Origin of the sequence: Rhizobium ecuadorense (genome assembly GCF_001187535.1) — a bacterium.
Taxonomy (GTDB): domain Bacteria; phylum Pseudomonadota; class Alphaproteobacteria; order Rhizobiales; family Rhizobiaceae; genus Rhizobium; species Rhizobium ecuadorense.
The window spans coordinates 1-115343 of record NZ_LFIO01000958.1 but is presented as its reverse complement, the minus strand read 5'-3'; the positions used below and the strand labels follow the sequence as shown (position 1 = coordinate 115343).

Here is a 115343-nt window from a genome sequence, read left to right as displayed (position 1 = left end):
CTTGTCGGCTGTCGTTTGTGATCGACTTCTGATACGCACACGGCAGCCAACATTGCATCGCCTTTGGGCGACCAGAAATATCGAGATCATGTCGCAGGCTGCCTCCACCCTCTCCGAAGCCTCGCCTTCCAACCGCCTCGCCCTTGCAGCCCTCATTCTCGGTGGGGCTGCGATCGGCGGCTCGCCGATCTTCGTCCGGCTGTCCGAGGTCGGGCCGATGGCGACGGCCTTCTGGCGCGTGGCGCTGGCGCTGATCCCGATCTTCATCGTCTCGTTGATGAAGAAGAATGCAGGCCCGCAGCCGCAGAGCCTTTCCGACTATGGCATGCTGATCCTTCCCGGCCTCATGCTGTCGCTCGATCTCGCCGCCTGGCACCTTTCGCTGACCATGACCTCGGTTGCCAATGCGACGCTGCTTGCCAACCTCGCGCCCGTCTTCGTGACGATGATCGCCTTCGTCTTTTTCCGCGCGAGGACGAGCGGCGTCTTCATGCTCGGACTTGTCCTGGCGCTGGCGGGCGTCGTCATTCTGAAGGGCGGACCGGCAGCCATCGGCAATGGCGATCTCGCCGGTGATGGTATCGCGATGATCGCCGCCTTCTTCTATGCCTGCTATATCTTGGCGATCGGCAGGTTGCGCAGCCGGTTCGATACGATCCGCATCATGCTGTGGAGCACGGCGTCGGCCGCCGTCTTCATCTTCCCGATCGCTCTCATTCATGAGGGCCATATGCTGCCGGCAAGCCTCTATGGCTGGTCGATCCTCTTCGGTCTCGCCTTTATCAGCCATGCCGGCGGGCAGGTGGCGATCACCTATGCGCTGGCCTATCTGCCGCCGGCTTTCTCCTCGCTGACACTGCTGCTGCAGCCGGTCGTCGCGGCAATCCTTGCCTGGGCGCTGCTGAACGAGGCGATCGGAACCATGCAGGCGCTCGGCGGCGCCGTCGTGCTTGCCGGCATCATGGTCGCCCGCCGAGGCTGATCGTTAAAGCGCGTCGCGTTAAGCTTGATTCATGCGACGCGCTTTCGCTTTTGTTTTTACGCATGTCGTGCCGCAAAACCGCGGCACACTTTTACGCGACATGCTTTAGCGGTTTTCCTGCAGCAGCCATTTCTGGATGATCGGCACATCGGCATCGCCGAGATCGTGGCCGCCGGGAATGACGTCGGAATCGACCGTGGCGCCCGAACTCTTCAGCCGCTCTTCCAGCTCGCTCGCATATTTGCCGTAGGCATCCGTCTTGCCGCTGATGACGAGGAGGTCGGTGCCTTTGAGATCGGCATGCGGAAAGTCGCTGAGAACAGGCATGGAGCGCAGCAGCACCGCCTTGTGAACCAGGTTCGGGTGCAGATAGAGCAGCGAGTTCAGCAGATTGGCGCCGTTGGAATAGCCGACATAAACGACCTTCTGTGGATCGAGCCCATAGGATTTGACCGCGCCCTCGATAAAAGCCGCGAAGGCCTCCGCCTCGGTCTTGATGTCGTTCTGGTCGAAGGAGAAGGGGGTAATGCGCTTGTACCAGCGCGGAAAACCTTCCTCCGTCGCCCGGCCGCGCACGCCGAGCAGCGTCGCCCGCGGTGCCGCCTTGTTGAGAAGCGGCATCAGCGTCGTCTCGTTGCCGCCGGAGCCGTGCAGCAGCACGAAGACGCTGCCGTCGGGATCCGGCGGCGTATAGAAGCGATGAACGAATGGCAGCTCACGGTAATTGATGCGCGGCTGGCCGGGCATTGCAAACTGCGGCAGTACGACCTTCAGGTCGTGGAGATTGGTGATCGCTTCGGGCGGCGCGAACAGCTTGGTCCCAAGGGCCGCCTGCTCTTCGTCAACGAGCATGCCCGGTTTGTCGGTGGCCAGCTCGATCAGCGTGTCGCCGGGCTCGCGGGCATAAAGCGAGCGGAAATATTTGCGGTCATGCAGGTTGGTCGGCGATGCGTCGGTGGCTTCCAGGGCCTTGCGGACGGAGTGCAGCGTCTCCTCGTCGGCGGCGCGGAAGGCAACGTGATCGATCGTGCCGGCGCCCGGCGCGCCGGACCAGAAGCCGCGGGCATCGCGCACGTCGATGACGTCGCCGGACTGCGACACCAGCCTGTCGATCGTGCCGCGATTGGCCAGGAAGCGGTAACCGAAATGGCTCTCGATGAAGCTGCGGCTCTCAGCCGGCTTCTCCGTCAGCATGGTTGTGCCGCGCACGCGCTGAATGGCGTGTTCGGCCGGAATCGAGGCGCCGTCCCAGACCGCTGGCGATGTGAGCTGCTTTGCGCCGGCGAGCTTGAGGATGATGTTATCGGGGTCCTTCAGCCTCAGCACAGGCTCGCCGAATTCGTCGGCCGGTCCTTCCGAGCGCAGGCCGAAGCTCATGGCGCGCGTCAGCCAGTAGCCGATGCTGGCGGGGTCGATCGACAGCGAGACTTCGCTGATCTGGCCGTAACCGGCCCGGCCGGGCGCGCCGTCTTCCCAGACGAGGAAGGTGAGGAGGGAACCGGGCGTTCCCACCGCATCGCCGTAGAGGAGATGAAGTTGCGTCACATCCTCGTAGCCGGCCGTCTGCTTGACCAGCCGCATGCCGAGAAATCCGGCGTAAAAGTCCACGTTCGCCTGCACCTTGCGGGTGATGGCCGTCACGTGATGTATGCCTGATACCATCGAGAGCTGTCCTGATTGAAGCGGTGTCGTCAGGAGCGCGAGTATGAAAGCTGCGAAGGTCATACCGTTGCCAATGACCATCGCTTAGTTTTGTTCCGCACAAAGCGCAAGCGAATCGCCGCGCTGCAGCAATTCCAGATGGTCGACATATTCGAGCGCCTCTTCGAGTTGCTGCAGGGTCGGCGGCTTGACCATATAGGCGCGCGCACCCAGATTTCTGGCCCGCTGCCTGTCGGTCTCATCGCTTGACGTGCTGAGAATGCAGACGGGAATCTGGTTGAGGCGGATATCGGCGGAAAGCGCACGCAGCACCTCGAAGCCGTCCATGATCGGCATGTTGATGTCGAGCAGCATCAGGTCGATCTGCGGCACATCGGCGATTTCAGCGCGTTCTTCCAGCAGCCGCATCGCATCGCGCCCGTTGGTGGCGACATGCAGATTGAAATCCACCTTCTCCCGCCGCATCAGCTTGATCTTCAGAAGCTGGATGTCGGCCGGGCTATCCTCCACCAATAGCACTTCGGCAAGCCTGCCCGCACCTTCGCCCGGCTGCTCCGCCGCTTTGCCGCTGTGCGGGACGGCCGCTGCAGCGGGGGGCTTGGGCCTCGTCCCGGCGAGCGGCACATCGAGAATGAAGGTGGCGCCCGGCCCATTTTCCGCCTCACACCAGATCGAGCCGCCATGCAGCTGCGCGATGCGGCGGCAGATGGCCAGGCCGAGCCCGGTGCCCTCGATGCCGCGGCCGACGAGGCGCTTGAACGGTTGGAAGATCAGTTCGCGATGCTGGGGATCGATGCCGGGCCCGTTGTCGCGCACGGTGAGACGGCAGAAATCGCCATGGGCTTCGCCCGAGATCGTGACCTCTGGAACCGTCTGCTCGCAATAGCGGATGGCATTGGACACGAGGTTCTGCAAGAGCTGGGTCAACAGCGTCGCATCGCCCATGACCTCCGGCAGCGCTCCGCGGATGATGACGGCGCCGCGGCTTTCGGTCTGCTGGCGCAGATTGTCCTCCACCTGATCGAGCACGGCAGAGAGCGAGACCGGCATGAGCTCCGGTCCGCCGGAGGCCTCGAGCCTGGTGAAGCCGGAGACCTTGACGATCAGGTCTTCCATATGGTCGGCGGCGCTGAGCACGTAATCGAGCAGTTCCCGGTCGTCGGCCGGAAGCGCTGCGGAACCGTGCAGGATGCGGCTGAAGGATTTGATCGTCCTGAGCGGCTCCTTCAGATCATGGGCCATGGCGCGCGTGAAGATCTCGAGCGATTGCCGCTTCTGCTCCAGCTGCGCTTCCAGCATGCCGTGCATGATGGCGTTCTGGATGCAGCGATGCAGTGTTTCGGGCGACAGCGAATCCTTCGTCAGATAGTCGCGCGCGCCGCTCTTCATCACCTCGACGGCGACGGTTTCACTGCCCTGGCCGGTCAGCATGATGACATTGGCGGCGGGATCGCTCTCCAGGATATCGGCAAGGACGCCGAGGCCATTGCGGCCCGGCAGCGAATAGTCGAGCAGGATGCAGTTCGGCCGTTTGCGGCCATTCAGCGCAAGACCCTCTTCACCCGTCTCCGCCTCCAGGACGTTATAGACGGTGCTGGAGACGCGGCTCAATATGCGGCGATAGACCTCGCGATCGTCGATATTGTCGTCGATGATGAGAATGCTGCAGTCTTCCGCCAATCTGTCAGTCCTCGAGCGGCAGGATGGCGATTTCGAACCAGTATTCCTTCAGCCGCTGGATCGCCGCGAACAGCCCGTCGAGATCGACCGGCTTCTGCACATAGGTATTGGCGCCGAGCGCATAGCAGCCTTCGATATCGCGCTCGTCGTCGGAGGTGGTGAGGATCACCACCGGGATCTTGCGCCAGCTGGCGTTCGACTTGATCGCCTCCAGTGTCTTGCGGCCGTCAAGGCCCGGCATGTTGAGATCGAGCAGGATCAGCCCCGGTTTCGGCACCATGGCGGTCAGCATGTCGAGCGCTTCCTGGCCCGAGGCCGCCCAGCGGATCGAGTTGCGCAGGTTGGTGCGTTTGAAGGCGCGCATCGTTGCTTCGAAATCGTCTTCGCTGTCCTCGACGATCAGGATCGGTTGCGTGTCACGCTGCTGCATTCTGCCCCTCGCGCTTTTTTCCCAGAGTGAAGTAGAATGTGGTGCCGGTGCCGACCTCGGATTCCAGCCAGATATCGCCATTGTGCCGCGCGATGATCTTGCGGACGAAGGTGAGGCCTGCTCCAGTGCCGTCGTCGGAATCCTGCGACTTTTCCAGCCGTTTGAAAATGCGGAAAATATCCTCATGGAATTCCTGGGGTATGCCCTTGCCGTTATCCCGGACGAAAAACACGTTGCGGGCAACCGTGCCGTTCTGGCCGACATACCGCTCAAGATAGCCGATCGACACCAGCGGCGCCGGTTTGTCGTTGTATTTGATCGCATTGGTGATGAGATTGCGGAACACTTCGGTCAGCCGCGGCGCGTCGCAGACCACATCCGGCAACTGGCCGTCGATGATGACCTTGGCATGTCGCTCCTCCAGCAGCAGTTCCATCGTCGCGACGACATCCTTGACGATCAGGCCGATATCGCTGCGCTTGACCGCCAGCTGCTGCCGCCCGAGCCGGGAGAAATAAAGCAGGTCGTTGACGAGTTTTTCCATGCGCTGGCTGAGGCGCACCAGCCGGTTCAGCCGGCGCACGCCGTCGACGTCGAGCTTGTCTTCATAGTCTTCGAGGAGAAAACGCGAGTGGTTGTGCAGGCCGCGCAGCGGTTCCTTGAGATCATGCGAGGCGATATAGGCGAATTCGTCGAGGTCGTGGTTGCTGCGCTCGAGTTCGGCCGTATAGGCCTCGAGCTGGGCAAGCGTCGTTTTCATCCGCTCTTCCTGCCGGGCGCGCTCGCTGATATCCCGCACGATGCCGACGAAGATCTTCGCATCGCCGGTGGAGACGGCGCTGATGGAAACGTCGATCGGAAAGACGATGCCGTTCTTGCGTCGTCCGGAGACCATGCGCGTCGTGCCGATGATGCGCTCCTCGCCGGTCTTCCGGTAATGGGCGAGATAGCCGTCGTGCTCGGAATGGTAGGGTTCAGGCATCAGCATCTTGATATTCCGGCCGATCGTTTCCTGCGGGGAATAACCGAACATGCTTTCGGCCGCCGGGTTGAAGCTCCTGATCGCTCCACTCTCGTCGATGACGATGACGGCATCGGGCGTGCCGCGCACCAGCGCGCCGAAGCGGACGCGCTCGGTTTCGAGGTTGTGGTTGTTGCGCATGAAATAAAAGACGAGGCTGGCGATCAGCCAGAGCGTCGCAGCCGTAATCGTGCGGTTGGCGATCTCCTGCCAGAATGCCGCCTCGTCGTGCCTGACGGCGAAGAAGCCGAGCATCAACAGCACGGTGCAGGCAAAGGCGAAGAAAAGCGGCGCATTCCGATTGCCGAACCAGAGCGCCGTCAGCACCAGCGGCACATAGAGAATGCCGTTGGCAACACCGAGCGGCGTGTAGAGATCGACGAGAAGGCCGGTGAAGCAGACCGCAGCCGGGATCCAGAGCGGAATCTGCGCCCGGTTTGCCGGCTGCATCCACCAGGAGCGTGCGAGAAGTCCCGAGCCGAAGATCACGATGCCGACCGCCGTATGCAGCGCCATCGCCGCATAGGATCCCCAGCGGTATCCCTGCTCGGCGTCGGTGACGTAGCTGGCGAGCGCGATCATGCCGAGGGTGATGACGACGTAGCTCGTCAGTTCCTGCACCACCTGGCTTTTCCTCTCGACGTGGAGAGAGAGCAGCAGCGAAAGATTGGCGATCAGGAAGACCAGCGCCGTGTTCGGGCCCATGCCGCCGCCGATCTGCGCGATGAAATCCGGCGGGATGACGAAGCGGCTGATCAACAGGTCGATATTGTGGAACGTCCGGCCGATGGTGACGATTTCCACGAGCCGGGCCGCAGCGATTGCCGCCGCAAATCCTGTCATGATCGTTGCGGCTAGCAGAAAGCGGCGGGCAGCCAGCGTCGAGGCGGCAAGCCCCAGACCGGACAGCACGAAGCAGAGCGCGGTGTTGAAGGCCATCGACGGAAAGCCGGGAACCAGCGAAATGATCGCCTCGATCTGCAGCAGCCAGCCGGCAAGGGCGCTCATTCCGAGAAGGAACATCAGGCAGCCGACCGCAATGGCAAAGCCACGGTAGCGCTGCCGCCTCCGCTCGTCCTGCAGGTCCACGTTGGCCTTATCCTGCACCCGTCGTGTCCTCCTCGGTTCGCGTGGCCATTTTTTCCGAAATCGAGGAATACTCAATAGGCAGGGGAGAGCGGCGCTGCGCTTTTTGCGAAATGATTTTTCGATAAGATGGATCGAATTTTCGCGAAATCGCGATATCGTGAGGTCGAAGGACAACGAGGCTCATTCGAACAATATCCAAATCACGGTGGTGAATGCCTACCATAATTTACGTCGACGACAGCAGGGATGATCTCTTCTATCTCGACTATATCCGCAGGAAGCAGCAGATAGATGTCGATCTATTCTGTTTTTCGACCGCCGAGACGGCGCTGGCGGCGCTGGAGCAGCGCGCGGCCGAAGGCTGGGCGCTGCCGGAACTGCTGATCGCCGATCTCTACATGCCGCTCGACAGTGGCATCAGCCTGGTGAGCAGGCTGCGCCGGGACGATCGGTTCAAGGCGATGCGGCTTACCATCTGCAGCGGCTCGGATGCTGCCGAGGACCGTGCGCGCTCGCTTGAGGCCGGCGCCGATGCCTATCTGGAGAAGCCGCTTGACCTCGCCAGGATTATTCTCAATCTTGAGATGTAGGAAGTAGCGGAAGCCCGCTGGCCTGTTCCCCGTCCTCTGTCCCAACCATATGACAAACCGCAATTGACAAGGTCGAGGAGGCATCACAAGATGCAACCGAAGCGAAGGAAATGATACGCAGAATAAGCGCTGAGAGAGCCGATCGACCCGCGTTCGCCGCCACGAACATCAGCCAACCCCTTAGCCAAATGGGTCTGTCGGCTCTCTCGCGCTTACGTCTGGCACTGCCTTCCTGCATTCATGGATGTTGAATTCAGGAAGAATACGATACCCAGGTAAGAGCTACTGCCCCTCAGTAAAGTCTGCCCGTGCATCACCTGTAGTTGAGATAATTGATGATTTCCGCCTTTGACTATCGAAAGTCCCCGTTTCGATATTCGTCATCAACCGTCTCGCAATTTTTGTAGCTCTTCGCGTCTAAGACGTATATCCCAAGATTTCGGGATCGGAGGCATCGAGGAGAGGAAGAGTGGGAATGAACAACGCCCCGGCAATTCCCTTTCATGCCGGACCGGAGCTGAGCCGGGCCATCAACCGCACCGATTTTTTCCGGCTGCTGAAGTCGGCAGCACAGCACTACAACTTCGATAATTTCGCGCTTGCCCGCATTTCAGAGGCTTCTGCTCCTTTCGGGGAACGCGATATCGTCATCACCAATGTCGCCGAGCGGCGCGTCGGCCTTTTCATCACGTCGTTGAAGGAAGCGCTCGGGACCGTCCGGGCAAAGTCCGCCCAGTTTCTGGCAACGCCGGTTCATGGCAAGAGCGCACGGCCGGAAGATTTTCGCTCCGATCTGGTTTTCAACGAGTTTCTGAGCGGGGTCTTTCTGTTCATCCCGCTGTTCACCCCGGAAGGGCGGCGCTATTGCCTCGTGCTCAGCGGCGAACGTCAGGAGCCGGATCAGAGCGAGATCGCCGACATGCTTCTCGACGCCATGCGGATTTTCGACAAGCTTTATGAGGAAATCCTGACACCGGAAATGTCCGGACGGCTGACCCAGCGCGAGCAGGAAATCGTCAAATGGACGAGCGAAGGCAAGACGTCGGCTGAGATCGCCATCATCCTCGGTCTTTCCGAGCATACGGTCAATTCGCATATCACTGCGGCCGCGCGCAAGCTCGACGCCGTGAACCGCGTTCATATGGTGGCGATCGCGTTGCGGAACGGCTTGGTCACGTGAAGCGGGTTTCGGGATTGGGGAAGTTAAGTCGATGACCACCGAAACTGTGCGAAAGAATGCCGTGAAGGTTCTCTTCGTCGACGACGAATTCATCGAATTCCGGGCGCTCAAGAAGAAGATCGCCGATCTCTCCGAGCCGGCCGTCGAGGTTGAATATTCGCCATCGATCGGTGATGCGCTGGAAAAGATCCACTTGGCGCGTTTCGATCTCATCCTGCTCGACAATCGCCTTCTGCCGAACGCCGATTTCCGCGAAACGGTGCCGGAACTGCGCGGCATCGGCTACACCGGCCCGATCGGCGTCGTCTCGACCGACATCTCGGGCGGCTATTTCCAGGAATTCCCGGATTACGGCGTCGATTTCCGCATCGGCAAGGACGAAATCGACGCCCAGACGCTGCAGCACATCATCCGCGAATATGTGACCTATGACGTCCCGGATTTCTGGAAGGACGATTACAGCATCTGAAAGGAACGCTTGCCGTAGCTCAGGCGACGGGAAGGCGGATGAGGAAGCGGCTGCCGCTTTCATCCGAATGTTCGAGGCTGAGATCGCCGCCAAGCGCTGTCAGAAACTCCTGCGCCGTCGTCAATCCGAGGCCGGCGCCCGGCAGCGTTCCCGCCTTCGGCAATTTCCAGAACGGTTCGAAGATCCGCTCCCGGTAAGCCGGATCGATACCCGTCCCGTTGTCTGAAATCCGGATGAACCAATCCGCCCCCATTCGCTCCGCCGCAATAGCCACATGCAGCGGCGCTTCGCTGCGCCAGGTCAGCGCATTGGTCAGCAGATGCCGCAGCACCAGGCCGAGCAGGGCGGGGTCGGTCCGGATGGAGGGCTGACCCTGGCTTTCCAGCGTCGCATCGCCGACCGCGGTTTCGTCGATCAGCTCGCCCCAGATCTTCTCGGCCAGCGCCTGCAGATCGACCTCTTCGGACGTCACCTGAGGTGTTCCGCCGGCAAGGTTCATCAATGCCTTGGTGAGGCGCTGCGCGGTTTGCGCCTTTTCCATGATCATCCGCAGGCTCTGAAGCTGTTCGCCGTCGAGCGTTTCCTGGAGATCGTCGAGCAATAGCTCGGCATACATGGCGATATGGCGCAGCGGCGATTGCAGGTCGTGCGAGGCGGTGGCGAGAAAACGCTTGATGCGCTCCTCACTGCTATCGTTCTCTTCCGGTCGTCTCGTCGGGTTTGATGGCATCTGGCGGTTCCCCCGATCTCTGCTACAGCGCCGCGCATCCTGTTCAGACACGCCAACGACGCTGTAATCCTTTGAATCGCTGCAGGATTTTATCTCTGCAGTCATCGACAATAGAAAGAGGGCGCCGGCTCTGCAACCGGCGCCCTGTTCAAGCATGCGTCAACACGCGGATTTTAGCTCGCCGACTTGCGCGGGCGACCCTGTTCCGGCGGGATGATTTCGATGGCGCCCTCGGTTGCCGATGCCGCCTTGGCGTGACGGCGGCGCCAGTCGCCGAGGAAGAGCAGGATCGGGGCTGCGATGAAGATCGACGAGGCGCCGGCCACGAGAATGCCGAAGACCATCGGGATCGCGAAACTCGACACCGCGCTGCCGCCCCAGATCGCCATCGGCACCAGAGCGAGGAAGGCTGTCGCATTGGTGTAGAGGCTTCGCGCCAGGGTCTCGTTGATCGACTTGTCGATGATTTCGCGCAGCGGCATCGACTTATAGAGCCGCATATTTTCGCGCATGCGGTCATAGACGACGACCTTGTCGTTCACCGAGTAACCGACGAGCGTCAGGATGGCGGCGATGGCTGTCAGGTTGAAGTCGAGGCCGGTGATCGCGAAGAAGCCGATCGCCTTGGTGACGTCGAGCACCAGTGTGACAATGGCGCCGACGGCAAACGGCCATTCGAACCGCACCCAGATATAGATCAGCATCGCCAGGCTGGCGATCACCACCGACAGGATGCCGGCCGAGGCAAGCTCGCCGCTGACCTTCGGGCCGATGACGTCGGTGCCTTCGACGGTGGCGGTCGGATCGATCTTGGCAACTTCGGCCTTAAGCTTGGTTACTGCTGCGGTCTGCGCCTCTTCGCCGCCTTCCTGCCGCTGAGCGCGAACGAGAATGCTGCTTTTGTCGCCGAAGGACTGCAGGGTGATTTCGCCGAGGCCGAGACTATCAAGACCTTCGCGGAACTTCGCAAGATCGGCCACCCCTTGGGTCTTGACGGACATCTGGATGCCGCCGCGGAAATCGACGCCGTAATTGAGACCGGGGTGAATGAAGAGCACGACGGAGGCGATCGAAAGCAGCGCCGAAACGGTGACGCCGAAGAAGCGCGCCTTCATGAACTCGATGTGCTTGTCATAGGGGCTGAACGGGATCAACGGCCGGATGTTCAGCACCTTGAACTTACGGCGGCGGGTGATCTCGATCATCGCGACGCGCACGAAGGCGACGGAGGTGAACATCGAGATGATCAGGCCGAGCGCCATGGTCACTGCAAAGCCGCGAACCGGCCCGGAACCGAAGAAGAACAGGATGGCCGCAGCGATCAGGGCCGTCATGTTGCCGTCGATGATGGTCGAATAGGCACGATTGAAGCCCGTATCGATGGCGGCAAAGGCGCCCTTGCCCTTGCGGGTCTCTTCACGAATACGCTCGTTGATGAGGACGTTCGCATCGACCGCAAGGCCGATGCCGAGAACGACACCGGCAATACCCGGCAGCGTCAGCGTCGCACCGACCAGCGTCAGCGCCGAGAAGGTCAGGATCGTGTGGATCAGCAGCGCCACATTCGCCAGGATGCCCCAGGTGCCGTAGAGCACGAAGATGAAGAGCGCGACGAGGGCAAAGCCGACGACGCCGGAATAAATGCCCATCTTAATGGCGTCGGCGCCAAGGTCGGCGCCGACAGTGCGTTCCTCGATGACGGTCAGCTTGGCAGGCAGGGCGCCGGCGCGCAGCATGGCGGCAAGCGTCGTCGCGCTGTCGGCCGTGAAGCTGCCGGAGATCTGGCCGGAGCCGCCGGTGATCGGCTCGCGGATATTGGGTGCGCTCAGCACCTTGTCGTCGAGGACGATGGCGAAGGGATTGCCGACATTTTGGCGGGTGATTTCGGCAAAGCGGCTGGCGCCGGCGCTGTCGAAGCGGAAGCTCACGATCGGCTCATGCGTGTTCTGATCGAAGCTGACGCGGGCATCCGAAAGCCGGTCGCCGGAGAGTTCGACACGGTCGAGAACAGCATAGGACCGGCCTTCATCATCCTGCATCATGGTGATGCCCGGGCCGGGCTGGTTGTTCGGCGCCACCATGTGGAACGACATCTTCGCCGTGGAGCCGAGAAGTTGGCGCAGCCGTGTCGGATCCTGTGCGCCGGGCAACTGCACGAGCACCCGGTTGGCGCCGATGCGCTGGATCGTCGGCTCGGAGACGCCGACCTGGTCGACGCGCTGGCGGATGACTTCCAGGCTCTGCTGGACGGCATTGTCGACATTGGCGGAGATGCCGGCCTTGGAGAAGCCGACGGTGATGGTGGCTCCGTTCGCCGTGACATCAAGATCCGCCTGGCCGGCGCTGAGGCCGGTGCTGATCGGGTTGGCGAGCGTCTTGAGGTCGGTGACGGCGGCATCGCTCTGCGTGGCATCGGCGAGCGTCACGACGATCTGGTTCTGGCTGCGGACGACGGCCTTCGGCTGGATGCCCTTTTCGCGCAGCACGCGGCGCGCGTCCTGAAGCAGCGATTGCAGCCGCTCCTTGGTCAGATCGGCTTCGTCGACTTCCAGAACGAGATGCGAGCCGCCGCGAAGGTCGAGGCCGAGCGACACCTGTTCATGCGGCAGCCATGCCGGCACGCGCTGAAGGACGGATTGCGGCAGGGCGTTCGGCAGAGCGATCAATAGGCCGAGTACGATGATCACCGAATAGGTGAACACCAGCCATGGTGAAGTACGCATGTTGTATTCCTTAGATAATCGGGGGCCGGCGCCTGGGCGCTGGCGGCATGTCGTCAGATGTCGGAAGCGCCTTGGCGCAAACGTCAGGCAGCAGCCGGCGGTGCGCGCGGCTGATGGGTCCTGGAGACCGCGGCATGAAACGGCGCTTCAAATGCCGGAAAGGCGGCTGAAATGGTCCAGCCGGCGAAATCGAGGGTCGGGGCAGTTGCAAGAGCCGGCGATCCGCCGTCATAGGCTGCCTGCTTCGGCGCAAGCCTGCGCTCGGTGGAAAGCACGCCGCGCACGGCATCGCGCGCGGTCAGCTGCGGCGGTTGCGGATCCCGGCCGGAGGAGGAAAGCGTATTGACGGCGGCGGCCGGCGAGATCACCAGATTGCCACCGAAAAGCAGGCCGATATAGGCAAGGACGGCGACGAGGAGGGAGGCGGCGACACGGTTCGTCAGACGGTGCTGCTCCAGCTCCATCTTCTCCGTCCCGGCGATGTCACTCCCGTATCGGCTCAAAAGCGCGCCAATCTCTCATTGTCTTTGCGGCGGAGGTTCATCCGTCGAAATAAGTGTATCAGGCCCATGCCCGTCTTCATAGGGCACACCCTCATGATGCACTTGGGCGAGCCGGTCAACCATACCCAGCGCAATTTCACGCTCACCCATGATGACGGTGTCGGCGCCATATTGCTTCAATTCATCGACTTCGGCGTCGGAATGGGCACGCGCGACGATGAGGATCGACGGATTGACGCTGCGCGCCTGCTCGGCGATGCGGCATGCTTCGAAGGCGTTCGGGATGGCGATGGCAAGGCTGCGGGCGCCGGAGAGATTGGCAAGATCGAGCGTTTCCCTCGCCACCGCATTGCCCATGAACGTCTCGATGCCCAGCGCCTTCAGTTCGCCGATACGCTTGTCGGAATCCTCGATGACCAGGAACGGCGTGCCTGATGATTTGAGGTTCTGCCCGACGATCCGGCCGACCCGGCCGTAACCGATGAGAATGGCATGGCCGCTGAGGGCGGTCGGATGCACGTCGTCATCCTCGAGCGCCGCGGTCTCCTGGGTGATGGTCGCATCTGCAGAGGGCGCAGCGGGCTCGGCTGCGCTTTCCTCGCGCTTTCCTTCGAAAAACGGCCGCATGCGGTCGCAGAGGAAAAACAGCAGCGGATTGAGGATGATCGAGATGATGGCGCCGGCAAGGATCAGATCGCGGCCTTCCTCCGGCAGCAGCCCGAGTTCGACCCCGAGGGCGGCAAGGATGAAGGAGAATTCGCCGATCTGGCCGAGGCTGGCCGAAATCGTCAGCGCCGTGCCGAGCGGCTTCTTGAAGGCGAGCACGATCAGCAGGGCGGCGACGGATTTGCCGATGACGATGATGAAGATGGTGGCGAGGATCAGCAGCGGCTTGTCGATCAGGATGTTCGGATCGAACAGCATGCCGACCGAGACGAAGAACAGCACGGCGAAAGCGTCGCGCAGCGGCAGGCTTTCCTGGGCGGCGCGATGGCTGAGCTCGCTTTCCGCAAGCACCATGCCGGCAAAGAAGGCGCCGAGCGCCAGCGACACGCCGAAGAGCTTGGCCGCCCCGAAGGCGACGCCGAGCGCGATCGCCAGCACGCCGAGCCGGAAGAGTTCGCGTGATCCGGTATGGGCGATGCGGTGCATCGTCCAGGGAATGAGCTTGCGGCCGAAGACCAGCATCAGCGCCACGAACAGCGCCACCTTCACCAGCGTCATGGCGATCATGCCGCCGATGCCGAGATCGAGGCCGAACAGCCGGTTCAACCCGGCCGAGAGCGGTTCGACAGGCGCGTGCCCCTCACCGCCGATGCTGGCTGCGGCCGGGATCAGCACCAGCGCCAGCACCATGGCGAGATCCTCGACGATCAGCCAGCCGACGGCGATGCGGCCGCGCTCCGTCTCGACCAGGCGCCGCTCCTGCAGCGCTTTCAACAGCACCACGGTCGAAGCGACCGAAAGCGCCAGGCCGAACACCAGGCTGCCGCCGGTCGGCCAGCCCAGGAAGGCGCCAAGCCCCCAGCCGAGCAGGGTCGCAAAGGCGATCTGGGCGATCGCGCCGGGCACGGCAATGCCGCGCACCGACAGCAGGTCTTTCAGCGAGAAATGCAGCCCGACGCCGAACATCAGCAGGATGACGCCGATTTCGGCAAGCTCCGGTGCCAGGCTCTGATCCGCCACGTAACCCGGCGTATGCGGTCCCACCAGCACGCCGGCAATCAGGTAGCCCACCAGCGGCGGCATGCGCAGCCGATGGGCAAAAGCGCCGAAGATGAAAGCCAGCACGAGGCCGCCGACGATTGTCGAAATCAAGGGCGTATCGTGCGGCATTGCTGTCTCCCGATCTGGAAATCCTGTTTGTAATGTGACATATATGGTCTATGTCGACCAATATGGGCAAGTTGTAATCATGGGTCAAGGCGCAAGGGAAACAATTCTGACCCCGGCTCTCTGCCGGGCGGCGCGCGGCCTGCTCGACTGGACCCAGACCGATCTTGCCGAAAGGGCCGCCGTCTCGCGCAGCACCATCCGCGATTATGAGGGACGCCACCACGACATCCACCGCGCGACGGAGGCGCAGCTGCGCCTCGCCTTCGAGGAAGGCGGCGTCAGATTTGTCGAGATCGAAGGGGCTGGCACCGGCCTCTGCCTGCCCATGAGGTAGTTCTTTGAACCGGAATCGCTTGGCTCAGGGCGCCAGGCAGGCGGCGGAGACCCTGTAGACGGAGAGCGACTTGCCCCGGTAATAGCCTTCCGTCGGCTGCCAGGTCTTCAGCATTTCGGGCGTCTCGGCGGCGCAGGTGAGGGACCCGTCCGTCAGGAAAAGCACCTTGCCGGTGATGTCGGCGGGTAGAGCGAATTCCTGTTCGTAATAGCTCTCGGGAAGGCCGGCGGGCGCCCGCGCATAGATCCTGTAGGATGCATCGCGCAGCGTATAGAAAAGATCGGCGACCATGTCGCGATTGTTGGTGACGATGATGTCGGTGCCGGCCTGAGCGGCGAGTGCGGCGGCCTCGCGGCTGACCTCGGCGCGGCCGAGATAGCGTTTCATCAACGTGTCCCCGTTCGGCAGCAGCAATTGCTGCGGAAAGATCGTCGCCAGCGGAAAGAGCAGGCTGGCGATGCCGTTGATGGTGAGCGACAGTCTCAGGCCCTTCGGCCACATCCGATAAAGCAGCCAGACGGCAAGGATGGTGCCGGCGACATAGGCGGTCACGGCCCAGTTGGCATAGGCCTTGGCGACCGTTGCCTGCAGCGTGATCAGCACGACCACCGGCATCGACAGCCAGACCAGCATCTTTTCCCGATCGTCGCTCCTGCCCTTGATCATGCGATAGACTGCCCAGAGCATTGCAAAGAAGATGATCGGTCCGACGACGCCGAATTGCGCGGAGAAGAATTCAAGGCCGCGACGGAGATTGATGCCGAGGTCGCTCCAATGGGCGATGTCCTGCGTATGCCGCACCGTCGTATTGTTGTGCTGCAGGTTCCACCAGAGGTTCGGCAGGGCGACGACCGCCGCAACCGCGACTGCGATGATGAAATCCCGGATGGCGATGCGCGCCGCCGGAATGAGGAGGAGGGCAAGTGCACCGCCCGGAACCACGAACAGCACGGCATATTTCGTCAGGAAGGCGAGGCCGACGCCGAGGCCCATGACCAGCGCCAGCCCGACCGAGCGCCGCTGTGTCAGGCCGAAATAGGCAAGCAAGGTGATCGCGATGAAAAACAGCAGGATCACGTCGGTCGAGAAAAACACCGAGGAAAGCGCCACACCCGGGAGGGTGATATAGGTCGCGCCCGTCCAGCCTTCGATCGCCGGGCCGACGAAACGCTTTGCGACCTTCATCAAAACCAGTGCCGCCGCCATGTGGATCAGCGGTCCGGAGAGCCTGATCCAGTAGATGGCGTTGGAGCCGGAAAGCTCGGTCACGCCACGGATCACCCAGGCGATCATCGGCGGCTTGGAATAATAGCCGAGATCGAGATTCTGCGCCCAGAACCAGTACTGCGCCTCATCGACGAACAGGTCCGTCCGATCGAAAAGCAGCGTGACGACGCGCCAGAGCGTGAAGCCGAGAACAATGAGGAGACCGGATCTGGGGGACATGAACCAAGTGTTCCGCTGACATGAAAGGCGCCAGTGCGATACACCAAAGGTGCCGGGCTGCCAACGGGCAGGTGAGGGTTTTAGAACACCCGCAGCGCGCGGAGATCGCGGTTCGCAGCGAGAAAATCCAGGCGGGCGACGGCGGCAAGCAGCGTCATTGCAATCAAGCAGGCACCCAATCCGAGAACAATCATTGCTCTGTCCTTGTCGACGTCATGTCTTGGTTATCGCCCGGCCTATAACACGGAGCTTGCGTGTGCCTTGTAGCAGCCGTGCAACTCCGCCGCAGTATTTGCTGTGGGCGGCCTTGAATTGCGTCAAAAGCCGGCACAGCGAAGGGCTTATTAACCTTCAAGCAAGGAATTAACCATAAACATTGGTTTACACGTCGGAATGGGAAGATGAACTCGTTCCCACCAGGCATGACGCCGTCCCGCCGTACCGGGTTGATCCGGTATCCATCTCTTCAGACAGCTCCGAAACATAGCTGATCAGGGGGCTTCGACCCGCCGGTTGCAACTGGTGGTGAGGACCGTCTCGACGCGTTGCTTCGTCCGGATGCTGCGAAAGTTTTGAACCAGGCATTCGCCTGGATAGTGGGTTGGGGACAAGCGTTGAGGCAGGACATGCCATCAGATCAGGCTCGTGGAGCGCAGGCAGGCAGCTTGCGCGACCGTCTGCGCTTTGCCGGTCTCGATGCCGACCAATGCGAGCTGGTGCGCCGCAACCGGCCGGCCCTCGAAGCGCATCTGAAGGCAGGTCTGCGCGATCTCTTCCACAGGTTCCAGTCATTCCCGGACGCGGCGCGCAATTTCGACAGCGAGCGCCAGGTCGAGCGCCTGCATGATCTGCAGTCCTCGCATTGGGACGTGCTGACGGATGCGCGGTTCGACAGCCTCTATGCCGAACGCGTCAAGGTTTTGTCCGACACCGAAAGCAAGATCGGCCTCGACCCGCGCTGGCACGTGGCCGGCCATGGCGTCATGCTCGAGCATGTCGTTTCCGGTCTCGCCGAAGAAATTGCCGGCCGTCCGCTGCTGCCGTCGGCCAAGCGTCGCACCCGCGAAATCTCCGATCTGATGACGGCGATCATCCGCATCGTCATGGTCGATGTGGAAATCGCCGTCTCGCTGCGCTTCAACGCCCAGCGCGCCGCTGAGAGCCGCGCGCTCGCCGAACAGCGCGCCGACAACGAGGCCGAGATCGTGAGAATCTTTGGCGATGTCGTCGAAGGCCTTTCCGCCCGCGACCTGACGCGGCGCGCCCCCGTCGACGGCGCCCATGCCGCGATCGCCGCCGCGCTGAACGGCGCATTGGATGGGCTCCAGGCCGAGTTCACCGCCATCACCGAGCGCACACTGAAGGCTGAAGCGGCGACGGGTTCGCTTGCCGGCCTGTCCCGGCAGTTCGCCGGCACGGCGTCCGGCCAGGCCGACCGGCTGCAGCTTTCCGCCGCTGCCCTTGCCGGCATCGCCGGCAGTGTGCGCGACGGCGCCGCCGACAGCCGCGCCGCCGAACAGGCCGCCGCCTCGACGCGCGCCGCCGTCGAGGAAAGCGGCGAGGTCGTCGGCCGCGCGATCAGCGCCATGGCCGATATCGAACAGTCGGCCGAAAAGATCGGCCAGATCATCGGTGCGATCGACGAGATCGCCTTCCAGACCAATCTCTTGGCGCTGAACGCCGGCATCGAGGCCGCCCGCGCCGGCGATTCCGGCCGCGGTTTTGCCGTCGTCGCCCAGGAGGTCCGCGCGCTGGCCCAGCGGTCCGCCGAAGCCGCTCGCGAGATCAAGACGCTGGTGACGACGACCAAGGCGCAGGTCGACGCCGGCGTGCAGATGGTCGGCCGCACACAGGATTCGATCGGCAGCATCGTGCGCCAGGTCACCGACATCAACGCCGCCATATCAGGCATCGCCACAAGGACCGGCGAACATGCCGCCAGTCTCGACAGCGTGATGTCGGACGTCAGGGGGCTGGGCGGTGAGGTGGCGGATAGCGCCGGACTTGCGGAGCGCTCGGCCGAAGGCGCCAACCACCTCCATACCGTCATTGTCGAGCTCGGCCAGACGATTCGCGAATTCCGCATCGCCCGGGAAAACGCCAATGCCGGTCGCCCGGCGCCTGTTCGTGTGACGCCGCCGCGCGCCATCGAAGCCGCCGCCCGTCCGGCTGTGGCCGAAGATGAATATGAAAATGATGATTTTAGCCTTCCGCGGCCCTTCGCAAGCGTCGGAGGTGGGCGGAATGTTTACTAACCTATCGGATGATTGCCTCAGCTCGTCTTCTCGAGCCGGGGACAAGGGGACAAGGAAAAGCTGATGGCAGCAAAGAAGAGTGGCAAGACGCTGGATTTGACAGCGGTGCTCGACCTCAACGAGGCTTCCGCCTTGCGCGATAAACTCCTCTCCCTCAGGGGCAGCGGTCTGTCGATAGACGCGTCCGGCGTCGAACGGATCGGCGCTCTTTGTGCCCAGGTTCTGATGTCCGCCGAGAAGACCTGGGAGCAGGACAAGCAGCCATTCACCTTTTCCAAGGTGTCCGACGCATTTCAGAAAACCATGCAGCTGGTGGGCGTCAATATTGATCACCTGCTTGCCAAGGAGATTCGGCAATGAAGAAAAAAGTTCTTACCGTGGATGATTCCCGCACCATCCGAAACATGCTTCTCGTGACGCTGAACAATGCCGGCTTCGAGACGATTCAGGCGGAAGACGGCGTCGAGGGTCTCGAAGTTCTCGAAGAGTCCAATCCTGACGTCATCGTGACCGACATCAACATGCCGCGCCTCGATGGTTTCGGCTTCATCGAAGGTGTCCGCCGCAACGAAAAATATCGGGCGATCCCGATCTTGGTCCTGACCACCGAAAGCGACGCGGAAAAGAAGAACCGCGCCCGCCAGGCCGGTGCCACGGGCTGGATCGTCAAGCCCTTCGACCCGGCCAAGCTGATCGATGCCATTGAGCGCGTAACCGCTTAAATCAGGATTTTCTCCTATGGATATGAACGAAATCAAAGAGATCTTTTTCCAGGAGTGCGAGGAACAGCTCGCCGAACTGGAATCCGGTCTTCTGAAATTGAATGATGGCGATCGCGATCCCGAAACCGTCAACGCGGTGTTCCGTGCCGTGCATTCGATCAAGGGTGGCGCCGGCGCCTTTGGCCTTGATGATCTGGTCGCCTTCGCCCATGTTTTCGAGACCACTCTCGATTGCGTTCGATCCAACAAGCTTGAGCCGACCCAGGACGTCCTGAAGGTGATGCTGAAGTCGGCCGACGTTCTCGCCGACCTGACGAATGCTGCGCGCGACGGCGGCAGCGTCGATGAAAGCCGCAGCCGCGGCCTCGTCAAGGAACTTGAGGCGCTGGCCAACGGCGAGTTGCCGTCTCCCTCGGCATTGGCCGAGGCGCCGGCACCGAAGGCCGCCGCAAAGCCCGTTCCGGCCGCTGCCGCGCCGACCCCCAAGCCGACCGACGACAGCGGCTTCCAGCCCGTCCCCTTTTCCTTCGACGATTTTGGCGGCGAGGGCGATGCGGGTTCCGGCATGCCGGCCTATGAAGTCATCTTCAAGCCGCGCTACGAACTCTATTCCAAGGGCAATGACGCCACGCTGCTGTTGCGCGATCTCTCGCGCCTCGGCGAAATGACCATCTATTGCAACAGCGATGCTCTGCCGGGCCTCGATGAACTCGATCCGGAAGGCGCTTATTTCTTCTGGAACGTCACGCTCAAGACGGACAAGGGCGAAGATGCCATTCGCACCGTCTTCGAATTCGCCGAATGGGATTGCGAACTGACGGTGAAGCCGGTCGAGGAAGCACGGGCTGAGGCGACCAGCAACGACGAACTGCCGATGGTGCCAGTTCCCTTCGATCTGTCGATCCTGGACGAATCGGGCGCAGCCGAAGACGTTTCCGGCACTGCCGCCGCCGAGACGGCTGCCGCCGTTGCCGCTGCCGAGACTGCCTCCAATGTCACGCAGCTGGCTGCAGCCGCCGCCCGCGTCGAGAAGAAGGAATCGGCAGCCGCCGCAGCGGCCGCTGCCAGCGCTGCTGCCGCCCAGAACAATGCCGCCGGCGCCGGCCAGACGATCCGCGTCGATCTCGACCGTGTCGACCGCCTGATCAACCTCGTCGGCGAACTGGTCATCAACCAGGCGATGCTGTCGCAGAGCGTCATCGAGAACGACACCACCGGCACCTCCTCGATCAATATGGGCCTCGAGGAGCTGCAGCAGCTCACCCGCGAGATCCAGGACTCGGTCATGGCGATCCGCGCCCAGCCGGTGAAGCCGGTGTTCCAGCGCATGTCGCGTATCGTCCGCGAAATCGCCGACATGACCGGCAAATCGATCCGTCTGATCACCGAAGGTGAAAACACCGAAGTCGACAAGACGGTCATCGACAAGCTGGCCGAGCCGCTGACCCACATGATCCGCAATGCCGTCGACCACGGCATCGAAACGCCGGAAAAGCGCGCAGCCGCCGGCAAGAACACCGAAGGCACGGTCCGCCTGACCGCCAAGCATCGTTCGGGACGCATCCTGATCGAGCTTGCCGATGACGGCGCCGGCATCAACCGCGAGAAGGTTCGCCAGAAGGCCATCGACAACGACCTCATCCCGGCCGATTCCAACCTGTCGGACGAGGAAATCGACAACCTGATCTTCCTGCCGGGCTTCTCGACGGCCGACAAGATCTCCGACATATCGGGTCGCGGCGTCGGCATGGACGTCGTCAAGCGTTCGATCCAGGCGCTTGGCGGCCGCATCAACATCACCTCGAAGCCGGGGCACGGCTCGGTGTTCACCATGAGCCTGCCGCTGACGCTCGCCGTCCTCGACGGCATGGTGGTCACCGTCGCCGGCCAGACGCTGGTCGTGCCGCTGACCGCGATCGTCGAAACCCTGCAGCCGGAAGCCTCCGCGATCCACTCCTTCGGTGCGAACCACCGGCTGATCTCGATCCGCAACTCTTTCTGCCCGCTGGTCGATGTCGGCCGCATCCTGAACTTCCGCGCGACCCAGGCCAACCCGGTCGAGGGCGTGGCGCTTCTGGTGGAATCCGAAGGTGGCGGCCAGCGCGCACTGATGGTCGACGCCATCCAGGGTCAGCGCCAGGTGGTCATCAAGAGCCTCGAAGCCAACTACACCCATGTGCCGGGCATTGCCGCCGCCACCATTCTCGGTGACGGGCGCGTCGCTCTCATTCTCGATGTCGACGCGGTTGTCGGCGCCTCGCGCGGCCAGTCGCTCAAAGCAGAAATGTCGTTAGCAGCGGTAGGGTAAGGGAATGTCGTACGCCGTAAAAAATCTGAACGAGGGGGATCGCGAGCTGATCGCGTTCCGCATCGGGGCTCAGGAATTTTGCGTGAACATCATGTCGGTTCGTGAGATCCGGGGCTGGACCCCGGCGACCGCGATGCCGCACTCGCCTGCCTATATGCTCGGTGTCATCAACCTGCGCGGCGCGGTGCTGCCGATCATCGACCTTGCCGCCCGGCTCGGCATGAAGCCGGCCGATCCGACTGCCCGTCATGTCATCATCGTTGCCCAGGTGCGGCGCAAGGTTGTCGGCCTGCTGGTCGACGCCGTGTCCGATATCCTGACGGTGACCGACGAAACCATCCAGCCGACGCCCGAGATCTCCTCCGAACTCGAGCGCCAATTTGCCCGCGGCATTCTCGCCATCGAGAAGCGCATGATCTGCCTGATCGAACTCGAATCCCTCTTTCACGAGACCGAAAGCGAAGCCGCATGAACGCTATGGGCGCAAAAGATCAGAGGCAGGGACCCGACGAGGTTCTGGCAAGCGGAGAATATCCGCTGACGCGCCGCGATCTCACCGAGATCGCCGCTATGATCTATTCGGATGCCGGCATCTTCCTCAACGAGACGAAGGCGTCGCTGGTCTATTCGCGCCTGTCGAAGCATATCCGCAATCTCGGCTTGTCCGGCTTCAGGGAATATTGCGACCTCGTCGCTTCGCCGGCGGGTGCCGCGCCGCGCCGCGAGATGCTGTCGCATCTGACGACCAATTTTACCCGCTTCTTCCGCGAAAACCATCATTTCGACCATCTGCGCGACCACGTCCTGCCGGAGCTTCTGCAGCGGGCGAAATCGGGCGGCAGGGTGCGCATCTGGTCGGCCGCCTCCTCCGACGGGCAGGAGCCCTATTCGATCGCGCTGACCGTTCTGTCGCTGATGCCGAATGTCGCCGATTACGACTTCAAGATCCTGGCAACCGACATCGACCCGAAGATCCTGGCGATCGCCCGAGCCGGTGCCTATGACGAAAACGCGCTCGAAACCGTTTCGCCCGCCATGCGCAAGCAATGGTTCAGCGAGGTCGAGGTGCAGGGCCGCAGGAAGTTCCAGGTCGACGACCGCGTCAAGCGGCTGATCACCTACAACGAGCTGAACCTGATGGCGCAATGGCCGTTCAAGGGCAAGTTCGACGTCATCTTCTGCCGCAACGTCGTCATCTATTTCGACGAGCCGACGCAGATGAAGATCTGGCAGCGTTTCGCCGGCCTCCTGCCGGAGGGCGGCCATCTCTATATCGGCCATTCCGAGCGTGTGTCCGGCGAGGCGAAACACGTCTTCGACAACATCGGCATCACGACCTATCGCTACACCGCCAAAGGTCACGGGAGGAAGGCATGAGCGCTCCGGCAAGGGTTCTCGTCGTTGACGACTCCCCGACGATGCGGGGGCTGATTACCGCCGTCTTGAGTTCCGACCCCGAGGTCAATGTGATCGGCCAGGCCGGCGATGCGCTGGAAGCGCGCGAGGCGATCAAGCGGCTGAACCCCGACGTCGTGACGCTCGACATCGAGATGCCGAATATGAACGGCCTCGATTTCCTCGAAAAGATCATGACGCTGCGTCCGATGCCTGTGATCATGGTATCGACAATGACCCATCGCGGCGCCGAGGCGTCGCTGGCAGCGCTCGAGATCGGCGCGTTCGACTGCGTCGGCAAGCCGGCGCCGGGTGAACTGCGGCCCTTCGGCGACCTCGCCGAGAAGGTCAAGGCAGCCGCGCGCACGCAGCGCCAGTTTTCCCAGCCGGTTGCCGCCCCGGCGCCACCGCCCTCCGTCGCCGATTTCCGCGTCGGCCGCAAGATCGTCGCAATCGGCTCGTCCACAGGCGGCGTCGAGGCGCTGATCACCGTGCTGCAGAAGTTTCCGGCCAATTGCCCGCCGACCGTCATCACCCAGCATATGCCGCCGACCTTTACCAAGAGCTTCGCCGAACGGCTGAACCGCCTCTGTGCGCCGGTGGTGCAGGAAGCGACCGATGGTGCTCGTCTCGAAATCGGCAAGATCTATCTGGCGCCGGGCGGCGAGCGTCATCTCCAGGTCAGCAACGCTTCGGCGCCCTGCTGCCGTCTCGTCGACCGGGCGCCGGTTAACGGTCACCGCCCATCGGTCGACGTGCTGTTCGATTCGGTCGCCGAGCTGGCGGGCCGCAACGCCGTCGGCGTGATCTTGACCGGAATGGGCCGCGATGGCGCCGCCGGATTGTTGAAAATGCGCCACGCCGGCGCCAGAACACTCGGCCAGAACGAAAAAACCTGTGTCGTTTACGGAATGCCAAGGGTTGCTCATGAACTTGGCGCCGTTGAGCAGCAGTTGCCCCTGTCTGCCATCGGTGAGGAAATATTGAAAATGACAGCCGCCCGAAAGGAAGGGACCGAATAAATGTCGATCGCGGAGAAAATCAAAGTTCTGATCGTCGACGATCAGGTAACGAGCCGGTTGCTGCTCAGCGACGCGCTGACCCAGCTCGGATTCAAGCAGATCACGTCCGCAGGCGACGGCGAACAGGGCATGAAGATCATGGCCGAGCAGCCGCACCACCTGGTGATCTCGGACTTCAACATGCCGAAGATGGATGGCATCGGCTTCCTTCAGGCCGTGCGCACCAACCCGAACACCAAGAAGGCGGCCTTCATCATCCTCACCGCCCAGGGCGACCGTGCATTGGTGCAGAAAGCAGCCCAACTCGGCGCCAACAACGTGCTCGCCAAGCCGTTCACGATCGAGAAGATGAAAGCGGCCATCGAAGCCGTGTTTGGAGCCCTGAAATGATCACTGAGGGGGCAGCCCGCCGCGTGCACATCATTCAGGGCGAGTACAAGGTTCTGAACGATCCGAATGCGGTCCTCTCGACCATTCTCGGTTCCTGCGTGGCTGCGTGCCTCAGAGACCCTGTCGCCGGTATCGGCGGCATGAACCACTTCTTGCTGCCCGGTTCGGCGACGTCGCCTACCTCAGGCGGGGATGCCACGCGTTACGGCGTGCATCTGATGGAACTGCTGATCAACGGTCTCTTGAAGCAGGGCGCCCGGCGCGACCGTCTGGAGGCCAAGATCTTCGGCGGCGCCAAGACGATCTCGACATTCTCCAATGTCGGTGAGCAGAACGCGGCCTTCGCCATGCAGTTCCTGAGGGATGAAGGCATTCCGGTGGTCGGCTCCTCCACAGGCGGCGACCACGGGCGCAAGCTCGAATATTGGCCGGTTTCCGGTCGTGCCCGGCAATATCCGCTGACCGGCGCCGAAACGCAGAGAACCGTCGCTCTCGAGCAACGCCCCGCCGCTCCGCCGAAGCCCGTCGAAACCAGTATCGAATTTTTTTGATGGCGAGGATTTTCATATGACATTTAACCCGGTGATGGAGCCGCCTGCGCCTGTTGAAGCGTTGAGCGACATCCTGATGCGCATCGTTTCCGAATTGCACGACGTCGCCTATCTCATCGAGCGCATCGAGCCGCAGCTTCTCGATCTCGGCGGCGCCGAAATCCTCAATTCGCCGGATGCCATGAAAGTCATGCAGGGCATCGATCTCGCCGTGCAGAAATCGCGCGGCCTTGCCGAGTTCATCGACACCATCACCGGCGAAATCCCGCACGGCTGGGCAGTCGACGTCGCGACCGCGCTCAGCCTCGTCAAGCTGGCGGAGATGCAGAAGGCGCTGGGCGGCGCCACACGCCACGGCCATTCCCAGCCCCTGAGCAAGGCGGCCGGCGACTTCGATTTCTTCTAGCTCTTTAGGGGCCGCGCCCCCTTCACGAAACGCTCGCGCAAGTTTCGCCGATTATTCGTCAGATGAGGCAATAAGCCTGCTTTGTCTTTGACGAATCGTGCGAGAACAGAATGAATCTGTTAAATCAATTAGTTCAGATCTTTAAGAACTTCGGTTCCCTTGGCCGAACACGCCTGATGATTCTTGGAGGCGTCGGTACCGTCTCCATCGCAATCGTCCTTGCGGCCGCCCTTTTCGTCAACAAGCCGGCACAGGAAACGCTCTATGTCGGTCTGGATTCGCCCGATCTCAACCAGATCAGCATGGCGCTTGCCGAAGCCAACATCAATTTCCAGGTCGGCACGGATGGTTCCAGCATCAGCGTTCCCGCGGGGATGACGGGCAAGGCCCGCCTGATGCTTGCCGAGCGCGGCCTGCCGAACAGCGCCAATGCCGGTTACGAACTCTTCGACAATGTCGGCTCGCTGGGCCTGACGTCCTTCATGCAGGAAGTGACGCGGGTTCGCGCGCTGGAAGGCGAAATCGCCCGCACCATCCAGTCGATCTCGGGTATCACGGCCGCGCGCGTCCATATCGTCATGCCGGAGGTCGGAAACTTCCGCAAGCAGGAGCAGAAGCCGACCGCTTCCGTCATGATTCGCGCCAGTGCGGCCACCGGGCGGAGTGCTGCGACCTCGATCCGCCACCTCGTCGCCTCGGCCGTGCCGGGGCTTGACGTCGATGACGTGACGATCCTCGATTCCGCCGGTCAGCTGCTCGCCTCCGGCGACGAAGCCAGCAACAGCTCGCTGAACCGCTCGCTCAATATCGTCCAGAACGTCCAGCAAGAAGTCGAATCCAACGTCGACAAGGCGCTTGCACCCTTCCTCGGCATGGACAACTTCCGCTCCAGCGTCACCGCCGACCTGAATACCGACGCCCAGCAGATCCAGGAAACGACCTACGATCCCGAATCCAAGGTCGAACGCTCGGTCCGCTCGACCAAGGAAGCCCAGCAGTCGCAGCAGAAGCAGTCCGACAGCGCGACGACGGTCGAGCAAAACATTCCGCAGGCGGCGCCCGAGGCCGGCGGTTCGGCGGGGCCTGAATCGCAGGACAAATCCGACAAGCGCGAAGAGCAGACCAACTACGAAATCAACAGCCGGACGACCGCGACGACCCGCAACAGCTACAAGGTCGAGAAGCTTTCGATCGCCGTGGTGGTCAACAAGGGCCGCATCGCCAAGATGGTCGGCGAGCCTGCGGACCAGGCCAAGATCGATGCCTATCTTGCCGAAATGAAGACGATCGTCGCTTCGGCGGCCGGTATCGACGCCAAGCGCGGCGACGTCGTCACCGTCACGGCGATGGACTTCCTCGAGAACCAGCTGCTCGAAGACGCCACCGGCGGTGTCCGCGTCATGGACATGCTGAGCCGCAACCTTGCCGGCATCATCAACTCGCTCGCCTTCGTCGCCGTCGCCTTCGTGGTGGTCTGGATGGGCCTGCGGCCCCTGGTGCGCAGCGTCAGCGGCAACGGCAGCTCTTCGGTTCTCGGCGACGCCACGCCGGAGGCGGCCGGCCTCGAGCTTCCGGACTTCGCGCCTTCCGCAGGTGCGCCTGGAGGAGCCCTCATGGACGGCTTCGGGTCCGATTTCGGCTTCGACAGCACCGAAGATCTGCTCAGCCTTGGCGACGACGACGGGAACTTCAACCGCCGCGTCAAGGAAGGTCCGGAACGCAAGCTCTCCCGCATGGTCGAGATCAACGAGGAACGCGCCGCGAAAATCCTCCGGAAATGGGCGATCGACGAAGCAGCGTAAGACAAAAGGCCGGGCAACCGGCCTTTTTCATATCGGTATCCAGCGTCCTTTTCTCCAACGGGAAAGTTATTGTCTCCCGGACTCGCGTAAAACGCGAATGAAGTTGCGACACAGCTAGAATCACCGTAGCCTTCCCAATAGCTTCAGGGCTGGAAATGATCATCGAATCAGTGCATGGCCGGCAGCGTAAGTAAATCCCTAGAAGTCGGAGATGGTGATTTGCATCGGCTGGCTTACCCTTGGGTGATTCGAAATGGGATTCGAGCGGGACTTGAATTGAATCCCTTGCAGAAAAATTGCTGTTGCACCGAGTTTGATCGTTCCTCAGCCGCAGGACATTGCCAATGGATATGGATGTAATTCAGGCGAGCAAAGGCGAGAGGCAAATGTCGAATTTCGCGAGCGCGGTAGTGCCGGATCTGTTGCCGCGTGATCAACTGCTCCAGCGCCTGCACGGCGTCGCCAACACTGGCAGGTTGCAGTCTGGATTGCGTGCACTGACGGAGTATGTCGGCGCTTCGCATTATCTTCTGGCGCGCTGCGATCTCATCCAGGAAAGCGGCCTCGATTTCATTGTTTCGTCGGATTGGCCTTTTGACCTCGTCAGGGATATCGCCAATGACCTGGTTCGCGGCTATGCCCGTTCGACGGAGCTGGAAAAATGCATGCAGGTCTTCCAGCCGAATTTTGCTCTTATGCCTGACAATGCCGACGTGCCGGACGGCGCCAGCCGCCAATATTGTTCGGTAACCTTCAATGTTGGCCGGTCGCGGCTGGCTCTGATGTTCCTGTTCGGCGAGGGCTTCATCCTGTCGCCGGAGCGCCTGCGGGATGTGGGCCTGCTCGCCGGTTATGTCGCGAGTTTCCTGCGCTGCGGCGGGACGAGGGTCGATCGCGATTTCGAATTGACCGACCGCGAGCTGGAATGCCTGTTCTGGATCGCCGAGGGCAAGACCAGCGACGAGATCGCGATGATCCTCGGCATCTCCCGCAACACCATCAACAACTACATTACCAGCGTGATGCGCAAGACGGCGACCAAGACCCGGTCCGAGGCCATTGCCTTCGCCGTCCGCAACAATCTCGTATAGGGGGAATCCATGGCGCATCCATCAGCCAGGACGATGAGCAGCGCCGAGCAGCTGCGCATGGTGCGTGTGAACAGGATTTCCAGCCGGTCCGATCTTTTTCCGCGGCTGATTGCGATGCAGAAGCTCGCCGATGCTCAGGGCTTCGCGATCTTCCGCGTCAGCGGCGCCGGTCTTCCGGCAAAGCAGCGCCTTGTCTGCGAACTCGAGAACTGGGGGTCTTCCAATGCCGGTTTCGGCAAGGCCTTCACGGATGCCTACGGCGATATTCTTCTCGACCATATCGACAAGTCGTTGCTGCCGCTCTCATGGGCCGGCGGTTATGACCGTGCCGCACCTGGCCCTGCCGACTTCGCGCCGTTCATGACGCGGCTGCAGGACGGTATCGTGCCTTTTTCCGGCCTTGCCTTTCCGGTGCGGCTCGGCGCCGTCGGCAACGGTTTCATCGTTTTCACCGGCGATGAGCTCGATCCTTCGAGCGATACCATCGTCGAGCTGCACGGTCGCTGCTGCCATATCATGATGGATCTGCTTTCGCTCGACGAACGCCGCACGGCGGCCGCTGAAGCCCTTAGCGAACGCGAGATCGCCTGTCTCCAGCTTGCCGGCGACGGCCGCATCAGCGAAGAGATTGCCGACAAGCTCGGCCTGTCGGTGCACACCGTGAACGCCTATCTCGGCTCGGCGACCATCAAGCTCGATTCCGTCAATCGCATCCAGGCGATCGCCAAGGCGATCCGGCTCGGCTATATCAGCTGAGCCCCGCTCGGCGATTTCAGCTGAGCCCTGCTCAGCTCAGCTGAAGCGGATGGATCTGCTCTCGCGATGAAAGCTCTCATGTCTTGATGAGAGGTCAGCTCGCCAGCGCCCGCGGCGGCTGGTTGACGTTGTAACGCGATTCCCGAAGGCTCTTTTCGAGGAAACGGGTGTTCTCATCGGGATCGGCCGAGGCATCCTGGAACGCGATATGGTTGATCTCGATGCCGGCGTGATCTTCGGCAAGCGTCAGCTGCGCATAGACGGTAACGCCGCGCGGCTTGATTTCCAGATCGAGAACGACTTCGGGCTTGCCGCCCCACTCTAGCGTATAGTTGCCGCCCAGGCCGAAATTCACCGTGCCCGGATGAAAGAAAAGCTCTGCCGCCGAAGCGACGAGATCGGAAAGATTGCCGTAATACTCGAAGCGCAGCAGCGAAATAAGGTCAGAAGCATCCAGAAGGCGCAGTTCCGTGGCGACCGGGCTGATCGCGACTGCGAGGATTTTTTCACGCTGGGTAGAGTGGGGGCATTTTTTCATTAGGCTTATCTTACCCGTTTGTTCTTGGCGTCTGCGGCGTAGACCCGGTGGATCAGCTCCGCAACGGCCTTATAGAAGACTGACGGTATGACACTATCGATCGAGACTTGCGCAAACATGGAGCGCGCAAGCGGCGGATCCTCGAACACCGGGATGCCGTTTTTCTCGGCAATCTCCCTGATTTTGAGCGCAATGAGGTCCTGGCCTTTGGCCAGCACGACCGGCGCGTCGTTTTCTTCGCGCGCGTAGCGCAGCGCCACCGCATAGTGCGTCGGGTTGGCGATGACGAGCGTCGCCCGGTGCACGTTGGCGATCATCCGCCGGCGCGCGCGGTCGCGCATCAGCGAGCGCTGCCGGCCCTTGACGAAGGGGTCGCCCTGCGCCTGCTTGTTTTCTTCCTTGATCTCGTGCCGGGTCATCTTCAGCTCGGTGAACCAGTGATGGCGCGTCCAGAAGACATCGGCGATCGCCACGATCGCGGTGGCGATCAGCACGACGATGATGATCTTGCGCATCGCCGTCGAGATCCGCACCAGGATCGTCTGCGGGTCGGAGAACATCGCGTCGATCGAGCTGAAATATTCGCTCCTCAGCACGAAAAACAGGATGACCCCGACGACGACGACCTTGAACAGCGATTTTCCGAACTCGACGAGGCCCGGCAGGCTGAACAGCCGTCCCCAGCCTTTGGCGGGAGAGATGCGCGAGGCCTGCGGCCGGATGCGCTCGAGCACCGGCGTCGGCAAGTTCTGAAAAACGGAGGAGGCGATGCCGAACACCATGAACAGGATGAAGGCCGGCGCCAGCAGCGCCGCAGTGGCCCAGCCGAGCTTGACGAACAGCGAAAGGACGTCGGGCCCCGTCTCGATCTTCCACTGGTCGGGCTGCTCGAAGATGTCGCGCAGGGTTTCAGTCATGCGCCCGACGCTGTCGGGGAGGAAGAACACCAGATAGATATAGGTGGCAAGGATGGTCGCGAAGATCGACAGCTCGCGCGAAAACGGCACGTTGCCCTTCTCAGCCGCGTCGGATTGCTTTTTCGCGGTCGGGGCTTCTGTTTTGCTGTCCTTGTCATCGTCTGCCAAGACGCGGCCCTCCGTCAAAACTATAGGCCGCAGCTAATGCATGTCGCCCAAAAATGTGCAGCGGTTTTGGGATGACGACATGCATCAACACAAGAGCTAAAGCGCGTCGCCGGAACCGAGGTTCTCCGCGACGCGCTTTAAAGCGCAGCCAATCATTTGAAGGGTAGTCGCCTGCGACACGGCGATCAACGGCCGCTTTGCCGCGCGCCGGATTTGTCAACAGTCTCGGAGGATTAGGCGGCTGCCGAAGCGTCGCCTTCCTTCTCCTTGAGCTCGATCTGGCCTGAATTGGCCAGGCGAATCGCTTCCTGCGCCACGGCGCGCCGGGCAATTGCAATCTCGCGCGGATTGACGCCGCCCATGCCGCTCTGCAGATCCGATTCGATCATGCGGCGCTGGCGCGGGCTGATGGCGGAGAGAACCGATTCGCGGATCTCGGGCGGCGAACCGCGCAGCGCGACGGTGAGCACATCCGTCGAGATGTCGTTGAGCAGCATGACGCGGCTGCGCTGCGGCATGTACATGAGATCCTCGAACAGGAAGATCTTCGGGCGGACCTTGTTGACGGATTCGCGGCTGATCGATTCGAGCGAGGTGAGCAGGGTGTCGACCTGCGGCTTGTCGAGTTCGTTCATGAGATCGGCAACCTTCGTCGAGCCGGCGGCATTGCGCTCTGCCTCGACCTCGGCAAGCAGCGTCATCACCTGGTTCTCGATGATCTGCGCAGCCTTCGGGCTGACGGTCTTCATGTTGACGGTTCGGTTCATGATGTCGGCGCGGCGGTTGTCGGGGAGCTGCAGCAGCACCTTGGCGCCGAAGTTGGAAGGCATCATCGAAAGAATATAGGCAACGGTCTGCGGATGTTCGCGCAGCAGGAACTGGGCGACGAATGTCGGCTCCGCCTCGCTGAGACGATCCCAGATCGAGGTTTCATAGGCCTGGAACGCCGTGCGGCGGCCGAGCAGGCTGTCGACCTCGTCGGGCGTCAGGCCCTCTTCCAGAATGGCTTCGATCGCCTTGGCATTGTCCATCAGTCCGGCGCCCTCGGTGAAGAGGTCTTCGAATTCGCCGACGAGCATCAGGAGTTCGTCCGGCGGAATGGCGCGCAGCGACTGGGCGGATGCGATAATGGTCTGCAGTTCGGCCTGGGTGAAATATTTCAACAGCCGGCCGGCGACGCCCTTTCCCATGGCGAGAAGAACAGCCGCCGCCTTTTCAGCCTGGGTCAACGGTTTCCCGGCTAGCGCGCCGCCGAAATCGTCAAAGTCCATCATGGTCTAACCTCTCCGTCCCACACAGGGATCAGGCTTTTTTCGTACTCAAAACTTCTATCAGTTTCACACCGAATCGGGTGTCGTCGTTATCAAGCACCGTAATCTCGCCGCGGGCAATCCTGCGGCCGTTCACCATGATCTCGACCGGCTCGCCGATTTTCTTGTCAAGGGCGATCGTCGCCCCTTCATTGAGGTTCATCAGGCCGGAGACCTGCATGCGGCTGGTGCCGAGCATGATCTGGACATCGATCGGGATGTCCATGATCAGTTCGAAATTGGAATTCAAGGCGCTGCCGAGCGGAGCCGGCGACGCCTCGAAGGAAGGGCTGCTGCCGAAATCCATGCCGGCGGCCGAGCCGGCATTGCCAGCACCGAAATCGCCGCCGAAATCGTCGCCGCCGAACGGGCTGTCCGAAATCTCGCCGCCGAAGGCCGCCAGATCGGTTCCGGCTGCGAAGGCGTCGTTCTGCAGGTCGTCGCCAAACTGCGGCAGGTCGCCATCGGCATCCTGCTTCAGCACGCCGCGCAGATCGTCGATCGCCTGGTCGAGATCCGCTTCGCTGCCCGGCATATCCAGGGAGAGGTCGCTGTTCTGCTGTGTTTTCTTCGTAGCCATGAAATCACTATTCCAGTTGAAACTTGCCTCAAACTGCCTTTGCAGCCCAAAAGCCAGAGAACCGATTAATTCATTAAATGACGGATGAGTTCGTCATCCGAGTTCATCGTGTCCTTGACGCGGACCATGTAGTTTTCGCCTGAACGCCCGAACTCGCACACATACAGTTCCTTGCTGTTGGCGCAGACCTCGACGCGCACGTCGCCATGGTCACGGAACGGGATGACGTCGCCGACCATCAGCTTCGAGATCGTGCGCAATGTCAGGTCCTGCAGCCTGATCTTGGCCTCGAGCGTGACATGCGAACGGCGAACCTGGTCGCCGAGCTGTTCGGTCCATTCCGCCGAGCTGCCGCCCGACTGGCGCTTCGGCTTCGGCGGCGTCACCTTGGTCTTGAGCAGCGCCGTCTGCGGAACCATCAACGAAAATTCGGAAGTGATGCCGGCAAGCGTGATCGACATGTTGATGGCGGCGGCGAATTCGTCCGGGCGGTCCTCCGGCGGCCGGGCGCGCATCTCAAGGGCGTGCGGGACCGAAAGACTCGGCTCGAAACCGCCGGGCGCGTTGACGGCCGAGCGCAGCACCTTGGCGATCTTGTCGAAAACCATCACCGCCAGGTCCATTTCGATGATCGACAGCAGCCGGTCGGCCGGCTCCTCGATCGTATCGGCGGTGGCGCCGAGCAGGTGCTCCATCAGCGTGATGACGAAACCGTTGCCACAGGCAAGCGTGATGTTCTGCGACCAGTTGCGCAGCGTCACGTCGGCGAGCGTGACGTTCGAGTTCAGGTCGTCGATCAGATGATTCTTGTAGCCGATCTCGCAGCCGAGATAGTTGACCGTGACGTCGAGGCCGGTCTCGCTCTTGATGACGTCGGGAAAGAATTCGCTGTAGATTTCCCCGAAGGAGCTGCAGATCTTGGCGACCCTGCCTCTGTCGCCAAGCCCGCCGGTCAGCTTGGCGAGAAGGGCAGGATCCATTGCCGGTTTGTCGTGCGAAGCATTGCTCATGGTCATTTAAGCCGCCTTGTTCTCGCCGCCTGGGTTCATCATTTCCTGTTCGACCGCATCGATGGACGGGCGCTCGTAAGCCGAGATCGTCTTGCGGCCGTATTCGAGAGCGACCTGCGGCACCGAGCCGTTCATGTAGGCAAGCAGCGTCTGCTTGACGATGACGTAGAGGCGATGCTGCTTGTTGCGGACGATCTTGATCTGGGAGACCAGCGGCGAGCAGACGCAGTAGGACAGGAGAATGCCGAGGAAGGTGCCGACCAGCGCCGAGCCGATCAGATGACCGAGCACTTCCGGCGAATCGTTGATGTGGGCCATCGCCTTGATGACGCCGAGAACCGCCGCGACGATACCGATCGCCGGGAAGGAATCGCCCATGATCTGGATCGCGTGATAGGGCTTCATCTTGTCGTGCATGATGGTGTTGAGCTCTTCGTCCATCAGCGCTTCGATCTCGTGGCTGCGGGCATTGCCGATGATGATCAGGCGCACGTAGTCGCAGATGAACGCCGTCAGTTCCTTGTTCTTCAGAACGGTCGGGGCCTGTTGGAAGATCGTCGATTCTGCCGGATTGTCGATATGGGCTTCGATTTCGTTTCGCGACTTGGTGCGCAGGTCGCGCATCAAGGAATAGAGCACGCCGAGCGTATCGAGATAATTGCGTTCCTTCGGCACGGCGTGCTTGAAGGCTTCGCCGAGCGCCTTGCCGGAATCCTTCACCACCTTCATCGGGTTCGCCATGATGAAGCTGCCGAGACCGGCGCCGCCGATGATCACGAATTCGAAGGGCTGGAACAGCGCGTCCACGTGGCCGCCCATTGCCATGAAGCTGCCGATGACACAGCCGCAAGTCACTATAAATCCGATAATGATATTCATCGTCAGCCCAATCTGAACGTTACTTTTCTCTAAGACGGTTAGGGTTTCTGCCTTGCGTGAGGCTGATGAACGGGCCGCGCGCAAGGCATTTCCGCGTGCCAGCTTCGCGCAAGCATCTGCCGTCAGTCTAAAGGAGACGAATGGGTGCCCGCACCCGTTTCTGAGATGCCGCCTCAGCGAAATCCCGGCCGAACCCTGTAGACGAGGCCCGGCTTTTCGTTCCGTTCATCGCCAATGCTTGGAGCCTACCGACATGCAATCCGGTCTTTATGTTTCTCTGTCGTCGCAGATGGCCCTCGAAAAGCGCCTGAACACCATTGCGGACAACATGGCGAACGTGAACACGACCGGTTTTCGCGCCACCGAGGTGAAGTTCGACGAGATGGTGGCGGCGACCAAGAACAAGCTGAACACCAAGGTCGCCTTCGTTTCCCAGGGCAACGACTATCTGAACGAGTCAAACGGCGAGCTGCAGCACACCGGCAACATGCTTGATTTCGCCATCAAGGGGGATGCCTGGTTCTCGCTCGATACGCCGGCCGGCCGCGTGCTGACGAGGGACGGCCGCTTCACGCTCAAGGATACCGGCGAGCTGGTCTCGATCCGCGGATATCCCGTTCTCGACGCCGGCGGCGCGCCCATCCAGCTCAATTCCAAAGGCGGCGAGCCGGCCGTCGGCACCGACGGCATCATCTATCAGGGCGACCGCCAGGTCGCTTCGCTCGGCCTGTTCGAGGCCGATATCAGCAAAGGTTATCTGCGCTACGAGAACAGCGGCATCATGACCACCGACCAGCCGCGCGCCGTCGTCGATCGCTTCAATGTCGGTGTCGAGCAAGGCTATCTCGAAAACTCCAACGTCAACGCCATGCGCGAGATCACCCAGCTGATCGAAGTCAACCGCGCTTTCGAAAGCGTCTCGTCGCTGATGCGCGATAGCGAGGATTCCTTCAAGGAAGCCGTTCAGACGCTTGGGGGCAGCCGCTAATGCATGTCGCCCAAAAGTGTGCAGCGGTTTTGGGAGGACGACATGCATAAAAACAAAGACCGGAAATGCGTCGCATTTTCGGGTGGGATTGAAGCATGAGCACGACGCTACTGTCCGAGGACGGCCTTTCTCCGAAGCTGGCGCATCTGGCAGGTCTCGTCGATCGATACGCATCGCCGGAGTTCTCGGTTGCCCATGGCGGCCGCGTGCAGACCATCGCCGCCGGCCACTATACCGTTCGCGGTCTCTCCCGCCATGTTCGCCTGGGCGAGTTCGTCGCCCATAAGTCGGCGACCGGCATCCATCTCGGCGAGGTCGTTCGCGTCGAGCCTGATCTGATCTATGTCTGCCCGATCGAGCCGGGCGAGCCGATCGGCATCCACGATACGGTCATCCGCAAGGGCGCCTTCCGCATCTCACCGTCGGACAGCTGGTGCGGGCGCACCGTCAATTCGCTCTGCGAGCCGATCGACGGGCTTGGGCCGATCGCCGAGGGCCTCGACCGCCGCTCGATCTCCAATACCGCTCCGCCCTCGATGACCCGCAAGCGCGTCGAGGCCGGCTTCAAGACCGGCGTGCGCGCCATCGATATCTTCTCGCCGCTCTGCCTCGGGCAGCGCCTCGGCATCTTCGCCGGCTCCGGCGTCGGCAAATCGACACTTCTGTCCATGCTCGCCCGCGCCGATGCCTTCGACAAGGTCGTCATTGCGCTTGTCGGCGAACGCGGCCGCGAGGTGCGCGAATTCATCGAGGATACGCTCGGCAGCAATATGAAGAAGGCGATCGCCGTCGTCGCCACCAGCGACGAGAGCCCGATGCTGCGCAAGATGGCGCCGCTGACGGCGGTCACCATCGCCGAGCATTTCCGCGACAAGGGCGAGAACGTCCTGTTCATCGTCGACAGCGTCACGCGTTTCGCCCATGCGATCCGCGAGGTGGCGACCGCCTCCGGCGAGCCGCCGATCGCCCGCGGCTACCCGGCTTCCGTCTTCACCGAGCTGCCGCGCCTGTTGGAGCGCGCCGGTCCCGGCCCCGAGGGCGCCGGCACCATCACGGCGATCATCTCGATCCTCGTCGATGGCGACAATCACAACGACCCGATCGCCGATTCGACGCGCGGCATCCTCGACGGCCATATCGTCCTGCAGCGCAGCCTCGCCGAAGAAGGGCGCTATCCGCCGATCGATCCGCTCGCCTCGATCTCGCGTCTTGCCCGCAAGGCCTGGACGCCGGATCAGGAAAAGCTGGTGTCGCGGCTGAAGGTGCTGATCCACCGTTTCGAGGAAACGCGCGACCTGCGCCTGATCGGCGGTTACCGCCAGGGCGCCGATCCCGATCTCGATATGGCGGTCAAGCAGGTGCCGATCATTTACGACGTCCTGAAACAGTCACCGGGCGATCGCGACTCGCCCGATGCCTTTGCCGATCTCGCCGGCGCCCTCAAGGCTGCAGCCGGTATCGGCAATCAGGGCGGAGCCATCCAGAGGAGATAGACGTGGCTGAATTCGACGATGAACGCATCGCTTCCCCGAAGCAGCGCAGGAAGGCCGCCGGCCTGGATCGGTTTCTGACTTTTGCCGGCCTGGCGCTGGCCGGCGCCTCCGCCTTCTTTCCCTGGTACGTGTTCTTCAACGAAGACAAATTCGGCATCAACGTCGCCGCCAGCGACAATTCGCGCGAACTGCCGGATTGGCCGGCCCGCAACGTCTTCAGCGTCTCGCCGCTTGCCATGGTCAACAAGAACGAGCCGGACAAGAAGGCGCCGCCGATCGATCCGCTGACGACGGCGACGGTCTCCGATCTCGGCAAGGAACGCGAGGGCCGGCCCATCCTGGAGGATCAACCCTTCCCCGGCAAGTCGTCCTTCCGGCTGCTGCACGTTTCCAACGGCCGGGCGCTGATCGAGGATACTTCCGGCATGTATGTGGTGCGCGTCGGCTCGATCCTGCCGGATCAGAGCCGCCTTGCGACAATCGAACAGCGCGAGGGCAAGTGGATGATCGTCACCTCCAAGGGTGAAACCTACCAGAACAACTGAAGCTGCCGGCCGACGCCGAAGGCAACAGGGGCTCCGCCGAAAACCGGCCGGGGCCCCGGTTTTTTTGCGCGGCGCGCGCGCCCCGTAAGGCGGCTTGAAACCTGATTTTCCGTAAGTCCCACGCAAGATTACCGCACTAGGTTCGGGACAGTAAAAACGGAGAGTCTCATGCAACCGATCCAACTTTTCGACTTGGCTTCGCGACAGGCGGAATGGCTGACGATCCGTCAGCAGGTTGTTGCCGGCAACATCGCGAATGCCAATACCCCGAAGTTCCGCGCCAAGGACGTCACGCCCTTCGACGCCGTGCTCGACAAATCCGACATCACCATGGCGCGCACCAATCCGGCCCATCTCAGCGGCAATGATTTCAGCGCCAGCGGCGATATCGACGTCAAGGATGCTGCACTCGACCAGGAAATCGGCGTCCAGGAATCCGGCAACACGGTCGGCCTTGCCGAGGAGCTCTCCAAGTCTGGCGATATCAAGCGCCAATATGATCTGAACACCTCGCTGGTCAGTTCCTTCAACCGCATGATGCTGATGACCGTCAGGAAGTAAAAGCCATGGATCCGCTTTCAGCAGCAATGAAAATCGCCGGTTCCGGGCTCGAGGCGCAGTCGACGCGCCTGCGCATCGTTTCGGAAAACATCGCCAACGCCCGCTCGACCGGCGACACACCGGGTGCCGACCCCTACCGCCGCAAGACGATTACTTTCGGCCAGCAGATGGATCGCGCCAGCGGCGTCGAGACGGTCGATGTCAAGAAGGTCGGCGTCGACGAAGGCGACTTCAGCACCGAATTCGATCCGAGCAATCCGGCTGCGGACCAGAAGGGCGTCGTCAAGCTGCCGAACGTCAACATTCTGGTCGAGATGGCCGACATGCGCGAAGCCAACCGCTCGTATGACGCCAATCTGCAGACCATCAAGCAGACCCGCGATCTCATCTCCTCCACGATCGATCTCCTGAAGAGCCAATAATAATGATCAGCAGCGTCCAGAATGTCAGCAATCTTTCGATGACCCGCGCGCTCGGCGCCGTCGACACCGAAAATTCCGCCTCGTCGTCTGCCGCCACCCTGCCGGGCACCGCGGGCGCGGCCAACGGCATGAGCTTCGCCTCCGTCATGGGCAACATGGCAAACGACGCGGTCACCAGCCTGAAGGGTGCGGAAAGCATGTCCTTCGCCGGGATCAAGGGCACGGCGACGACGCGTGAAGTCGTCGATTCCATGCTCCAGGCCGAGCAGACGTTGCAGACGGCGATTGCTATCCGCGACAAGGTCGTCTCGGCCTTTCTCGAAGTCACCAAGATGCAGATGTAACTGATTTGAGGACGAACACATGAGAGCGCTCGCCATTGCAGCAACGGGCATGGATGCCCAGCAGACCAATCTGGAAGTCATCGCGAACAACATCGCCAACATCAATACGACGGGTTTCAAGCGCGCGCGCGCCGAATTCTCCGATCTTCTCTACCAGACCGAACGCGCCAAGGGTGTCGCCAACCGCGCCAACCAGGCCGTCGTTCCCGAAGGCGCCAATATCGGCCTCGGCGTCCAGACCTCGGCGGTCCGCAACTTGCATCTGCAGGGCGAACTGACCCAGACCGGCAACGATCTCGACGTGGCGCTGATCGGCAAGGGCTTCTTCCAGATCCAGTCGACCGACGGGACGACGCTTTACAGCCGCGCCGGCGCCTTCAACAAAAACGACCAGGGCCAGCTCGTCACCATCGACGGTTACGAGGTCATGCCCGGCATCACCATTCCGACGGGCTCGACCGAGCTGACGATCAGCCGCTCGGGCCAGGTTTCGGCCAAGTTGCCGGGGGCGACGGACGCGACTGTTCTCGGCCAACTGACACTTGCCGATTTCGTCAACGAGGCCGGCCTCCAGCCGATCGGCGACAATCTCTTCCAGGAAACGGCAGCCTCCGGCGAAGCCGTCGTCGGCAATCCCGATGAGGAAGGTTTCGCCTACATGAAGCAGGGTTATCTGGAAGCCTCGAACGTCGACCCGGTGAAGGAAATCACCGAACTGATCTCGGCCCAGCGTGCTTACGAAATGAATTCCAAGGTGATCACCACGGCTGACGAAATGGCCTCCATCGTCAGCAAGAACCTGAAGTAAGGGGAAGGGCCGAAACATGATGTTTTGCCGGGCAGGATACATCTCAGGATGGGTGGCGGCGGCCACGATCGCAGTCGCGGGCGTTTTCTCGCCCACGGACGTGGATGCCGGCATGGGTTATGCCGTCGTCCCGACGACGATCATCTACCCCGGCGACACATTGTCGGCCAGCCAGCTTCAGGAGGTCGAGGTCACCAACCCCAACCTCGCCGGCGATTTCGCCAAATCCATTTCCCAGGTCGAAGGCCTGGTCTCCAAGCGCACCCTGCTGCCGGGTCGCACGATTTCGGTTTCAGGTCTGCGTGAGCCCTATACGGTGACACGCGGATCTTCGATCCGCCTCGTCTTCTCGCTCGGTGCGATGACCATTTCAGCCGCCGGCTCGCCGCTCGAAGACGGCTCCACCGGGCAGCTGATCCGCGCGCGCAATATGGATTCCGGCGTCATCGTCAGCGGCACGGTGCTTGCAGACGGCACGGTCCATGTGAGGGCAAAATGAAATTGTTCTTCCGGTTCTTGACCCTTGTCGCGGTTCTCGCCATGAGCCTCGTCGACGTCGCGCCCGCCTGGGCGCTGACCTCCCGCATCAAGGATATCGCCTCCCTTCAGGCCGGCCGCGACAACCAGCTGATCGGTTATGGCCTGATCGTCGGCCTGCAGGGAACCGGCGACGGCTTCCGCGCCTCGCCTTTCACCGAGCAGTCGATGCGGGCGATGCTGCAGAATCTCGGCATCTCGACGCAGGGCGGCCAGTCCAACGCCAAGAACACGGCGGCCGTGATGGTCACCGCCAACCTGCCGCCCTTTGCAAGCCCCGGCAGCCGCATCGACGTAACGGTGAGCTCGCTCGGCGACGCGACGTCGCTGCGCGGCGGCACGCTCGTCATGACCTCGCTTTCCGGCGCTGACGGCCAGATCTATGCCGTCGCGCAGGGCGCGGCCATCGTCACCGGCTTCCAGGCCCAGGGCCAGGCCGCAACCGTGACCGAAGGTGTGACCACCGCCGGCCGCGTGCCCGGCGGCGCGATCATCGAACGCGAACTGCCGTCCCGTTTCAAGGACTCGGTCAATCTCGTGCTGCAGCTGCGCAACCCCGACTTCTCGACGGCGATCCGCATCGCCGACATCGTCAACGGTTATGCCTCGGCACGCTTCGGCGGCCCGGTGGCCGAAGCCAAGGATTCGCAGGAAGTGGTGATCCAGAAGCCGCGCCAGGCCGATCTCACCCGGTTGATGGCCGACATCGAAAATCTCATCGTCGAAACCGATACGCCGGCCAAGGTTGTCATCAACGAGCGCACCGGAACGATCGTCATCGGCTCCGACGTCCGCGTCTCGCCGGTTGCCGTCAGCTACGGCACCCTGACGGTGCAGGTCACCGAGACGCCGCAGATCATCCAGCCCGAACCCTTCTCGCGCGGCCGGACCGCGGTCCAGCCGCAGACCGACATCGCGGCCGAGCAGACCGGCGGGCGCGTCGCCATCATCGACGGTCCCGACCTCAGGACCCTCGTCGCCGGCCTCAACAATATCGGTGTGAAACCGGATGGCATTATCGCCATTCTCCAGGGCATCAAGTCGGCGGGCGCCCTGCAGGCGGAGCTTGTGCTGCAATGATAAAGATCATCAAAGACATGACGGTCCTGCAATTGCTGCGCCGGCTGGCGCTGCCGGCAGCAAGCCTCGTCCTTCTGTCGATCCCTAGCGCCTTTGCACAAGAGCATGCGCCGGCGGGCGACATCACCTCTGAGGACGAGGTCAAGCAGTTCTGCACCAACATCGCCGACCCCGCCCGCGACCAGCGTTACCTGCTGCAGAAGCAGGAACTGGAAAAGCTTCGCGCCGACATCGACGCCCGCATGGCGGAGATGGACAAGCGCAAGGCGGAATACCAGGACTGGCTGAAGCGGCGCGACGATTTCCTGAAGCAGGCGGAAGCCGGCCTCACCGAGATCTACAGGAAGATGAAGCCGGATGCGGCCGCCCAGCAGCTGCAGGATATGAAGATCGAGGTGGCCTCCGCCGTGATCATGCGGCTCGGGCCGCGTCAGTCGAGCCTCATCCTCAACGAGATGGACGCGAAGAAGGCCGCGGCCATCGCCAGCGTCATCGCCAGTGCGTCCGATCCCAATACGTCGAAGGATCCTTCATGAATATGCGTTTCCCGGCCGCGATCGCCGCCCTCGCACTCCTTGCAGGCTGCCAGACTCCGACGGCAGTCAGCGAGATCGGCCGCGCGCCCGCCATGAGCCCGATCGGCAGCGGCCTTGCCTATGGCCAGACGCCGCAGATGGCGCTTTATCCGAAGCAGCCGCGCGCCGTGGCGCAGGGTTATTCGCTGTGGAGCGATTCGCAGGCTGCACTCTTCAAGGATGCGCGCGCGCTCAACGTCGGCGACATCCTGACCGTCGACATTCAGATCAACGACAAGGGCTCTTTCGACAACGAGACCAACCGCAGCCGCAAGAATTCGAGCGGCATGAACTGGGACGTCAACGCCCAGATCTTCGGCTGGACGCCCGAGTCCAAGACCGACCTGACCTATGGCTCCGACACCAGCACCGACGGCAAGGGCAAGATTGAGCGCACCGACAAGTTGACCCTTCTGGTCGCCGCGGTCGTCACCGGCATTCTCGAAAACGGCAACCTCGTCATATCGGGCTCACAGGAAGTCCGGTTGAACCAGGAACTGCGCATCCTGAACGTCGCCGGTATCGTTCGTCCGCAGGACGTCAATGCCGAAAACCAGATCTCCTACGACAAGATCGCCGAAGCCCGCATCTCCTACGGTGGCCGCGGCCGCCTGATGGAAGTGCAGCAGCCTCCGCGCGGCCAGCAGGCCGTCGATCTTTTCTCGCCCCTTTGAGGCTGAACGACGATGGCAGAGCCAGACGCAAGCGCAGATCAATCAAAGAAGAAATCCGCCACGCTGATGACGATCATCGGCATCGCCGTCCTGACCCTGCTCGGCGCCGGCGGCGGCTGGGCGGTCGGTACGATCGTCGCGCCCAACGTCAAGGGCGCCAAGGAGGCCGAGCAGGCCAAGGACGCCGAGGCCAAGAAAAAGGCCGAGGAGGGGCTGGCCCACATCTCGACCGAGGCCAACAACGTCGTCCAGCTCGAGCCGATCACCTCGAACCTCGCTTATCCCTCGGAAAACTGGGTCCGACTCGAGGTCGCGCTGCTGTTCAACGGGCCGCCGGATGTCAAGGTTTCCGAGGATATTCACCAGGATATCCTCGCTTATATCAGGACCGTTTCCCTTCAGCAGATCGAGGGGCCGCGGGGCTTTCAATATCTCAAGGATGACATACAGGAACGTGTTGACCTTCGCTCGCAAGGGCGGGTATCGAAGGTCATGTTCAGGACATTTGTCATCGAATGATTCGTCTTATAGTTTTCCTTGCCGCCATGATGGCGGTACCGGAACTGGCGGTGGCACAGCAGCTGCCGACTGACTTGTTGAACCTGCCGGTCGATGGCTCCGTCGCTGCCTGGATCATCCGCACATTCGGCCTGCTGACCATTCTTTCGGTCGCGCCGGGCATCCTGATCATGGTGACGAGCTTCCCGCGCTTCGTCATCGCCTTCTCGATCCTGCGTTCGGGCATGGGCCTCTCCTCGACGCCCTCCAACATGATCCTGCTGTCGCTGTCGCTGTTCATGACCTTCTACGTCATGTCGCCGACCTTCGATCAGGCCTGGCAGAACGGTGTGCAGCCGCTGCTTGCCAATCAGATCAACGAGACCGAGGCCGTCCAGCGCATCGCCGAACCTTTCCGCACCTTCATGGCGGCCAATACCCGCGACAAGGATCTGGCGCTTTTCGTCGATCTGGCGCGCGAACGCGGGCAGAATATCCAGACGACCGATCCGATCGACTACCGGGTGCTGATCCCGGCCTTCATGATTTCCGAGATCCGCCGCGGCTTCGAGATCGGCTTCCTCGTCGTGCTGCCGTTCCTCGTCATCGACCTCATCGTCGCCACCATCACCATGGCGATGGGCATGATGATGCTGCCGCCGACCTCGATCTCGCTGCCGTTCAAGATCCTCTTCTTCGTGCTGATCGACGGCTGGAACCTGCTTGTCGGCAGTCTGGTGCGCTCGTTCAACTGATCGGCCGCCGCTCCTATCTTCGCCTCCGTGTTCGCCAACGAGAAAACCCCGCCGGATCGCTCCGGCGGGGTTTTCTTGACGATTGAAAAGCTCACTCGGCGGCGAACGGCGCCGTGCGCGGCGGCAGCGCCGCGATGTCCACGTGCTCGGGTTCGAGACGCTGTTTGGCGCGCTCGGCCATGATTTCGTAGGCCTGCTCCAGATGATTGCAGAAGCGTTCGGCGTCGAAGAGCGGCGCGATATAACGCTTCTCTTTCAAGTGCGCCTTGTATTCGGCGATCCGTCCGGGATTCTGCGCCAGCTCCACGGCCAGATCCTCGTAGGCCTGCAGGTCGCTTGCGACGAGGTCGGGCAGGTCGATGGCCCGTAGCAGGCTCTCGCTGACGCGTGAGGCGAAGTTGGTGCCCTTGACGGTCAGGACCGGCAGGCCGCCCCAGAGCTGCTCCGAGGTGGTCGTGTGGCCGTTGACCGGGAAGGTGTCGATGCCGAGGTCGGCAGCCTGCTGACGGTCGATATGTTGTTCGTAGGGCGCGCGCGGGCAGAAAATGATCCGCTTGGGCGAAATGCCCGCCGTCTGGAACTGCTTCAACAGGTTCGCCTGGTTGCGCGGCGTGTTCGCCATCAGCCAGAGCACGCTGTTCGGCGCCCGCTTGAGAATGCGGCACCAGCTGTCGATGGTCTCCGGCGTGATCTTGCGGTTGCCGTTGAACGAGGCGAAGATGAAGGCCTCTTCCGGCAGACCCAGCTGCTCGCGGGTGACGGGGCGCGGCTTCGGGCGGTGCATCGGGTCGTTCGGCTGATAGCTTTCCGGCAGCCGGCAGAATTTCTCATGGTAGAAGGGCTTGGCCACCTCGGGCAATACCGAATGGTCGCCGATAACATAGTCGAGATCGATATTGACCGTGCTGCCGGGGAAACCGAGCCAGCCGACATGGACCGGTGCCAGCGGCTGGTTGAACACCGTCGCGCGGCTGCCGGAGGTGTGGCCCTTCAGGTCGACCATGATGTCGATATTGTGCTCGCGCACCACTGCCAGCACCGCCTGGTCGGAGAAGCCGTGAACGTCGACGATCCGGCCCCAGCGGCTGCGGTCGGTCACGTTGTGCTTCAGGTATTCCGGACCGGTATGGCAGAACAGCGTCACCTCGAACCGGTCCTTGTCGTGCAGTTCCAGGATGCGCTGCAACAGCTTCATGGTCGCATGGCGATCCCAGAAGTCCGACGACATGTAACCAATCCGGATCTTGTTCGACCATGTGTGCGGCTGGTTGCGGCGGACGGCTACCCGTTCCGGGTTGAGGGGGGTGGTGCCGATTGTCGCATGCCGGTTGAAATCCTCGTTGCCGCACCAGTGCAGATGATAGAACGGGTTGTCCTTGCGCAGGATCTCGATATCGCCCCTCGCCAGGGTCGCGTCGATCACTGCCTGATGTTTGCTGGCCTCTTCGAAATCGTTGAATTCGCGCGCGAAAACCAGATGCAGGAAGCGGAATGCGTGATTGCCGGGAAACCGCTTGAAGAGGTTGCGCGAGAGGCTCTGGTTGGTTGCGTCGTTCAGATCGTCGCTCAGCAGCAGGGCAGCCAGGCGCATATGATCGGGATTGGCACTCTGTGACAGCACCGTCTTGAACGGGCGAATGATATCCCGCTGCTGCCGCTTCAGATAGATCGCGGTTATGATGAAGGCGAGTTCCGCGTCGTCCTGCGCCTTGGCGAGGTTTCGCATGGCGATCAGCAGAGCATCATCCTCGTTGCCGATCTCATAATGCAGCTTGGCAGCCTGTTTCTGGTATTCGTAGGCATTCGGCCCTTCGCAGTTGCCGGCCAGGCCATAGGCTTTCGCGGCATCGGCCTTGAAGCCGAGCTGCAGGAGGTTCTTGGCCAGCAGCGCGTAGGTCTTGGCGTCCTGCTGGATATCCATGAGCTGGTTGAGCGTCGCCAAGGACTGTGTGTAGCGGCCCGCCTGGTAATCTCTGGATGCCGCAGAGAACGAAACTTTGCTGTTCAAAACCCAACTCCGTGAAGGAAATGTTCTGGCATGGCTGTCGATCGCCGAGACACGCACGAGCCGTCCAGCCTGAAAACGGGTGGATCGAATCCGATGATGCTATCCCGGCGCCTGCCACATTGTCATGTGAAGCTTGCTTGAAACCGGTGCGCCTCATGAAGACGCTTACTTTCATGAGAGAAAACGGTTTCTTTCCCCGTATGTTAGCATGCGAAGGAATAGATTCAGCCGGCATTAACTATGCGATGTAAGGAGCCGGAACGGCACCTCCATTTTTAAGAAGTTGGCAAGCATTGGCTGCGAGATTGCCCTGGACATGACGGGTTTGGGCCAAACAAAAAAAGGCGCCGAGTAGCATGAAGCTGGTCCGTCATCGCCGGTACTTAGTCCGGTATGTCCTCCTTTTTGTATCTAGTTTCCAGGGGACAGATTTATGACAAGCATTAACACCAACACTTCCGCACAGGCCGCTCTCCAGACGCTGCGCAACGTCAACCAGGGTCTCCAGTCAACCCAGGCTCACGTTTCGTCCGGCTATCGTGTCGGCAAGGCATCTGACAACGCGGCATATTGGTCGATCGCAACGACCATGCGCTCGGACAACAAGGCACTTTCCGCCGTTTCCGACGCTCTTGGCATGGGTGCTGCCAAGGTCGACACCGCTTACACCGCCATGGACAGCGCCATCGACGTCGTCGGCGACATCAAGGCCAAGCTGGTTGCCGCCACTGAAAACGGCGTCGACAAGGCCAAGGTCCAGGAAGAAATCAGCCAGCTGCAGGAGCAACTGAAGAGCATCGCTCAGTCGGCTTCCTTCAACGGTGAAAACTGGGTTGCCGGCGCTGACGGCACCAAGAGCGTCGTTTCGTCCTTCGTCCGTGACGGCTCCAACGCCGTTTCGGTCACCACGACCGACTACGTTCTCGACGACGGCTCCGCAGGCAACGTTCTGTTCGGCATGAGCAACGGCTCGGTCGAAACCTCCACGGGTATCCTCGGTACTTCGAATGGTGCGACCGGTTCTGTCTACTCGATGGACATCACCAACTTCACCGCCGGCCAGATCCAGACGGCCTTGACCAACGTCGAAGCGGCTCTGAAGTCCATGACCAGCGCCGGTGCTGCTCTCGGCTCGCTCTCCAAGCGTATCGACAGCCAGGACGAATTCGTGTCAGCGCTCAGCGACTCGATCGACTCCGGTGTCGGCCGTCTCGTCGACGCCAACATGGAAGAAGAATCTTCCAAGCTCAGCGCCCTGCAGACCCAGCAGCAGCTGGCGATCCAGTCGCTGTCGATCGCGAATTCCTCTTCGCAGAATATCCTGTCGCTCTTCCGCTAAGAGCGGTCGGCAAAGGTTTTCTAGTTTCGCGGCCGGGTCATCCCCGGCCGCGAAATGTTTTAACATAAGGTTAATAAAAATCCTTCTAAGTCTCAGATATTTTTACGCTATTTCCATTTTGAATTCAGCTTTCCTTAACCATCTTGCTGTTTTCTAGGCCCATCGAAACGGCGAGTTAACCTTAACGAGAATGGTTAACAGGCATGATGCTGATCGCTGTGGGCCGGCCGAAAATCCGGAATGTCCCTTTTTAAAATCTGCCAACAAGGGGCAAACAAACTATGACGAGCATCAACACCAATAACGCTGCGATGGCAGCCCTCCAGACTCTCCGTGGCATCAACCAGGGTCTCCAGACAACCCAGGCTCACGTTTCCTCAGGCTATCGCGTCGGCCAGGCTTCCGACAACGCGGCATATTGGTCGATCGCAACGACCATGCGCTCGGACAACAAGGCACTTTCCGCCGTTTCCGACGCTCTCGGCCTCGGCGCCGCCAAGGTCGACACCGCTTACTCCGCCATGGACAGTGCCATCGATGTCGTCGGCGACATCAAGGCCAAGCTCGTTGCCGCGACTGAAAACGGCGTCGACAAGGCCAAGGTCCAGGAAGAAATCAGCCAGCTGCAGCAGCAGCTCCTGAGCGTCGCTCAGTCGGCTTCCTTCTCCGGTGAAAACTGGGTTGCCGGCGCTGACGGCACCAAGAACGTCGTTGCCTCCTTCGTCCGTGACGGCTCCAACGCCGTATCGGTCGTGATGACCGACTACGTTCTCGACGACGGCTCCGCAGGCAACGTTCTGTTCGGCATGAGCGGCGGCGCGGTCGAAACCTCCACGGGTATCCTCGGCACGTCGAATGGTGCGACCGGTTCTGTCTACTCGATGGACATCACCAACTTCACCCTCGGCCAGATCCAGTCGGCTCTGACCAACGTCGAAGCGGCTCTGAAGTCCATGACCAGCGCCGGCGCTGCCCTCGGCTCGATCTCCAAGCGCATCGAACTGCAGGAAAACTTCGTCTCGGCTCTCAGCGACTCGATCGACTCTGGTGTCGGCCGTCTCGTCGACGCCGACATGGAAGAAGAATCTTCCAAGCTCAGCGCTCTGCAGACCCAGCAGCAGCTGGCCGTCCAGTCGCTGTCGATTGCGAACTCCTCTTCGCAGACCATCCTCACGCTGTTCCGCGGCTAATAACCCTCGGAAATATCGGCCCGCCGGTCTCCGGCGGGCACGTCGGAAACGAGCCGCGCTTCAATGGAGCGCGGCTTTTTTAATGTCTGTTAACGGTTGATTAACCATAATGCTGTTTTCTCAGGTCAACGAGACGGCGGGTTAACCAGATTTAAGAACCGGTTAACAGGCATGAGGCTGGTCCCCGTTCCCGGTAGCTTTCCGGAATGTCCCTTTTTATCAACTGCCGACAAGGGGCAATCATTTCATGACCAGCATTTTGACCAACGTTGCGGCGATGGCCGCTCTTCAGACACTCCGCGGAATCAATGACGGCCTCGAGGCTACGCAGAACCGCGTATCGTCGGGTTATCGCGTCGAAAAAGCGTCCGACAACGCCGCCTATTGGTCGATCGCAACGACCATGCGTTCGGACAACAAGGCGCTCTCCGCTGTCTCCGACGCTCTCGGCCTCGGCGCCGCCAAGGTCGACACCGCTTACTCCGCCATGGACAGCGCCATCGACGTCATCAGCGAAATCAAGGCGAAGATCGTCGCCGCGACCGAAAAGGGCGTCGACAAGACCAAAGTCCAGGAAGAAATCGGCCAGCTGCAGCAGCAGCTCCTGAGCATCGCCCAATCGGCCTCCTTCTCCGGTGAAAACTGGGTTGCCGGCGCCGACGGCACCAAGAGCGTGGTTTCCACCTTCGTGCGCGATGGCAACGGCAATGTCTCGGTCAAGACGACGGACTACATCCTGGACACGAGTTCCGCGGGCAACGTTCTCTTCGGCATGACCTCGACTGGCACGATCGACACGGCCGCCGGCATTATCGGCACCTCATACGGCACGATCGGCTCGATCTACTCGATGGACATCAGCACCTTCGGCTCGGTTGAGATCTCCATGGCCCTGACGTCGATCGAGGCGGGCCTGGAAGCGATGACCAAGGCTGCATCGCAGCTCGGCTCGATTTCCACGCGCATCGAACTGCAGGAAAATTTCGTCGGAGCGCTCAGCGACTCGATCGACTCGGGCGTCGGCCGCCTCGTCGATGCCGACATGGAGGAGGAATCGAGTAAGCTGACGGCGTTGCAGACGCAGCAACAGCTGGCGATCCAGTCGCTGTCGATCGCCAACTCCAGCGCGCAGAACATCCTCACGCTGTTCCGCAGCTAAACCAGGCACTGAAGCTGGACCGAATCTTGCGCCTTCGTCCGGCAGCAAGCAGAAAGCCTCCTGGACCGCGCCCGAAACGGCGCGGTTCTTTCTTTTATATCAATAGCTTGCCTGCCATCACGATCGGTGCGGCACGTTCAGCGCCGCGCTCTTGCCCAACTGGTTGATATCGAGTTAACCTCGCTTTCAGTTGATTTGCTTTTGCGACACGCCGGTAGAGACTCTGCCGGAGGCATGACGCCACTTCAGTCGCCGCCGGCATTCCGGCCTGCCCCTTGACCTTATTCCGAGACCCTGTCGATGACCGTTAAGATTACCAGCGCGGCCGCGGTGAATGCGCTTGCGGTGCTGCGCAGCATCAACAAAGAAGCCAGCCAGACCCAGCAGCAGGTGTCCTCGGGATACCGTATCGAGACGGCCGCCGACGATGCGTCCTACTGGTCGGTCGCGACCGTCATGCGCTCGGACAGCACCAATCTCGGGACGATCGGTGATGCGCTCGGTCTCGGGGCTGCCAAGGTGGACGCGACCTATACGGCGATGAATTCGGCGATCGATCTGATGGGCCAGATCCGCGCCAAGCTGGTCGCGGCAAGAGAGCCGGGCACAGACAAGGACAAGATCAACGCCGAGATCGGCGAATACAAGCAGCAGCTGCAGACGATCGTCGAATCGACCTCGTTTGCCGGTGAGAACTGGCTGCTGAACGGCAACACCACAGCGCCCCCGACATGGTCGGTCATCTCAAGCTTCGTGCGCGCCCCGACCGGCGAATATCAGGCCCGAACCATCGATTTCCCGTCGTCGCAGACCATCCTCATCGACAAGAACAATGCCAGCGGCGGCCTGTTGACCAAGGCGGTCGATGCCAATGCGATCAACAACAGCGGCGCGACGGCGCGCAACTACTACCTGCTGAACGCCAACTCGACCACGCCGGCGACGGGGACGGAAATTGCGATCAGCAATACCACGACCGATGCGCAACTTACCGACATGCTTGACGTGACTGACTCGCTGCTCGCCACGCTGACGACGACAGCCGCATCCATCGGCGTGATGAAGACGCGCATCGACGATCAGATAGACTATACGGCCGATCTCTCCGATTCGATCGACAAGAGCGTCGGTGCGCTCGTCGATACCGACATGGACGAGGCTTCGATCCGGCAGAAGGCGATCGAAACCCAGAAGCAGATGGCCGTCGAAGCGATTTCGATCCTCAATACGGCGTCGAGCAAGATTCTGATCCTGCTGGAATAAAGGTGGGCGCGATCGCGGATGGCGGCGCCATTCATCCTCGCGCAAGTTTGACTTCCTAGTTTCCGGCATGAAGGCATCGTCTGAATTCGTGCCGGCGCAAGGTGAAGCCCTTGCCCGTTTCGAAGCGGCATGCCGGCGCGCAAGGTCGTTTTGAGCGGGGGTGAACATGCTGCATGCCTCCCGAATACTGGATGGTTTTTTATGAGCATTACGCTTTCCCGGTATTTGAAGGATTTCGGTAAACCGGAACCATCAGCGCCGATCATCGAGATGGACGATTTCGGCGGCGACGGTTTTCCCGAAATGCCGAGCGAACCGGCAATCGACGTCGAGCAGGAGCGCCGGGATGCCTATGCACAAGGTCATGCCGCAGCGACGGCTGATCTGACCGAGAAATACGAAGCCGACGCGCAGACAGTGGCCGAGGTCCATGCGCGTGAGCTCGAGGAGCTGAAGCTTCGCTACGAAGTCGAGGCGGCGGCGGTCATTGCCTCCCGCATCCGCGATATCGCCGAAGAGGTCGCGCAGCTGGTCAGTGCCGGCGCCGCCGCGGCGATCGCGCCCGTTATGGCCGAAGCGCTCGCTGCCAGGGCCACCGGAAGCCTCGCCGTCCTGCTGCGCGACGCGATCCTCGAGGGTGCTGCCGGACCGATCGTCGTCCGCGGGCCGACCCGGCTTTTCGAACGATTGACGGCCGAACTCGGCGAACATGCCAGGGCCGTTCGACACATTGAGACTGACGATATCGATCTTGCCGTCGAAATCGGCGAATCCGTCATCGTCACCCGCATGTCCGCCTGGGCAGCCAGCTTGAAGAAAGTTCTCGAATGAGCGAAGGCGAAAACCACCATCACGGCAAGAACGAGATCATCATCGTCAAAAGACATGGCGGCGGTGATCACGATGGCTCCCATGGCGGTGCGTGGAAAATTGCCTATGCCGACTTCATGACGGCGATGATGGCGTTCTTCCTGGTCATGTGGCTGGTCAATGCCGCCAACGAGGAGACCAAGGCCTCGGTCGCGACCTATTTCAATCCGATCAAGCTCTCCGACGAAAAGCCGACCGAAAAGGGTCTGAAGAAGCCCGTCGACAACGCCGAGGGCGAGGAGAAGCAGGAGAAGTCGAAACAGAAGGAAGAAAATCCGAACGACGGTAAGGCCTCGGCTGATGGTGACGACCAGACATCGACCTCAGGCGACCAGACCAATTATTCCGAGGCCGATTTCTTCGAAAATCCCTATTCGGTTCTAGCCGAAATTGCCCAGGAAGTCGGCCAGCAGGCCAATGTCAGCGCCAAGGGCGATGGTGGTGCTGCCGATTCCGGCCCGGCCACCGGTGCCGATGGCGGTGAGGCGTATCGTGATCCCTTCGATCCGGATTTCTGGACGAAGCAGGTCGAGGTGACGACAGCCGGCAAGTCCGCGCCTCCCGGCAAGAGCGACGAGCAAGCGGCCGAGAGTGGGACAACCGAGGTCGCCAAGGTAGAGGACATGAAGCCGATACCGCTGACCACCGATCAGAAGGCCGCTGCCCAGGAAACCAAGGAAGCCAAGGGCGCGGCCGAGGCCAAGGACGGCAAGGCGCCGGATGACAAGAAGTCCGGCGACAAGAAGGCTGGCGACAAGAACGCCGAAGCGCAGAAGGACGCCGTTCATCAGAAGGATGCGGACAAGAACGCATCCGAGACCGAGCAGCAGCAGAAGCAAGCCGAACAGCTGCAGGAGCAGATCGCCCAGCAGATCGGCGGCGTTGCCGGCAAGCTTGCCGAAGGCCTGACCGTGACGGCATCCGAAGGCGGATTGCTGGTCAGCATCTCCGACCAGAGCGACGATTCGATGTTCAATATCGGGTCCGCGGTTCCGCGCCAGGAGATGGTGCTCGCCATGGAAAAGATCGGCGCCATCCTGAAGGAGAGGGGTGGCGCGGTCGCCATCCGCGGCCACACGGACGGACGCCAGTATAAGGGCGCGCAGAACGAGAACTGGCGGCTTTCGATGGATCGCGCTCAGAGCGCCTACTACATGCTTGTGCGCGGCGGGCTCGACGAGAAGCGCATCTCCCAGGTCTCTGGCTTTGCCGACCGTCGGCTGAAGCTGCCGGACGACCCGTTCAACGCGACCAACCGCCGGATCGAGATTCTGGTGCAGGCGGATCGAGGATAACAGGATGGCGCGTCGGCAGCATCGCTATGTCGGATTTGTAGCCCTCGGCCTGGCGATGCTGTCGCCGGTCGCAGGCAAGGCGCAGGATCCGGACGATCTCGCGCCGTACAAGATGCTGCGGTCGCTGCAGTTCGTGCAGGATTCCGTCGTCTCCGGCGACCATTCGGCCGGTGAGATGCAGCGCTTCATGCTGGGCACGATCGACGAGCGGCTGCGCACCGTCGACACGTCGGTCTTCGATGACGACCGCAATGTCGATGCAGCGCTGATCTACGCGATGAGCGGCGGCAATCCGCAGACGCTGGAATATCTGATCGCCCACGACGTCAACGGCTATTTCGACAACCGGGTCACCGATGTGCTCAGAAAATATCTGAGCGGCAAGGGACTGCTCGTCGCCAAGACGCTGGAAGAGACGGCCAGGGAATACCGCGACAAGAAGATCGGCCCTTACCTCGCCTTGATCGGCGGCAACGTGCTGATCGCAACGAAACCGACGGACGCACTGGATCTTTACGACCAGGCGCGCCTTGCAGCACCCGGCACGATCGTCGAGGAAGCGGCGTTGCGCCGCTCCGTCGCCATCTGTGTCGACAAGGGAATGCTCGACAGGGGCATGGCCTATTCGCAGCGCTATGTCAGGCGTTTCCTGCATTCGCCCTATGCCAGCCAGTTCGCCGATCTTTTCGTGACGCTCGTCGTCGGCCACGATCACGCCGTCAAGCCGCAGGATGTCATCGACATCCTGTCTTTCATGGACGCGCCGCGCCAGCGTGAGGTCTATCTGCGCATCGCCCGCGCTGCCGCAATATCAGGCAAGACGGAGCTGGCGCATATGGCGGTCGAGCGTGTGCAGTCGCTTGGCGCCGGCACCGACAATGCCTTCGGTCCGCTGGCGGATTTCTATGGCGGCATGGCCGGCCTTACCACAGAGGATGTCGACCGGGCGGCGAAGAATGTCAGCGGCATCGCCGGCGACACGCTTTCGCCGCGGGATCAGGCGCTGCAGGAAGCGGCGCGGTCGGTCGCCGACCAGATCCTGCGCGCTCCCGACCCGGCAAGCCTGACGCAAGCCTCGAACCCTAACACTTCCAATCAAGAAATCACTTCTGAAAAGGCTGCGGCTCTAGTTCCGCAACCGGGAGCGCCAGGCGCGCTTCCCGAGCCTGTTCCGGGAGGTGTGGCATCGACTGGCCAGAGCCAGGATACCGACCCCTCATTCAACGCATTTGTGACGACCAATCGGTCCAAGCTCGACGAGATCGACGGTCTTCTGGCGCAGGAAGGCAACGAACAATGATGGATATGAGCGTCTTGGGCGGCGCCGCCGGCGCGGAGTCCGCCGCGGCTGCCAAATCTGCGCGGCCGATGGGCAAGGACGATGCTGGCGGCCAAAGGAACGGTTTCTCCGATGCGCTTGCCAAGGCAAGCGGCGGGGATGCCAATGACGAGGCCAACGAGGCGCAGCAGGGCGCGGTTGCCGATGCCGGCGCCGGGAACATGGCGCGGACGATCCGCAGCCGCAGCGGCGCAAAGCCGTTGATCGATCTCAGCGACGCCGCATTGAAGGCGCAGGCTGAAGTGCAGCCGGAAGCCATCGCCACTACGGAAAAAGCTGCGGCAAAACCCGCAAAAACTGCGGTCAAAATGCCGGCGGATCTCGCCTCGGGCAAGCTCGACCCGAAAGACCGCTCGGCCGAGGAGGTCGTTCAGGCAGTCAAAGGCGGCAAGCATGCCAAAGCCGACGCGTTGGAAACCGATAAGGACAGCGACGATGACGACGGCGGCATTTCCGATGTCCTCGGCCTGCTGAAGCAGGATCCTGCCGACGGCGCGATCGCCTTATCAGCGGCGGCAGGCGCCCATCCGTCCGCCAAAGCCGATGATGTGAAGCCGGCCGACAAGAAGATCGAGGGTATCGAAGCCAAGGCCGGCGGCCATGCGTCCGACGCCCTGGCGGCCGTCAGCGGCAACGTCGAGAGCGGCAAGGCGGATGACGTCAAGATTCCCGGATCGGAGAATGCCGAAGCCACTGAGGGCAGGACGTTCAGGCTCAGCCGCGCCGATGGCCGCGGCGTTTCGATGGATGTTCATCTCGGCACCGATCAGGCCGGGCCCAAGGACAGCGCGAAGAAGGCCGATGTCGAAAACATCTCGGTTCTCGAATCACGCCGTTATATCGGCCTGGCGCAGAATTCGAATTCCGCCGCCGTCACCGCCGGTCTTTCGGGCGATTCCGAATGGGCGCGCGCCATGGAACCGAGCTCGGCGCTCTCCAACGCGGCGGAATGGACGAGCACCGGCAAGGTGGTCAATACGCTGAAGATCCAGATGAACCCGCTCGATCTCGGCATGGTGACGGCGACCATGCGCCTGTCCGGCGACGCCCTGAACGTCGACCTCAAGGTCGAAACCGGCGCGGCCTATCGTCAGATGAAGGAAGATCACGGCAAGATTCTCGAAGCTCTGCGCAGCCAGGGCTACGCCGTCGACAACGTCACCATCAGCATGGCGCCGGTCGAGCGCAGCGACGCCGGCAATCAGGCGGGCAGCCAAAGCCAGGCCTCCCAGCAGCAGTCGCTGCCCCAGCAGGGGCAGGGCGGCGAGGCGCGTGAGCGCCACAATCAGACGGCACAGCGGGCGGATGGAGGCTTCAATGGTGCAGGCGAGACCGGTATTGAGGACGTTTCTGCTGGCCGCAACGGCGGCACTGGCGGCGTTTACCTCTGAGGCGAAAGCCTCCACCGGTGCCTGCGAACGCGAAATCCAGTCGGCCGCTGCCAAATACGGCATCCCGGAAGGCATCCTCTATTCGGTCGGTCTGACGGAGACCGGCCGCAAGGGCTCGCTCTATCCCTATGCCATGAACGTCGAAGGCAAGGCGATCTTTCCGCCCTCCGAGCAGGACGCCATGCGGCAGTTCGATGTCGCCCGCAGCAGCGGCGCCAAGCTCATCGACATCGGCTGCATGCAGATCAACCACTACTATCACGGCGAAAATTTCGGCTCGGCCGAGGATATGTTCGATCCGCATCGCAACGTCGAATATGCGGCAAAATTCCTCCGCAATCTGCATGACCGTCACGATACATGGACGATGGCGGTAGCCAGATACCATGCCGGTCCCAACAATGACCCCGCGCAGAAGCAATATGTCTGCCGCGTCATCGCCAATCTGGTCGCTACCGGCTATGGCAAGTGGACTCCCAATGCGAGTAACTTTTGCCGAAATTGATTCAACCAAAAATGGAAGTGGCCTATTGTGACGAAACTGTGTCACAATATGGCAGGAATCCGGCACGAATCCCCTGCGCAAGTCATAATTAAGGGACTGTTAACTTTTCCACGAAATTTTGGTGTGCATAAACAGCCAGACCCACTAGATATAGATCAAATCGCTACCCGGATCTTAATCAATTATTAGTTTCTGCCATTAACTTTAACGAGTTGTCGCCGATTCGTGCGATTCGTACCCATAGATCATCGAAGTGCCACACTGATTCGGAGGCGGACGAATGATCGTCGTGGTTGATGAGCGTGAGCTCGTAAAAGATGGATACACATCTCTGTTTGGCCGTGAGGGCATTCCCTCTACCGGCTTTGATCCGACGGAATTCGGTGAGTGGGTGCAGACCGCTGCCGATTCCGATATAGCGGCTGTTGAAGCCTTCCTGATCGGTCAGGGCCAGCGCAGCCTCGAACTCCCCCGGGCGATCCGGGACCGGTCGATGGCGCCGGTGATTGCGGTCAGCGACCAGCCATCGCTCGAAAACACCCTTGCGCTGTTTGATTGCGGCGTCGACGACGTTGTGCGCAAACCGGTCCATCCGCGCGAAATTCTCGCAAGGGCGGCTGCGATCCGGCGCCGGCTGAAGGCGATTGCCAACTACACCGAGATCGGCGGCATTCGCGTTTTCTCGGATGGTCGCGACCCCGAGATCAACGGCGAAGTCTTCGCGCTTCCCCGGCGCGAGCGCCGCATCCTCGAATATCTGATCGCCAATCGCGGTCGCCGGGTCACCAAAACCCAGATCTTCAACGCCATCTACGGCATCTTCGATGAAGAGGTCGAGGAGAACGTCGTCGAAAGCCATATCTCGAAGCTGCGCAAGAAGCTGCGCAAGAAGCTCGGCGTCGACCCGGTCGATTCCAAGCGCTTCCTTGGTTACTGCATCGATTGGGCCTGATTTCCTCAGCCGGGCGGCGGCGCCCGGCTGAACCTCGATATTGGCCTCGCAGTTCGCCATGACAGACAGCTTCACGCAAGGCCCGACAAATACTCTCGAGTTTAACAGGTAAAACGAGGTTTTCAGATGAGCATTTTCGGCAGCATGAAGACGGCAGTATCGGGCATGAACGCACAGGCGAACCGCCTCAGCACCGTCGCCGATAATATCGCCAACGTGAATACCTCCGGCTACAAGGCCGTGTCGACGAGCTTCTCTTCGCTGGTTCTACCTTCCTCGGGCGGCAACTACAACTCCGGTGGCGTTCAGAGCTCAGTGCGCCAGGCCGTCTCCGACCAGGGCGACATCTCCTACACTACGTCCACCACCGATCTTGCGATCTCGGGCGACGGCTTCTTCATCGTCCAGGGCGCTGACGGAACGCCGGTTCTGACCCGCGCCGGCGATTTCCAGAAGGACGATGAAGGCAATCTCGTCAACGCCGCCGGCTTCCAGCTGATGGGCTATTCCTACGACTCCGGTTCTCCCGCTGTCGTCGTCAACGGCTTCGACGGCCTCGTTCCCGTCAACGTTACTCAGGATGGCCTGACCGCCATCGCCTCGACCTCCGGTGTCTTCAAAGGCAACCTCGATTCCAACGCCAACGTCGTTGCCGCCGCGAGCCGGCCGAGCGCCAACCCCGCCACCCCGACGACCGATACCAAGAAGGTCTCGATGGTCGCCTACGACCGTCTTGGCAACAAGGTGATGTACGACTTCTACTTCACGAAAGCCTCAGTCGCGGCAGCGCCGCCGCCCGCACCTCCCGCTACTGCGGCCACCTGGGAAGTGGCGATGTTCCGCAACGCCAACGCGGCGGTTGGCGGCACCACCTCCTTCCCCTACACCGCCGGTGGCGCAGTCGGCACCGGAACGCTCACCTTCGACGCGAACGGCAAGATGACCTCGACTGCCCCTGTCCCGATCACCGACACGGTGACCGGCCAGACGATCAACATGGATTTCTCCGGCCTGACGCAGCTCGGCGCTGCCTTTGCCGGTACCGGAACGCCGAACGGCCAGGCGGCGACCCCGGTCAAGGATGTCACGATCGATGGCGACGGCATCGTCTATGCCAAATATGAAGACGGCAGCACCAAGCCGCTCTACCGTATTCCGCTGGCAAACGTGGCAAGCCCCGACAAGCTGACGCTGATGAGCGGCAACGTCTACAGCGCCAACGGCCAGTCGGGCGTCACGGTCACCGGCTTCCCGCAGACCAATGGCCTCGGCACGATCAAGTCGGGCGCTCTCGAAGGTTCGAACGTCGACCTCGCCGGCGAGCTGACCGAGATGATCGAATCACAGCGCAGCTATACCGCCAATTCCAAGGTCTTCCAGACGGGTTCCGACATCATGGACGTCCTCGTCAACCTCAAGAGATAAGCAGGGTAACGGGTAAGCTATGTCGCTCACATCCGCACTTAATACCGCACAGAACATATTCAACAATACCGGCACGCAGAGCAGTGTCGTATCGAACAATATCTCGAATGCGGGCAATAAAGATTACGTGCGCCGGCAGGCGATGCTTACCACGTCCTTGAACGGCGCGCAGGTCGTCAAGATCGACCGGGCACAGGAAGATGCCCTGCTCCGCCAATATCTGAAGACCTCCTCGCAGGACAGCGCCCAGCAGGCATTGCTGGGCGGTCTGGAAGACCTCAAGTCGATCATGGGTGGCAACGACTACGAAACGTCGCCATCCACCTATCTCGGTGTTTTCCAGCAGAAGCTGCAGGCCTTCCGCACGACGCCGGGGAGCACCGTCGCCGCCCAGGGCGCCATCACCGCCGCCCAGGACGTCGCCAACTCGCTGAACAATGCTTCGCAGTCCGTTCAGGACGTCCGCGCCACCGCCGATAAGCAGATCGCCACCGACGTCGATAAGCTGAATACGCTGCTCAGTGACTTCGAAAAGGCCAACAACGCGGTGAAGACCGCCACGGCCTCGGGGGCGGATGCCTCCGGCGCTCTCGATGAACGCGAGAAGGCTCTCAAGCAGATTTCGCAGATCGTCGGCGTCAACGCGACGACGCGCGACAACAACGACATGGTGCTGAGCACCTCCGATGGGACGATCCTTTTCGAGACGGTCCCGCGCAAAGTGACGTTCAAGTCTCAGGATGTTTACAACGCCACGGTAACCGGCAATTCGGTCTATATCGACGGTGTGGCGCTGCCACGCGGCAGTGGATCGACGACGACGGCGCAGGGAAGCCTGCAGGCGCTCCTCCAGGTCCGTGACGAGATCGCTCCAAACTTCCAGAAGCAGCTCGACGAAGTCGCCCGCGGCCTGGTCTCGCTCTTCAAGGAGCAGAACACGGCGGCCGGCCCGGCCTATGTGCCCGGTCTCTTCACCTGGAGCGGCGGCACGGTGGATACCGGCGGCACTGCGATTGCCGGCATGGCCTCGACCATCACCGTCAGCAGCACCGTCATCACCGCGCAGGGCGGCGATCCGATGCGCCTGCGCGATGGCGGCATCAACGCCAACGGCCTCGTCCTCAATCCGACCCACCTCAGCGGCTATACGACTGAACTCGACCGTCTCTATACGGCGCTGGGGTCCGACATCGATTTCGATCCGGCGGCAGGACCGGCCGTCGGTTTCGACGCCACGACGGGCATCGATTCCAACGTCAGCATCATGGAATACGCCACCAATTCCCTCGGTTGGCTCGAGCAGTATCGCAGCAACGCCACGACGGCGGCGGAAAACAGCTCGGCGGCGCTGTCGCGCTCCGACGAAGCCTATTCCAATGAGACCGGCGTCAACCTCGACGAGGAGCTGACGCTGCTCCTCGACATAGAGCAGTCCTACAAGGCGGCGACCAAGATCCTGAACGCCGTCGACGAAATGTTGAAGTCATTGCTGGATATTGCGAGTTAAGCCATGAAGAGCTCATTTATTTCAAGTTCGGCCATTCAGAATGCGATGCGACTGACGATCCGTCAGGGGCAGAACCAGATGACCAAGGCGACGATGGAAGCAACGACGGGTGTCTATGCGGATATCGGCGTCTCGCTCGGCGGCAATGCCGCGAGAAGCGTCGACTTCACCCGCGAGACCGACCGGATCGACTCGATCAAAGCAAGCAATTCGCTCGTCACTGCCCGCATGGAATCCTCGCAGCTCGGCCTTTCCAAAATGAAGGACGTCGGCGATGGCCTGGTTTCGAAGCTGACAGCGCTCCAGGGCAGCCACGATCCCGGCAGCGTCACCGTCGCCATCCAGTCGGCGACCAGCGCGCTGTCCACCATGATGGACACGGCCAATACCATGGTGAACGGCGAATATCTGTTCTCCGGCATCAACACCGACGTGCAGCCGCTGACCGACAAGACGACGGCGACGAGCGCCGCCATCGTTACGGCGCTGAACAACTATGCAGCCGGTCTCGCGCCGCCGAAGGCGGTCAGCGCTCTCACAGGCGCCGAGATGGAAACCTTCATCACGGGGACGGTGGAGCCGATGTTCAGCCAGGCAAACTGGACCAATGCGACGACCGGCTGGTCGCAGGCATCGAGCCAGAACATGACGAGCCGCATCAGCAATTCCGAAGTGATCGAATCCTCGACCAACGCCAATTCCGAAGGCATGCGCTACATGGCGCTCGCCTCGGTGATGACCTCGGCTCTGCTCGGCCAGAACCTCAGCAGCGATGCGATGAGCACTGTGTCGAAGCAGGCGATCACCTACACGACGAAGGCGACCAGCGGCCTGGTGACGCAGGCAAGCCAGCTCGGCCTTTCCCAGGAGCGCGTCAAGAAGTCCAACGACGCCCTCGACGCCCAGTCGAATATCATCAAGAACAAGCTCGTCGATCTCCAGGGCGTCGATCCCTACGAGGCTTCGACCCTCGTCAAGACTTTGGAAACGCAGCTTGAAACGGCTTACACGATCGTCTCGAAGATCCAGCAGTTGAGTCTCGTAAACTACCTTTGATGAGCAAAGGCGCGCAAGATTAAGAAGGATGCATGAATGTATCAGTTCTCTTATGCCGAAGTCATGCAGGACTCGGTGGCCGACGCGAAAGAGCGGGAATGGCAGGTTCTTGACCGGTCCATAGATCTGCTGTCGTTGGCGCGCGACAAGGAAAAATACGGCCGGGAAGCCATCGAAGCCCTGTTTTATACGCGCCGGGTGTGGATCAGCTTCATCGAGGATTTGAAACATCCCGACAACCAGCTGGAGATCGAGCTCAGGGCCAACCTCATCTCGATCGCGATCTGGATATTGAAGGAATGCGACAGGATCCGAAAACGTCTGTCGAATAACTATCAGGGCATCATCGACGTTACCACCATCATCAGGGATGGACTTAAATGAAAAGTACACTTCGCATTTCTCTGAAAGCCGGAGAAAGAATCTTCATCAACGGCGCCGTCCTGCGTGTCGACCGTAAGGTCGCGCTGGAATTCCTGAATGATGTGACTTTCCTTCTCGAAAACCACGTCCTCCAGCCGGAAGGCGCCACCACGCCGCTGCGCCAGCTCTATTTCATCGCGCAGATGATCCTCATCAATCCCGAGGGCAAGGACCACTCGACGGCGATGTTCCGCAAGTCGATCACCATGCTGCTCACCTGCTTCAAAAACGAGGAAATCCTCGCCGAGCTGAAGCGCATCGATGCGCTCGTCTCGACCGGCCGCGCTTTCGATGCGTTGAAGGCGATCCGCGGCCTCTACGCGATCGAAGACAATATCCTCAACAACCACGAAATGCCGCCGACGATGGTCGAGCAGATTCGCAGGGAGATTGCACCATGGCGGTAGATGCAACATCAAGCGTGACCTCGACGGGTACGACAGGCACGACAAATTCCGCCCAGCAGAAAGCGACGCTGAATTACGACAATTTCCTTCAGCTGCTCATCGCGCAGATGAAGAACCAGGATCCGACCGATCCGGTCGACGCCAGCGAGCAGATGTCACAGCTGGCAAGCTTCTCGCAGGTCGAGCAGACGATCCAGACCAACACCAAGCTGGATACGCTGCTGTCAAGCTCGAGCCTCACCCAGGCCAGCAGCTACGTCGGCAAATACATGGAAAGCGCAGACGGCACCGTCAAAGGCACCATCGAATCCGTCAAGGTTTATTCCGACGGCATCATTGCGACGACCACGGATGGCGGTAAGATACTCGTGCAGGCGGGAATCACCGTTGCTGACAAGGCGCCGACCACGACGACCACGACCAGCGACAGCAGCGATACCTGATAGCACGGCGCCGATGCGTCGGTGACACCAATCATAGCAGCTCGGCCTCGGCGGGGCTGCTTCAAGGCGATATGAGGTTGCCTTCAGATGAATGAAGCTGATGCATTGGATCTGTTCCAGGCTGCGATCTGGACCGTCCTGATTTCTGCCGGTCCCGCCGTCATCGCTGCGATGGTGGTGGGTCTCATCATCGCCTTGATCCAGGCGCTGACCCAGGTGCAGGAAGCAACACTGACCTTCGTGCCGAAGATCGTCGCGGTGCTGATCACCGTCGGCGTCACCGCACCCTTCGTTGGCTCGCAGGTCTCGATTTTCACCAATCTGGTCTTCTCGCGCATCCAGTCCGGTTTCTAGAGCAATTCCAGCAAAAGTGCGCAGCGGTTTTGCGTCCGGGATTGCGTGGAAACAAAAGCTAAGAGCGGTTCTGCGCTTCCATGAAAAGCTGAACCGCTCTGAGCCACCTTCGCGCAAGCTTCGCCATTTAACTCTCGATCCGAATTGGGCGGACCGAGTCCGCCTCCTCTCATGAAGAGACGGAACTGTTATGGCGCAACCACCTGCACTCCCCCTTCCGAAAGTCGCCCCGAGCCTGCGCGATGTCGGTTTTGCCCTCGGCATCATCGGCATCATCTGCATTCTCTTCCTGCCGATCCCGCCATTCCTGATCGACATGGGACTGGCCTTCTCGATCGCCTTCTCGGTGTTGATCCTGATGGTCGCGCTGTGGATCCAGAAACCGCTCGATTTCTCGTCTTTCCCGACCATTCTGCTGATCGCGACGATGACCCGGCTGGCGCTGAACATCGCGACGACGCGCGTCATCCTGTCCCACGGCAATGAAGGCCACGACGCCGCCGGCGGCGTCATCGCCGGTTTCGCAAGCCTGGTGATGTCCGGCGACTTCGTTATCGGTCTGATCGTCTTCCTGATCCTCATCACCATCAACTTCATCGTCATCACCAAGGGCGCCACGCGTATCGCCGAAGTCGGCGCGCGCTTCACGCTCGACGCCATCCCCGGCAAGCAGATGTCGATCGACGCCGATCTTTCGGCCGGCATCATCGATGAAAGGGAAGCCCAGCGCCGCCGCAGAGAGCTCGAAGAGGAAAGCTCCTTCTTCGGTGCGATGGACGGTGCCTCGAAATTCGTGCGCGGCGATGCCGTCGCCGGCCTCATCATCACCGCCATCAACGTTTTCGGCGGCATCATCATCGGCTATTTCCGCCACGGCATGCCGATCGGCGAAGCGGCCGACGTCTTCGTCAAGCTCTCCGTCGGCGACGGCCTCGTCTCGCAGATGCCGGCCCTCATCGTCTCGCTCGCCGCCGGCCTGCTCGTCTCGCGTGGCGGCACCACCGGCTCCACCGACCAGGCTGTCGTCAACCAGTTGAGCGGTTATCCCCGCGCGCTCTCCGTTTCGGCCGTGCTGATGTTCGTCCTGGCGCTGATGCCGGGCCTGCCATTCGTCCCCTTCGTAATCCTCGGCAGTCTTCTGGCCTTCGGCGCCTGGTTCATCCCGCGTCAGGTCGAGGCTGAAAACAAGGTTCGCCGCGAGCAGGAGGAGAAGAAGGTCGTCCAGAGCAAGGAGCTGGAAAAGGATTCGGTCAAGTCGGTGCTGCGCACCTCCGAGATCGAGCTCGCACTCGGCAAGATGGTTTCGACCCGCCTGCTCGGCGCCCACCAGGAGCTCGCCTTCCGCGTCGGCAAGATGCGCAAGAAGTTCGCCACGCAATACGGTTTCGTCGTGCCGGAGATCAAGGTCACCGACGATATCGCCATTGCCGAGAAGTCCTACCAGATCCGCATCCACGGCACGACGGTCGCCTCCAACCTCTTGCGCGTCGGTGAAGTTCTCGTCGTTACCGGCGCCGGCCGCCGGCCGAGCATCCCCGGCGACGAAATCCGCGAACCAGCCTTCGGCATGCCGGCCGTCTCGATCCTCGAAAACTTCGCCGACGATCTGAAACGCGAGGGCTTCCAGCCGATCGACAACGTCTCGGTCGTGCTGACCCATATGAGCGAGGTCATCCGCAACAACCTGCCGCAGCTTCTGTCCTACAAGGACGTCAAGGTGCTGATCGATCGTCTCGACCCCGAATACAAGAAGCTCGCCGACGAGATCTGCTCGTCGCACATGTCCTATTCGGGCCTGCAGGCGGTGCTCAAGCTGCTGCTTGCCGAACGCGTGTCGATCCGCAACCTGCACCTTATCCTGGAAGCAGTGGCCGAACTCGCCCCGCATGTCAGGAAGACCGAGCAGATCGTCGAGCATGTCCGCATCCGCATGGCCCAGCAGCTTTGCGGCGACCTCGCCGACAATGGCGTGCTGCGCGTGCTGAGGTTGGGCAGCAAATGGGATCTCGCTTTCCACCAGGCACTGAAGCGCGACGCCAAGGGCGAGGTGATCGAATTCGACATAGATCCACGCAGCCTGGAGGAGTTCAGCGAACAGGCCACCAAAGTTATCCGTGAGTTCATGGATCGCGGCCTGCCATTCGCACTTGTCACCTCGCCGGAAACACGCTCCTATGTGCGCATGATCATCGAACGGCTGTTCGCCACGCTCCCGGTCCTGTCGCATGTCGAACTGGCCAAGGGCATCGAGATAAAGATTTTGGGCTCTATTTCATGATAACAGACCCGCAAGGGACCGTTCTCGCGCTGTTTCTGGTTTTCTGCCGGATCGGCGGCTGTGTGCTGGCTCTTCCGGGTTTTTCCTCGGCGCGTGTGCCCGAACAGCTGCGCGTCTTCATCGCCGTCGCACTGTCGATCGCAGTCATGCCTCTGCTCTGGGATACTGTCTATCCGGCCGTTCACACCGGTTCCGGAACCTATATCGGCCTGATCTTCAGCGAATCGCTGATCGGCGTGATGTACGGCATGCTGGCGAGGATCTACACGCTCGGCATGCAGTTCGCCGCCTCGATCCTTGCCACGATGGTCGGATATACCCAGCCGGGCTCCACCGACATCATCGAAGATTCGCCGGAGACCAGCCTTTCCGCCTTTATCACGTTTGCCGGCATCATGATCCTCTTCATCATGGATTTCCATCACATCGTCTTCCGCGCGCTGATCGATTCCTACACGACCATGCCCTTCGGCGGCCTGATGCAGATGCGCGCGACGCTGATCTCCTTTACCGACACCCTGGAGCAGACCACCTACATCATGCTGCGGCTGTCGAGCCCGTTTTTGATCTACGCCATGATCTTCAACGTCTCGATCGGCTTCATCAACAAGCTGGCGCCGCAGATCCCGGTCTACTTCATCTCGACGCCCTATCTGCTGATGGGCGGGCTGTTCCTGATCTATTTCTCGATTGCAGCGTTGGTCAGCCAGTTCGGCCAGTCCTTCGGCTCGATCTATATCGGGCGATGAGACGATGGCCGAAAAGAACCGCTCCCAGAAGCTCAAGCGACTGCTCTCGGTGCAGCGGCATATCGAAAGGATGGCCGAGAACGATCTGGCCGAAACCAGCCGCCAGCGCGTCGAGGTCAATGCGGCGATGGACGACGTCATCGTCGCTCTCGGCTCGATGGATCCGGTTCACCACGCCTTCTCGCAGAATTACGCCGATCGATTCGGCAGGCTCTCCATCAAGGACCAGCAGCTGACAGGCATGCAGCAGGTCCACGAGATGCGGCTGGCGCGCGAGCGCGCCAAGGGCGACCGTTTCGAAGAAGGCATGAAGGAGGCCCTCGAGGCCGAGCGCCGCGAGGCCGACGACAACGCCGTCTACGATGTCATCGACCAGCAATTCGCAACACCAGCCTCCAGCAAGCTTCAAAACCCATAGTCGCTGCAATCTTAATTTAGAGGATTGTAACGTGGCTATTTCGCCCCCCAGTGATCTGGTCCTGGACGTTGTCAAAGCTGCCGACCCCAGGGAGGTTCAGGCGGCCCAGGAAAAATTGAAGGCAAATCGTGCGGCCTTTGCCGCAACGAGCCTCGCCGAGAACGGCAAGGGCTTCTCCAATACGGTCGATGTTCTCGACCATATCGGCCAGAAGAGCGGCCTCAACAACATCCAGAACCGCACCAAGGCTGAGGAAGTCCCGGAAAGCTACCGGAAATTCGAGGCCATGGTTCTGCAGAATTTCGTCAAGTCCATGCTGCCGAGCGAAAGCGAAGACGTCTATGGCAAGGGCGCGACCGGCGATATCTGGAAAGGCATGATGGCCGAACAGCTCGGCAACACCATGGCCAAGGGCGACGGCATCGGCATCGCCAAGCAGATGTACAGCGAGCAGCTGCGCCGGCAGGAAGGCAAGATCGTCAATGCCTCGACCGATAACGATGACCGCAATACTGCGATCAGCATGATCGACGACTTCCAGCGCAAGACATTCGGCACGCCGACCGCCGAAGCCAAGACCGATAGAACGGGATGATTTTAGGCCCGTTGGCCTGAAATCTGAATCCGCTTCTCAATTGAAGAGTTAGAGCACGCTGCCGTCCGAAACCGCGCACAGTTTTCGGCATCATGCTCCAAGCGACGCATAACCGAGGGTACAATGGAAATAGTTTCGAACGAATACAGGATCAAATCCGTTCTCGGACGCCTCGAAATGATCATCGACAATGAGAACACCCGGATCGGCAGCGATCCGCAGTTCGATCTCAAGGTCTCCAATGCGCATAAGAGCCGCTGCCTCTACGAGCTGTCGATGCTTTTCCGCGACACCGATCCGGCCGAGCTTGCCGCTGCCCATCTCGATCAGCTGCATGGCCTGAAGAAGAAGTTGGTTCTCAATGCACGTCGGGTCGAGGCGCATCTCGAAGCGGTTCGCGCTGTTGCCGATCTGCTGAAGAACGCCGTTCAGGACGCCGATGCCGACGGCACCTATTCCCAGGAACAATTCGCCACGCGTGGAAACTGATGGTCAAGCTCGTCCTTACCGGTGTCTGGGTTTGCGCCATCACCTTGGCATCGGTCTATTTCTCGGTGTATCTGGCGACCGCGCCGGCGCCCGCGGCCACTGATTCCAAGCAGAGCGCGCTTGAACTGGTGAAGGGTGAAACGATCACCGTACCCATCATCGGCGACGGCGCGATCACCGGCTACTTTCTCGGCCGCGTTTCCTTCATGATGAACAAGGAAATGCTGAAGGGCGTGACGCTGCCGCTCGCCGAGATGACCACGGACGAGCTTTTCAGCCTGCTCGTCGGTAACAAGATGGTCGATATCGCCCATATCAAATCCTTCGATCCGAAGGTCTTCCGCGAAGAGATCAAGAAGGGCATGAACGAGCGTCTCGGTGGCGACTATGTCGCCGAGGTGATGCTGGAGCAGCTCGACTATCTCTCCAAGGAAGACGTCAAGGAAAGCTCCGCCGGGCAGCCGAAGAAGGTGGGCACACCCGTCAAGATCGTCGAGACCGCACCGACCGGCGAAGCGCCGGCGCCGGCCGCCCACTAATATTCAGAATAGCATCGACGAAAACGGCGCCGCGGGGCGCCGTTTTTCGTTTGGCGCATGTGGTTAACAAACCACTTATGCGAGCATGGAAATTCAAGGGATTTTCCTAAGGGTTGTTTGAAACCGTCCTGTTATACAGATGTCACAGCCCGGCAGTGCCGCCTTCCGAGATCGGAGCGACGCCGTCCGGGCGCGATGCGGCCGGTTCTTCCAGGAACCTGCGCTGCGCAATGATGGGCTTGTTTTCCGGGATGTCGGGCGCATGCAGCACCCTCGGCAGGAGGTAGGAATGAATCTGATTGCAAACTTCGCGGTGCTCGCATCGCGGCGGACGATCTTCGATCTGCCGGTCTGCGATCTCGGCTGGGATGACGCCCTCGTTTTCATCAACGAACTGGCCTCCATCCCCGTCGGCCAGACCGTGGTTTGCTTCGTCAACGCCCACAACATGCTGACGGCGCTGCGCGACGACGAATACTACCGGATCATGTCGCACAATCTGGTGCTGCCGGATGGCATCGGCCTCAACATCGCATCGCAGATCGCCCATGGTTCGCCGTTTCCCGCCAATCTGAACGGCACCGATTTCGTGCCAGCCTTCCTGACCTTCATGGAGGCTCCGCGCCGCATCGGCCTGATCGGCGGCACGCGTGCGGTCGTCGAGGCGGCAGCGGAAAATTTCCGTAAACATACGCCCTGGCATGAATTCGTCGTCATTTCCGACGGCTTTTTCGACAAGGTCGATTCCACCGAGGTTACCGAGGAGATCGAGCGCCAGAAGCTCGACATCCTGATCGTCGGCATGGGAACGCCGCTGCAGGAGAAATGGGTCCACGACAATATCCGTGCCGATCATGCGCGCCTGGTGCTGACGGTCGGCGCCCTCTTCGACTTCGTCTCCGGCGCCGTCCCGCGTGCGCCGAGGACGGTGCGGATGATGCGCCTGGAATGGGCCTATCGGCTGCTGCAGGAGCCGACTCGCCTCTGGCGCCGCTACGTCATCGGCATCCCGGTCTTTCTCTTCCATGTGCTGCGCTATCGCTTTCAACGGCGTGAAAGGATCCTCAGCCATCCGGAAGAGCCGGCCACCGCGCTGCAGCCGCGGTCAGACCGCAAGAAAGCAAGCTGACGCGATAGACATCCTCAAATCGGTTCCGGTTTGAGGAGCTATGCTCAGTTCTTACACGCTGCGGTTAACCATTTCTTTGCCATGAATATTTAGACTGGCTTAATCATCTGCATCCGTGCGGATGAGCGAATTCGGCCATCATGTGCATGAGATGTGGCGCAATGTACGATATCAGGGCCAGAAGCAGCTTTCACGATCGCGCGGCCGCCCGGCCGCCGGCGCCCGCACCGGTGCGCGCCCATGACGATCGTTATGATGTGCCCTTGAGATTGCCCCAGTCGAACCGCGCCGATATCGCCCCGCCCGAGGCCGAATTGCTGCGCGCCATCGGCCGCGCGCTGGAAGAGCAGCGCGCCAACGCGGCGCGCACGGCGCCGCTGGTTGATCGCATCGAAACCATCCTCGGCAATCGTCTGCGGGCCGCCAACGACATCGGCCATCCGCTTCTTCAGGAACAGCCGCGCCGCGAAGAACCGGCTGCTCCGGCCATCCAGCCGATGATCTCGCCGGAACCGCTGGCCGCGATCCGGCAGGAAGCGGCCGAGCTCCGCGCGGCAGCGCCCCGGCGGCGCGTCGGCGGCATTTCTATTGCGATGACGGTCGCCGCGGCGACGACGATCGGCGCCGGCCTGCCGGCGCTGATGCCAGCTTCGCCAACCCTCTACCGCGCCGAAGCGACGTTTGCGGTGAAGACCGATGCCGCAAGCCGGGCCGCCTTCACGCAGGCTGCGGCGAAAGGGCTGATGTCGGCGCGGGTGGTTGCTTCGACGGTCGCCGCCCTGAAACTCGATCATGATCCCGAATTTGCCGGCCCCCGGGCCAATGCGCTTGGCGTTGCGCTCGATCTGCTCTCGGCGACCGGGGCAGCCGCCGATCCGGCCTCGCGCGCCGAGGCGACGTTGAAGCATGCCGTGGAGATACTGCCCGATGCCGCCGCCGGCACGATCCTCGTGCGGGTGACGACCGGCGACAGCGGTAAATCCATGCGCATCGCCGCAAGGCTTGCCGAAGCGGTTTCCCCGGCAGACGGACCTGACGGCAACGCCGAAACCGACGCCGCCTTGCGCAAGGCCTATGACGAGGCGAAAGCCGAACTGACGGCCTTCACGGCAAAGAGCGGCGAGGGCAACGTCAAGGTGGCGGTCGATCTTCGCCGCCAGATCGACCGGCTCGATGCCGATCTGAAAGAGGCCGATCAGACTATCCTCAGCGCCAAGGCGCAGGCCGACCGGTTGAAAGCCGCAAAACTTGCCGGCGTGCTCGACGGTTCGCTCCCCTCCGATATGCTCTCGCCGGCGCTGCAGGACTGGCGCGACAAATATGCGGTTGCCAGAACTGCACTTGCGCAGCTTTCGGCCGAACTCGGCCCGCGCCATCCCCGCCTGTTGCAGCAGCAGGCCGAAACCGATGGTCTGAAGGACAAGATGGGCAAGGAGCTTGCCCATCTTGTCCAGGCCGCCAACGCCGCCGCCAAGGCGGCCGTCGATGCGCGCAAGGGCTTGAACGACCGCCGCAACACGCTGATCGCGCAAAGCCGGGATACCCGCGTCGATCTTGCCCGGCTGACCGAACTCAGCGAGAAGGCGACCGCCGCGCGTTCGCGCCTGGAGGATGCGGCGTCCGCTTCGACCGGAACGGTCGCCGACGGCCATATCGCCCTCATCAAGCCGGCACGGGCAACGACGGTATCGGCGCCCGACGGCAGCGCCGGCCGCTTGCTGACCGGCGCTGCCGCGGGGCTTGCCGCCGGTCTTGCTGCGGCTCTCCTGCTGCGCCTGCGTAAACCCATGGCAGCTCCCGAAAAGGAATCCCCACCGCTGTCTTCGCCGCCGCCGGCACCGCAACCGGTCCCAACCGCGGTCGACGAGATGGAGGTGCTGCGCTCCGAAATCTCCGGCCTGCGCGAGCGGCTTCTTGTTCATGGCCCCGAAGCGCGGCAGCCGCTGCGCTGACCAATCATTTCTTGCATTTTTGATATTGCCTTGCTGCTTTCCGACAGGATAGGGCGTTAGCGGGCATTTGACGCTCGCCGACTATCCATAGATTGGCGCGAAACAGGGCGGAGAGACGCGTGACGACAGTAATCGACGGCAAGAACGTAGCTGCATCGGTCATTCAGACGGTCAAGAGTGCGACGGCAGCGCTGGAAAAGAGCAGCGGCGTCACCACCGGCCTTGCGGTCGTCATCGTCGGCGACGATCCGGCAAGCCACGCCTATGTCGGTTCCAAGGGCCGCATGGCCAAGGAATGCGGTTTCAAGTCTGTTCAGCACACGTTGCCGGCCGAGACCAGCCAGGCGGATCTGGCAGCCCTCGTCGCCACTCTCAACGCCGATCCATCGATCCACGGCATCCTGGTGCAACTGCCTTTGCCGAAGCCGCTCGACAGCGAGCCGATCATCCAGGCGATCCTGCCGGAAAAGGACGTCGACGGCCTGAGCATCGCCAATGCCGGCAAACTCGCCATCGGCGACCTGAAGACCGGGCTGGTGTCCTGCACGCCGGCCGGCGCCATGGTCTTTGTCCGCCGCACCCATGGCGAGGATCTCTCCGGTCTCAACGCCGTCGTCATCGGCCGCTCCAACCTGTTCGGCAAGCCGATGGCGCAATTGCTGCTCAACGCCAATGCGACGGTGACGATCGCCCATTCGAGAACCAAGAACCTCGCCGAGGTCTGCCGCAACGCCGATATTCTGGTCGCCGCCGTCGGCCGGCCGGAGATGGTCAAGGCCGACTGGGTCAAGCCGGGTGCGACGGTCATCGACGTCGGCATCAACCGCGTGGCGGCCCCCGAAAGAGGCGAGGGCAAGACCCGGCTCGTCGGCGACGTCGCCTTCGCCGAGGTCTCCGAAGTCGCCAGCACCATCACCCCGGTCCCCGGCGGCGTCGGCCCGATGACCATCGCCATGCTGATGGCCAATACGGTCATTGCCGCGCATCGCGCCGCAGGGCAGACCCCCCCGCAGTTTTAATTATACCTGCGGGGCAGGGCCGGTCGAAGCCCGGACGATCAGTTCGGTCTTCCAGAGCTCCTGATCGGGGAAGGGACCCGCCTGCTTCACCGTGCCGATCAGCCGCTGGGCGATGCGAACGCCGGCGGCCCTGAGCGACGAGCGCGTCGTCGTCAGCGGCACGGAGAAGTTTTCCGGCTTCAAGAGCGGCAGCACGTCGTCATGGGCGATCAGCGAGATATCCTCGCCGAGCCGCAATCCCGCCTGGTTGGCCGCGCGGATCGCGCCGAGCGCCAGCACCGTGCTGGAGCAGAGGATGGCCGTCGGCCGCTCCGGCAGCTGCAGAAATTGTTCCATCGCCAGCAGGCCCTGCTCGTCCGTCATCAGCGCGTGGCTGACGCAGTTCTCGTCGAGCGCCAGCCCGCGCTCGGCAAGGGCCGCTGCGACGCCGTTCTTTCTGCGGATGGCGAAATCGAGATGCATCGGCCCGTTCATCAGCGCAAAGCGCGTATGGCCGAGCTGCAGCAGGAGCCGCGTCGCATCGTAGAAGGCGCCTTCATTGTCGATGTCGAGATAGGGATAATCGGGTTCCGAACCGAAGGAGCGGCCGTGCACGACATAGGGCATGGACAGCGATTTCAGCATGGCGAGCCGCGGATCGTGGGCCCTCATATAGGCGACGAACAGCGCATCGACATTGCCGCTGATCGCAAGGCGCCGGAGTGCTGCCACCTCGTCGTCCGGGTCGGCAGGCATGATGACGAAGTGGAAGTCGTGGCGCACCGCCTCTTCGCCCAGTCCGGCCAGGAATTCACCGAAATGCACGTCGGACTGGTGACCGGGCGCCGTCGGCATGACGAGGCCGATCGAGCCGGCCTTGCCGGTCGCAAGCCGCTGCGCCGCCTTGTTCGGCCGGTATCCGGTTTCCTTGACGGCCTGCAGCACGCGCTCCCGGGTCGCCTCATTGACCTCGGGATAGCCGTTGAGCGCTCGGCTCACCGTCGTCTGCGACAGCCCCAGCAATTCCGATAGCTGTTTGAGATTCACCTGCTATGCTTCCTCCCGGCCCGCCCGTCGGCCGTGTTAAAATGGCCTGCCGCCTCCCAGTGGCACCCAAAGCGCTTTCAATTATGTAGCATCTGGCGCGCTTGACTCAAGAAAAATCGCTCCATATTTCCCGATAGCCGCTGCTCGCGCCGCCATGACGGGCGTGTCCACAGCCGGTTTTCGTGAAATGACTTGACTCCGTTCCACCGAAAGTGGAATGAGTTGGGTGTCAAAGCGCTTTGAAATTTCTTTTAAAGGGAATTCGGCGCGGGTTGGGATTGTGATGGGAGGTTGATCACATGAAAAAGTCATTTTTGATGGGCGTTGCCGTGGCAGCGCTTTTTGCCGGTGCTGCGTCCGCGGCCGATCTGAAATTTGCCCCGGGACAGGATTCCAAGTTCAACTGGAAGAGCTATGACGAATTCAAGGCCGCTCATGCCGATCTGAAGGGCCAGCCGCTGACGATCTTCGGGCCGTGGCGCGGCGAGGACGAGGCGTTCTTCCAGAGCGTTCTTGCCTATTTCACCGAAGCGACCGGCATCGATGTCAAATACTCCTCGTCGGAAAACTACGAACAGCAGATCGTCATCGACACGCAGGCAGGTTCGCCGCCGAACATCGCCGTTCTGCCGCAGCCGGGTCTCCTTGCCGATCTCGCCAGCAAGGGCTTCTTGACGCCGCTCGGCGACGAAAACTCCAAGTGGATCAAGGACAATTACGGCGCCGGCGACAGCTGGGTCGGTTACGGCACCTATAAGGGCAAGGACGGCAAGGAAGCCTTCTACGCCTTCCCCTACAAGGCCGACGTCAAGTCGCTGGTCTGGTATGTTCCGGAGAACTTCGAGGAAGCCGGCTACAAGATCCCGACATCAATGGAAGAGCTGCATGCCCTGACCGATCAGATTGTCAAGGATGGCGGCGTTCCCTGGTGCATCGGTCTCGGTTCCGGTGGCGCCACCGGCTGGCCGGCGACCGACTGGGTCGAGGACATCATGCTGCGCACCCAGCCGCCTGAGGCCTACGACAAGTGGACGACCAACGAGCTGAAGTTTACCGATCCGGCCGTCGTTGCCGCGATCGACGAATTCGGCAAGTTCGCCAAGAACGAGAAATACGTCAATGGCGGCGTCGCGGCCGTGGCCTCGACCGACTTCCGCGACAGCCCGAAGGGTCTCTTCTCCGTTCCGCCGAAGTGCTACATGCACCATCAGGCCTCGTTTATTCCGTCCTTCTTCCCCGAGGGCACGAAGCTCGGCCAGGATGCAGACTTCTTCTACATGCCGACCTATGCTTCGCATCCCGAACTCGGCAAGCCGGTTCTCGGCGCCGGCACGCTCGTCTCGATCGCCAAGGACTCGAAGACGGCCCGCGCCTTCATCGACTTCCTGAAGACCCCGATCGCGCATGAGGTCTGGATGGCGCAGTCGAGCTTCCTGACCCCGTACAAGGGTGTCAGCACCGAGGCCTATGCCAACCCGCAGATGAAGAAGGAAGGCGAGATCCTGACCTCCGCCACCACCTTCCGCTTCGACGGTTCCGACCTGATGCCGGGCAAGATCGGCGCCGGCGCCTTCTGGACTGGTATGGTCGATTTCGTCGGCGGCAAGTCTGCTCAAGATGCTGCTGGCGAAATCCAGAGCGCCTGGGACGGCATCAAGTAATCCTGAAAATTATGCCGCCGGCTTGCCGGCGGCATGGCCTGCATGACTGGCCGGGTTCGCAAAGAGCCCGGCCATCGCGGGATATATTGTGATTGGGTAATGCACACAGATTGACGATGACCGGCGCTGACCCGTCAGAATAACAACCGGTCGCAATAAGATCAGGGGAAGCAGGGGAGGGACGAAATGCTGTCGCAGATAGTGTCCGCTTTGGGCGTCGTGGTCGTCGCCGTTTTCGCATGCTCGGCCTATTTTTACTTTTCGAACAAGATCCTGGATCTCGCTCTGCCGGTGAAGGATGGCGACATCCGAGCCGCATCGCGCAATCTCAACCGCCGTGCGCTCATCCGGCCGTGGTTGTTCGTCGGCCCGGCGCTCTTCCTGCTCATCGTCTATCTCGTCTACCCGGTCGTTGCGACCTTCATCCTCTCCTTCTACGACCGCGCCGGCCAGCAGTTCGTCGGCGTCGCCAACTACAGATGGGCGCTCGGCGACCGCGAATTCCGCCAGTCGATCTTCAACAACATCCTCTGGCTCGCCGTCGTGCCGGCCGCCTGCACCTTCTTCGGCCTGGTCATCGCCGTGATGACCGATCGCATCTGGTGGGGCAATATCGCCAAAAGCATCGTCTTCATGCCGATGGCGATCTCCTTCGTCGGCGCCTCGGTTATCTGGAAGTTCATCTATGAATATCGCGGCGGCAACGACGTCCAGATCGGCCTCTTGAACGCCATCGTCCAGACCTTTGGCGGCACGCCTGAGGTGTGGATCTCCGTTCCCTTCTGGAACAATCTCTTCCTGATGGTCATCCTGATCTGGATCCAGACCGGTTTTGCCATGGTCATCCTGTCGGCCGCCCTTCGCGGCATTCCCGAGGAGACGATCGAGGCCGCCGTCATCGACGGCGCCAATGGCTGGCAGATCTTCTGGCGCATCATGGTGCCGCAGGTCTGGGGTTCCATCGCGGTCGTCTGGACGACGATCACCATTCTCGTCCTCAAGGTCTTCGATATCGTGCTGACCATGACCAACGGCCAGTGGCAGACGATGGTGCTGGCCAATCTAATGTTCGACTGGATGTTCCGCGGCGGCGGTGATTCCGGCCGAAGTGCTGTTATCGCCATCATCATCATGCTCGCTGTCACGCCGATCATGGTCTGGAACGTGCGCCGCGCCAATCGCGAACTGAAGGGCCACTGAGATGACCGCTGCCGCAAGCTACTTCAAGATCGGCCCCGCCCGTCTTTTCGTTCACGCCGCCGTTCTCTTGATCGTCATCGTCTGGCTGATCCCGACGCTCGGCATCTTCGTCAGCGCGCTGCGCGACAAGGACCAGATCGTCGTCTCCGGCTGGTGGACGTCCTTCGTCGGCTCGACGCAAACCGTCGCCGTCCGCCTCGGCACAGCCGATCAGCAGCAGCAGGAAGGTGCTGCCTACGTCATTGCAGGCAATGTGCTTGAGGGCCAGACCGGCCGCTCGGTGAAGGCCTTCGGCAACCGCGTGCAGCAGCCGGCGGCCTTCGAAGCCGGTCAGACCGCCGATCTCGGTGACGGCGAAAGCCTGCTGATCAACAGCGACGGCAGCTACCGCTACATGAAGAACGCCGCCTTCTCGCCCGACGAGAGACCGCGGCGTATTTATGTCTCGGTCTCCGCGCCGCCGGAATTTACGCTGCAGAACTACAACACGGTTCTGAGAGGCGAGGGCATCGGCCAGTCCTTCATCAACTCGCTGACCGTGACGATCCCGGCGACGATCATCCCGATCCTGATTGCTGCTTTCGCCGCCTACGCGCTGAGCTGGATGGAGTTTCCCGGCCGTGCGCTGTTGATTGCGCTGGTCGTCGGCCTCATCGTCGTGCCGCTGCAGATGTCGCTGATCCCGCTGCTGCGCCTCTATAACGAGATCGGCTCCATGCTCGGCCAGCCGTCCAAGACCTATCCCGGCATCTGGTTTGCCCACACCGCCTTCGGCATGCCGCTCGCCATCTATCTCCTGCGGGCCTATATCGCCGGCCTGCCGAAGGAGATCATCGAATCCGCCCGCGTCGACGGCGCCAGCGACTTTGAGATCTTCACCCGCATCGTATTGCCTTTGTCCTTCCCGGCACTCGCCTCCTTCGCCATCTTCCAGTTCCTGTGGGTTTGGAACGACCTGCTCGTCGCCATGGTCTTCCTCGGCACCGACAAGGACCACCTCGTTCTCACAGGCAGCCTGAACGCGCTGCTCGGCTCGCGCGGCGGCAACTGGGAGATTTTGACGGCCTCGGCCTTCGTCACCATCATCGTGCCGCTGCTCGTCTTCTTCGGGTTGCAGCGTTATCTGGTGCGTGGCCTGCTGGCGGGTTCGGTCAAGGGAGGCTGACCATTTCCGAACGTGACTTCAGACAGGATATCCCATGAACGTGGCTCCCCAATCGATCTCGACCCCCGACAAGGACTGGTGGCGCGGCGCGGTGATCTATCAGATCTATCCGCGCTCCTACCAGGATTCCAACGGTGACGGCATCGGCGACCTCAAGGGCATCACCGCCCGCCTGCCGCATGTGGCAAGCCTCGGCGTCGATGCGATCTGGATCTCGCCCTTCTTCACCTCGCCGATGCGCGATTTCGGTTATGACGTGTCCGACTATGAGAATGTCGATTCGATCTTCGGCACGCTGGTGGATTTCGACACGATGATCGCGGAGGCCCATCGCCTCGGTATCCGGGTGATGATCGACCTCGTCATCTCGCACAGCTCGGATCAGCACCCCTGGTTCGTGCAGAGCCGTTCCAGCAAGACCAACGCCAAAGCCGACTGGTATGTCTGGGCCGACGCCAAGCCGGACGGGACGCCGCCGAACAACTGGCTATCGATCTTCGGCGGCTCGGCATGGGCGTGGGATCCGACGCGCATGCAATATTACCTGCACAACTTCCTGACCTCGCAGCCGGATATGAACCTGCATAATCCTGAGGTGCAGGACCGTCTGCTCGATGTCGTGCGCTTCTGGCTCAATCGTGGCGTCGACGGCTTCCGCCTCGATACCATCAACTTCTATTTCCACGACCCGCTGTTGCGCGACAATCCGGCATTGGCGCCCGAACGCCGCAACGCCTCGACGGCGCCGGCGGTCAATCCCTATAATTTCCAGGAGCATATCTACGACAAGAACCGGCCGGAGAACCTTGCCTTCCTGAAGCGCTTCCGCGCCGTTCTCGAGGAGTTCCCGGCAATCGCCGCGGTCGGCGAAGTCGGCGATAGTCAGCGCGGCCTCGAAATTGTCGGCGAATATACCTCCGGCAACGACAAGATGCACATGTGCTATGCCTTCGAGTTCCTGGCGCCCGATCCGCTGACGGCCGAGCGCGTCGAAGAGGTGATGCAGGATTTCGACGCCGCCGCACCCGACGGCTGGGCCTGCTGGGCCTTCTCCAATCACGACGTCATGCGCCATGTCAGCCGCTGGGGCGGTCTGGTCGCCGATCACGACGCCTTCGCCAAGCTCTACGCTTCGCTGCTGCTGACGCTGCGCGGTTCCGTCTGCCTCTATCAGGGTGAGGAGTTGGCGCTGACCGAGGCCGATCTCGCCTATCAGGATCTGCAGGATCCCTACGGCATACAGTTCTGGCCGGAATTCAAGGGCCGCGACGGCTGCCGCACGCCAATGGTCTGGGACAGCCAAGTCGCCCAGGGCGGCTTTTCCACGGTGAAACCCTGGCTGCCGGTGCCGGTCGAACATATCCTGCGCGCCGTCAGCGTCCAGCAGGGCGACGAGGCCTCGGTGCTGGAGCACTACCGCCGCTTCATCGGCTTCCGCAAATTGCACCCGGCCTTTGCCAAGGGCGAGATCGAATTCGAGGAGCCTCAGGGCGATGCCCTGATCTTCACCCGTGAATACGGCAATGAGAAGCTGCTCTGCATCTTCAACATGAGCCCGGCCGAAAGCGGCGTCACTTTGCCTGCGGGAGAATGGCAGGCGTTGACGGGGCATGGCTTTATCAGCAACAACTATGGCGACAAGATCGATATTCCGGCCTGGGGGGCGTATTTCGCCCGTCTCGCTTGAGGATCAGCAGGGGAGAGAGACATGACTGGACTGACGCTGAAGGATATCCGCAAATCCTACGGTTCCGTGGACGTTCTCCACGGGATCGACCTCGATATCAAGCAGGGCGAATTCATCGTCTTCGTCGGTCCGTCCGGCTGCGGCAAGTCCACGCTTCTGCGCATGATCGCCGGTCTCGAGGCGATCACCGGCGGCGAGATGTATATCGACGGCCATCTCGTCAATGACGTGCCGCCCTCCAAGCGCGGCATCGCCATGGTCTTCCAGTCCTATGCGCTCTACCCGCACATGACCGTCTTCGACAATATGGCTTTCGGCATGAAGATCGCCGGCGAAAGCAAGCAGGAGATCGACCGCCGCGTCAAGGCGGCGGCCGAGAGCCTGCAGCTGACCAAATATCTCGATCGCCTGCCGAAGGCGCTTTCCGGCGGCCAGCGCCAGCGCGTGGCGATCGGACGCGCCATCTGCCGCGATCCGAAGGTCTTCCTGTTCGACGAGCCGCTCTCCAACCTCGACGCCGCGCTGCGCGTCGCCACCCGCATCGAGATCGCCCGCCTGAACGAACAGATGGCCGATACGACGATGATCTACGTGACCCACGACCAGGTCGAGGCGATGACGCTCGCCGACCGCATCGTCGTTCTCTCCGCCGGCAATATCGAGCAGGTCGGCGCGCCGCTGGATCTCTATGAGCGTCCGGCCAACCTCTTCGTCGCCAAATTCATCGGCTCGCCGGCCATGAACATCATCCCGGCGACGGTCGCCGCAACTGGAAACCAGACGACGGTCACGCTGACCGGCGGCATGTCGGTGACCCTCGATGTGGCGACCGGTGCTTCCGAAGCCGGCAAGCCGGCAAGCTTCGGCGTTCGTCCGGAGGATCTGAGGATTGCCGATGGCGCCGACTATCTTTTCGAGGGCGAGGTATCGATCGTCGAGGCGCTCGGCGAAGTTACGCTGCTCTATATCGAAGGCTTGGTTCCGGGCGAGCCGATCGTCGTCAAGCTGCCCGGTATCTATGATGTGAAGAAGGGCCAGAAGATGCGATTTGCCGCCGACAGGCAGAAGCTGCATCTGTTTGACGCAACCGGCCATAGCTACCGGAAATGAGGCAGCCATTTTTGGGGTGATAATACCAGAAATTGTGCGTGACGGGCCGAATTCTCACTTTCTGTTAAAGATCGGCTGCTACCTTTTCCCAGTCAATTTATGAGGGGGATAAGCAAGTGGCCGCTTCCAATCCGTCACAGCCAAAATCTCATTTCCTGAGCAAGGAAGAATCCTTCATGTATGACCGCGAGCAGCGGTTCAAAATGGAGGACACGATGAACGCCGCGCGCATCGAATATACGGAAAAGGGCGTCATGCACGCGGCTTCGCGCCGCTGCGATATCGTCCGGATCTCGATGAGCAGCGCGACGCTCGCGATCCTCACCCAGTTCAACCTGCCGAAGCAGTTCTATCTGGATATTCCGGATGCCCGCATCACCAAGGTCGGCTGCATACTGATGAAGGTCAACGCCAACAATACGATTGAAGTCCGGTTCCTGCGCTTGCTGACGCAGAAGGAGCTGAACAAGATCTTCGTCTACAGCACCCATCCGGCGCATCGTGACTACGTGCTCGACATCCGCGCCTGAGCGATCCCAAGACTGATACAGAAAACCCGCGGGTGCGTAACGCGCCCGCGGGTTTTTGTTTGTCTCCGGCGACCACGCTCAGTGGTGGAAGAGCACGCTCGCACCCTGATCCGAAGCGCCGACGGCGCGGCGGAACGGTGCGAAGAGTTCGCGGCCCATGCCGAATTCATTGTCGGAGAGATCGACGGTCACCGGCTCGCGCTCGGCCAGATCGGCCGCATCGACGAGCAGTTCGAGCGTGCCCTTGATCGCGTCCAGGCGAATGATGTCGCCGTCGCGGATGCGGGCGATCGGTCCGCCGTCGACCGCCTCAGGCGTCACGTGGATTGCCGCCGGCACCTTGCCTGAGGCCCCCGACATGCGCCCATCGGTCAACAGCGCCACGCGGAAGCCGCGGTCCTGCAGCACGCCGAGCGGCGGCGTCAGCTTGTGCAGCTCCGGCATGCCGTTCGCCTTCGGCCCCTGGAAGCGCACGACGGCGATGAAATCGCGGTTGAGCTTGCCTTCCTTGAAGGCGTCCTGCAGCTCCTGCTGGCTGTGGAAAATGATCGCCGGCGCCTCGATGACGTGACGCTCCGGCTTGACGGCCGAGATTTTGATCACCGCCTTGCCGAGATTGCCGCGCAGCATCTTCAACCCGCCATTCGCCTGGAACGGCGTTTCGATGCTGGAGAGAACCTTCGGATCATGGCTCTTCTCCGGCGACGGCTGGCGCAACACGCCGCCGTTTTCGCCGAGCCGGGCATCGACCGTATAGGCTTCGAGGCCATGGCCGAAGACGGTGCGCACGTCGTCATGCACCAGGCCGTGCTTCAGCAGTTCCTTGATGAGGAAGCCCATGCCGCCGGCCGCCTGGAAGTGGTTCACGTCGGCAAGGCCGTTCGGATAGACGCGGGCCAGCAGCGGCACCACTTCCGAAAGCTCGGCAATGTCCTGCCAGGTCAGCTGGATGCCAGCCGCGCGCGCCATGGCGACGAGGTGCAGCGTGTGATTGGTCGAGCCGCCGGTCGCATGCAGGCCGACGACGCCGTTGACGACCGAGCGCTCGTCGATCATCTCGCCGGCCGGCGTGAATTCATTGCCGAGCGCGGTGATCGCCAGCGCCCGCTTGGCGGCTTCGCGAGTCAGCGCTTCGCGCAGCGGCGTGCCGGGATTGATGAAGGAGGAGCCGGGCATATGGAAGCCCATGATCTCCATCAGCATCTGGTTGGAATTGGCGGTGCCGTAGAAGGTGCAGGTGCCGGGGCCGTGATAGGATTTCGATTCCGCCTCCAGCAGTTCGGCGCGACCGACCTTGCCCTCGGCGAAGAGCTGGCGCACGCGCGATTTCTCGTCGTTCGGCAGGCCCGTCGTCATCGGACCGGCGGGAACGAAGATCGACGGCAGGTGTCCGAAGGACAGGGCCGCAATGACGAGGCCCGGCACGATCTTGTCGCAGACGCCGAGGAAGAGGGCGGCATCGAACATGTTGTGCGACAGGCCGACGCCCGCCGACATGGCGATCAGGTCGCGCGAGAACAGCGAAAGCTCCATGCCCGGCTGGCCCTGGGTGACGCCGTCGCACATCGCCGGCACGCCGCCCGCCACCTGCGCCACGCCGCCGGCCTCGGCCGCGGCCTCGCGGATGATACCAGGATAGGTCTCGAACGGCTGGTGGGCCGAGAGCATGTCGTTATAGGCGGTGATGATGCCGAGATTGGGAATGCGGTCGCCGGCGAGCGCATCCTTATCGGCGGGGGAACAGACCGCGAAGCCGTGGGCAAGGTTGGCGCAGCCGAGCACCGAGCGCTGGACGCCCTTGGAAGCGGCGGCGCGCAGGCGCTCCAGATACCGCTCGCGGGTTGGCTTCGAGCGTTCGACAATGCGACCGGTGATCGCAGATATGCGTGCGTGAGCGGACATGGAAAATCCCTGCCTTGTTCGTTGTCTTGTCTGTTTCGGCGGCTCAGGCCTGATAGTCGATCCGGATTGACGGCCGATCAGGGAGCCCAGTAGATCTCGACCGGGGAAGTGGCCCGGCGCAGAACGGCGCGGATCGGCATGTCTGCCTCGTCACCGCTGCCTTCCGCCTTGGCGAGAACGTCTTTTTTGCCTTCGCCCTCGATATGAAGAACCAGGAGTGCGGCATCCTGAAGACTGGAGAAGGTGAAGGTCAGGCGCGGCTCGCCGGCCCCTTCCGCTTCCATGGTAATGATGCCGCGCGGCGTCGATGCATCGAGCGCCGTGGCAAGATTGCTGCCGCCGGGAAAGAACGACGCGGTGTGGCCATCGCCGCCCATGCCGAGGATGACGACGTCGAAGGGAATGCCGATTTCGGCACTCTTTTCAGTCGCGAGCCGCGCGGCCTCCTCGACGGAGGCGGCGGGCTGGTAAAGCGGCACGAAACGCGCCGCCTTCGCCTTGTTCTGCAGGAGATTGGCATCGACCAGCATATGGTTCGAGCGCGGATTGTCGGCCGGCACGAAGCGTTCGTCGACAAGCGTGATCGTCACCTTGTCCCAGGCGATGGCGCGCGTCGACAGCGCCTGGAAGAAGGCCTTCGGCGTCGAGCCGCCGGAAACGGCGATGGACGCCGTTCCGCGGGCTGAGATCGCCGCCGAAAGCCTGTCGGCGACTTTGTCGGCGAGGCTGCCGGCGAGATCTGCGGGGCTGGCGAAGGAATGCAGGGTCGATGCCATCGGTTCCGTCCTAGATATCGTCATGCCAGGTGCGGCCGTCACGCTCGATCAGCGCGATGGCCTGGCTCGGGCCCCAGGTGCCGGCCGTATAGCCCTGCACCTGCTGGCCGGTGGTCTCCCAACCCTTGAGGATCGGGTCCACCCATTTCCATGCGGCTTCGACTTCGTCGCGGCGCATGAACAATGTCTGGTTCGAGCGGATCACGTCCATCAGCAGGCGTTCGTAGGCGTCGGGATTGCGGACGTTGAAGGCCTGGGCGAAGCTCATGTCGAGCGAGACGTTGCGCAGGCGCATGCCGCCGGGGCCCGGATCCTTGATCATCAGCGACTGCTTGACGCCCTCATCCGGCTGCAGCCGGATGATCAGCTGATTGGCGACGATGCGCCCGGCCGCCTGGTCGAAGATTGCATGCGGGATCGGCTTGAAGGTGATGACGATCTCGGACATGCGTCCGGTCAGGCGCTTGCCGGTTCTGATATAGAAGGGAACGCCGGCCCAGCGCCAGTTGTTGATCTCCGCCTTGATGGCGACGAAGGTCTCGGTGTTGGAGACGCCGCCTTCGAGCTCTTCGAGATAACCCTTGACCGGGCCGCTGCCCGAGGCGCCGGCGCGATACTGGCCGCGGACCGTCGCCTGCTCGACATTGGCGGCGTTGAGCGGCTTCAGCGCCCGCAGCACCTTCAGCTTCTCGTCGCGAACGGCTTCCGAATCCATCGACGAGGGCACTTCCATCGCCGTCAGGCAGAGCAGTTGCAGGATGTGGTTCTGCACCATGTCGCGCAGCGCGCCGGCCGTATCGTAATAGCCGGCGCGGCCCTCGAGGCCGACCGCTTCAGCCACGGTGATCTGCACGTGATCGATGTAGTTGGCGTTCCACAGCGGCTCGTAGAGCGCATTGGCGAAGCGCAGCGCCATCAGGTTCTGCACCGTCTCCTTGCCGAGATAGTGGTCGATGCGGAAGATCTGCTCTTCCTTGAAGGCGCGGCCGATCGTGTCGTTGAGCTGCAGCGCCGAGGCGAGATCGCGGCCGATCGGCTTCTCGACGACGATGCGGGTCGACTTGGTGATCAGCTTGTGGTCGTGGATCTTCTGCGAAATGTCGCCGAAGATGCCGGGCGCGACGGCGAGGTAGAAGGCGCGCACGCGTTCCTTGCCTTCGTCGAGCAGTTTCTTCAGCTGATCCCAGCCGGTGTCCGTGCGGGCGTCGACCGAGACGTAATAGAGACGGGCGCAGAACTTCTCGACTTCGGCTTCGTCATATTCGCCCTTCTTCAGGTGCTCCTTCAACGCGTCCTTGGCGAATTTGCGGTATTCCTCATGGGAAAGCGGGCTGCGCGAAGCGCCGATCACCCGGGTCGGTTCGGAGAACTGGCCCTCGATCTGGCGATGGTAGAGCGCGGGCAGAAGCTTGCGTTCGGCAAGGTCGCCGCTGCCGCCGAAGACGACGTAATCAAAAGGCTCAACGGGAATTATCTGGCTGCTCATGAGCTTGTCTCTCAATCAGGCTGGTTGGCGGCCCTTTTAATCTAATCGATTTAAAAAAGCCAGTGTGCAGTGCAATGAATCTGTCAGGCACCGGTTTTAGTGCGAATTTCCGGAAGAGGAAATCCGCAATCGGACTAAAACTTGTCGCGAAGCGCAAACCACGACAAAGCGAGAAAAAGCAGCGGCGCCCGCATGCTGGCTCCGCCGGGAAAGGCCGGAATATCGAGCGATTTGAACAGGTCGAGATCGCCGGATTTTCCCAGCACCGTTTCCGCGTAAAGCTTGCCACAGTAGTTTGACAGCATGACGCCATGGCCGGAATAACCGCCGATGGAGATGACGCCGGGCATGACTTCGCGCACGAAGGGCTGGCGCGGCATGGTGATGCCGACGCTGCCGCCCCAGGCATGGGTGATCTCGATATCCTTGAGGGCGGGATAGATCTCGGCGATCTGCCGGCGGATGTGCTCGGAAATGTCCTTCGGATTGTCCGACGTATAGGCTTCGCGCCCGCCGAACAGCAGCCGGCCGTCGCCGAATTTGCGGAAGTAGCGCACGACGAAGCGCGAATCGGCCACAGCCTCGCCGCCCGGCAGCACCTCGGGATGGCGGTCGAGCGGAGCGGTGGCGCCGATGAAGGAGCGGATCGGCATGACATGCCTTGCCGTCACCGGTTCGAGGCCGTCAATATGGCCGTCGCAGGCGATCAGCGCGCGGTCGGCCGTGATCGTTCCCCTGTCCGTTTCGATCGTCACCTTGCCGCCGCCCTGACGGATCGCCGTTGCCTTGGTCATCTCGAAGATCGCAGCACCGGCATTGGCCGCGACCCGCGCCAGGCCGATCAACAGCTTCAGCGGATGGATATGGCCGGTGCCGACATCGCGCACGCCGCAATAAAAACGCTTCGAGCCGAGCCGCTCCTGCGTTTCCTTCTCGTCCATGAAGCGGATGTGCGGATAGTCGTAGCGCAGCGCGGCAATTTCGGCATTTTCGTAATAGGCGCGCTTGTAGCTCGCCTTGTGCGCGACGTTGAGCTGCCCGGGCACGTAATCGATCTCGATCTGGTGCTCGCGGGCGAAATCGATGAGATGGCGCTTGGCCGCTTCGGCAAGATCGAACAGCGCCTTCGAGCGCTGATAGCCGATCTTCTCCTCGAGCTCTTCCGGCCACCATCGCTGGCCGGTGCCGAGCTGGCCGCCATTGCGCCCGGACGCCCCGTCGCCGAAGCGGCAGGCCTCGATCAGCACTACCGAGACACCTGCCTTGGCCAGATTATAGGCGGCCTGCAAGCCTGTATAGCCGCCGCCGATGATGGCGACGTCCGATGTCTTCGAGCCGTCGAGGGCGGCATAGGTGGGCCGCTCCCCGACGGTTGCCTGATACCAGGATAGGCCCGGCGAGATCGGGCTCTGCCATGTCTCCTGCGATGCCATGACGCTCCCTCACACGTTGAGCAGAAGGAATTCCCGCTCCCAGGGGCTGATCACCTGCATGAATGTCTCGAACTCGCCGCGCTTGACGCCGGCATAAAGGCCGATGAACTGCGAGCCGAACATCTCCTCGAAGGCCGGCTCGTCCTCGAGCAGCGCCACGGCTTCCAGGAGGCCGCGCGGCAGGTCGATCGAGCCTTCATTGGCCGAATCCTCGGTCGGCGCCGTCGGCTCGATCTCTTTCATGATGCCGAGCAGGCCGGCGGCGAGCGAGGCGGCAAGCGCCAGATAGGGATTGGCATCCGAGCTCGGCAGCCGGTTTTCGACGCGCCGCGCCTGCGGATCGGAAACCGGAACGCGGAAGGCGGTCGTGCGGTTGTCGTAACCCCAGGCATTGTTGACCGGGCAGGACATGTCGGGCTGCAGGCGCCGGTAGGAATTCACATAGGGCGCCAGCATCGCCATGGCGCTCGGCACGAATTTCTGCATGCCGCCGATGAAATGGAAGAATTCCTTCGAGGCCGATCCGTCCGCATTGGAGAAGACGTTCTTGCCCGTCTCGATATTGACCACCGACTGATGGATATGCATCGCCGACCCCGGCTGGGCCTGCATCGGCTTGGCCATGAAAGTCGCATAAATATCGTGTTTCAGCGCTGCCTCGCGGATCGTGCGCTTGAACAGGAACACCTGGTCGGCAAGCTCGATCGGATTGCCGTGGCGCAGGTTGATCTCCAGCTGCGCCGGCCCCTCTTCATGGATCAGCGTATCGATCTCGAGGCCCTGCTTCTCGGAGAAATGGTAGATGTCGTCGATCAACTCGTCGAACTCGTTGATCCCGGCGATCGAATAGCCCTGGCCGCCGAGGATCGAGCGGCCGGACCGGCCCTTGGGCGGGTGCAGCGGATAGTCGGGATCGTCATTCTTGGCGACCAGATAGAATTCGATCTCCGGCGCCACGATCGGCTTCCAGCCGCGATCGTGATAGAGGCTCATGATCCGCTTCAGCACGTTGCGCGGCGTATAGGGCACTTCGCCGCCGTCGGAATCGACGATGTCGCAGATCACCTGCGCCGTCGGATCGGTCTCCCAGGGCACGACCGAAAGCGTCGAAAGATCCGGCATCAGCTTCAGGTCGCTGTCGCGCGGCTCGTAGCGGAAGCTCTCCGTCTCCTCCGGGTACTCGCCCGAAATCGTGTGCCGGTAGATCGCCGAAGGCAGCGCCAGCGAGGTGTTCGAGGTGAATTTCGAGCTCGGCATCATCTTGCCGCGCGGAACGCCGGCAAGGTCCGGCGTGATGCATTCGATGTCTTCGATGCCCCTGTCCCTCAGCCACCGCGCCGCTTCCTTCCAGTTCGCAACGCCGCGCAGAGACCCGGGGTCCGGGGGAGTTTTCTTCGAGGCGGGTACGTTTCTGGCAGGCTTCAGCGTCGTCTTTTTTGGGGACATGACACACCGGTCTGGTTGATCGTGGCGCCATCATAACCAGACTTTGCCAATTGGCGAGAGGTTGAGAACGTTGACTTTCGCCCTTTGATGGAAAAAGAAGACGCTGTCTTGATTGGGGAAACGGGTTTGCAGCGCAAAAGCGACGTCATCGTCATCGGCGCCGGGGCGGCGGGCATGATGGCGGCCATCCGGGCGGGAAAACGCGGCCGCTCGGTCGTGGTCCTCGACCATGCAAGGGCGCCCGGCGAGAAGATCCGCATCTCCGGCGGCGGCCGCTGCAATTTCACCAATATCCATGCCGGGCCGAAGAATTTCCTCTCGGCCAATCCGCATTTCTGCAAGTCGGCGCTTGCCCGTTTCACGCCCGCCGATTTCATCGCCATGGTCGATCGTCACGGCATTGCCTGGCATGAAAAGACGCTGGGCCAGCTTTTCTGCGACGAAAGCGCCAAAGACGTCATTCGCATGCTGCTCGACGAGATGCGCGCCGCTGGCGCGCAACTGCATCTCGGCACCGAGATATCAGCCGTCGAAAAGGTGGAGGCGGGTTTTCGCGTCTCGACCGGTGAGGAGACTTTTGAAGCCTCGTCGCTGATCGTCGCCACCGGCGGCAAGTCGATCCCGAAGATGGGGGCCACCGGCTTTGCCTATCGCCTCGCCGAGCAGTTCGGTCTTCCCGTCCTCGAGACCCGCCCCGGCCTCGTGCCGCTGACCCTCGATCCCGGCCTGCTCGAAGCCATCGCTCCGCTCGCCGGCATTTCCGCCCCGGCCGAAATCCGCCATGGCAGGACCGCCTTTCGCGAAGCGCTGCTGTTTACCCATCGCGGCCTCAGCGGACCCGCCATCCTGCAGATCTCCTCCTATTGGCGCGAAGGCGACGAGATCGTCCTGGCGATCGAACCGGATATCGACATTGCAGCACATCTGAAGACGGCAAAGCAGGTGAATGGCCGCCAGTCGCCGCAGACGGCGCTCAGTGACCTCCTGCCGAAGCGGCTTGCCCAGTTTCTCGTCGAGCGGGAAAAGATCTCCGGCAACATGGCCGACCTGCCTGACAAGGCGCTGCTGCGCCTCGCCGCGGCGGCGCAGAACTTTGCGATCAAACCGTCCGGCTCGGAGGGCTACCGCACCGCCGAAGTGACGCTCGGCGGCATCGATACCGCAGCGCTCGATTCCCGCAGCATGGAGGCCAAGGCCGTACCCGGGCTTTATTTCATCGGCGAATGCGTCGACGTCACCGGTTGGCTCGGCGGCTATAATTTCCAATGGGCCTGGGCCTCCGGATTTGCCGCCGGCGAATGTGCCTGAGGTTTGTGCTTTCTGCATGTCGCCCGGGACTGCTGCGCTATATATTAGTAATACCGATTCAAGACTTCTTAAGAGAGGTGCGCCATCCTGTCTCAATTGGCGGTCTGCGAAGCTCTTCCTAAATAAGCTTTACCAGCAAGCCGTTTTGTTGGATTGTTGTATCAGACAGAAGTGAGGTTTCGAGCATGAATAGAAACACACGACGCGCCCGCGCCATCGCCATTGCCGAGGCAAAGCCCGACGCCCGCATGGTCGCCCTGCGTTATCTGATGCTCGCAGCCGGCGCTACCGCCGCCAGCCTCGCACTGCTTCTTTCGCACGTGCTCTGATCCTGTCTTCAGGCCTGCAATGAAGATCGCGGCGCAACTGTGCCGCTCCGCGGTGCCACGGCCTACAAAATTGCAACTATTTCACCGCCTTGGCTTCATCCGCCGCAACCGCTTATCCGAAAATTAATATCTAATCTGACACAATTGCCCGCGATTATTTGGGCATCTCCAAAGTTGTTTGGACATGAACTGGCAATGACTGCCGCCTGGCTTCCGGGTTCCCCAATGTAAATTAAAGAACGGCTTGATGTGTACCCGGCTGGCGCCAGATGGCCGCCTGCGGGAGGAGTGGTGTATGAAAGGCCCGGAACGCCATGTTGATTGACAAGATTCTTTCCCGCTTCAGGATCAAGACGAAGGTCCTGATCTTCGTTCTGCCTTTCGTCGTCACCATTTCTGCGGTGGGCCTGACGGGCCTTTACGCTTCCGGGCTGCTGCAGGGTCGCATGGAAATATCCAACAGCGTGCTGCAGTCGCTGAGCGGGTTCAAGGATCTCTACGGTTCGATGGACGATTTCCTGCGCGTCACCAGCCAGCAGGCGCGCGACAAGCTGACTGCGGAACTGAAGACCCAGCAGGGCGTGCTCGACCAGACGCTGAACCAGGTCGGCGATGAGGCCGCCGGCCGCGACAGCCTTGCCGAGGCGTCGCGCCGCACCAAGGATATATCGGGCGTCGTCGACAAGCTGTGGGCGCTGCATGAACAGGAGCAGGCCCTGCATGAACAGATCGACGCGGCGCAGAAGAGCCTGATCAGCACCCGCTTCACGGTCTCCTACCAGGCCGAGGAATTGCAGACCGCGCTGCAGAACGACGAGGGCGCCGCCACCATCACGCTGCGTACGGCCGACCGCCTGCTGAAAGGCGGCGATTTCCTCGGCACCGTCGCCAGCGGCTACAGCAAACCGCAGACGCCGCAGGACAAGATCGCCTACATCAACGAACAGATGCCGGCGATCATCAAAGCCCAGCGGCAGATCGCCATTTCGGTTCCGACCAATCAGAAGAACGTCATCGACGCGCTGACCGCAACCATCGACAGCATCAAGGCGATTACCGCGATGCCCGCTCCGAGCGATGAGAACATCGCCGAACTCGGGCGTCTCGTCTCGCGCTTCCGCCAGACCTCGACCTATACGCAACTGACGGCAACGCAGAAGATGCGCGAGGCGACACAGCGCTTCGCCGAGCTCGAAGGCCGCATCGCCCAGACCAATTCCGTCCTTCAGGATACGCGCCGCCTCGAAAATTCCGTTTATGCGCTGCAGATCGTGCTTTCCGATTTCCTCGCCAATTCAAGCAAGGATAATCTCGTGCGTCTGCAGCAGCAGGCCGGCACGCTCGGCAAGGACATGCAGGTGCTGATCACCAGCGCCAAGGGCATGGGCTTTGCCGAAGGCATCTCCGGCGCGATCCAGCCCGCACTCGATGCCATCTCCGGCGGCGGCTCGAAGATCGTCGATACGATCGGCGAGCGTGTCACCGCCTATGCCGCGGCCCGCCAGGAACTCGACGGCATCTGGAAGAAGCTGACCGATTTCGCCGAGCTGCAGAAGCAGACGGCCGGCACTGAGCGCACCCAGGCAAACAGCATCTCGGTCATGACCACCGGTCTCGGCATCCTCCTGTCGATCCTCGGCGGCATTGCCCTGGTGCTGACGCTGCAGCGGCCGATCAGCCAGATCACCGCCGCCATGCGCCGCATCGCCGATGGCGCGCTGGAGACCAATATCTCCGGCGAGCAGCGCCACGATGAAATCGGCGACATGGCCCGCGCGCTCGGCATTTTCAAGGAAAACGCCATCTCGAAGATCCGCATCGAGGAACAGAGCGACGAGGAACGCGCTGCCGCCGAACACGAGCGCCAGCGCAACGATGCCGACAAGCGCGAGATGGATCGCCAGATCGAATTCGCCGTCAATGCACTCGCCGCCGGCCTCGAACGCATGTCGCAGGGCGACATCTCGACGACGATCGAAACGCCCTTCATCGGCCGCCTCGAACAGCTGCGCCAGGATTTCAACGGCTCGATGATGCGCCTGCAGGCGACGATGAGTCAGATCCGCGACAATGTCGAACTGATCCAGGGCAACGGCAACCAGATGGCCCAGTCGGCCGAGGACCTCTCCAAGCGCACCGAACAGCAGGCCGCCTCGCTCGAAGAGACCGCCGCCGCCGTCGATGAGATCACCGTCACCGTCCGCTCGTCGGCCGAACGCGCCAAGGATGCCGATCAGATCGTCCGCCAGGCCAAGCGCAGCGCCGACGATTCCGCCGTCGTCGTCAGCAATGCGATCGACGCGATGGGCCGCATCGAGGAAGCCTCGCGCCAGATCGAGCAGATCATCGGCGTCATCGACGAGATCGCCTTCCAGACCAACTTGCTTGCGCTCAACGCTGGCATCGAAGCGGCGCGCGCCGGCGAAGCCGGCAAGGGCTTCGCGGTGGTGGCGATGGAAGTCCGCGAGCTTGCTCAGCGTTCCGCCGCCGCGGCGCAGGAAATCAAGGGACTGATCAACAAGTCGACCAACGAGGTCAGCTCCGGCTCGCAATTCGTCCAGGAGACCGGCACGGTGCTCGCCAAGATCAGCGCCCAGATCGTCACGATCAGCCAGCATGTCGAGATGATCGCCCGCGCCAGCCACGACCAGTCCAACGCGCTGCAGAGCGTCAACGCGACGGTCAATCAGATGGACCAGATGACGCAGCAGAATGCCGCCATGGTCGAGGAGACGACCGCCGCCAGCCGCGAACTGGCCGACGAGGCCGATTCGCTCCGCAGGCTGATCCAGCAGTTCAAGATCGACGGCGAAGCGGCTGCCGCGCCGGTCTACCGCGCCGCCTGATCGTCGCCCGATCTGTCTTCATGCGAACGGCCCCGGCTTCTTCCGGGGCCGTTTTTCGTATCGGAACAGCGCTGTCATCGGCCCTGATTTACAGAAAATTTTCCTTAACGCTTTTCCTCTAATTTAGCCTTGTTTTGTCTGCCGGGGGTTTTGATGCTGCGCCTTTTCTCTACGTCGATCGTCCGTCAGATCGTTGCGATCACGCTGTGTCTGCTGACGGTCAGCACCGCCGCCATTGTCGGCGTGACCTATTACAATCTGAGCCGCCAGGTCATGGACGGCGCGGTCGCCGACGCCAGGGACGCCACCCGCGCCATGGCCGTTCTCTACGGCGCGGCCGATCAGGCGGCAAAGGTCGAGCTGAAGGACAACCAGCTCGCAACCGTCACGGAAGACGCCATCCCCGCCCTTGCCGATCATTCGCTGGTCGACCGCACCGCGCAGTCGATCGCCGGTGTCGCGACCATCTTTCAGAAACAGGGCGGCGACTACGTCCGCATCTCCACCAACGTCAAGAAGGAAAACGGCGACCGCGCCGTCGGCACCAAGCTTGTGGCGGAACACCCCGCCCAGCCGGTTCTCGCCAAGGGCGCAGCCTATTACGGCCAGGCCGAGCTTTTCGGACGCAAGTTCATGACCGGTTACTTCCCGATCAAGAACGCATCGAACGCCAATGTCGGCATTCTCTTCATCGGCATTCCGATGGAGGTCTATTACCAGCGCATGTATGAGCTGCAGATGCTGGTGCTCGGCGTCGGCGCCATCGTCATGCTCATCGTCGGTGTTCTCGCCTTCTATGCAATCCGCCTGTCGGTGAAGCCTTTGCAGGCGCTGACCGCGAGTGTTCACGCGATTTCCGCGGGCGATCTCGATGGTGCGATCCCCTGCGTTGCCAAGAACAACGAGTTCGGCGATATCGGCCGGGCCTTGGCGCTGTTCCGCGACAGCGCCCGCGCTAGGCGGGACCTCGAAACCCAGGCTGCAGAACAGCGCGCCTTGAGCGATGCCGAACGCGCCAGGAACGATGCCGACAAACGCTCGCTCGACAGCCAGATCGACTTTGCCGTCAACCAGCTTGCTGCCGGCCTCGGCCGCCTGTCGCAGGGCGATGTCTCGGAAACGATCGGCACGCCCTTCGTCGGCCGGCTGGAGCAACTGCGTGTCGATTTCAACGCTTCGCTGCTGCGGCTCCAGGATACGCTCTCCGGCATCCGCGACAGCGCCTCGACCATCCAGCGCAACAGCGGCGCCGTCTCGGTTTCAGCAAGTGAGCTTTCGAAACGCACCGAGGCGCAGGCGGCAAGCCTTGAGGAGACGGCCGCGGCGGTAGAAGAGATCACCGTCACGGTTCGCTCTTCTGCCGAACGTGCGCGCGAAGCCAACAATGTCGTGGCTGCGACCAAGAAGACGGCCGACAATTCCGGCGCCGTCGTCGGCGACGCCGTCGCCGCCATGGAGCGCATCGAAGAGGCCTCGCAGCGTATCGAGCAGATCATCGAGGTGATCGACGAGATCGCCTTCCAGACCAATCTCCTGGCGCTGAACGCCGGCATCGAGGCGGCCCGCGCCGGCGAGGCGGGCAAGGGTTTTGCCGTCGTCGCCCAGGAAGTCCGCGAACTCGCCCAGCGTTCGGCCGATGCGGCGCGCGAAATCAAGTCGCTGATCGAGACATCCAGCCGCGAGGTGACGGTGGGGTCCGAACTGGTGCAGAAGACCGGCAGCGTCCTTGCCGCGATCAGCCACGAGATCATCGCGATCAGCGGCCATGTCGAGACCATTGCCACCGCAAGCCGCGATCAGTCGGCAGCACTTCAGGAGGTCAACGGCTCGGTGAACGCCATGGACCAGATGACCCAGAAGAACGCCTCGATGGTGGCCGAGACGACGCAGGCAAGCCGCCTGCTTGCCGGCGAAGCCGATACGCTGATGGCGCTGATCGAACGCTTCCGCATTGTCGCGCAGCCCGCGGCCGCTCACCTCGGGACCAGGAAGGTCGCCTGAGGAGCGCAGCCGCAGCTGCCGCCGGATTGCGCCGCAGCTTTGCGGCGCAGTTTGAGATTGAGATCGAGCGAGGTCAGCCAGGCGGCGAAGTTGACGAGGCCGCTGTCTCCGAACTCGGCATAGAATCGATCCTCGTCGGTCTTGCCTTTGCCCGGACTGCAAGTGTGCCGATATCCCTGGATGCCTGCGATGGTGATCACGTCGATCATGGCGATGTCCTTTCTGTAGAAGACATCTCCTGATTTAGGCATCGAATATCTCTTCATAAACAGAGGAAATCCCGCTATGTTTTTCATCGATGAAAAACGCGAATTGGGATTCCTACCAGCTTTTCCTGCAGGTCGCCCGGCTCGGCGGCCTGACGGGGGCAAGTACGGCAAGCGGACTCAGCCCCGCGACCGTCGGTCGGCGCATGCTCGATCTCGAACAGGAGGTCGGCCGCGCGCTGTTTTCGCGCAGCCAGACCGGCTATCGCCTGACCCAGGACGGCCAGGCGCTGCTCGATCATCTGCAGGAAATGGAGGCCGCCGCCCGCAAGGTGGAGGCGTGGCGGCAATCGGGCGAGGGGGGCACGACCGTCAGGATTACCGCCGGCACCTGGCTCGCCTGGCTGCTGACGGAGAATTTCGCCGCCATCCGCATGCCGGGCGATGGCTTTGCCATTTCGCTGACCATCGGCGAGGCGCGGGCGAGCCTGGCCTATCGCGAGAGCGATATCGGCATTCGCGCCTTCGAGCCTGAAGAGGCCAATCTTGCCGCCCGTCGGCTCGGCGAGGTCGCCTATGCCGTCTATATCAGACGCAACGCCGCCGAGACGGATGAACGCTGGATTGCGGTTGCCGAGGAGGAGGCGATATCGGCCTATCTGCGCTGGCCGCACGCCCATGCGGCCGCCGCAATCGTCGCCAGCGTCAACCGGCCGCGGTCGCTGCCGGATCTGGTGCGCGCCGGTGCCGGCAAGGCTGTGCTTCCCTGTTTCGTCGGCGATCTCCATCCCGATTTGCAACGGCTGGGCGGCGAGCTGCCGGAATTGCGCCATGCGCAATGGATCGTCATGAATGCCGAGGACCGTCATCGCCCGGAGATCCGCACGGTCGCCGACCGCATGACCAGGCTGATCCGAAGTTATGCCGATCTCTTCGCCGGAAAACGGCCGAGCCGCGGCTGACGTTTAGTGAAGCGCCCGCGCATCTCTTACAGCGCCGCGCGTCTTTTCAGACGCGCAAAGGACGCTGTAACACTTTGAATTGCTGCATAATTTAATCGTTAAATCGATTCCGATTTAAGGAATTATGCAGTGGGATGCGCGGGCCTTCTCTTCAATGCTGGTTGGTGACGACGACGGGGATCAGCAGGTCGCCCCAGTTGCCGTCGCCGCCGTGATGGCGGGCCGAGCGCACCAGCTCGACCGAGACGCCGGCCTCGACCGCCTTCATGACTGATTGGTTCAGCCGGTGCAGGTCGTTGGCGAGCATGCGGATCGTCGTCTGCTGATCCTCGCTCATGCTGGTCGATTGCTCTTCGGCCCGTTCCCGGACGCGTGAAATGGATGCCATGATCTTCTCCTCCTCTTTGGGTTATTCCGCAGCCGGTTTGAACTGCGCCTGTTCGGTTGAATCGTGCATCGCCGTGGTCGACGAGCGGCCGCCGGTGATGGCGAGCGACACGGCGTCGAAATAGCCGGTGCCGACCTCGCGCTGATGTTTGGTGGCGGTATAGCCGTTGACCTCGGCGTCGAATTCCGCCTGCTGCAGCTCGGAATAGGCCGACATCTGCCGCTGCTTGTAGCCGCGTGCCAGCTCGTACATGCCGTAGTTCAGCTGATGGAAGCCGGCGAGCGTGATGAACTGGAACTTGTAGCCCATCGCCCCGAGCTCCCGCTGGAATTTTGCGATCGTCGCCTCGTCGAGGTTCTTCTTCCAGTTGAAGGACGGCGAACAATTATAGGCGAGCAGCTTGCCGGGATGGACCTTGTGCACGCCTTCGGCGAAGCGCCGCGCCTGATCGAGATCGGGCTTGGAGGTCTCGCACCAGATGAGATCGCAATACGGCGCATAGGCCACAGCCCGGGCGATGCAGGGCTCGATGCCGTTCCTGACTTGATAGAAGCCCTCGACCGTGCGCCCGGCATCGTAATCGACAAAGGGCTGGTCGCGTTCGTCGATATCCGAGGTCAAAAGCTTTGCCGCTTCCGCGTCGGTGCGAGCAATCACCAGCGTCGCCACTCCCATGACGTCGGCGGCAAGCCGGGCGGCGTTGAGATTGCGGATATGGGCGGCCGTCGGGATCAGCACCTTGCCGCCGAGATGGCCGCATTTCTTCTCCGAGGCGAGCTGGTCCTCGAAGTGCACGCCGGCCGCACCCGCCTCGATATAGGCCTTCATGATCTCGAAGGCGTTGAGCGGTCCGCCGAAACCGGCTTCCGCATCGGCGACGATCGGCGCGAACCAGGTCTCGACCGAAAGCCCCTGGCCCTCCGAGGTCTCGATCTGATCGGCGCGCTGCAGCGTGCGGTTGATACGCTTGGCAAGCTCCGGCCCGGCATTGGCGGGGTAGAGCGACTGATCGGGATACATTGCCGACGCTGTATTGGCGTCGGCCGCCACCTGCCAGCCGGAGAGATAGATCGCTTTCAACCCGGCGCGCACCATCTGCATGGCCTGGTTGCCGGAAAGCGCGCCGAGCGCGTTGACGAAATCCTCCTGGTGTAAGAGCCGCCACAACCGGTCCGCCCCCATTTCGGCCAGCGTATGGGTGAGCGCCACCGAGCCCCTGAGCCGCTGCACGTCATCAGCCGAGAACGGCCTGTCGATGCCGTCGAACCGACCAGGCGGTGCGTTGGGAACAAGTTTGTAAAAATCGGTCATGCTTGATCTCCTCACTAAAAGACTCTGTCAGGGTGTTGATGACAAGATTGACAATGTCGCGCCGAATGACCAGAAAAACCTTTGATTTGCTGGCCGGAAAGAGGTTAAGATGACGAGGATTGACAGAATGGCGCTGTGAATTTGTAAAATTTTGTAAAGATCGGCGCCGCTGACTTGTCAAAGGGTGTGACATGGCGGAACGGAAGATATTCGCAGGCCCGAAACTGCGGCGCATCCGCAATGCGCTGGCGCTGACGCAGACCGCCATGGCCGAGGCGCTTGAAATATCGCCCTCCTACCTGAACCTGATCGAGCGCAACCAGCGGCCGCTGACGGTGCAGCTCCTGTTGAAGCTCGCGGCCGTCTACCGGGTCGATCTGGAGGAGTTGCGCGGGCAGACCGGCGGCAGTCTCGGCCAGCTCAAGGAGGTCTTTGCCGATCCGCTGCTATCAGGCGAATTGCCCGGCGACCAGGAACTGGTCGAGGTGGCCGAGGCCGCGCCCAATGCCGCAAGCGGCATGATCAAGCTCTACCGCGCCTATCGCGAGCAGGCGGCACGGCTGTCCGATCTGACGGCGTTGATGGCCGCCGAGGGCCATGCGCCCGTCGCCGCCGGCCGCTTGCCGCTCGACGAGGTGCGCGAGGCGCTGGAACGCCGGTCTGCCTATTTCGCACGGATAGAGACGGCGGCGGAGACCTTTGCCGCGACACTTCCCGGCGGCCTCGATCTTGCCGCCGGGCTGAAGGACTGGCTGCGCGCCGAGCGTGGCATCGCGGTGCGGGTGCTGCCGGTGCACGTCATGCCGGATCTGCGCCGCCGCTTCGATCGTCATTCTATGCGGCTTTTCATCTCGGAGCGCCTGTCGCCGGCTGACCGCGCGCACGAGATATCAGTCGAGGCGGCGACCCTCGCTTTGCTGCCGGCCATCGATGCCGAGCTCGACGATCTCGCGCTCTCTTCGGCCGAAGCGCGCCGCATCGCCCGCTTCGAGCTTGCCCGCATCGCGGCCCTGGCGCTCGCCATGCCCTATGAGGCCTTCCTGTCGGCGGCAAAGGCGACACGCTACGATATCGATATTCTCAGGGCGCGCTTCGGCGTCTCCTTCGGCCATGCCGCCGCCCGCCTGACGATGCTGCAGCGCCCGGGTGCGGCCGCCATTCCCTTCTTCCTGATCGAGATCGATGCCGCGGGCCACCGGTTGCGCCGGGCAGGCGCCCAGGGTTTTCCGCAGGCCCGCTTCGGCGGCGGCTGTCCGAAGCTTAATCTCCACGCCGCCTTCCTACAGCCGGGCCAGATCCTCGCCGAAACGGTGGTCATGCCGGATGGCGCCTCCTTCCTGACGGTCGCCCGCACGCTGGAGGGGCCGAGCGTCGAATTCGGCGAAAGGATAAGGCGCACCGCGATCCTGATCGGCTGCGACGCCGCTCATGCAGACAGCCTGGTCTATGGCCAGGCGACGGCGCTCGAGCCGGTCGCGATCGGCCCGGCCTGTCGCCTCTGCGAGCGGCGCGGCTGCCTTTCCCGCGCCGAGCCGCCGGTGACGCGGCCGCTCGGGCTCGACGAGATGGTGGCGGGGCTCAGCGCCTTCGATTTCCAGTGATTGTGAAATCATTGAAGGCGCAGGATTTTGCGCTTGTGGGCTGTGAAATTCCTTCTTAGTCTGCATGCAAAACCAGAGGGAAAAGACGTCCGGGGGTGCGGGCTCTTTGAACAAACAGGAGAAGTCATGAGGTCAATCATTCCAAGCGTGACGGCTGCCGCCGTTGCCGCGCTCCTTGCCGCCGCGCCGGCCTTTGCCCAGGAGCGCGTCGTCAACGTCTATAACTGGTCGGATTATATCGACGACAGCATCCTTGCCGATTTCACCAAGGAAACCGGCATCAAGGTCGTCTACGACACCTTTGATTCCAACGAGACCGTGGAAACCAAGCTGCTTGCCGGCGGCACGGGCTATGACGTCGTCGTTCCCACGGCCGACTTCCTGCAGCGCCAGATCCAGGCCGGCGTCTTCCAGAAGCTCGACAAGTCGAAACTGCCGAACCTTTCCAACATGTGGGATGTGATCCAGCAGCGCACCGCCGAATACGACCCGGGCAACGAACACGCGGTCGATTACATGTGGGGCACCGACGGCATCGGCTACAATGTCAAGAAGGTCGCCGAGATCCTCGGTCCCGATGCCAAGCCCGGTCTCGAAGTGATCTTCGATCCGAAGGTCGCCGCAAAGTTCAAGGATTGCGGCATCTACGTGCTCGACACGCCGAAGGACGTCATCACCACGGCGTTTCGTTATCTCGGCCTCGACCCGAACTCCACCAAGGCTGAGGATTTCAAGAAGGCCGAAGAGCTGCTGACGGCTATGCGCCCCTATGTCCGCAAGTTCCATTCCTCCGAATATATCAATGCGCTTGCCAACGGCGACATCTGCATCGCCTTCGGCTATTCCGGCGACATGCTGCAGGCGCGTGACCGTGCTGCCGAAGCCAAGAACGGCGTCGAGGTCAATTATTCGGTTCCCCCGCAGGGCGCCCAGATGTGGTTCGACATGATGGCCATTCCCGCTGATGCGCCCCACGTCGCCGAAGCCCACGAATTCCTGAACTACATGATGAAGCCTGAGGTCATCGCCAAGGCCAGCGACCACACCTTCTATGCCAACGGCAACAAGGCCTCGCAGCAGTTCGTCAGCAAGGACATTCTGGAAGACCCGGCCGTCTATCCCACAGAGGCCGTGATGAAGAACCTCTTCACGGTCAAGCCCTGGGATCCGAAAACGCAGCGTCTGGGGACGCGCCTGTGGACGAAGGTCGTCACCGGCCAGTAATGCAGTCTTGGGCCCGGGCGGAAACGTCCGGGCCTTTCAATTACCGGCCCGGGTGGAGGCCGGAAAAACCGTTGTATTTCGGGGAATAATATGAAGTCTCTCGGCAATATCCGCCGCGCTTTCGCGCCCTGGACCGATCCCTCTGCAAAACCCTTCATTGCCTTCAGGAATGTCACCAAGCGTTTCGGCGATTTTACCGCCGTCGACGATCTGTCGCTGAATATCTATCACCGCGAGTTCTTCGCGCTGCTCGGTGCTTCGGGCTGCGGCAAGTCCACGCTGCTGCGCATGCTCGCCGGCTTCGAGCAGCCGACCTCGGGCGAGATCGTGCTCGACGGCACCGATATGGCCGGCACGCCGCCCTACAAGCGGCCGGTCAATATGATGTTCCAGTCCTATGCGCTTTTCCCGCACATGACGGTCGAGAAGAATATCGCCTTCGGCCTGAAGCAGGACGGTATGGCGCAGGATGAGATGACCGACCGCGTCGCGCAGATGCTGAAGCTCGTCAAGCTCGAGCAGTTCGCCTCGCGCAAGCCGAACCAGCTCTCCGGCGGCCAGCGCCAGCGCGTGGCGCTCGCCCGCTCGCTCGCCAAGCGCCCGAAGGTGCTGCTGCTCGACGAACCGCTCGGCGCGCTCGATAAGAAGCTGCGCGAGGAAACCCAGTTCGAGCTGATGGACCTGCAGCAGAGCCTCGGCCTCACCTTCGTCGTCGTCACCCACGACCAGGAAGAGGCGATGACCATGGCCGACCGCATCGCCGTCATGAGCCACGGCAAGGTCGTGCAGGTGGCCACACCGGCGGAGATCTACGAGGCGCCGAATTCCCGCTTCGTCGCGGATTTCATCGGCGATGTGAACATCTTCGACGGCAAGGTCGCCTCATCGGGCAACGGCACCGTCGAGATATCAGTCGACAGCGGCTTCAGCGTCCGTGTTGCCGCTGCTGAGACGCCACCGGCCGGCAGCGCCGTCGGCTTCGCCATCCGGCCGGAAAAGATGCGGGTCACCCGCCAGCCGCCGGCCAACGCTTCGGTCAACGCCGCCACCGGCGAACTCTGGGACATCGCCTATCTCGGCGACATGACCGTCTTCCATGTGAAATTGCAGAGCGGCAAGGTCGTCAAGGCCTCGTCCCTCAATGCGCAGCGCTCCGTCGACGATCCCTTCACCTACGACCAGGACGTCTGGATCTCGTTCGACGAGAATGCCGGCGTTCTGCTGAAGGATTGAGATCATGGGCAAGCTCACCTCCGGCCTCTACAATCGGCTCGTCATCACCATCCCTTATGCCTGGCTGCTGCTCTTCTTCCTGGCGCCGTTCTTCATCGTCTTGCGCATCTCGCTGTCGACGAAGGCGATTGCCATGCCGCCTTATGAACCGGTCTTCTCCTCTGCCGACGGCTGGAGCGGTTTCTGGGGCAAGGTTGCGACCTTCTCCTTCGACAATTACGGCTACCTCACGGACGACCCGCTCTACTTCAACGCCTATCTGTCGAGCGTTACCATCGCGGCGATTTCGACCTTCTTGATGCTGCTGATCGCCTATCCGATCGCCTATGGCATGGCGCAGGCGCCGCGCACCATCCGCCCGGCGCTGGTGATGCTGGTCATCCTGCCGTTCTGGACGAGTTTCCTGATCCGCGTCTATTCCTGGATCGCCATCCTGAAACCGGAAGGGCTTCTCAACCAGCTTCTCCAGTCGCTGCACATCATCGACAGCCCGTTGATCATCCTCAACACCAATACCGCCGTCTATATCGGCATCGTCTATTCCTATCTGCCCTTCATGGTGCTGCCGCTCTATTCGGCGCTGGAAAAGATGGACGGCACGCTGATCGAGGCGGCCCAGGATCTCGGCTGCACGCCGATCCGGGCCTTCTGGCGCGTCACCTTTCCGCTGTCGATCCCCGGTGTGGTGGCCGGCTGCATGCTGGTCTTCATTCCCGCCGTCGGTGAATTCGTCATTCCCGACCTGCTCGGCGGTTCGCAGACGCTGATGATCGGCAAGACGCTCTGGAACGAGTTCAACGCCAACAGCGACTGGCCGGTCTCCTCGGCGGTGGCAACGATCCTGCTGATGATCCTGGTGATCCCGATCGTCTTCTTCCAGAACGCACAGGCCAAGGCCGAAGAGCGGGGGAAGTAAGTCATGCAGAGATGGACCCGTTTCAACATCGTCTCCGTCACGCTCGGCTTTGCCTTCCTTTACCTGCCGATCGTGCTTCTGGTGATCTTCTCCTTCAACGAATCGAAGCTCGTCACCGTCTGGGGCGGCTTCTCCACCAAGTGGTATGTCTCGCTGCTGTCGAATCAGAGCCTGCTCGACGCCGCCTGGGTGACGATCCGTGTCGGCCTGCTGTCGGCGACGCTCGCAACGATCCTCGGCACGATGGCGGCGCTGACGCTGGTGCGCTACACCCGCTTTCGCGGCCGCATGCTGTTTTCGGGCATGATCTACGCGCCGCTCGTCATGCCTGACGTCATCACCGGCCTGTCGCTTCTGTTGCTCTTCGTCGCGATCGGCTTCGACCGTGGTTTCTGGACGATCATGCTGGCGCATACGACGCTGACCATGTGCTTCGTCGCCGTCGTCGTGCAGTCTCGGCTGCTGAGCTTCGATCGGTCGATCGAGGAAGCGGCACAGGACCTCGGCGCGCCGCCGGTGCGCACCTTTTTCGAGATCACCCTGCCGATCATCGCGCCGGCCGTGATCTCAGGCTGGATCCTTGCCTTCACCCTGTCTCTCGACGATCTGGTGATCGCCAGCTTCACCTCGGGGCCGGGCGCCACCACGCTGCCGATGAAGATCTACAGCCAAGTGCGCCGTGGAGTAACGCCTGAGATCAACGCGGTGTGCACGATCCTGATCGGCATCGTCGCGGTCGGCGTCATCTGCGCCTCGATCGTCACCAAGCGTCGCGAAATCCAGCGCCAGCGGGACGAGCGTGCCGCCGCCGCCGGCGCTTAATTCTACTGCGCGTGGGGCGTGGTGCCGAAGAGTGGAACCGGCGAGATCACCGGGTTCGGCCAGGAGCCGCCGATGAAGAAGGGCAGAAGCGGCAGATCCGCCGCCTTGGCCGGATCGGTCGACTCCAGCGATCCGGACAGCGCCAGCCCGTTCGACTGATAGGTGATGACGCCGGAAAGCGTCAGCGTCTCGGCCGTGCCGGCGATCTTAGCGTCGTGCATCTCGGCGGAACCGTTGGCGAAATCGGCCTGCAGGTTCAGCTGGTTGAAAGCGAAGGCACCGCCTGCCGCAGCACTCAGCGGAAAGAACGGTTTTTCGGCTGCCTGCGTCCTCAGCGCCGCGGCATCGATGCCGGGGATCGTGCCTTCCCTTGTCCAGAAGTGCAGCCTGCCGGTAACGTCGGCAAGACCGGTCGTCCAGATCGCCTTCGGCGACTGTAGGTCGAGATCGAGCGATCCCGTCGCCAGCGGCAGCGGTCCCTTCAGCTGCAGGCGCTCGGCAAGGGCTGCGAAGTCGGCGTCCCTGATCGACAGCTGCAGCTTGCCGCCGCCGTCGAAGTCGCGCTGGGTCGCTTCCAGATGCGCGGTCATCTCGCCGCCTTCAAACCGGCTGTCGCCGATGTCGAATTTCGCTTCGCCGCCGGCGACGATCATGCTGGCGCCGACATCGGAGAGCGAGAACAGACCCATCTGTGCGCGCCGCGCCGAAAGCCTGACGTCGACATCGAGCAGCCGCAGCGGCCCGCTGATGCCGGCGGAGATTTCCCCCGCCTCGCCGGCGGCCAGCCTGAGCGCGAAGGCGTCGAGGAACGGCTTGAGGTTCATCTGGTCGAAGGCGAGCGTGCCGCCGATCTTCGGCCGTTTGCCGGGTTGGGTGAAAAGGTCCATCACCCCCGTGGCGCTCGCTTCGTTCAGCGACAGGCTGAGATTGTTGAAGCGCAGCCCGTTGCCCGACGACATGATGTCGGATTCCAGCGAGGCGCTCTTCAGCGTTGCGATCCCGGGGATCGATTTGCCCGACCATTTGAGAAGTGCGGGCATATCGGGAATGCTCGCGGTGATGTTGCCGGAAAGGGCCGAAAGGCTGGCGATGCTGGCAATTCCCTGGAAGTGCGCCGTCAGCAGGTTCGATGTGAGCGACGTCCGCGTTTCGGCATTCCTGCCGGCAAAGGCGAGCAGCGGCTGGCGCGAGGCGAAATCGACCTTCAGGTCTTCGCCGTTGATGCGGGCGATGATAACAGCCGAGATCGCGCCGGATAGTCTCGGCCAGGCGATATCCGCAGTGACGCTGTCGAAACGATAGGTTTTGGCGGTCTTGATATCGGTCACCGCAAACGTGCCGTCTTCGACCGTCACCGCGCCGATTTCGGCATCGAGATCGGGATCGAGCACCTCGGCGCCGTTTTCATAGCGCACGCCGCTGATCGCGCGAGCGAGCAGGCCGGCATAACTCCAGTCGATCAGGCCTTTGTCGTCGCGCGTCAGCGCCAGGTTCGGACGCACCAGATGGAATTCGTGGAAGCTGGTGCGGCCTCTCAGCGCATCGATGAGGCTGAAATCGGCCGACAGGCTGTCGATGCTGCCGAGCAGCTTGTCGCCGCTGTCGCGCGGCTGGCGGATGGTGATCTGGTTCAGCGTGATGCGCGGCGTCGGCCAGAATTCGAGAACCGGACTGCCCTTGATTTCGGCATGGTAGCCCGTCCATTTCGACAGGGCGTCCTCGATGCCAGAGCGCACAAAACCGGTGGTGATCAGATAGGGTGCGGTGACCCGGAGCGCCACGAAAAGCGCCAGCGCGATCAGCAGGAACACCGTCGACAGGCGGGCAAAGGCCGGCAGCCAGCGCGAAACGGGTCCGATCTTCCTGCGCCACTTGCGATGTCTTGACGTGCTCATGATCTCCGCCGGCAATTCAGCCGGTTATCCCGTTAAGCGCTGATTTCGCCGGATATAGGAAATATCCGGCATATGCAAATCCCCCACAGTGACGCCGATCGTTTCAGACGCGCTGAAGACGCCGCGGCACTTTGAAGCGACGCATCGTGCGTCCGAATGCGCAGGCTGGAATCCCGGCGGTTCCGCACTTTATAATGCAATGCAGCATGATATAAAGGCGGCATTGGGGAGGAGGATTGAATGCAGGATAACAGACCACTTTGGGTGCCCTCGGACGAGGCCGTTGCAAAAAGCCCGATCCATGCCTTTATGGCGCGCTGCAATGCCGATTTCGGGCTTGCGCTTTCCGGCTTTGAGGATCTGCATGCCTGGTCGGTGGCCGAGCGGGAGAAGTTCTGGTCGACTGTGTGGGATTTCTGCGGCGTGAAGGGCGAGCGCGGCGCTGAGGTGCTGATCGACGGCGACCGCATGCTGGAGGCCCGCTTCTTTCCCGATGCGACGCTGAACTTCGCCGAGAACCTGCTCTCGGGGCGCGGCGAGGGTGATGCGATCATCTTCCGCGGCGAGGACAAGGCTGCGGACCGCTGGTCATGGGACCGGCTGCGGGCGCTGGTCTCGAAGCTGCAGCAGGCCTTCAGGGCGCAGGGCATTGGTGAGGGCGACCGTATCGCCGCGATGATGCCGAACATGCCGGAGACCGTTGCAGCCATGATGGCCGCCGCCTCGATCGGCGCCATCTGGTCGTCCTGCTCTCCTGATTTCGGCGAGCAGGGCGTGCTCGACCGCTTCGGCCAGATCGGTCCCAGGCTGTTCATCGCCTGCGATGCCTATTGGTATTCCGGCAAGCTGCAGGACGTCGGCGCCAAGGTGGCAACCGTTGCAAAGAGCTTGAGCGTGCCGACGGTCATCGTTCATTACGCCGGCGATGCCGAAGCGGTGGCGCGCACAACGCCCGGTGCTTCGACGCTGGAGGCCTTCGTCGCGCCCTATGCGGTAAAGGAGGTCGCGTTCACGCCGCTCGCCTTTGCCCATCCGCTCTACATCCTGTTTTCTTCAGGCACGACGGGCGTGCCCAAATGCATCGTCCATTCGGCCGGCGGCACGCTGTTGCAACATCTCAAGGAACAGCGGCTGCATTGCGGTCTCGAGGCGGGCGAGAAGCTGTTCTACTTCACAACCTGCGGCTGGATGATGTGGAACTGGCTGGTCAGCGGCCTTGCCAGCGGCGCCACGCTCTGCCTGTTCGACGGTTCGCCCTTTGCCCCGGACGGCAACGTGCTGTTCGATTATGCCGCTGCCGAGAAATTCGCGATCTTCGGCACCTCGGCCAAATATATCGATGCGGTGCGCAAGAGCGGGCTGACGCCGCGCGCAAGCCACGATCTCTCCAGCCTGCGGCTGATGACCTCCACCGGCTCGCCGCTATCGCCCGAGGGCTTCACTTTCGTCTATGAGGGCATCAAGGAAGACGTGCAGCTCGCCTCGATATCGGGCGGCACCGATATCGTTTCCTGCTTCGTGCTCGGCAATCCGCTGCAGCCGGTCTGGCGCGGCGAGATCCAGGGGGCCGGCCTCGGCCTTGCGGTCGACGTCTGGAACGATGACGGCAAGCCGGTGCGTGGTGAGAAGGGTGAACTCGTCTGCACCAAGGCCTTTCCCTCGATGCCGGTGATGTTCTGGAACGATCCCGACGGCGCCAAATATCGCGCCGCCTATTTCGACCGCTTCGACAATGTCTGGTGCCACGGCGACTTTGCCGAATGGACGGAGCATGGCGGTCTGATCATCCACGGCCGTTCGGATGCGACGCTCAATCCCGGCGGTGTGCGCATCGGCACGGCCGAGATCTACAATCAGGTGGAGCAGATGGCGGAGGTGGCCGAGGCGCTGTGCATCGGCCAGGAGTGGGACGACGACGTGCGGGTCGTCCTGTTCGTCCGCCTTGCTGCCGGCGTGACGCTGGGCGAGGACCTGATCAAGGCGATCAAGACGCGGATACGCACCGGCGCCTCGCCGCGCCATGTGCCGGCCAAGATCATCGCGGTCGCCGATATTCCCCGCACCAAATCCGGCAAGATCGTCGAGCTCGCCGTGCGCGAGGTCGTCCACAACAGGCCGGTGAAGAACCAGGAAGCGCTCGCCAATCCCGAGGCGCTGCGGCTCTTTGCCGGGCTGGAGGAACTCAAGGATTGATCGCGGATCGGAAGTTACAAGCTTTTATCACTGATCCATGCACTGTCATGGAAACCTTTCGTTAAGAAAGGTTTGTCAAATGTAAAAGCCAACTTAGGGGCCGTATGTGAACGAGGCGGCCTGGAGCCCTACAGCGCCGCGCGTCTTTTCAGACGCGCAATTATGCAGGAGGGCTTTCGATACATGATGGTGATCGACTGAGCTCTTGTTGAACAGCACCAAATTCAAGGCAGCCTCGGCTGCCTTTTCTTTATGGCTCAGCCGGCCAGCACCCGCTGCGAGGGGAAGGTGATCTCGACGAGCGTGCCCTCGTTCGGCGCCGAATTGATCGAGAATACCGCCCGGTTGGCATCGACCATCGCCTTGGTCAGCGGCAGGCCGAGCCCGGTGCCGTCGCCGCGATGGCGCGACTGGGTCGACGAGACCTGCCGGAACGGCTTCATCGCCTGGTCGAGCTCGCTGCGCGTCATGCCGATGCCGGTATCGCGGACCCTCAGCACGACGCTGCCATTCGCCTCATAGGAGGTGGAAACGACGATCTGCCCGCCCGACGGAGTGAAGCGGATGGCGTTCGACAGGATGTTGAGGGCGATCTGCTTGATCGAGCGCAGATCCGCCACGACCTCGGGCACCGCATGCGACAGCGCCGTGCGGATGATGACGCGCTGGCCGTTTGCCTGCGGCTGGACCAGCGCCACGGCCTCCGAGACCGCCTCGTTGAGGCCGACGGCGGCAAAATCGAGATCCATCTCGCCCGCCTCGATCTTCGAAATATCGAGCAGGTCGTTGACGATATCGAGAACATGCCGGCCGGAACGGCCGATGTCGTTGGCATATTCGATATAACGGGGATGGCCGATCGGCCCGAAGCGCTCGCCGGCCATCATGTCGGAAAAGCCGATGATGGCGTTGAGCGGCGTGCGGATCTCATGGCTGACGCGGGCGAGGAAATCGGTCTTGTGGGCGTTGGCGGTTTCGGCCGCACCCTTGGCGTTGCGCAGCTCGTCCTCGGTGCGCTTCCACTGGGTGATATCGCGGATGACGGCGCAATAGCCGTTGGAAGAGGTGAGCTGACCCATCGTCATGAACAGCGGCACGAAGCCGCCGGCGGCCTCGCGGCCGATCACTTCGCGTCCGTCGTTCAAGACGCTGGCGACGCCATGGCCGGAAAGGCCATGGAGATAGTCGAGTACCGCCTTCTGGCTCTCATGGGCAAACAGCATGACGAAGGGTTTGCCGCGCGTCTCCTGCTCGTCGTAATTGAAAAGCGCGCTGGCCGACCGGTTCATCGAGCGGATGTCGCCCTCCGTGCCGATGACGACGACGCCGTCGGTCGCCGTTTCCAGGATTGAGCGCAGTTCTTCCACCTCGACCTGAAGCTTGGCGACCTTCTCGACCATGCGCTCGGGGCGCGCTTCGGACCGGCTGCTTTCCTTGCCTTCCACCGGCATCAGCGCCAGCATCAATGCGTTGGCGTCTTCCCAGCGCACCGATTGCAGCCGCGCCGTCACCGGAACGAGGCTGTCGTCGGCCTTGACCAGCATCATGGTGCCGGAGCCTGCCGCCTTTTCCTCGAGTTCGCGGCGCTGCAGCAGGGCTTCGATGCCACCGACCTCGCGCAATGCGTCGAGCGAGGTGTAGCCGGTCAGCCGCATGAATTCCGGATTGGCATGGATCAGCGCGTCGCCGACATGGATGAGCACGGCAACCGGCAGCTGGTCGACCGTTCCCAGCGAAAGCCCGTCGGTCATCTTGACGCGCGGCGGGATGAAGCTTGTCAGGACCTCGATCTGGCTGACCGTCTCCTCCAGCCCTTCCGTAGCCTCGTCCTCTTCTATGAGATCAGGCGTCTCGGCGCCGGCGTCGTCATCACGCTGGGCCTCGGCGGCATTCTCGAAAATCGCCTCCTGCGGCGCGATCTCTTCGCGCGAAGGCACGTCCGCCTCGTCGGCAATAGATGTTTCGGCCTCGAGCTTTTCGGGTCCGGAAGCCTCTTCGAAGCTTGCCGTTTCGGCAACAGTGGGTTCTATCCGTGCCGGCGCGGCAGGTTCGTCCTTGCTGGCGCCGAAGGCTTCGAGACGCTTGGCGATCTCGCGGAAATTGGCCTGCTCGGCGGCCGTCAGTCCGGCGCCGCTATTGTGGAGCTGAACGATCTTGTCGGAGAAACGGCGATTGGGCGTTTCCGAAATGCGAAGCGCCGGCGGCTCGTTCGACGTTTCCGCTGCCGGTTCGGCGGCGGAGATATCGCCGACATCGGCGCTATCGTCTGTTTTTTCCGCAGCGCTTTCCTGGAATGGCGGCTCGACGGATACCTGCTCGCCTGGCTCCTGCTCAATGTCCGCCTGCTCGGCGGCAATTGCCTCAGGAGCTGGCTCCGTCTCCGTCGGCAGCTCGCTTGCCGCAGGCGCCTGGTCCTCGACCTCATCCGGCAGGGCGGACTCGCTCACGGCTTCTTCCTGCGCTGCCGGCAGGGCGTGGACCGCGTCGGCAACGGTGTCCGGCGCCGGGCCGAGGCTTGCCGCATCATGGCCGACGCCATCCGGGCCGAGCGTCAGGCCGAGCGCCAGCGGATCTTCTTGCGCATCGGAAAGCCGGACGACGCCGAAGCCGCGGAAACCGTCGAAGTCGCGGTTGCGGGTATAGGTCGGCAGCGCCGCCAGATCGACCGGAACGACGAGGCTGGTGCCTTCGACCGGCCAGAGGATGGTTTTGCCAGACCATGTGTCGCGCCGCGCGAGCGCCTCGGCAAGCTTGCCTTCGGGATCGAGATTGAAGAGGGCGGCGACATCGCCGAAGGCGGAGCCGATAATCTCGGATGCATGCGGACCGACGGCCTCGGCAAATTCGTGGCTGACCTCGTTGAATCGGCCCTCGGCATCGATCTTCCAGACGAAGCGCGTGGCGCGGCTGTTCGGCCTGAAGACGAAGCCGGGCGCGGCCGCAAGCTCAGGAGCAGGGGGGGCGTCGTCGACCGCAGACTGGGCGACGACGGGCTCTTCGGCAGCGGCTTCCGGCGCCTCTTCGACCGGCGCTTCGCCGGCTTCAACAGGCGGCTCCGCCGTTATTGCCGTTTCCACCGTCTCCGTGACGGAGGCAAGGTCGTCCTCGATAATCGCGGCAGGCGCGATTGCCTCATCCGCGCTGCCTTCGATCACGCCGCCGTCGCTCTCCGGCTCCGCATGTTCGGCGAGATCGGTTTCCTCGGCCGCCTCGCCTGCGGATACCGCTGCCGCCTCTGCCGGCTGGTCGTTTTCGCCTGAGATGTCCTCGAGCGTCTCCTCGACTTCTTCGATCCCCGAGACTGCCTCGATGATCTCGGTGAAGCCTGTGTCGGAAATGGGCTCGTCGCGGGGCTCATCGGCCGGCGGCACGGCGTCTTCCTGCGCGGGCGCATCGGCCGCGTGGAGCGCGGGCGTATCGATCAAGTCGGGCGCGGATGCGTCGATCGGGTCGAGATGGCCGGTCGCCGTCTCCACGGCAAAGAGCAGGTTGAGTGCCGGCTCGTCGCTGAGCTTGCCGACGGCTGCCGGTAGATTGCCTCTGCCAGTGGCGACCGGTCGCTTCACCAGCCGGTCGGGATGCGCATCAGCCAGGTTAATCAAGGTTTTTGCCGTCTGCTCGGAAATCCCGAGCGAAACAAAGCCCGGCGAGGCAGCGATGACGTCGCCGTCGGCGCCGATCACAGCCATATGCGTGTCGGGATCATCGAGCCCCTGCAGCATCTGGGCTGCCGAGGCGCCTGCGGTCAGCGGCTTTGCCGAGACCGGCACCGAAAACAGCATGGCCTTTTCGCCTGAGGAAAGCCGGATCAGTTCGGCCGCCGCCTGCACCTGCACGCGCTGAAAGCCCTTGGCGACACGGATCGTCAGGCTTCTGTGGTCACCGATATCGGCAAGCTGGCGTGCGGCCGTTTCCAGCTGGCGGAAGGTGATGTCGGTGCGGTCGACGCCCTGATCGAGCAGATCATAGACGGCCGCATGGCCGAAAAGTTCGGCGCCCGCACCGTTCGCCCAGAGCAGGCGGGCGAGATCGGCCGAAAACAGCACCATCGCCTCACCGCGCGAAAAGCGTTCCCGCACCCGTGCATGCACGGCGATATCGATGAACGGATATTGGACTGCGGGCATGATCGAACCTTGTCGCTGTCGGCCTTCTTAAATTAACGGCTTATTAATAACTGCGGGGCGCATGCGGGTCCAGAAGAGCAGGGGGTTTTCGGCCGGCAAGGTTAACGTCTTGTGCATCGCACAATAATTGTTGCAACGCACAATGAAATGTCTTATATAAGCGTCATCCCAACTATTGCAGGCAGCGACTGCCTCAGCCCAAAGGATGCGACCCATGGCTACCATAAAGACCGACGACGTTTTTTCAATCGCTTCTTTCGACCCGTCCAAGTTCGCGGAATCCTTCCGTGATTTCGCCGAAAAAGGCGCTCAGCAGTCGAAGGACGCCTATGCCAAGCTGAAGACCGCCGGCGAAGAAGCCGGCAAGACCCTCGAAGCCACCGTCCAGACGGCACAGGCCGGCAGCGTTGAACTCGGCCTGAAGGCGATCGACATCCTGCGCGTCAATTCCGAGAACTCCCTCTCGCACTTCGAAGCGCTGCTCGGCGTCAAGTCTGCCGCCGAATTCTTCGAGCTGCAGACCGCGTTCATCCGCAAGCAGGCCGAGCTCACCGTCGAGCAGGCGAAGTCGATCCAGGAAACCACCAAGCAGGTTGCCGAAAAGCTGGCAAAGCCCTCCAAGGACGCCGCCGAAAAGGCCATGGCTTCCTTCAAGGTTGCCTGATCGGTCTAGATCGATCGAAGACAAAAGGCTGGACCTCGCGTCCAGCCTTTTTGTATATTGACGAGGAATGGGGCTTGAATTCATCGCCAAGTCCCCGTATGTGACCCCCATCGCGCCCGGCGCGGTTTATGCGGTTGTAGCTCAGTTGGTTAGAGCGCAGGTTTGTGGCACCTGAGGTCGGAGGTTCGAGACCCCCCAACCGTACCATCTCCCCCACGTAGAGTCGCTTTCGAGCGAGTCGTTTTCGGCTAACGTTATTTCGAACGAATTGTCACTGCAGATGCTGAAGTAGTGTGCAAACCGCAAGCTTTTGGAAGCGCGGCGCCCTCAAGAGCTCGACGCTCTGACCGCGAATTGCTGCTTATTTGCCACATCAAATCGAACATTTGGAATGGCACAACCGCCCATATGGTGCGATAGCGCCATCTGAGCTACATGTGCAGCAAATAGCAGCACCAAGGTCCGCAATTGCGACGATCCGCCACTCGATCCAAAAAGAATCCCCTACGCCAGCATGTCGCGGAAGATGCGAACAGCGAAGCCTACCTCGCCCCAAGAGAGGCGGAGATAGCTTTCGGAGCGTCGAAACATGCGGAGCGGATATCGCCGAACCTGAGACTTACTAAATTTCAGCACATGAATGTAACGTCAATTTAAGTGCCGTCATGCCAGCAATTGCGGAAGTTGGGACGGGCAGAACGCAGGATCCTGGAATATGTCTTGTAGCCCTTGAAAGAGGTTGCGGAGGAAGCGTTTCATAAGCGCTGGTTGCCAAGATCAAAAACATTCCTGAACAGAAATGAAGCTTTTAGTTGAATTTTCCCCTTTTATGAAGCAGAGGGAAATTGGTGTTAGGCGCGGCCGAGTGGAATAGGCAAACGGGGATTTTATGACGGACCTTATTACTCCGACGAAGAGCGTCAACACGACTGGCGATGCGAAAGTTGACGGGCTCTTCAGCGGCACCGCCTGGGACGGAACGATAACCTATGCGTTTCCTACCACCTCGTCATCGTATGTCGATGATGGCGTCAATATATACTATGAAAAGTACTATTCTTTCACTCCAATATCCTCGCAGCAGCAGTCTCACGCCTTGTTCTTTATGGAGCAATCCTACGGGAGTGCGGCAAATGACGGCTTCTCCGTCGAGGGGTTCACGAACGCCAACTTTGAGGCCGGAAGCGCGAATACCGCAACGGTGCGCTTCGCTCAAACGTCGGATCCCTTGCTGGATACGGCGGGAGCCTATTTCCCAGCCGCAGACGGGCGGGGTGGGGATATCTGGTTCGGGACGGGATATGCTGGCACCGAAGCTGATTATCGCTTCCCGAGGTTCGGCAACTATGCGGGCCAAACCTTGGCGCACGAGCTGGGTCACGCGCTCGGGCTGAAACATGCTCACGAAGGGGGAACGGTCGTTCCAAGCGCCTACGACTCGCTCGAATACACGATCATGACCTACCACACATTTATCGGAGACGATGAGAGTGGGGCCAAGTATGAGCAAAATGGCGCCCCACAAACCTTCATGATGCTCGACATCGCCGCCCTGCAGGAAATGTATGGTGCGGACTATACGACGAACAGTGGCGATACCGTCTACAAGTGGAATCCGAACCAGGGCATCACCTATGTCAATGGGGTGGCGGCCATTACGCCCGCTGCCAACAGGGTTTTCGCAACAATCTGGGACGGCGGCGGTATCGATACCTATGATTTGAGCGCTTATACCACCGCCCTCAAGATCGACTTGCATGCAGGGGGGTATTCGGTCTTTTCCCAGGGTCAGTTGGCCTATCTGGGCGGCGGGCCGAATGATGGCTATGCCCGCGGCAACATTTTCAACGCCCTTCTTTATCACGACAATGTCGCGTCGTTGATTGAGAACGTTTGGGCCGGCTCCGCCAACGATACCATTGTCGGCAACGAGGCGGACAATACACTCTGGGGCAATGCCGGAAACGATACCCTTACTGGCGACTCCGGCAATGACACTCTCGACGGCGGTGCCGGAAACGACAAGATGTCGGGCGGGGCGGGTGACGACGTCTACATCGCCGACAACGGCAATGATGCTGTCATTGAGAATGCCAATGAGGGGACGGACACGGTCCGGACGACGGTTTGGAGTTATACACTCGGCGCCAACGTCGAAAACCTGACCTATATCGGCACCGGCACGTTCGCCGGTGGTGGCAATGCGGCGGACAATGTGATCACCGGCGGGACGGGGTCTGATCGGCTGGATGGGAAGGTCGGTGCCGACACGCTGATCGGTGGTGCGGGCGACGATCAATATACTGTCGATAGTCTCAACGATGTTGTGATCGAGGCCGCCGGCGGCGGCGTTGACACGATCTGGACCGATCTTAACACTTATTCGCTGGCGGGGATCGCCAATGTCGAGAACCTATCCTTCTCAAGCGGCGGCAATTCTACCGGCACCGGCAACAGCCTCGACAATATAATCAAGGGTGGGACAGGCAACGACACGCTCTCTGGTGGGGTAGGCAACGATACTCTGATCGGTGGCTTGGGAACTGACACGCTCATCGGTGGGACTGGCAACGATACTTATGTCGTTTGGGATAACGGCGACACTATCATCGAAAACGTCGACGAGGGGATCGATACGGTTCAGACGACAATGGCGGCCTACACATTGGCAGCCAATGTCGAGTACCTCATCTACAGCTGGATTGGGGCGTTTGCGGGCACGGGCAACAATCTCGACAACACGATCACGGGTGGCGCTGCCAGCGATACGCTCTCCGGCGGCGCCGGCAATGACACGCTGGATGGCGGGGCAGGCGCGGACAGCCTGTTCGGTGGTGCCGGTAACGACACTTACATCGTCGACAATGCCGGCGACCTCGTCACCGAAGCCGCCGACGCAGGGATCGATACGGTTCGCACGACACTGGCAAGCTATACGCTCGGTAGCAATGTCGAGAACCTCACCTATAGCGGCACGGCAGCCTTTGCCGGGACCGGCAATAGCCTCGCCAACACGATCAAGGGCGGGGCAGGTGCCGACACCCTGGACGGAAAAGCCGGAGCAGACATATTGATCGGCGCAGCCGGCGACGACACCTATTTTGTCGATAACGTTGCCGACGTCGTCACTGAACGGCCGAATGAAGGAGCCGATCTGACCAAGACGACGCTTTCTTCCTATGCCTTGACCAATAATGTTGAAAGCCTGACCTTCATTGGCACCGGCGATTTCGCTGGGACTGGAAATGGTCTCGCCAATACGATCACCGGCGGTGCCGGCAACGACACACTTGACGGCGGCGTCGGCAACGACACGCTGAACGGCGGCGCTGGCAACGACACGCTTGACGGTGGCGCCGGCAACGACAGGCTGGCAGGCGGCGCCGGCGACGACGTCTATATTGTCGACAGCGCGAGCGATGCGATCACCGAGCTGGTTAGCGGCGGCACCGATGAAATCCGCACGGCGCTTGCAGCCTACTCGATCGCCGCACTGGTCAATGTCGAGAACCTGACCTACACGGGATCCGCCAACTTCACCGGCACCGGCAATGCGCTGGCCAACACGATCACCGGCGATGCCGGCAATGACACGCTTGATGGCGGGGCGGGTGCGGACAGCTTGATCGGTGGTGCGGGCGACGACACCTACATCGTCGACAATGCCGGCGACACCGTCACCGAAGCCGCCGATGAGGGGACCGACACGGTTCGCACGGCATTGGCGAACTATACGCTTGGCAGCG

General features: G+C 61.7%; 103 protein-coding genes and 1 tRNA gene. 77 read left to right on the top strand and 27 right to left on the bottom strand.

The features are described 5' to 3' along the window. Positions 1-88 precede the first annotated feature (88 nt). Positions 89-982, top strand: coding sequence for a DMT family transporter (locus AF337_RS17845; protein ID WP_049733160.1), 894 nt, complete (start codon positions 89-91; stop codon positions 980-982). 105 nt (positions 983-1087) lie between these two features. On the opposite strand, the gene AF337_RS17840 is transcribed toward AF337_RS17845, so the two are convergent. Genes AF337_RS17840 through AF337_RS17825 form a run of 4 tightly spaced genes read right to left on the bottom strand, consistent with a single transcriptional unit; the run spans position 1088 to position 6882 of the window. Further along, positions 1088-2707, bottom strand: a complete 1620-nt coding sequence (locus AF337_RS17840) for a VOC family protein (RefSeq protein ID WP_193393635.1) — start codon at positions 2705-2707, stop codon at positions 1088-1090. 21 nt (positions 2708-2728) lie between these two features. After that, on the bottom strand, positions 2729-4324 hold the full coding sequence (locus AF337_RS17835) for a response regulator (RefSeq protein ID WP_049733120.1): 1596 nt from the start codon (positions 4322-4324) through the stop codon (positions 2729-2731). A gap of 4 nt (positions 4325-4328) precedes the next feature. Beyond that, complete coding sequence (locus tag AF337_RS17830) at positions 4329-4754, bottom strand: response regulator (protein ID WP_049733119.1); 426 nt, start codon at positions 4752-4754, stop codon at positions 4329-4331. Next, a complete protein-coding gene (locus AF337_RS17825) occupies positions 4741-6882 on the bottom strand; it encodes a sensor histidine kinase (RefSeq protein ID WP_049733118.1) in 2142 nt (713 codons plus the stop codon). The genes AF337_RS17830 and AF337_RS17825 overlap by 14 nt, the downstream gene beginning before the upstream one ends. A gap of 194 nt (positions 6883-7076) precedes the next feature. Here AF337_RS17825 and AF337_RS17820 point away from each other — a divergent pair, with 194 nt between their 5' ends. The 3 genes from AF337_RS17820 (at position 7077) to AF337_RS17810 (ending at position 9103) form a co-directional block, all read left to right on the top strand. Beyond that, entirely contained in the window at positions 7077-7454 is a 378-nt protein-coding gene (locus AF337_RS17820; protein ID WP_049733117.1) for a response regulator, read from the top strand. A gap of 475 nt (positions 7455-7929) precedes the next feature. Then, complete coding sequence (locus AF337_RS17815) at positions 7930-8634, top strand: helix-turn-helix transcriptional regulator (RefSeq protein ID WP_049733116.1); 705 nt, start codon at positions 7930-7932, stop codon at positions 8632-8634. Positions 8635-8665: 31 nt separating this feature from the next. Beyond that, positions 8666-9103, top strand: a complete 438-nt coding sequence (locus tag AF337_RS17810; protein ID WP_049733115.1) for a response regulator — start codon at positions 8666-8668, stop codon at positions 9101-9103. 19 nt (positions 9104-9122) lie between these two features. On the opposite strand, the gene AF337_RS17805 is transcribed toward AF337_RS17810, so the two are convergent. The 4 genes from AF337_RS17805 to ybaL form a co-directional block, all read right to left on the bottom strand. Continuing rightward, a complete protein-coding gene (locus AF337_RS17805; protein WP_049733114.1) occupies positions 9123-9833 on the bottom strand; it encodes a sensor histidine kinase in 711 nt (236 codons plus the stop codon). Between the two features lie 173 nt (positions 9834-10006). After that, a complete protein-coding gene (secD, locus tag AF337_RS17800; protein WP_049733113.1) occupies positions 10007-12556 on the bottom strand; it encodes a protein translocase subunit SecD in 2550 nt (849 codons plus the stop codon). A gap of 83 nt (positions 12557-12639) precedes the next feature. Beyond that, entirely contained in the window at positions 12640-13020 is a 381-nt protein-coding gene (locus AF337_RS17795; protein WP_049733112.1) for a hypothetical protein, read from the bottom strand. A 54-nt stretch (positions 13021-13074) separates the two neighbouring features. Continuing rightward, positions 13075-14895: a YbaL family putative K(+) efflux transporter gene (gene ybaL / locus AF337_RS17790; RefSeq protein ID WP_049733111.1), complete on the bottom strand. Its 1821-nt coding sequence runs from the start codon at positions 14893-14895 to the stop codon at positions 13075-13077. A 79-nt stretch (positions 14896-14974) separates the two neighbouring features. Between ybaL and AF337_RS17785 the strand changes: the two genes are divergently transcribed. Beyond that, positions 14975-15229 carry a helix-turn-helix domain-containing protein gene (locus AF337_RS17785; protein WP_049733158.1) on the top strand — a complete coding sequence of 85 codons (255 nt, stop codon included), beginning with the start codon at positions 14975-14977 and terminating at the stop codon, positions 15227-15229. Between the two features lie 24 nt (positions 15230-15253). Here AF337_RS17785 and AF337_RS17780 read toward each other — a convergent pair whose 3' ends face one another. After that, positions 15254-16675, bottom strand: coding sequence for an ArnT family glycosyltransferase (locus AF337_RS17780; protein ID WP_049733110.1), 1422 nt, complete (start codon positions 16673-16675; stop codon positions 15254-15256). A gap of 626 nt (positions 16676-17301) precedes the next feature. Here AF337_RS17780 and AF337_RS17775 point away from each other — a divergent pair. The 13 genes from AF337_RS17775 to visR all read left to right on the top strand — a co-directional run bounded on the left by AF337_RS17775 (position 17302) and on the right by visR (position 29373). Then, on the top strand, positions 17302-18930 hold the full coding sequence (locus AF337_RS17775) for a globin-coupled sensor protein (RefSeq protein WP_049733109.1): 1629 nt from the start codon (positions 17302-17304) through the stop codon (positions 18928-18930). 63 nt (positions 18931-18993) lie between these two features. Beyond that, entirely contained in the window at positions 18994-19290 is a 297-nt protein-coding gene (locus tag AF337_RS17770; protein WP_003545491.1) for an STAS domain-containing protein, read from the top strand. Beyond that, positions 19287-19652: a chemotaxis response regulator CheY1 gene (cheY1, locus tag AF337_RS17765; protein ID WP_003570362.1), complete on the top strand. Its 366-nt coding sequence runs from the start codon at positions 19287-19289 to the stop codon at positions 19650-19652. Before AF337_RS17770 ends, cheY1 begins: the two co-directional genes overlap by 4 nt. A 16-nt stretch (positions 19653-19668) precedes the next feature. Beyond that, the gene (locus AF337_RS17760) at positions 19669-21960 is read left to right on the top strand and encodes a chemotaxis protein CheA (protein WP_049733108.1); all 2292 of its coding nucleotides are present in this window, start codon (positions 19669-19671) and stop codon (positions 21958-21960) included. 4 nt (positions 21961-21964) lie between these two features. Further along, the gene (locus tag AF337_RS17755; RefSeq protein WP_049733107.1) at positions 21965-22432 is read left to right on the top strand and encodes a chemotaxis protein CheW; all 468 of its coding nucleotides are present in this window, start codon (positions 21965-21967) and stop codon (positions 22430-22432) included. Continuing rightward, positions 22429-23337 (top strand): protein-glutamate O-methyltransferase CheR, encoded by a 909-nt coding sequence (cheR, locus tag AF337_RS17750; RefSeq protein ID WP_049733106.1) that lies wholly within the window; start codon positions 22429-22431, stop codon positions 23335-23337. The genes AF337_RS17755 and cheR overlap by 4 nt, the downstream gene beginning before the upstream one ends. Further along, positions 23334-24377, top strand: a complete 1044-nt coding sequence (gene cheB / locus AF337_RS17745; protein WP_049733105.1) for a protein-glutamate O-methylesterase CheB — start codon at positions 23334-23336, stop codon at positions 24375-24377. The genes cheR and cheB overlap by 4 nt, the downstream gene beginning before the upstream one ends. Continuing rightward, complete coding sequence (locus AF337_RS17740; RefSeq protein ID WP_003556488.1) at positions 24378-24767, top strand: response regulator; 390 nt, start codon at positions 24378-24380, stop codon at positions 24765-24767. Continuing rightward, positions 24764-25318 carry a chemoreceptor glutamine deamidase CheD gene (gene cheD / locus AF337_RS17735; protein ID WP_049733104.1) on the top strand — a complete coding sequence of 185 codons (555 nt, stop codon included), beginning with the start codon at positions 24764-24766 and terminating at the stop codon, positions 25316-25318. Before AF337_RS17740 ends, cheD begins: the two co-directional genes overlap by 4 nt. 16 nt (positions 25319-25334) lie before the next feature. Beyond that, complete coding sequence (cheT, locus tag AF337_RS17730; protein WP_003584234.1) at positions 25335-25724, top strand: chemotaxis protein CheT; 390 nt, start codon at positions 25335-25337, stop codon at positions 25722-25724. Positions 25725-25834: 110 nt separating this feature from the next. Further along, entirely contained in the window at positions 25835-27526 is a 1692-nt protein-coding gene (fliF, locus tag AF337_RS17725) for a flagellar basal-body MS-ring/collar protein FliF (RefSeq protein WP_049733103.1), read from the top strand. 344 nt (positions 27527-27870) lie between these two features. Then, positions 27871-28617, top strand: coding sequence for a transcriptional regulator VisN (gene visN, locus AF337_RS17720; protein ID WP_049733102.1), 747 nt, complete (start codon positions 27871-27873; stop codon positions 28615-28617). Positions 28618-28626: 9 nt separating this feature from the next. Then, positions 28627-29373, top strand: a complete 747-nt coding sequence (gene visR / locus AF337_RS17715) for a transcriptional regulator VisR (protein ID WP_049733101.1) — start codon at positions 28627-28629, stop codon at positions 29371-29373. Positions 29374-29467: 94 nt separating this feature from the next. On the opposite strand, the gene AF337_RS17710 is transcribed toward visR, so the two are convergent. The 6 genes from AF337_RS17710 to motA form a co-directional block, all read right to left on the bottom strand. Then, complete coding sequence (locus AF337_RS17710) at positions 29468-29911, bottom strand: hypothetical protein (RefSeq protein WP_049733100.1); 444 nt, start codon at positions 29909-29911, stop codon at positions 29468-29470. Positions 29912-29916: 5 nt separating this feature from the next. Beyond that, complete coding sequence (gene flhB / locus AF337_RS17705) at positions 29917-30996, bottom strand: flagellar biosynthesis protein FlhB (RefSeq protein ID WP_049733099.1); 1080 nt, start codon at positions 30994-30996, stop codon at positions 29917-29919. Positions 30997-31229: 233 nt separating this feature from the next. Next, positions 31230-32270, bottom strand: coding sequence for a flagellar motor switch protein FliG (gene fliG, locus AF337_RS17700; protein WP_049733098.1), 1041 nt, complete (start codon positions 32268-32270; stop codon positions 31230-31232). A gap of 28 nt (positions 32271-32298) precedes the next feature. Then, complete coding sequence (gene fliN, locus AF337_RS17695) at positions 32299-32886, bottom strand: flagellar motor switch protein FliN (protein WP_049733097.1); 588 nt, start codon at positions 32884-32886, stop codon at positions 32299-32301. 65 nt (positions 32887-32951) lie between these two features. After that, positions 32952-33902, bottom strand: coding sequence for a FliM/FliN family flagellar motor switch protein (locus AF337_RS17690; RefSeq protein WP_049733096.1), 951 nt, complete (start codon positions 33900-33902; stop codon positions 32952-32954). Next, positions 33903-34775: a flagellar motor stator protein MotA gene (gene motA / locus AF337_RS17685; protein ID WP_049733095.1), complete on the bottom strand. Its 873-nt coding sequence runs from the start codon at positions 34773-34775 to the stop codon at positions 33903-33905. Positions 34776-35028: 253 nt separating this feature from the next. Between motA and flgF the strand changes: the two genes are divergently transcribed. The 13 genes from flgF to fliP all read left to right on the top strand — a co-directional run bounded on the left by flgF (position 35029) and on the right by fliP (position 44055). Beyond that, positions 35029-35763 carry a flagellar basal-body rod protein FlgF gene (flgF, locus tag AF337_RS17680; RefSeq protein ID WP_049733094.1) on the top strand — a complete coding sequence of 245 codons (735 nt, stop codon included), beginning with the start codon at positions 35029-35031 and terminating at the stop codon, positions 35761-35763. Between the two features lie 95 nt (positions 35764-35858). Continuing rightward, a complete protein-coding gene (fliI, locus tag AF337_RS17675; RefSeq protein WP_049733093.1) occupies positions 35859-37256 on the top strand; it encodes a flagellar protein export ATPase FliI in 1398 nt (465 codons plus the stop codon). A 2-nt stretch (positions 37257-37258) separates the two neighbouring features. Further along, the gene (locus tag AF337_RS17670; RefSeq protein WP_049733092.1) at positions 37259-37801 is read left to right on the top strand and encodes a hypothetical protein; all 543 of its coding nucleotides are present in this window, start codon (positions 37259-37261) and stop codon (positions 37799-37801) included. 168 nt (positions 37802-37969) lie between these two features. Continuing rightward, positions 37970-38362: a flagellar basal body rod protein FlgB gene (flgB, locus tag AF337_RS17665; RefSeq protein ID WP_049733091.1), complete on the top strand. Its 393-nt coding sequence runs from the start codon at positions 37970-37972 to the stop codon at positions 38360-38362. A 5-nt stretch (positions 38363-38367) separates the two neighbouring features. Further along, positions 38368-38784, top strand: a complete 417-nt coding sequence (gene flgC, locus AF337_RS17660; RefSeq protein WP_007633309.1) for a flagellar basal body rod protein FlgC — start codon at positions 38368-38370, stop codon at positions 38782-38784. 2 nt (positions 38785-38786) lie between these two features. Continuing rightward, positions 38787-39128, top strand: a complete 342-nt coding sequence (gene fliE, locus AF337_RS17655) for a flagellar hook-basal body complex protein FliE (RefSeq protein ID WP_049733090.1) — start codon at positions 38787-38789, stop codon at positions 39126-39128. Positions 39129-39147: 19 nt separating this feature from the next. Beyond that, complete coding sequence (gene flgG, locus AF337_RS17650; protein WP_049733089.1) at positions 39148-39936, top strand: flagellar basal-body rod protein FlgG; 789 nt, start codon at positions 39148-39150, stop codon at positions 39934-39936. A gap of 16 nt (positions 39937-39952) precedes the next feature. Further along, entirely contained in the window at positions 39953-40435 is a 483-nt protein-coding gene (gene flgA, locus AF337_RS17645; protein WP_049733088.1) for a flagellar basal body P-ring formation chaperone FlgA, read from the top strand. Next, positions 40432-41553 carry a flagellar basal body P-ring protein FlgI gene (locus AF337_RS17640; RefSeq protein WP_049733087.1) on the top strand — a complete coding sequence of 374 codons (1122 nt, stop codon included), beginning with the start codon at positions 40432-40434 and terminating at the stop codon, positions 41551-41553. The genes flgA and AF337_RS17640 overlap by 4 nt, the downstream gene beginning before the upstream one ends. Continuing rightward, the gene (locus AF337_RS17635; RefSeq protein WP_049733086.1) at positions 41550-42089 is read left to right on the top strand and encodes a MotE family protein; all 540 of its coding nucleotides are present in this window, start codon (positions 41550-41552) and stop codon (positions 42087-42089) included. The genes AF337_RS17640 and AF337_RS17635 overlap by 4 nt, the downstream gene beginning before the upstream one ends. Then, entirely contained in the window at positions 42086-42802 is a 717-nt protein-coding gene (gene flgH / locus AF337_RS17630; protein ID WP_049733085.1) for a flagellar basal body L-ring protein FlgH, read from the top strand. Before AF337_RS17635 ends, flgH begins: the two co-directional genes overlap by 4 nt. A 12-nt stretch (positions 42803-42814) precedes the next feature. Then, a complete protein-coding gene (locus tag AF337_RS17625) occupies positions 42815-43321 on the top strand; it encodes a flagellar basal body-associated FliL family protein (RefSeq protein WP_049733084.1) in 507 nt (168 codons plus the stop codon). Continuing rightward, positions 43318-44055, top strand: coding sequence for a flagellar type III secretion system pore protein FliP (fliP, locus tag AF337_RS17620; protein WP_049733083.1), 738 nt, complete (start codon positions 43318-43320; stop codon positions 44053-44055). The genes AF337_RS17625 and fliP overlap by 4 nt, the downstream gene beginning before the upstream one ends. A gap of 91 nt (positions 44056-44146) precedes the next feature. Here the strand turns inward: fliP and AF337_RS17615 are convergent, their stop codons facing one another. Then, positions 44147-46120 carry an O-linked N-acetylglucosamine transferase, SPINDLY family protein gene (locus AF337_RS17615; RefSeq protein ID WP_049733082.1) on the bottom strand — a complete coding sequence of 658 codons (1974 nt, stop codon included), beginning with the start codon at positions 46118-46120 and terminating at the stop codon, positions 44147-44149. A 376-nt stretch (positions 46121-46496) separates the two neighbouring features. Between AF337_RS17615 and AF337_RS17610 the strand changes: the two genes are divergently transcribed. The 26 genes from AF337_RS17610 to folD all read left to right on the top strand — a co-directional run bounded on the left by AF337_RS17610 (position 46497) and on the right by folD (position 72149). Beyond that, complete coding sequence (locus AF337_RS17610) at positions 46497-47402, top strand: flagellin N-terminal helical domain-containing protein (RefSeq protein ID WP_049733081.1); 906 nt, start codon at positions 46497-46499, stop codon at positions 47400-47402. Between the two features lie 281 nt (positions 47403-47683). Next, complete coding sequence (locus tag AF337_RS17605; RefSeq protein ID WP_049733080.1) at positions 47684-48592, top strand: flagellin N-terminal helical domain-containing protein; 909 nt, start codon at positions 47684-47686, stop codon at positions 48590-48592. A gap of 247 nt (positions 48593-48839) precedes the next feature. Beyond that, on the top strand, positions 48840-49751 hold the full coding sequence (locus tag AF337_RS17600; RefSeq protein WP_049733079.1) for a flagellin N-terminal helical domain-containing protein: 912 nt from the start codon (positions 48840-48842) through the stop codon (positions 49749-49751). A gap of 300 nt (positions 49752-50051) precedes the next feature. Next, positions 50052-51014, top strand: coding sequence for a flagellin N-terminal helical domain-containing protein (locus AF337_RS17595; RefSeq protein WP_049733078.1), 963 nt, complete (start codon positions 50052-50054; stop codon positions 51012-51014). 201 nt (positions 51015-51215) lie between these two features. Continuing rightward, positions 51216-51845, top strand: a complete 630-nt coding sequence (locus tag AF337_RS17590; protein ID WP_049733077.1) for a hypothetical protein — start codon at positions 51216-51218, stop codon at positions 51843-51845. Beyond that, complete coding sequence (locus AF337_RS17585; RefSeq protein ID WP_049733076.1) at positions 51842-53179, top strand: MotB family protein; 1338 nt, start codon at positions 51842-51844, stop codon at positions 53177-53179. Before AF337_RS17590 ends, AF337_RS17585 begins: the two co-directional genes overlap by 4 nt. Positions 53180-53183: 4 nt before the next feature. After that, positions 53184-54479, top strand: coding sequence for a chemotaxis protein MotC (gene motC, locus AF337_RS17580; protein WP_049733075.1), 1296 nt, complete (start codon positions 53184-53186; stop codon positions 54477-54479). After that, positions 54476-55909, top strand: a complete 1434-nt coding sequence (gene fliK / locus AF337_RS17575; RefSeq protein WP_049733074.1) for a flagellar hook-length control protein FliK — start codon at positions 54476-54478, stop codon at positions 55907-55909. Before motC ends, fliK begins: the two co-directional genes overlap by 4 nt. Further along, positions 55857-56414: a lytic transglycosylase domain-containing protein gene (locus AF337_RS17570; protein ID WP_049733073.1), complete on the top strand. Its 558-nt coding sequence runs from the start codon at positions 55857-55859 to the stop codon at positions 56412-56414. The genes fliK and AF337_RS17570 overlap by 53 nt, the downstream gene beginning before the upstream one ends. Before the next feature lie 280 nt (positions 56415-56694). Continuing rightward, a complete protein-coding gene (gene rem / locus AF337_RS17565; protein WP_049733072.1) occupies positions 56695-57366 on the top strand; it encodes a transcriptional activator Rem in 672 nt (223 codons plus the stop codon). Positions 57367-57492: 126 nt separating this feature from the next. Continuing rightward, the gene (locus AF337_RS17560) at positions 57493-58791 is read left to right on the top strand and encodes a flagellar hook protein FlgE (protein ID WP_049733071.1); all 1299 of its coding nucleotides are present in this window, start codon (positions 57493-57495) and stop codon (positions 58789-58791) included. Positions 58792-58810: 19 nt separating this feature from the next. Then, positions 58811-60298 carry a flagellar hook-associated protein FlgK gene (gene flgK, locus AF337_RS17555; RefSeq protein WP_049733070.1) on the top strand — a complete coding sequence of 496 codons (1488 nt, stop codon included), beginning with the start codon at positions 58811-58813 and terminating at the stop codon, positions 60296-60298. A 3-nt stretch (positions 60299-60301) separates the two neighbouring features. After that, entirely contained in the window at positions 60302-61354 is a 1053-nt protein-coding gene (locus AF337_RS17550; RefSeq protein WP_049733069.1) for a flagellar hook-associated family protein, read from the top strand. A gap of 36 nt (positions 61355-61390) precedes the next feature. Then, positions 61391-61738, top strand: a complete 348-nt coding sequence (gene flaF, locus AF337_RS17545; RefSeq protein WP_003570294.1) for a flagellar biosynthesis regulator FlaF — start codon at positions 61391-61393, stop codon at positions 61736-61738. Continuing rightward, complete coding sequence (gene flbT / locus AF337_RS17540; protein WP_003570292.1) at positions 61735-62184, top strand: flagellar biosynthesis repressor FlbT; 450 nt, start codon at positions 61735-61737, stop codon at positions 62182-62184. Before flaF ends, flbT begins: the two co-directional genes overlap by 4 nt. Further along, entirely contained in the window at positions 62175-62627 is a 453-nt protein-coding gene (gene flgD, locus AF337_RS17535; RefSeq protein ID WP_049733068.1) for a flagellar hook assembly protein FlgD, read from the top strand. Before flbT ends, flgD begins: the two co-directional genes overlap by 10 nt. An 87-nt stretch (positions 62628-62714) precedes the next feature. Next, complete coding sequence (fliQ, locus tag AF337_RS17530) at positions 62715-62981, top strand: flagellar biosynthesis protein FliQ (RefSeq protein ID WP_003588518.1); 267 nt, start codon at positions 62715-62717, stop codon at positions 62979-62981. Positions 62982-63171: 190 nt separating this feature from the next. Next, positions 63172-65259, top strand: a complete 2088-nt coding sequence (gene flhA / locus AF337_RS17525) for a flagellar biosynthesis protein FlhA (RefSeq protein ID WP_049733067.1) — start codon at positions 63172-63174, stop codon at positions 65257-65259. Then, a complete protein-coding gene (fliR, locus tag AF337_RS17520) occupies positions 65256-66008 on the top strand; it encodes a flagellar biosynthetic protein FliR (protein WP_049733066.1) in 753 nt (250 codons plus the stop codon). Before flhA ends, fliR begins: the two co-directional genes overlap by 4 nt. 4 nt (positions 66009-66012) lie before the next feature. Beyond that, complete coding sequence (locus AF337_RS17515) at positions 66013-66426, top strand: hypothetical protein (protein WP_049733065.1); 414 nt, start codon at positions 66013-66015, stop codon at positions 66424-66426. 31 nt (positions 66427-66457) lie between these two features. Next, positions 66458-67021: a rod-binding protein gene (locus AF337_RS17510; protein ID WP_049733064.1), complete on the top strand. Its 564-nt coding sequence runs from the start codon at positions 66458-66460 to the stop codon at positions 67019-67021. Between the two features lie 123 nt (positions 67022-67144). Then, a complete protein-coding gene (locus tag AF337_RS17505; protein WP_049733063.1) occupies positions 67145-67510 on the top strand; it encodes a hypothetical protein in 366 nt (121 codons plus the stop codon). After that, positions 67510-68049, top strand: coding sequence for a hypothetical protein (locus AF337_RS17500; RefSeq protein WP_049733062.1), 540 nt, complete (start codon positions 67510-67512; stop codon positions 68047-68049). The genes AF337_RS17505 and AF337_RS17500 overlap by 1 nt, the downstream gene beginning before the upstream one ends. A 289-nt stretch (positions 68050-68338) precedes the next feature. Further along, positions 68339-69178 carry a WecB/TagA/CpsF family glycosyltransferase gene (locus AF337_RS17495; RefSeq protein WP_049733061.1) on the top strand — a complete coding sequence of 280 codons (840 nt, stop codon included), beginning with the start codon at positions 68339-68341 and terminating at the stop codon, positions 69176-69178. A 161-nt stretch (positions 69179-69339) separates the two neighbouring features. Then, positions 69340-71130, top strand: a complete 1791-nt coding sequence (locus AF337_RS17490; RefSeq protein WP_049733060.1) for a GumC domain-containing protein — start codon at positions 69340-69342, stop codon at positions 71128-71130. A 119-nt stretch (positions 71131-71249) separates the two neighbouring features. Further along, positions 71250-72149: a bifunctional methylenetetrahydrofolate dehydrogenase/methenyltetrahydrofolate cyclohydrolase FolD gene (folD, locus tag AF337_RS17485; protein ID WP_049733059.1), complete on the top strand. Its 900-nt coding sequence runs from the start codon at positions 71250-71252 to the stop codon at positions 72147-72149. On the opposite strand, the gene AF337_RS17480 is transcribed toward folD, so the two are convergent. Next, entirely contained in the window at positions 72150-73175 is a 1026-nt protein-coding gene (locus tag AF337_RS17480) for a LacI family DNA-binding transcriptional regulator (RefSeq protein WP_049733058.1), read from the bottom strand. 299 nt (positions 73176-73474) lie between these two features. Here AF337_RS17480 and AF337_RS17475 point away from each other — a divergent pair, with 299 nt between their 5' ends. From AF337_RS17475 to AF337_RS17450, 6 genes are all read left to right on the top strand, one after another. Continuing rightward, positions 73475-74836 carry an ABC transporter substrate-binding protein gene (locus AF337_RS17475; protein WP_049733057.1) on the top strand — a complete coding sequence of 454 codons (1362 nt, stop codon included), beginning with the start codon at positions 73475-73477 and terminating at the stop codon, positions 74834-74836. 186 nt (positions 74837-75022) lie between these two features. Continuing rightward, positions 75023-76036: a carbohydrate ABC transporter permease gene (locus AF337_RS17470; RefSeq protein ID WP_049733056.1), complete on the top strand. Its 1014-nt coding sequence runs from the start codon at positions 75023-75025 to the stop codon at positions 76034-76036. Position 76037: 1 nt separating this feature from the next. Then, positions 76038-77201 carry a carbohydrate ABC transporter permease gene (locus AF337_RS17465; RefSeq protein ID WP_049733055.1) on the top strand — a complete coding sequence of 388 codons (1164 nt, stop codon included), beginning with the start codon at positions 76038-76040 and terminating at the stop codon, positions 77199-77201. 34 nt (positions 77202-77235) lie between these two features. After that, positions 77236-78888 (top strand): beta-galactosidase BglA, encoded by a 1653-nt coding sequence (gene bglA / locus AF337_RS17460; protein WP_049733054.1) that lies wholly within the window; start codon positions 77236-77238, stop codon positions 78886-78888. A 21-nt stretch (positions 78889-78909) separates the two neighbouring features. Next, on the top strand, positions 78910-79998 hold the full coding sequence (locus AF337_RS17455) for an ABC transporter ATP-binding protein (RefSeq protein WP_049733053.1): 1089 nt from the start codon (positions 78910-78912) through the stop codon (positions 79996-79998). A 176-nt stretch (positions 79999-80174) separates the two neighbouring features. After that, complete coding sequence (locus tag AF337_RS17450; RefSeq protein ID WP_003588490.1) at positions 80175-80528, top strand: hypothetical protein; 354 nt, start codon at positions 80175-80177, stop codon at positions 80526-80528. Positions 80529-80606: 78 nt separating this feature from the next. On the opposite strand, the gene edd is transcribed toward AF337_RS17450, so the two are convergent. The 5 genes from edd to AF337_RS17425 all read right to left on the bottom strand — a co-directional run bounded on the left by edd (position 80607) and on the right by AF337_RS17425 (position 87571). Then, complete coding sequence (gene edd, locus AF337_RS17445; RefSeq protein WP_049733052.1) at positions 80607-82430, bottom strand: phosphogluconate dehydratase; 1824 nt, start codon at positions 82428-82430, stop codon at positions 80607-80609. 77 nt (positions 82431-82507) lie between these two features. Next, on the bottom strand, positions 82508-83206 hold the full coding sequence (gene pgl, locus AF337_RS17440; RefSeq protein WP_049733051.1) for a 6-phosphogluconolactonase: 699 nt from the start codon (positions 83204-83206) through the stop codon (positions 82508-82510). Between the two features lie 10 nt (positions 83207-83216). Further along, complete coding sequence (gene zwf / locus AF337_RS17435; RefSeq protein WP_049733050.1) at positions 83217-84692, bottom strand: glucose-6-phosphate dehydrogenase; 1476 nt, start codon at positions 84690-84692, stop codon at positions 83217-83219. A gap of 134 nt (positions 84693-84826) precedes the next feature. Next, positions 84827-86125 carry an NAD(P)/FAD-dependent oxidoreductase gene (locus AF337_RS17430; RefSeq protein WP_049733049.1) on the bottom strand — a complete coding sequence of 433 codons (1299 nt, stop codon included), beginning with the start codon at positions 86123-86125 and terminating at the stop codon, positions 84827-84829. Between the two features lie 9 nt (positions 86126-86134). Next, a complete protein-coding gene (locus tag AF337_RS17425) occupies positions 86135-87571 on the bottom strand; it encodes a glutamine synthetase family protein (RefSeq protein ID WP_049733048.1) in 1437 nt (478 codons plus the stop codon). A gap of 87 nt (positions 87572-87658) precedes the next feature. Between AF337_RS17425 and AF337_RS17420 the strand changes: the two genes are divergently transcribed. The 4 genes from AF337_RS17420 to AF337_RS17410 all read left to right on the top strand — a co-directional run bounded on the left by AF337_RS17420 (position 87659) and on the right by AF337_RS17410 (position 94055). Beyond that, complete coding sequence (locus AF337_RS17420; RefSeq protein WP_049733047.1) at positions 87659-88879, top strand: BaiN/RdsA family NAD(P)/FAD-dependent oxidoreductase; 1221 nt, start codon at positions 87659-87661, stop codon at positions 88877-88879. Between the two features lie 185 nt (positions 88880-89064). Continuing rightward, positions 89065-89208, top strand: coding sequence for a hypothetical protein (locus AF337_RS43700; RefSeq protein WP_167347772.1), 144 nt, complete (start codon positions 89065-89067; stop codon positions 89206-89208). A 314-nt stretch (positions 89209-89522) separates the two neighbouring features. Then, the gene (locus tag AF337_RS17415; RefSeq protein ID WP_049733046.1) at positions 89523-92054 is read left to right on the top strand and encodes a methyl-accepting chemotaxis protein; all 2532 of its coding nucleotides are present in this window, start codon (positions 89523-89525) and stop codon (positions 92052-92054) included. A gap of 153 nt (positions 92055-92207) precedes the next feature. After that, the gene (locus AF337_RS17410) at positions 92208-94055 is read left to right on the top strand and encodes a methyl-accepting chemotaxis protein (RefSeq protein ID WP_049733045.1); all 1848 of its coding nucleotides are present in this window, start codon (positions 92208-92210) and stop codon (positions 94053-94055) included. On the opposite strand, the gene AF337_RS17405 is transcribed toward AF337_RS17410, so the two are convergent. Beyond that, positions 94028-94264, bottom strand: coding sequence for a hypothetical protein (locus tag AF337_RS17405; RefSeq protein ID WP_049733157.1), 237 nt, complete (start codon positions 94262-94264; stop codon positions 94028-94030). The genes AF337_RS17410 and AF337_RS17405 overlap by 28 nt on opposite strands. Positions 94265-94353: 89 nt before the next feature. Between AF337_RS17405 and AF337_RS17400 the strand changes: the two genes are divergently transcribed. After that, positions 94354-95223: a LysR family transcriptional regulator gene (locus AF337_RS17400; protein WP_049733044.1), complete on the top strand. Its 870-nt coding sequence runs from the start codon at positions 94354-94356 to the stop codon at positions 95221-95223. Between the two features lie 151 nt (positions 95224-95374). Here the strand turns inward: AF337_RS17400 and AF337_RS17395 are convergent, their stop codons facing one another. Continuing rightward, positions 95375-95611 (bottom strand): SMc00767 family acetate metabolism repressor, encoded by a 237-nt coding sequence (locus AF337_RS17395; protein ID WP_049733043.1) that lies wholly within the window; start codon positions 95609-95611, stop codon positions 95375-95377. A 21-nt stretch (positions 95612-95632) separates the two neighbouring features. Further along, the gene (gene aceA / locus AF337_RS17390; protein WP_049733042.1) at positions 95633-96922 is read right to left on the bottom strand and encodes an isocitrate lyase; all 1290 of its coding nucleotides are present in this window, start codon (positions 96920-96922) and stop codon (positions 95633-95635) included. Positions 96923-97113: 191 nt separating this feature from the next. Between aceA and AF337_RS17385 the strand changes: the two genes are divergently transcribed. From AF337_RS17385 to AF337_RS17365, 5 genes are all read left to right on the top strand, one after another. Next, complete coding sequence (locus AF337_RS17385; RefSeq protein WP_049733041.1) at positions 97114-98523, top strand: helix-turn-helix domain-containing protein; 1410 nt, start codon at positions 97114-97116, stop codon at positions 98521-98523. A gap of 126 nt (positions 98524-98649) precedes the next feature. Continuing rightward, positions 98650-99747: a polyamine ABC transporter substrate-binding protein gene (locus AF337_RS17380; protein WP_049733040.1), complete on the top strand. Its 1098-nt coding sequence runs from the start codon at positions 98650-98652 to the stop codon at positions 99745-99747. Between the two features lie 90 nt (positions 99748-99837). Further along, positions 99838-100980 (top strand): ABC transporter ATP-binding protein, encoded by a 1143-nt coding sequence (locus AF337_RS17375; RefSeq protein WP_049733039.1) that lies wholly within the window; start codon positions 99838-99840, stop codon positions 100978-100980. A 4-nt stretch (positions 100981-100984) separates the two neighbouring features. Next, positions 100985-101896: an ABC transporter permease subunit gene (locus AF337_RS17370; protein WP_049733038.1), complete on the top strand. Its 912-nt coding sequence runs from the start codon at positions 100985-100987 to the stop codon at positions 101894-101896. 3 nt (positions 101897-101899) lie between these two features. Further along, complete coding sequence (locus AF337_RS17365; RefSeq protein WP_049733037.1) at positions 101900-102718, top strand: ABC transporter permease; 819 nt, start codon at positions 101900-101902, stop codon at positions 102716-102718. Between the two features lie 2 nt (positions 102719-102720). Here the strand turns inward: AF337_RS17365 and AF337_RS17360 are convergent, their stop codons facing one another. Then, positions 102721-104613, bottom strand: a complete 1893-nt coding sequence (locus tag AF337_RS17360; protein ID WP_049733156.1) for an AsmA family protein — start codon at positions 104611-104613, stop codon at positions 102721-102723. A gap of 240 nt (positions 104614-104853) precedes the next feature. Here AF337_RS17360 and AF337_RS17355 point away from each other — a divergent pair, with 240 nt between their 5' ends. Next, entirely contained in the window at positions 104854-106806 is a 1953-nt protein-coding gene (locus tag AF337_RS17355) for an acetoacetate--CoA ligase (RefSeq protein WP_049733036.1), read from the top strand. A 257-nt stretch (positions 106807-107063) separates the two neighbouring features. On the opposite strand, the gene AF337_RS17350 is transcribed toward AF337_RS17355, so the two are convergent. Next, the gene (locus AF337_RS17350; protein ID WP_049733035.1) at positions 107064-110933 is read right to left on the bottom strand and encodes an ATP-binding protein; all 3870 of its coding nucleotides are present in this window, start codon (positions 110931-110933) and stop codon (positions 107064-107066) included. Positions 110934-111147: 214 nt separating this feature from the next. Here AF337_RS17350 and AF337_RS17345 point away from each other — a divergent pair, with 214 nt between their 5' ends. The 3 genes from AF337_RS17345 to AF337_RS17335 all read left to right on the top strand — a co-directional run. Then, positions 111148-111597, top strand: coding sequence for a phasin (locus AF337_RS17345; protein WP_049733034.1), 450 nt, complete (start codon positions 111148-111150; stop codon positions 111595-111597). A gap of 130 nt (positions 111598-111727) precedes the next feature. Continuing rightward, positions 111728-111804, top strand: a tRNA-His gene (locus tag AF337_RS17340). A 682-nt stretch (positions 111805-112486) separates the two neighbouring features. After that, the coding region (locus tag AF337_RS17335; RefSeq protein ID WP_193393634.1) for a M10 family metallopeptidase at positions 112487-115343 on the top strand (2857 nt) is incomplete at its 3' end.

Bases quoted from the DNA above. Each gene is read 5' to 3' on its own strand.
- AF337_RS17845 (WP_049733160.1), top strand. From the start codon at position 89: ATGTCGCAGGCTGCCTCCACCCTCTCCGAAGCCTCGCCTTCCAACCGC.
- AF337_RS17840 (WP_193393635.1), bottom strand. From the start codon at position 2,707: ATGACCTTCGCAGCTTTCATACTCGCGCTCCTGACGACACCGCTTCAA.
- AF337_RS17830 (WP_049733119.1), bottom strand. From the start codon at position 4,754: ATGCAGCAGCGTGACACGCAACCGATCCTGATCGTCGAGGACAGCGAA.
- AF337_RS17820 (WP_049733117.1), top strand. From the start codon at position 7,077: ATGCCTACCATAATTTACGTCGACGACAGCAGGGATGATCTCTTCTAT.
- AF337_RS17815 (WP_049733116.1), top strand. From the start codon at position 7,930: ATGAACAACGCCCCGGCAATTCCCTTTCATGCCGGACCGGAGCTGAGC.
- AF337_RS17810 (WP_049733115.1), top strand. From the start codon at position 8,666: ATGACCACCGAAACTGTGCGAAAGAATGCCGTGAAGGTTCTCTTCGTC.
- AF337_RS17805 (WP_049733114.1), bottom strand. From the start codon at position 9,833: ATGCCATCAAACCCGACGAGACGACCGGAAGAGAACGATAGCAGTGAG.
- secD (WP_049733113.1), bottom strand. From the start codon at position 12,556: ATGCGTACTTCACCATGGCTGGTGTTCACCTATTCGGTGATCATCGTA.
- AF337_RS17795 (WP_049733112.1), bottom strand. From the start codon at position 13,020: ATGGAGCTGGAGCAGCACCGTCTGACGAACCGTGTCGCCGCCTCCCTC.
- ybaL (WP_049733111.1), bottom strand. From the start codon at position 14,895: ATGCCGCACGATACGCCCTTGATTTCGACAATCGTCGGCGGCCTCGTG.
- AF337_RS17785 (WP_049733158.1), top strand. From the start codon at position 14,975: ATGGGTCAAGGCGCAAGGGAAACAATTCTGACCCCGGCTCTCTGCCGG.
- AF337_RS17780 (WP_049733110.1), bottom strand. From the start codon at position 16,675: ATGTCCCCCAGATCCGGTCTCCTCATTGTTCTCGGCTTCACGCTCTGG.
- AF337_RS17775 (WP_049733109.1), top strand. From the start codon at position 17,302: ATGCCATCAGATCAGGCTCGTGGAGCGCAGGCAGGCAGCTTGCGCGAC.
- AF337_RS17770 (WP_003545491.1), top strand. From the start codon at position 18,994: ATGGCAGCAAAGAAGAGTGGCAAGACGCTGGATTTGACAGCGGTGCTC.
- cheY1 (WP_003570362.1), top strand. From the start codon at position 19,287: ATGAAGAAAAAAGTTCTTACCGTGGATGATTCCCGCACCATCCGAAAC.
- AF337_RS17760 (WP_049733108.1), top strand. From the start codon at position 19,669: ATGGATATGAACGAAATCAAAGAGATCTTTTTCCAGGAGTGCGAGGAA.
- AF337_RS17755 (WP_049733107.1), top strand. From the start codon at position 21,965: ATGTCGTACGCCGTAAAAAATCTGAACGAGGGGGATCGCGAGCTGATC.
- cheR (WP_049733106.1), top strand. From the start codon at position 22,429: ATGAACGCTATGGGCGCAAAAGATCAGAGGCAGGGACCCGACGAGGTT.
- cheB (WP_049733105.1), top strand. From the start codon at position 23,334: ATGAGCGCTCCGGCAAGGGTTCTCGTCGTTGACGACTCCCCGACGATG.
- AF337_RS17740 (WP_003556488.1), top strand. From the start codon at position 24,378: ATGTCGATCGCGGAGAAAATCAAAGTTCTGATCGTCGACGATCAGGTA.
- cheD (WP_049733104.1), top strand. From the start codon at position 24,764: ATGATCACTGAGGGGGCAGCCCGCCGCGTGCACATCATTCAGGGCGAG.
- cheT (WP_003584234.1), top strand. From the start codon at position 25,335: ATGACATTTAACCCGGTGATGGAGCCGCCTGCGCCTGTTGAAGCGTTG.
- fliF (WP_049733103.1), top strand. From the start codon at position 25,835: ATGAATCTGTTAAATCAATTAGTTCAGATCTTTAAGAACTTCGGTTCC.
- visN (WP_049733102.1), top strand. From the start codon at position 27,871: ATGGATATGGATGTAATTCAGGCGAGCAAAGGCGAGAGGCAAATGTCG.
- visR (WP_049733101.1), top strand. From the start codon at position 28,627: ATGGCGCATCCATCAGCCAGGACGATGAGCAGCGCCGAGCAGCTGCGC.
- AF337_RS17710 (WP_049733100.1), bottom strand. From the start codon at position 29,911: ATGAAAAAATGCCCCCACTCTACCCAGCGTGAAAAAATCCTCGCAGTC.
- fliG (WP_049733098.1), bottom strand. From the start codon at position 32,270: ATGATGGACTTTGACGATTTCGGCGGCGCGCTAGCCGGGAAACCGTTG.
- fliN (WP_049733097.1), bottom strand. From the start codon at position 32,886: ATGGCTACGAAGAAAACACAGCAGAACAGCGACCTCTCCCTGGATATG.
- AF337_RS17690 (WP_049733096.1), bottom strand. From the start codon at position 33,902: ATGACCATGAGCAATGCTTCGCACGACAAACCGGCAATGGATCCTGCC.
- motA (WP_049733095.1), bottom strand. From the start codon at position 34,775: ATGAATATCATTATCGGATTTATAGTGACTTGCGGCTGTGTCATCGGC.
- flgF (WP_049733094.1), top strand. From the start codon at position 35,029: ATGCAATCCGGTCTTTATGTTTCTCTGTCGTCGCAGATGGCCCTCGAA.
- fliI (WP_049733093.1), top strand. From the start codon at position 35,859: ATGAGCACGACGCTACTGTCCGAGGACGGCCTTTCTCCGAAGCTGGCG.
- flgB (WP_049733091.1), top strand. From the start codon at position 37,970: ATGCAACCGATCCAACTTTTCGACTTGGCTTCGCGACAGGCGGAATGG.
- flgC (WP_007633309.1), top strand. From the start codon at position 38,368: ATGGATCCGCTTTCAGCAGCAATGAAAATCGCCGGTTCCGGGCTCGAG.
- fliE (WP_049733090.1), top strand. From the start codon at position 38,787: ATGATCAGCAGCGTCCAGAATGTCAGCAATCTTTCGATGACCCGCGCG.
- flgG (WP_049733089.1), top strand. From the start codon at position 39,148: ATGAGAGCGCTCGCCATTGCAGCAACGGGCATGGATGCCCAGCAGACC.
- flgA (WP_049733088.1), top strand. From the start codon at position 39,953: ATGATGTTTTGCCGGGCAGGATACATCTCAGGATGGGTGGCGGCGGCC.
- AF337_RS17640 (WP_049733087.1), top strand. From the start codon at position 40,432: ATGAAATTGTTCTTCCGGTTCTTGACCCTTGTCGCGGTTCTCGCCATG.
- AF337_RS17635 (WP_049733086.1), top strand. From the start codon at position 41,550: ATGATAAAGATCATCAAAGACATGACGGTCCTGCAATTGCTGCGCCGG.
- flgH (WP_049733085.1), top strand. From the start codon at position 42,086: ATGAATATGCGTTTCCCGGCCGCGATCGCCGCCCTCGCACTCCTTGCA.
- AF337_RS17625 (WP_049733084.1), top strand. From the start codon at position 42,815: ATGGCAGAGCCAGACGCAAGCGCAGATCAATCAAAGAAGAAATCCGCC.
- fliP (WP_049733083.1), top strand. From the start codon at position 43,318: ATGATTCGTCTTATAGTTTTCCTTGCCGCCATGATGGCGGTACCGGAA.
- AF337_RS17610 (WP_049733081.1), top strand. From the start codon at position 46,497: ATGACAAGCATTAACACCAACACTTCCGCACAGGCCGCTCTCCAGACG.
- AF337_RS17605 (WP_049733080.1), top strand. From the start codon at position 47,684: ATGACGAGCATCAACACCAATAACGCTGCGATGGCAGCCCTCCAGACT.
- AF337_RS17600 (WP_049733079.1), top strand. From the start codon at position 48,840: ATGACCAGCATTTTGACCAACGTTGCGGCGATGGCCGCTCTTCAGACA.
- AF337_RS17595 (WP_049733078.1), top strand. From the start codon at position 50,052: ATGACCGTTAAGATTACCAGCGCGGCCGCGGTGAATGCGCTTGCGGTG.
- AF337_RS17590 (WP_049733077.1), top strand. From the start codon at position 51,216: ATGAGCATTACGCTTTCCCGGTATTTGAAGGATTTCGGTAAACCGGAA.
- AF337_RS17585 (WP_049733076.1), top strand. From the start codon at position 51,842: ATGAGCGAAGGCGAAAACCACCATCACGGCAAGAACGAGATCATCATC.
- motC (WP_049733075.1), top strand. From the start codon at position 53,184: ATGGCGCGTCGGCAGCATCGCTATGTCGGATTTGTAGCCCTCGGCCTG.
- fliK (WP_049733074.1), top strand. From the start codon at position 54,476: ATGATGGATATGAGCGTCTTGGGCGGCGCCGCCGGCGCGGAGTCCGCC.
- rem (WP_049733072.1), top strand. From the start codon at position 56,695: ATGATCGTCGTGGTTGATGAGCGTGAGCTCGTAAAAGATGGATACACA.
- AF337_RS17560 (WP_049733071.1), top strand. From the start codon at position 57,493: ATGAGCATTTTCGGCAGCATGAAGACGGCAGTATCGGGCATGAACGCA.
- flgK (WP_049733070.1), top strand. From the start codon at position 58,811: ATGTCGCTCACATCCGCACTTAATACCGCACAGAACATATTCAACAAT.
- AF337_RS17550 (WP_049733069.1), top strand. From the start codon at position 60,302: ATGAAGAGCTCATTTATTTCAAGTTCGGCCATTCAGAATGCGATGCGA.
- flaF (WP_003570294.1), top strand. From the start codon at position 61,391: ATGTATCAGTTCTCTTATGCCGAAGTCATGCAGGACTCGGTGGCCGAC.
- flbT (WP_003570292.1), top strand. From the start codon at position 61,735: ATGAAAAGTACACTTCGCATTTCTCTGAAAGCCGGAGAAAGAATCTTC.
- flgD (WP_049733068.1), top strand. From the start codon at position 62,175: ATGGCGGTAGATGCAACATCAAGCGTGACCTCGACGGGTACGACAGGC.
- fliQ (WP_003588518.1), top strand. From the start codon at position 62,715: ATGAATGAAGCTGATGCATTGGATCTGTTCCAGGCTGCGATCTGGACC.
- flhA (WP_049733067.1), top strand. From the start codon at position 63,172: ATGGCGCAACCACCTGCACTCCCCCTTCCGAAAGTCGCCCCGAGCCTG.
- fliR (WP_049733066.1), top strand. From the start codon at position 65,256: ATGATAACAGACCCGCAAGGGACCGTTCTCGCGCTGTTTCTGGTTTTC.
- AF337_RS17515 (WP_049733065.1), top strand. From the start codon at position 66,013: ATGGCCGAAAAGAACCGCTCCCAGAAGCTCAAGCGACTGCTCTCGGTG.
- AF337_RS17505 (WP_049733063.1), top strand. From the start codon at position 67,145: ATGGAAATAGTTTCGAACGAATACAGGATCAAATCCGTTCTCGGACGC.
- AF337_RS17500 (WP_049733062.1), top strand. From the start codon at position 67,510: ATGGTCAAGCTCGTCCTTACCGGTGTCTGGGTTTGCGCCATCACCTTG.
- AF337_RS17495 (WP_049733061.1), top strand. From the start codon at position 68,339: ATGAATCTGATTGCAAACTTCGCGGTGCTCGCATCGCGGCGGACGATC.
- AF337_RS17490 (WP_049733060.1), top strand. From the start codon at position 69,340: ATGTACGATATCAGGGCCAGAAGCAGCTTTCACGATCGCGCGGCCGCC.
- AF337_RS17475 (WP_049733057.1), top strand. From the start codon at position 73,475: ATGAAAAAGTCATTTTTGATGGGCGTTGCCGTGGCAGCGCTTTTTGCC.
- AF337_RS17470 (WP_049733056.1), top strand. From the start codon at position 75,023: ATGCTGTCGCAGATAGTGTCCGCTTTGGGCGTCGTGGTCGTCGCCGTT.
- AF337_RS17465 (WP_049733055.1), top strand. From the start codon at position 76,038: ATGACCGCTGCCGCAAGCTACTTCAAGATCGGCCCCGCCCGTCTTTTC.
- bglA (WP_049733054.1), top strand. From the start codon at position 77,236: ATGAACGTGGCTCCCCAATCGATCTCGACCCCCGACAAGGACTGGTGG.
- AF337_RS17455 (WP_049733053.1), top strand. From the start codon at position 78,910: ATGACTGGACTGACGCTGAAGGATATCCGCAAATCCTACGGTTCCGTG.
- AF337_RS17450 (WP_003588490.1), top strand. From the start codon at position 80,175: ATGTATGACCGCGAGCAGCGGTTCAAAATGGAGGACACGATGAACGCC.
- edd (WP_049733052.1), bottom strand. From the start codon at position 82,430: ATGTCCGCTCACGCACGCATATCTGCGATCACCGGTCGCATTGTCGAA.
- pgl (WP_049733051.1), bottom strand. From the start codon at position 83,206: ATGGCATCGACCCTGCATTCCTTCGCCAGCCCCGCAGATCTCGCCGGC.
- zwf (WP_049733050.1), bottom strand. From the start codon at position 84,692: ATGAGCAGCCAGATAATTCCCGTTGAGCCTTTTGATTACGTCGTCTTC.
- AF337_RS17430 (WP_049733049.1), bottom strand. From the start codon at position 86,125: ATGGCATCGCAGGAGACATGGCAGAGCCCGATCTCGCCGGGCCTATCC.
- AF337_RS17425 (WP_049733048.1), bottom strand. From the start codon at position 87,571: ATGTCCCCAAAAAAGACGACGCTGAAGCCTGCCAGAAACGTACCCGCC.
- AF337_RS17420 (WP_049733047.1), top strand. From the start codon at position 87,659: ATGGAAAAAGAAGACGCTGTCTTGATTGGGGAAACGGGTTTGCAGCGC.
- AF337_RS43700 (WP_167347772.1), top strand. From the start codon at position 89,065: ATGAATAGAAACACACGACGCGCCCGCGCCATCGCCATTGCCGAGGCA.
- AF337_RS17415 (WP_049733046.1), top strand. From the start codon at position 89,523: ATGTTGATTGACAAGATTCTTTCCCGCTTCAGGATCAAGACGAAGGTC.
- AF337_RS17410 (WP_049733045.1), top strand. From the start codon at position 92,208: ATGCTGCGCCTTTTCTCTACGTCGATCGTCCGTCAGATCGTTGCGATC.
- AF337_RS17405 (WP_049733157.1), bottom strand. From the start codon at position 94,264: ATGATCGACGTGATCACCATCGCAGGCATCCAGGGATATCGGCACACT.
- AF337_RS17400 (WP_049733044.1), top strand. From the start codon at position 94,354: ATGAAAAACGCGAATTGGGATTCCTACCAGCTTTTCCTGCAGGTCGCC.
- AF337_RS17395 (WP_049733043.1), bottom strand. From the start codon at position 95,611: ATGGCATCCATTTCACGCGTCCGGGAACGGGCCGAAGAGCAATCGACC.
- aceA (WP_049733042.1), bottom strand. From the start codon at position 96,922: ATGACCGATTTTTACAAACTTGTTCCCAACGCACCGCCTGGTCGGTTC.
- AF337_RS17385 (WP_049733041.1), top strand. From the start codon at position 97,114: ATGGCGGAACGGAAGATATTCGCAGGCCCGAAACTGCGGCGCATCCGC.
- AF337_RS17380 (WP_049733040.1), top strand. From the start codon at position 98,650: ATGAGGTCAATCATTCCAAGCGTGACGGCTGCCGCCGTTGCCGCGCTC.
- AF337_RS17375 (WP_049733039.1), top strand. From the start codon at position 99,838: ATGAAGTCTCTCGGCAATATCCGCCGCGCTTTCGCGCCCTGGACCGAT.
- AF337_RS17370 (WP_049733038.1), top strand. From the start codon at position 100,985: ATGGGCAAGCTCACCTCCGGCCTCTACAATCGGCTCGTCATCACCATC.
- AF337_RS17365 (WP_049733037.1), top strand. From the start codon at position 101,900: ATGCAGAGATGGACCCGTTTCAACATCGTCTCCGTCACGCTCGGCTTT.
- AF337_RS17360 (WP_049733156.1), bottom strand. From the start codon at position 104,613: ATGAGCACGTCAAGACATCGCAAGTGGCGCAGGAAGATCGGACCCGTT.
- AF337_RS17355 (WP_049733036.1), top strand. From the start codon at position 104,854: ATGCAGGATAACAGACCACTTTGGGTGCCCTCGGACGAGGCCGTTGCA.
- AF337_RS17350 (WP_049733035.1), bottom strand. From the start codon at position 110,933: ATGCCCGCAGTCCAATATCCGTTCATCGATATCGCCGTGCATGCACGG.
- AF337_RS17345 (WP_049733034.1), top strand. From the start codon at position 111,148: ATGGCTACCATAAAGACCGACGACGTTTTTTCAATCGCTTCTTTCGAC.